Origin of the sequence: Aquisalimonas lutea (genome assembly GCF_030409225.1) — a bacterium.
In the GTDB taxonomy this organism is placed as follows: domain Bacteria; phylum Pseudomonadota; class Gammaproteobacteria; order Nitrococcales; family Aquisalimonadaceae; genus Aquisalimonas; species Aquisalimonas lutea.
In genome coordinates this window covers 881,977-992,008 of the sequence record NZ_JAUFPK010000001.1, presented here as the reverse complement: position 1 = coordinate 992,008, position 110,032 = coordinate 881,977, and the positions used below count along the sequence as shown (strand labels likewise).

Sequence of the window (110,032 nt, the reverse complement as noted above, 5' to 3'; positions counted from 1 at the left end):
GCCGGCGCTGCCCGACGAGGACACCGCCTGGGCCATGCAGCAGGCCTGCGATGAGCACCTCCGGGGCCAGGGGCTGCGCCGCTACGAGGTCTCCGCGTGGGCCCGGCCCGGACACGCCTGCCGGCACAACCTCAACTACTGGGCATTCGGCGACTACCTGGCCATCGGTGCCGGCGCCCACGGCAAGATCAGCGATGCCGCTACCGGCACGATCCGGCGCTACCGCAAGGTCAAGGTGCCGGCCCTGTACATGGACCGCGCCCGCAACGGCCGCGCCGAGGCCGAAGCCTGGCCGCTGCCCGTCGCCGAGCGCCCCCTGGAATTCCTGATGAACGCCCTGCGCCTGGAGCAGGGGTTCACGCCGGAGCTGTTCGCTGACCGCACCGGCATGGACTACACGGCGGTCGCCTCCGGGGTGGCGCAGGCCGTCGCCGACGGCCTGCTGGAAGACGCCGACGGCCGCATACGCACCACCACCACCGGGCACGCGCATCTCGACACGCTGCTGCAGCGATTCCTCCCGGAGACGTCATGATTCACGAGACCACCGTGGAATGCCCCTATTGCGGCGAGCCCTTCACCACCGCCGTGGACTGCTCCGCGGGCGACCAGCGGTACGTGGAGGACTGCCAGATCTGCTGCCGGCCCATCGAGTTCGTGGTGGCCACGGACACCGCCGGCGAGCTCCTGGATGTCACCGTCCTGCGGGACGACGACTGACTCCGGTCGCGGGCCCTCGCGGCCGCCGCGAAAAGTTTGCCCGCCCTGAGTAGACGCGGAGGCGATCCGCATTTATATAACAGGGCATGAGCGACTACCATCCCATCGCATGCGAGACCTATGCGGCCCTGGAGATCGCCATCGTCCAGGGCACGCGCCTGCGCATGGGCTGGCAGAGCCCGGACGGACACTGGCACCTGGAGGCCCTGCTGCCGGTGGATCTGCGCAGCCGCGACCACGCCGAGTTCCTGATCGCCCAGCGCAGCGTCGGTCGCCCGCTGGAGATCCGCCTGGACCGGATCCGGCGCTTCCGCCCGCTGTAGCGGCGCCGCCGGCGGCGAGGACATCGCCCCTACCAGAACGCCATCTGGTGCCCGGCCTCCGTCGTCTCCCGCGCTTCCAGCCCCGCGGCGATGACGCCGAGCAGACGCACGGCGCGCCGGCGCACGTCGGTCTCCTCCAGCAGGACGTCCAGTACCGGCATCATGTCCTCGGCCTCGCGGATCGCCATCCGGCTGGTCCGGCGCCGGGTAATGAGCTCGAAGTCGGCGTACTTGACCTTCAGGGTCAAGGTTCGTGCCTGTAGTTGCTTCGCCGCCAGGCCGGCCGCCACCTTCGCCGCCAGCGGCTCCAGGGCCGCACGCATGTCGGCCCGGGCGGCCAGGTCCCGCGGGAAGGTGTTCTCCGCGCCCACGGACTTGCGCTCGCGCACCGGCTGCACGGGCCGCTCGTCCACCCCGCGGGCGATGCCGTAGTAGAACGGCGCGCGCTTGCCGAAGGCCTGCTGGAGGTCCGCCAGATCCCACCGCCGCAGATCCGCGCCGGTATGAATGCCCAGCGCCTGCATGCGCGCCTCGGTGGCCCGGCCGACCCCGTGGAACCGGCCCACGGGCAGGGCGGCCACGAAGGCCTCACCCTGGTCCGGAGGAATCACGGCCAGCCCGTCCGGCTTTTCCAGGTCGGACGCCTGCTTGGCCAGGAACTTGTTGTAGGACACCCCGGCCGACGCCGTCAGGCCGGTGCGCTCCCGGATCGCCCGGCGCAGGGCCGCCGCGATGCGGGTCGCGGAGCCGTCGAAGCCCGGCGTTTCGGTGACATCCAGGTAGGCCTCGTCCAGGGACAGGGGCTCCACCAGGTCGGTGTACTCGGCGAGGATGGCACGGATCTCCCGGGAGACGGCGCGATAGACCTCGAAGCGCGGGCGCATGAACACGGCATCCGGGCACAGGCGCACCGCCCGGGCCGCGGGCATGGCGGAGTGGATGCCGAAACGGCGGGCCTCGTAGCTCGCCGCCGCCACGACGCCCCGCCCCTGGGGCGAGCCGCCCACCAGCACCGGCAGCCCGCGCAGCGCGGGGTCGTCCCGCTGCTCCACGGACGCGTAGAAGGCGTCCATGTCCACGTGGATGATCTTGCGCACCGTCGCCGTCATGGTGGTGATTCTACCGCGCCGCGGCATTGCACGGGGCCCGTCGAGTGCGGCAACCGTGGCAGAATGCGGGCATGGAATCACCACGAGCGCATGCCGATGCCCTCGCCCGGCTCCACGACGTGGTCGGCGACGGCGGCTGGATTGCCGGCGAGGCGCGATCGCCGTACCTGCGGGAGTGGCGCGGCCTGTACCGCGGCGAGGCCGCCGCCGTGCTGGCGCCGGCGTCCACCGACGAGGTCGCCCGGGTCATGGCCATCTGTCATGCAGCGGGGATCGGGGTCGTCCCGCAGAGCGGCAACACCGGCCTGTGCGGGGGTGCGGCGCCGGACGCCGCGGGCACGCAGGTCCTGCTCAGCATGCGCCGCATGCGGCGCATCCGGGCCGTGGACACCCGCGACGACACGCTCACCGCCGAGGCGGGCTGCATTCTCGCGGATGTCCAGCGGGCGGCAGCCGGCGTGGACCGGCTGTTCCCGCTCAGCCTGGCGGCCGAGGGCAGCTGCATGCTGGGCGGCAATCTGGCCACCAACGCCGGCGGCATCAACGTCCTGCGATACGGCAACGCCCGCGACCTCTGCCTGGGGCTGGAGGTGGTCCTGGCGGACGGCCGCGTATGGCACGGCCTCTCCGGGCTGCGCAAGGACAACAGCCGCTACGACCTGCGCGACCTGTTCATCGGCTCCGAGGGGACGCTGGGCATCATCACGGCCGCGGTCCTGCGCCTGTTCCCCCGGCCGCAGCAGGCCGTGACCGCGCTGCTGGCACTGGACGACCCCGAGGCCGCGACCCGCCTGCTACCGATCCTCCGGCAGGCCAGCGGCGACACCGTCACGGCCTGCGAGATCATGAGCCGCACCAGCCTGTCCATGGCCACGGACAATGTCCCCGGCTGCCGGGATCCGTTCGCCGAGGCCCACCCCTGGTACCTGCTGGTGGAGCTCACCACGCCGCGGGCCGGCGACGACCTGCGCACGGCCCTGGAGGCGATGCTGGCGACCGAGCTGGAGGCGGGGCGCCTCCGGGATGCGGTACTCGCCGAGTCGCTGGAACAGGCCCGCGCCCTGTGGCATCTGCGCGAGAGCATCCCCGAAGGCCAGACCCGGGACGGTGCCAGCATCAAGCACGACATCTCGGTAGCCGTCGCCCGGGTACCGGAATTCCTGCAGCAGGCGACCGCCCGGGTGGAAGCCCTGGTGCCCGGCGTGCGCGTGTGCCCGTTCGGCCACCTGGGCGACGGCAATATCCATTTCAACCTGTCCCAGCCCCCCGACATGCCGGCGGAGGCCTTCCGGGCCCGCTGGGATGAATGCAATCGCGTCGTGCACGACGTGGTCACCGCCATGAACGGCTCCATCGCCGCCGAGCACGGGGTCGGCCAGCTCAAGGTGGCGGAGCTGGAGCGGCTCAAGGACCCGGTGGAGCTGGAGCTCATGCGCGGCGTCAAGGGCGCGCTGGATCCCCGCGGCATCCTCAATCCGGGGAAGGTCCTGCGCTGACGCGGAGCCGCCCCGCCAAGGGCGCCGGCAGCGGGCAGACCCTGGCCGCCTGCACTATGCTTGGAAGAGTGGGGGACGGAGACGGGTCGCCATGACGCACAACCGCAATGCCGAGGTTTCCTTTGACGAATGGCGGGATCTCGCACGGACGGACCCGGAGGCCTTCGAGGCCCGTCGGCGGGCGGCCGTCGCCGAGGCCATCGCCCTGGCGCCGGCGGATCGCCGCCAGCGCCTGGAGCGCCTGCAGTGGCGCATCGACCGGGAACGGGAGCGCTACCGCGACCCGCTCGCCGCGTGTGCACGACTGTCGTGCATGATGTGGGAGAGCGTGCACGGGCCCGGCGGCCTGGTGGAGCACATCCGTCACCTGGATGCACGCTGGTCCGGACGCAGCACGCGGGACCTGCCCACCGCCCGGCTGCTGCCGTTCCCGGGGCGACAGCGCGCCGCGAGCCGCGACGGCAGTCGCCCGTAGGTTTCCCGGGACAAGCTTGTCATCCGCCGGGACGAACGGTATGATCCGCCACCTTACTGACACCCGCGCCGGCATCCCTCGGTCTCGGCGCCCATCAAGGCAGGTCATGCGGTCATGAAAAAGGACATCCATCCGAACTATCGGGAAGTCGTGTTCCAGGACATCGCCTCCGATTTCTCGTTCGTGACGCGGTCCACCGTGCGCACGGACGAGACCATCACCTGGGAGGACGGCAAGGAATATCCGCTGGTCAAGGTGGAAGTCTCCAGCAACAGCCACCCCTTCTACACCGGCAAGCAGCGCGTGCTCACCAGCGGCGGCCGCGTGGACCGGTTCAAGCAGAAGTACGGCCGGCTCGGCAAGACCCGGCAGTAACCGCCGGCAGCACCGGCGTCCGGAGCCCGTTTGCCCCGAAAGACCCGCGTCTGCGACGCGGGTCTTTTGCGTTGCAGCAACACAATCGCCTGCCGTGGATGTCGCGGAAACGGAGATGGCCTCATGATCGCTTCTAGTTTTTATATTTTCTCCGATTTTCCCTAACTTATCCCGTTTCTCCCCGCATTCTTCCCCGGCTCCTGCTTTGCTGTTACTATCGGCGCGATTCAGTCGCAGGACCCAGGTCTGTGCGCATGCGCGAACGGCGCATCAGCTGCCTGGTGACGGCAACGAAAACGCGGGACCCAGGTCTGCAGACGGCGGAAGCCCGTTCTCCGCCCGCTGGAGCCCTCGTCCCTTGACCCGGCAACCGATGCGACAGTGCGGCGTCCGCGCCGACGGCACGGGCAGCGCCACGGCCGCCCGTAGAGACGAGGAGTACATCGAATGTCGAAGCACACTGTGACGCTCACGGACAACGCCACCGGAAAGAGCCTGGAGCTTCCGGTCCGCGAGGGCACGCACGGCCCCACAGCAATAGACATCAAGTCTCTCTACGGGGAGCTCGGGCAGTTCACCTATGACGCCGGCTTCACTTCCACGGCCAGCTGCCGCAGCGACATCACCTTCATCGATGGCGACCAGGGCACGCTGCTCTACCGCGGCTACCCCATCGAGCAGCTCGCGGACAAGAGCAGCTTCCTGGAGGTGTCCTATCTGCTCCTGTACGGCGAGCTGCCGAACACCGGGGAGCTGGACACCTTCACCGATTCCATCACCCGGCACACCATGGTCAACGAGAGCCTGAAGAACTTCTTCAACGGCTTTCACTACAACGCCCACCCCATGGCCATGCTGACCGCGGTGGTCGGCTCGCTGTCCGCCTTCTACCACGACAGCATCGACATCAACGATCCCGCCAGCCGCGACCTGTGCGCGCAGCGGATCATCGCCAAGATGCCCACCATCGCCGGGGCGGCGTTCAAGCACTTTGTCGGCGAGCCGTTCGTGTACCCCAAGAACCACCTGAGCTACAGCGGCAACCTGCTGAACATGCTCTTCTCCCGCCCGTCGGAGGAGTACAAGGTCAATCCGGTGGCGGAGAAGGCGCTGGACCAGCTGCTGATCCTCCACGCCGACCACGAGCAGAACGCCAGCACGTCCACCGTGCGCCTCGCCGGCAGCACCGGGACCAACCCGTTCGCCGCCGTCTCCGCCGGCTGCGCAGCGCTCTGGGGGCCGGCGCACGGGGGCGCCAACGAGGCCGTGCTGCGCATGCTCGAGGAAATCGGCGACGTACGGAACGTGAACAAGTTCATCCAGAAGGCCAAGGACAAGGACGACCCCTTCCGCCTGATGGGCTTCGGCCACCGCGTCTACAAGAACTACGATCCCCGCGCCACCATCATCCGGGACACCTGTCACGAGGTGCTCCAGGAGATGGGCATGGCCAACGATCCGCAGCTGGAGCTGGCGGTCAAGCTGGAAGAGATCGCCCTGCAGGACGAGTACTTCGTCGAGCGCAAGCTGTACCCGAACGTGGACTTCTACTCCGGGCTGATCTACCGGGCCCTGGGCATTCCCATGTCGTTCTTCACCGTACTCTTCGCCCTGGGCCGCACCCCGGGCTGGGTGGCCCAGTGGATGGAGATGGTCTCGGACCCGGAACAGCGCATCGGCCGGCCGCGCCAGCTGTACACCGGCGCCGCCAAGCGGGACTACGTGCCGCTGGACCAGCGCTGAGGCGCAGCCGCGGAGGGGTCAGCCTCCGGCCACCGGAATCGCCAGATCGTCATCCACGTCGCCGACGAGCAGCGCCTCCACCGCCTGCACGTTGGCCCGCGCCATGGGCTGGCCGTCCACGTGGCTCAGTGGCGGCTGGCGCAGGCCGGCGACGGTGAACACGGTCATGTCCACGCGGTTGCCGCCGGCGAGGAAGCGGTACACCGGCAGCGTGACCCAGGCATCGCGCCGGAAGCGCAGGCGGCGTTCCGTCGGCTCGAAGGGAATGCCGTGGTCCATGAAGAAGACATCGAGCTCCTCGGGCGTGTCCGCGAACACGTGCAGGCTGACCTCCGACCACTCCCCGGCAGTGCCGTCGAGCACCGCCCCCACCAGGCGCGGCCGGAAACGCGCGAAGAAGTGCATGGCGTCCCGGGCGGTCTCCCGGAGCTCCCGCAGCCGCGCCACCTGGGCCTCGCCCTGGAACAGCCGTTGGTAGTCGGCGACCGCTTCCTGGATCTCACGATTGCGGGGCATGTTCTGGGTTGACGGCGCCCCCAGCCGATCCGCGGCCTTGCGCTTGGCCTGGAAGTAGTCGCGAACCCCCTCGTCGACCATGATGCGGGCCGCCTCCAGGGTGAGCCGCTGCCTCATGCGCTGATCCCGGGGTGTCCCCTGCTTGGCCATGACCGCCTCCTGCCGTAGCGTCGTGTTCAGAACAGGGGTGATCCGTCCGCGTCGCCGTCACCCCCGCCGCTGCCGGAGGCACCCGTCTCCTCCTCGGGCACCTCCCCGGAGCGGAATGTCTCGAAAATGGCATCCGGATTGCTGGCATCGGTCACCAGCCCGGACTCGGGGTCGATCCGCACGGTTACCAGCCCCGACGGCCGCGAGACACTCTCCTCGGGGAGGCCTTCCAGCGCCGGACCCATGTAATCCATCCATATGGGCAGCGCCGCGCGGGCGCCGGTTTCACCGGGGCCCATGCTGCGCGACTGATCGAAGCCGACCCAGGCCGTGGTCACCAGGTGCGCGTTGTAACCGGCGAACCAGGCATCCTGGAGCTCGTTGGTGCTCCCCGTCTTGCCCGCCAGATCGTCCCGGCCCAGGCGCCGGGCCGCACGCCCGGTGCCCTGGCGGATCACGTCCTGGAGCATGCTGGTGATCAAATAGGCGTTCTGCGGGGACATGACCCGCTCCGCCGGCCGGAAGGAAGGAACGAGCCGGGCTTTCTCCTCGGCGGCCTCCGTGATCACCGCCCGTTCCTCGTACTGCCCGCCGCTGCCGGGCTCCAGGGCGCCGCACCGCTCGCAGGCCAGGGTCGGCTCGGCGGCGTGGATCACCTCGCCGTTGCCGTCCTCGATGCGCTCGATGAAGTACGGTTCCACGCGGTAGCCGCCGTTGGCGAACACGGCATAGCCGGCGGTCAGCTCCCAGGGCGTCACGCCGGCACTGCCTAGCGCCAGGGAGAGATTGCTGGGCATGCGCTCGGCATCGAAGCCGACGCGCTCCAGGAAGTCCAGGGCGGTACCGGCACCGATGTCCCGGAGCACGCGGATGGAGACCAGATTCCGGGAATGGATCAACGCCTCCCGCAGGCGCGTCGGACCATAGAAGCGCCCCGAATAGTTCTCGGGACGCCACGTGCTCTCCAGGGCCGAGTCCTCGAACACCACCGGGGCATCGTTGACCACGGTCGCCGGCGTGTAGCCATTCTCCAGCGCCGCGGCGTAGATGAACGGCTTGAATGCGGAGCCGGGCTGGCGCACGGCCTGGACGGCGCGGTTGAACTTGCTGCGGTCGAAATCGAAGCCGCCGGCGAGGGCCTGAAGCGCCCCGCTGCGCGGCGCGATGCTGACCACCGCTCCTTCGACCTCCGGCACCTGGGCCAGCCTCGGGCCGCCCTCCGTCTCTTCCACGCGCACCACGTCACCGACGGAGACGACATCGGCGACCGTCTCGGGCGGATCGCCGATGCGGGATTGCGAGATCCACGGCCGCGCCCACTCCATGGCCTCGAGAGCCAGCTCCACGGACTCGCCGTCGCCGAGGTAGACTCGGGCGCTGTCGCCGACCTCGGTGACGATGCCGGCGCGCAGCCCGCCGAGCGTCTCGTAGTCGTCGAGCACCTCGTCGAGCGCGTCGCTGCCTTCGTGTGCCTCCAGGTCCACCTGCGCCTCGGGGCCGCGATAGCCGTGGCGCCGGGTGTAGGCGAGCAGGTTCTGTCGCAGCGCCTCATTGGCCAGCGGCTGGCGCTCGCTGTCGATGGTGGTGTAGACGTGATAACCGCCCGTATAGGCGCGCTCGCCGACCATGTCGACCATGTGCTTGCGGGCCATCTCGGCCACGAAGGGGGCCTCCACCGTCGGGCGCACCCGCCGCAGGTGGGCGGTGATCGGCTGCGTGCTCGCCTCGGCGAGCTGCTCCTCGGTGATGTAGCCCGACTCGTGCATGCGCCGCAGGACGTACGCCCGGCGCTCCAGCGCCCGCTCCGGGTCGGCGATGGGATTCCACGCCGACGGTGCCTTGGGCAACCCGGCGATCATGGCCGTCTGCGCCAGGGTGAGCTCGCCGGGGTCGGCGCCGTAGTAGATCTGCGCCGCCGCACCGACACCGTAGGCGCGCTGGCCCAGGTAGATCTTGTTGAGATAGAGCTCGAGGATCTGCTCCTTGCTCAGCTCCCCCTCGATCTTGAACGCAAGCAGGATTTCGTTCAGTTTACGCAGGTACGTCTGCTCGCGGGTGAGGAAGAAGTTCCGCGCCACCTGCATGGTGATGGTGCTGCCGCCGGGGCCGATCTCCTGGTGGCGGATCAGGTACAGCACGGCGCGAGCGATCCCCTGGTAATCGACCCCGGGGTGCTCATAGAATCGCTGGTCCTCGGCGGCGATGAAGGCATGACGCATGGCCTCGGGGATTTCATCGAAGCGAACCGGCTCTCGCCGGTTCTCGCCGAACTCGGCGATCAGCTGGCCGTCCGCCGCATGGACACGCAGCGGCTCCTGGTAGCGGACATCGCGCAGCGATTCGACGGACGGCAGCTGAGGGGACAGGTACAGATACACGCCGGCGGCTCCGACAGCTGCCACCAGGGCGAGGGAAAGCATGGTCGCCAGACCATACACAAGGAAGCGGGGGATTCGTCGCATGAGTTCCAATAGTGTCTACGTGATCTCGGTTTCGCAGAGTATAAAGCGTTATAACCATGGCGACGAGCATGGAAACGAAGGACATGGTTTTCGCTTTCCTGCCGCTTGATCTATAGTTAGCACTGATTCTGCATGTATCAGGGCACGTTTTCAGCATAAACCACATAACGACAAGGGATTTTTCGTGGGACTCTTTCGCAAGAAAAGCCCACCGCTGCTGGGCATCGACATCAGCTCCACGGCGGTGAAGCTGCTGGAGCTCAAGCACCAGGACGGTCGCTTCCGCGTCGAAAGCTATGCGGTCGAACCCCTGCCCCCGAACGCGGTGGTGGAGAAAAGCATCTCCGACATCGACGCCGTCTCCGAGGCTATCAAGGGGGCCGTCAAGCGCTCCCGCACGCGCCTGCGGTCCGCGGCGCTGGCGGTCCCCGGCTCGGCGGCCATCAGCAAGACCATCGCCATGCCGGCGAACCTGGGCGAGCAGGAGCTGCAGGCCCAGATCGAGCTGCAGGCGGATCAGTACGTCCCCTACCCGCTGGACGAGGTCAACCTGGATTTCCAGGTCATGGGGCCGTCCGAGGACGCCAGCAACGTGGACGTGCTGCTGGTGGCCTCGCGGTCCGACAACGTCGAGACACGGGTGGACGCCTGCGAGGCCGCCGGCCTGACACCCCGGATCATGGACGTCGAGAGCTACGCGACCGAAACCGCGTTCTCGCTGGTCGCCGACGACCTTGCCGGCGGCGGCCGGGAGCAGGCCGTGGCCGTGGTCGACGTGGGCGCCACCATGACCACCCTCACGGTTCTGAACGACCGCCGGATCATCTACACCCGTGAGCAGGTCTTCGGCGGCCGCCAGCTCACCGAGGAGATCCAGCGCCGGTACGGCCTGTCCTTCGAGGAGGCCGGGCGGGCGAAGCGCCAGGGCGGCCTTCCGGACAGCTACGAGGAAGAGGTCCTGGATCCGTTCCGGTATGCCATGGCCCAGCAGGTGGTCCGGTCGCTGCAGTTCTTCTACGGCGCCAGTCAGCACAACACCGTGGATGCCCTGGTTCTCGCGGGCGGCTGCGCCAGCATTCCCGGCGTCGAGCAACTGATTCAGGAAGAATCCGGCGTTGCGACGCGAGTCGCCAACCCGTTCGTGAACATGGCGGTCTCCTCGCGGATCAAGCCGGAGCGCCTGAGCGAAGACGCCCCGGCGCTGATGGTCGCCTGCGGCCTGGCCATGAGGAGTTTCGACGCATGACACGGATCAACCTGCTGCCGTGGCGCGAGGAGCTGAAAAAGCAGCGTACGGTCGAGTTCTACGTCATTCTCGTTATCGCCGTCGCCCTCGGGGCGGGCGTGTGGTACGCGGGCCGGTGGCACATCACGGGCCTGGTGGACTACCACGAGCACCGCAACAGCATACTGGAGGAAGAGATCTCCCGGCTGGAGCGGCAGATCGAGGAAATCGAGAAGCTCGAGACCGTCCGCGAGCAGCTGCTCGCGCGCATGAACATCATCGAGGAGCTGCAGGCGGGGCGGCCCCAGATCGTCCACTTGTTCGAGGAGATCGCCACGACCATCCCCGAGGGCGTGTACCTGGAGGAGCTCGAGCAGAACGGCGATTCGCTCAGCCTCGCGGGGGTCGCCGAGTCCAACGCACGCATCTCCAACTACATGGAACGCCTGGACGGGTCCGAGTGGCTTACCGACCCGGACCTGGAGGTCATCGAGGTCCAGGACCGGGAAAGCGGACGCCTGAGCGACTTCTCCCTGAGCGTCCAGCAGACCGATCCCAGCCAGGGTCCGGATGACGGGGAGGACACGGAATGAATCTCTCCGAGATCAATCTCAGCGAACTGGACATCAACGAAATCGGCGTCTGGCCGTGGCCGGCCAAGGCGGCGGTGATCATCGTCGTCTTCGCGCTGGTGGTCGCCGCCGGCTGGTACTTCGACTGGCAGAACCTCCAGGAGGAGCTCGAGGAAGTCCAGGCACAGGAGCAGCAGCTGCGCACGGAGTTCGAGACCAAGCAGCGGCGCGCCGCCGCCCTGGACGACTACAAGGAGCAGCTGGCGGAAATGGAGGAATCCTTCGGCGCCATGCTGCGTCAGCTGCCCAGCCGCGTGGAGGTCGCCGGCCTGCTCGTGGACATCTCGCAGACCGGGCTGTCGGCCGGGCTGGAGTTCGAGCTCTTCCGTCCGCAGCAGACCCAGGAGCAGGAGTTCTACGCCGAGATGCCCATCGACATCGAGGTACGCGGCGGCTATCACCAGTTCGGGCGCTTCGTCAGCGGCGTCGCCAATCTCCCGCGCATCGTCACCCTGCACGACGTAAGCATCAGCCGGACCGAGGACGGCGGCGGGCTGGCCATGCAGGCGACGGCGCGGACCTACTGGTACCTGGACGAGGGAGGTGAATAATGGCTCCACACACCTCCACTCGAGCCCCCGCCGTGATGGCCGTCACCCTGCTGGCTGCAGCGGGGCTTTTCCTCAGCGGCTGCTCCCGGGACACCGAGGACCTGCAAGCCTATATCGAGGAAGTCCACGCCCGGCCGGCACGGCAGCTGGAACCCGTACCGGAGCCCGAGCCGGCGCGCAGTCACCGCTATCCCGAGATGGATATCCGGGATCCGTTCGCCGAGCTCAGTTTCGCGGAGCCCGAACCCCAGCAGGCGGAAGCGTCCGGCGGTCCGTCACCGGACCCCGACCGGCCGCGCGAGCCCCTGGAAGAGTTCCCGCTGGATTCCCTGAAAATGGCGGGGATTCTTGAGCAGGACGGGCAGCGCTGGGCGCTGATCCGCGATCCGGACGGGACCATACACCGCGTCCAGGAAGGCAACTACCTGGGCCAGAACCACGGCGAAATCCTGGACATCACCGAGCAGCGGGTCGAGATCCTGGAACTGGTGCAGGGACAGGGCGGCAGATGGCGCGAACGGGAAGCGTCGCTGACGACACGAGAACAAGGCAGAGGGAGTCGAGCACCATGACGATGTTGGCAGAGGACACGGCACGCAGGGACACGGCCGTGGCGGGCAGGCAGCGCAGGGCGGTCCGACATGCCTGGGCGCTGCTGGCCATGGCCGCGGGTCTGCTGATGACCACCCAGGCGATCGCGCAGAATGCGCTGCGTGACATCAGCTACTCCACCCTGCCGGGCAACCGCGTTCAGATCTCCATGGAGCTGGAGGAAGCGCCCGAGGGCCCCAGCAGCTTCACCATCGACAACCCGGCCCGTATTACCTTCGATTTCGCGGGCACGCGCAATCGCCTGGCGGAGCGGAATGTCCATATCGGCGTCGGCGTGGTCGAGGGGGTCTCCATCGCCGAGGCCAGCGGCCGCACGCGGGTGGTGCTGAACCTCTCCGAGATGACGGACTACGAGACCGAGCTCGACGGCAGTACGTTCCACGTGTTCCTGGGCGGCCGGCCCGACCAGGCCGCCAGCACCGGCCGGACCGGGGGAAGCCCCACACGCGTCGGCGGCGATGGCGCCCCGGACCAGGCGCCGGACGGCAGTGCCCTGGAAGAGATCGACTTCCAGCGCGGCCCCGATGGCAGCGGGCGGGTCATCGTGCAGATGAACGATTCCGGCATCCCCGTGGACCTCCAGCGCAGCGGGCGCCGCATCGAAGCGATCTTCCGCGACACGGACGTGCCGGAGGAGCTGCAGCGGCGCCTGAACGTGGTGGACTTCGCCACGCCGGTGCACACCATCGAGACCCGCCAGGACGGCAACCATACGCGCATGCAGATCCAGCCCGTGGAGGACGCGGACTACGAGTACATGGGCTACCAGACCGGAAACCAGTTCACGGTGGAGTTCCGTCCGGTCACCGAGGAGGAGCGCGAGCGCGAGGAGCCGGAGTACACCGGCGAGCGCCTGTCGCTGAGCTTCCAGGACATCGAGGTCCGCTCCGTCCTGCAGCTGATTGCCGATTTCACCGGCATGAACATCGTGGTGAGCGACTCCGTCACCGGCAACATCACGCTGCGCCTGCAGAACGTGCCCTGGGATCAGGCCCTGGACATCATCCTGCGCACCAAGGGCCTGGACAAGCGGGTCAACGGCAACGTCATGCTGGTCGCCCCGGCGGAGCAGATCGCCCAGCGCGAGCAGCAGCAGCTCGAGGCGGAGCAGCAGCTGGAGCAGATGGCCCCCCTGCGCACCGAGTTCTTCGAGATCAACTATGCCACCGCGGGGGAGCTGGCAGGCCTGATCCGCTCGGAGGAGACCTCCATGCTGTCCGAGCGCGGCCAGGTGTCCATCGACGAGCGGACCAACACCCTGATCGTGCGTGACACCGACGAGAATCTCTCCAGCGTTCGCTCCCTGGTCAACCGCCTGGACGTGCCGGTACGCCAGGTGCTGATCGAGTCCCGCATCGTCATCGCCAACGACGACTTCAGCCGCGATCTGGGCGTGCGCTTCGGCGCCAGCGTCAACGGCGAGGTCGGCAGCGACGGCTATCTCATCGGCGGCACGCGGGACGGACGATTCCAGTACCAGAACCAGGCCGGCAACACCGGCACCACGGGATACGAGGTCCCCGAGGGCAGCGGCCGGGAGGGTCTGATGGTGGACCTGCCGGTCGAGGGCGCCGCCGGCTCGGTGGGGCTGGCCGTGGGCCGCATCGGCGACCGCCTGCTGCAGCTGGAGCTGTCGGCCATGGAGACCGAGGGCCGCGGCGAGATCGTCTCCAGCCCGCGGGTGATCACCTCCAACCAGAAGACGGCCAGCATCCGCCAGGGCGTGGAGATCCCGTACCAGGAGGCCACCTCCAGCGGGGCCACCAACGTCTCCTTCCAGGAGGCCCTGTTGGCCCTGGACGTGACGCCGCAGATCACCCCGGATGACCGCATCATCATGGACCTGGAGGTCAGCCAGGACACCGTCGGCGAGGTGTTCAACGGCGTCCCCAGCATCGACACCCAGTCGGTGACCACGCAGGTCCTGGTGGACAACGGCGAGACCGTAGTGCTCGGCGGCATCTACGAGCGCGAGCAGCGGGAGCAGGAGTCCCGCATTCCGTTCTTCGGCTCGCTGCCGGGCATCGGCTGGCTGTTCCGCAACCGCGAATCCGTGGACGAGAACAGCGAGCTGCTGATCTTCGTGACCCCGCGGATCCTGCAGGAAAGCCTGACCAGCGACTCCGCGCGCTGATCACCGCGATGATGCCCCGGCCCGCCGTGACGCGGGGTCGGGCGCATCCTGTGCAGACAGCCTTCATCCGGGCGCCCGCCGGCGTTATCCTTGCGCAACACTGGTTGCGGATCGATCACTCATGCACCTAGCCCGACACCTGGTCCTGATCGGCCCCATGGGGGCCGGCAAGTCCACCATCGGCCGCCGGCTGGCCAGGGCGCTGGAAGCGCCCTTCCGGGACAGCGATCAGGCGATCCGCGAGCGCACCGGGGTGGAGATCGCCCATATCTTCGATATCGAGGGTGAGACCGGTTTCCGGCGCCGGGAGAAGGCCATGCTCCGGGAGCTCCTGGATGAGCCGCCGGGCGTGCTCGCCACCGGCGGCGGCGCCGTCCTGGACGCGGACAATCGCCGCCTGCTCCGGGAGCACGGCACGGTGGTCTACCTGCGGACATCCGTGGATGAGCAGCTGCGCCGTACCGGCAAGGACAAGCGCCGGCCGCTGCTGCAGACCGACGATCCGCGCGCGCGCCTGGAGGCATTGATGGCCGAGCGCCACCCGCTCTATGAGGAAGCCGCGCACGTCACCGTGGACACCGATCGCGGTACCATCGGCCAGATGGTGCACCGGATCCTGGCCGCCCTGGATGAATCCGGCAATGACCGCCAGCATGCATGATGCCCACACGCCGCACCGGCTCGATGTGCAGCTCGGCTCCCGCAGCTACCCCATTGTCATCGGCCCCGGGCAATTGCGGCAGGGGGAGCTGCTGCGCAGCTGGCTGCCCGGCCGCCAGGCCCTTGTCGTCACCAACGAGACGGTCGCCCCGCTGTACCTGGAGCCGCTGCAGGCGGGCCTCGAGGGCATCGACGCCGACACGCTGGTGCTTCCCGACGGCGAGGCACACAAGACCGTCGCCAGCTGCGAGCGCGTATGGGACCGGCTGCTGGAGCGCCGCTTCGACCGCAGCTGCACCGTGATCGCCCTGGGCGGCGGCGTGGTCGGTGATCTCGCGGGTTTCGCGGCCGCCGCCTACCAGCGCGGTGTCGCCTTCGTCCAGGTACCGACCACGCTGCTGGCCCAGGTCGACTCCTCGGTGGGCGGCAAGACCGGCGTCAACCACCCGCTCGGCAAGAACATGATCGGCGCCTTCCACCAGCCCGTGGGCGTCGTCGCCGACACCCGGGTGCTCGACACGCTGCCGGCCCGGGAGATGGCGGCCGGGGTCGCCGAGGTCATCAAGTACGGCCTGATCCGCGACGCGGAGTTCTTCGCCTGGCTGGAAGACAACATGGACGCCCTGCTCCGCCGCGACAGCGCCGCCCTGGCGTTCGCCGTGGAGCGCTCCTGTGCCAACAAGGCCGACGTTGTGGCCGCCGACGAGCGCGAGCAGGGGGTTCGCGCCACCCTGAACCTGGGCCATACCTTCGGCCATGCCATCGAGACGGCCACGGGCTACAGCAGCTGGCTGCACGGCGAGGCCGTGGGCGCGGGCATCGCCATGGCCGCCCACGTGTCCGTGGCCATGGGCTGGCTGGCCGCGCACGAGCGCGACCGGGTCGTCCGCCTGCTGGAGCGTGCCGGGCTGCCGGTCATGCCACCGGCGTCCATGACGCCGGAACGCTTCCTGGAGCTCATGGCCGTGGACAAGAAGGCCCGGGACGGCCGCATCCGCCTGGTACTGCAGCAGGGCATCGGCTCTGCCGTGGTCACCGACGCCGTCCCGGCGGACACGCTGGGGGCGACGCTGCGTCACTTCACCGGGGAGGCCTAATGGCCATCGCCGACGCCCGCCCGCTGGCCCCCTACGCCGCCGACCCGGCCCGCAGCCGCGGCCGCCTGGTGCCGGAAGACGAAGCCGTCTACCGCAACGCCTTCCAGCGCGACCGGGACCGCATCATCCATGCCGCGGCGTTCCGGCGGCTGGAGTACAAGACCCAGGTGTTCGTCAATCACGAGGGGGACCTGTTCCGCACGCGCCTGACCCACACCCTGGAGGTCTGCCAGATCGCCCGCACCATCGCCCGCGCCCTGGACCTCAACGAGGATCTCACCGAGGCGGTCACCCTGGCGCACGATCTCGGGCATACCCCTTTCGGCCACGCCGGCCAGGATGCGCTGAACGCCTGCATGGCCGACTACGGCGGCTTCGAGCACAACCTGCAGTCACTACGCGTGGTGGACACGCTGGAACAGCGCTATGCAGCGTTCGACGGGCTCAACCTCAGCTTCGAGACCCGCGAGGGCATTCTCAAGCACTGCTCGGCGGCCCGGGCCCGGGAGCTCGGCGCCGTCGGCCGGCGCTTCCTGGATCGCACCCAGCCGGGCCTGGAAGCCCAGCTGGCCAATCTCGCCGACGAGGTCGCCTACAACAGCCACGACGTCGACGACGGCCTGCGGGCGGGCCTGCTGACCCTTGAGGAGCTGGAGGGGGTGGAGCTGCTGGGGCGGCTGTTCGCGGACGTCCGTGCCAGCCATCCGGGGATCTCCCGCCGCCGCCTCATCTACGAGACGGTGCGCCGCATGATCGCCGAGCAGGTCGGCGATATCATCGAGACGACCCGGACGGCGCTGGGCGAGACCGCACCGGCGGACATCGATGCCGTGCGCACGCACGGTGTGCCGCTGCTGCGCTTCAGCGATGCCATGCAGCGCCAGCACCGGGAGCTCAAGCAGTTCCTGTTCCGCGCCCTGTACCGGCACTACCGCGTCTACCGCATGGCCGAGAAGGCGAAGCGCACGGTCCGCCAGCTGTTCGAGACCTTCATGGACGACCCCGACCTGATGCCGCCCCAGCACAGCAGCCACACCCACCGTCTGGCGGCCGAGGCCGGCGATGCCGGGCGTGCCCGGGGGGTTGCCGACTACATCGCCGGCATGACGGACCGCTTCGCCATCGAAGAGCATGAACGGCTGTTCAACCCCAGGCATCTCACGTGATCCTCCACCGCAAGAGCCACCTTGACGGAGAACGACCATGCAGAAGGGACTTCCAGGCTCCACCGCAACCCTCCTGTTCCTCCTTGCCGCGGCGGGCCCGGCCCAGGCGGCGGACCGCTACGAGGGCATCCATGTCGGCGCCCAGGGCGGCTGGACAAGCATCGACGCGGACTACGAGGACAGCACCGGCACCGCCGACGGCCTCAGCCTCAGCGGCCCCTATGCGGGCGTCATCATCGGCACGGGCCTGGTGCGCGACAGGGTCTATTTCGGCCTCGAGCTCCAGGCCGGTTTCGGGGACGCCGAGCACCGGTCCACGTTCGCGGGCAATGACGTCCGCTTGTCCGCCGAAAGCAGCTGGGGCGCATCGGTACGACTCGGGCGCGTCATCGACGAGGGGACGCTGCTGTACGCCACGGCCGGCTACCAGGGCGCACGGTTCGATGACGAGGTCACCGTATCCGGAACAACGGTGGCAGAGGATGAAACCACCAGCGGTGTCCAGCTCGGCGGTGGCATCGAGCTGATGAACCGCAACCGCAACTTCGCCCGGTTCGAGTACAGCATCACCCGGTATGACGATATCGAGGGCAACGCCGGCTCGCATCATTACGAGCCCATCGCCCACCGGTTCACGGTCGCCGGCGGATACCGCTTCTAGTGTCCTGTCTCCGTCACCCCAGGAGCAGGCGCAGCGCCACCAGCACCAGGAGAGCGGCGAACAGCCGCTGCAGCACGCCCCCCGGAAGGCGGTGGGCCAGCCGTGCTCCGTACGGGGCGATGACGACGCTCGCCAGGGCCAGGCTGGCCACCGCCGGCCAGTGGACGTAGCCCGTGCTCATGGGCGGCACCGCCGGGTTGTCCCAGCCGGTCACCATGAACCCCGCGGCCCCGGCCACGGCGATGGGCAGTCCGCAGGCCGCGGACGTGCCCACGGCATGGCGCATGGACAGCCCCCGCCAGGACAGAAACGGCACGCTGAGCGTGCCGCCGCCGATCCCCACCAGGGCCGACAGGCTGCCGATAACGGCCCCTGCCAGCGACAGCAGGGGCAGGCCGGGCAGCCCCCGTGATGACGACGGGTTGCGCCCCAGCGCCATCTTCACCGCCACCACCATGATGAACGTGGCGAAGACATTCTGCAGCGCCGCGGAAGACAGGCTGTCGGCGATCCAGGAGCCGGCGAAGGCGCCGGCCGCGATGCCGCCGGCCATGCGCCCGAACACCGGCCAGCGAACCCCGCCCAGGCGGTGATGGGCCCGCACCGAGGACAAGGAGGTGACGATGATCACGGCCAGGGAGCTGCCCACGGCCATGTGCATCATCACCGTCTCCGGCAGGCCCTGGGCCGTGAACACGAACAGCAGGACCGGGACCATGATCACGCCCCCGCCCAGCCCGAACAGCCCGCCGATGAGCCCGGCGCCCGCCCCGGCCAGGAGGTAGATCAGCAGTGTGGTCATTGCACGCCCGCCGCCGCCAAGCAAAGCGCACAGGGTACTGTCTTCCGCCCCGCGTCGGCGAGCCGGAATTGATAGACTGACAGGGTCATTTCCACGTCCCGAACAAGGAGCCGCGATTCATGAGGCGCATGCAACGGGTCTGCATCCTGGGCGGCAGCGGATTCGTCGGCCGCCACCTGGTCAACCGCCTGCACGACGAAGGCATCCACTCGCGCGTTCCCACGCGCCACCGGGAACGGGCCAAGCAGATCCTGGTCGTGCCGGGGCTGGAGCTGATGCAGGCCGATATCCACGACCCGGAGACCCTGCAACGGCTGTTCCGGGAGTGCGATGCGGTGGTCAACCTGGTGGGCATCCTCAACGAGAAGGGCTTCGACGGCAGCGGCTTCCGCCGGGCCCACGTCGAGCTGACCGACAAGGTGCTGGAGGCGTGCCGCGCCACGGGCGTGCCGCGGCTTCTCCACATGAGCGCCCTGGGCGCGGACGCCGACAGCGGGCCGAGCCACTACCAGCGCACCAAGGGCGAGGCCGAGCAGCGGGTCATGGCCTACGCGGACACCCTGGACGTGACCATCTTCCGGCCGTCGGTCATCTTCGGCCCCGAGGACAGCTTCTTCAACCAGTTCGCCACCCTGCTCCGGCTGTCCCCGGGCGTCTTCCCCCTGCCCACGCCGCGGGCGCGCTTCAGCCCGGTGTTCGTGGGCGACGTGGCCGAGGCCTTCACCCGGGCGCTGCGGGATCGCGAGACCTTCGGCCAGCGCTACGACCTCTGCGGCCCGGAGACGTGCACCCTTGACGAGCTGGTCCGCTACACCGCCCGCCAGGCGGGGCTGAGGCGCTGCGTATGGCCGCTGGGCGACCGCTTCTCCCGCCTCCAGGCCCGGGTCCTGCAGCGGCTCCCCGGCAAGCCCTACTCCTGGGACAACTACCTGTCGGCGACGGTGGACAACGTCTGCGAGTGCAATCACCTGCCGCAGCTGGGCATCCACCCCACGGCCATCGACGCGGTGGTCCCGGGCTACCTCGCCAACAAGACCGAGCGCGCCCGATACAACCAGTTCCGGCAGGAAGCGCGGCGCTAGTGTCCTGCGACACCATGAACGAGGATCCGTACACCCACGGCCTGGAGGTCTACCTGGTGGGCGGCGCCGTCCGCGACGCACTGCTGGGCCGCCCGGTCACCGAGCGCGACTGGGTGGTGGTCGGCGCCACGCCCGACGACATGGAGCGCCGGGGCTTCCGTCCCGTCGGCCGGGACTTTCCCGTGTTCCTCCACCCGCAGACCCACGAGGAATACGCCCTGGCCCGCACCGAGCGCAAGACCGGGCGCGGCTATCACGGCTTCCGCTTCCACGCGGCGCCGGACGTGCCGCTGGAGCAGGATCTCGCGCGCCGCGATCTCACCGTCAACGCCATGGCCCAGCGACCCGACGGCACGCTGGTGGACCCCTTCGACGGGCGCTCGGACCTGGAAGCCCGGCGGCTGCGCCATGTCTCGGCGGCGTTCCAGGAAGACCCGGTCCGGATCCTCCGCCTGGCGCGCTTCACGGCCCGCTACGCCCCGCTGGGATTCACCCCGGCGGACGACACCATGGCGCTTTGCCGCAGCATGACGGCCGCGGGCGAGGTCGACCACCTGGTCCCCGAGCGGGTCTGGCAGGAGCTGGAGAAGGCGCTGGACGAGCCGCGGCCGTCGGCCTTCTTCCGGGTGCTCCGCGATTGCGGCGCCCTGGCGCGGCTCTTCCCGGAGCTGGACGGGCAGTTCGGATGCCGCCGGCACAACGCCGCCGGCGCGGAGGTCGACGCCGCCGAGCACGCGCTGGCGGCCCTGGACACGGCGGCCGACGCGGAGGCGGAGCGCGCCGTGCGCCTGGCGCTGGCCCTGCAGTTCACCCCGCAGGACGGCGACCGGCCGGAGGACGACGCCACGGTCCACGCCCTGGCGGAGCGCCTGCGGCTGCCCAACGAGTACCGGGGCCTGGTCCGCCTCACGGTCCGCGACCTGACCACCGTCCACGCCGCGGACCGGCTGGATGCCGCCGGCGTGCTCGCGCTGCTGGAGAGGGCGGACGGCTTCCGGCAGCCGGATCGCTTCCGCGCACTGCTGCAGGCGGCGGAGCTGGATGCCCGGGCCAGCGGCTGTACCGTTCCGGAAACCGGCTATGCGCCGGGGCGGTACCTGGATGCCTGCCTGCAGACCGCCGCCGCCATCACCGGCGGTGACTTCGCCCGCGAGGGACTGCGCGGCGCGGCCATCGGCGAGCGGGTGCACCGGGAGCGGCTGGAAGCGATCGCCGGCGTTGCCTACGATCCGGCGGAACGGCCCGTGGCCCGGGACGACTGAGCGGCCGGCGTCCTGCCGGGCACCTCGCCCTGGAGCCGGTACAGGGTGATGGCATCGCTGACGCCGCGGATCTGGGCGGTGCGCGGCTCCACGCAGGTCAGGCCGGGGCTGTCGGCGATGGCGCTGCGCACCGCTTCCGAGACCACGATATCGCCCGGGCTGGCCCAGCCGCACAGGCGGGCGGCCAGGTTCACGGTGTTGCCGATGACGGTGTAGTCCAGGTGCTCGCCGGACCCGATATTGCCGGCCACCACCGTGCCCTCGTGAATGCCGATGCCCAGCGGGATCTCCAGCGCATCCCCCTGCATGGCCTGATTGGCCTCGATCATCTCCAGGGCGCAGGCGCAGGCGTCCCGGGCCATGGCCTCACCGTCGAACACGGCCATGATGCCGTCGCCGCCGAACTTGTCCACATAGCCGCCATGGGCATAGACCGCCTCCACCTGACTGCCCAGGTGCCGGCTGACGGAGGCGAACAGGTGCCCCGGCGGAATGCTCTGCGCCAGCGCCGTGAAGCCGCGGATGTCGGAGAAGAGAATGCACACGTGCTGCTGTTCCGGCGGCGGGAAACCGTCACCGGGCGCCGCGTTCTGCACGATCTGGCGCAGCCGCGGGGAGACGTAGCGCGCCAGGTTGGCGCGCACGCGCTCGAGCTCCTGGGCGTAGTCGGCCTTCTCCAGCAGGTTCACCAGTCGGGCGCGCACCACCACCGGCTCCAGGGGAATGCGCAGCAGATCGTCACAGCCGGCGGCGAACGCCTTCTGCCACACGGCCCGGTCGTCCACCGCGGCGGTCAGCAGGATGGGGGAGAGATAGTACCCGGGCTCGTCACGCAGCTGCCGGCAAAGGCCCATGCCGGCGTCACCGTGGCTTTCGACATCCAGCAGGAAGGCGTCATAGGCTTCCCGCCGCGCCAGGTCCAGCGCAGCGTCGGGATCGGCTGCCTGGTCCACGAGAAAGCCGGACGGCTCCAGGATCTCCCGCGCGGTGGGTCCTTCCTCGCCGGCATCACCGCCCAGGACCAGTACTCGACGCTGCGGCGTCGCTGCCGTCATGCTATCTGCCCCTTCGCCTGCTTGCGCCCGCCGCCTGCCGCCTCACGGCGACAGTCTCTCACAGACTTGCCAGGTGATTATAAAGCGAAAACCCTGCCGGCGTGGGTATGCCCGCTGTCGCCGCCGCCAGCACCCGGAAGCGCTCGCCCATGCCGCCCGGAAGCAGCAGGGTCTTGGCCTGCTGCGCCAGGCGGGTGCTCTCGAGCGGGTCATCCCCCTGGCGCGCCTCCAGCAATCCGGTGATCCCGGCGCCCATGAGATAGTGGGCCTGGGTGGTGAATCCCAGCACGTCCAGCCCCGCATCCTGGGCCCCTGCGGCCGCCGCCGTGAAATCCACGAACGCGGTCACGTCCTGCAGGCCCGGGACCAGCAATGGATCCCAGTGTGCGCGATGACGATAGTGGCACACCAGCGTGCCTTCATCGCGATCGGCCCGGTAGTACTCCCGCCGCGGGTAGCCGTAGTCCACCAGCAACACCAGGCCCCGCTCCAGGCTGTCCGCCAGGGAGGCCATGAACGCGGGCAGCTGCAGGCAGACCTCGGAGACATATCCCGGCGGCAGGACCTGCCCCAGCTCGGCCTCGATGGCGGTCACCGCCTCGGCGACGGCCGGCCGCGCCGGCGCGCGCGTCCACGCGAAACCGTCGCCGGCGGCGGTGACCAGCAGCTCCTCGACGCGGTCGCTGTCGCGGCGGAACCGAGCCACGGGCAGGGCATCCAGCACCTCGTTGCCCAGGATGACACCGCGCATCGGGCTCGGCGGCAGCGTGTCGAGCCAGTGCACGCGGTCGAGCAGGTGGGGGACGCTGCGCTCCAGGCGCTCGTGCTGGCGCGCCCGCAGGCTGGCGCTGCGCTCCAGCAGGCAGTAGCGCGCCGGCAGGCGGCCCCGGCGTTCCAGCTCCGCAAGAAGCTCGGCAGCGAGCCCGCCGTCCCCGGGCCCGAGCTCCAGGATGGTGTCGCCGCCGCACGCCTGCAGCGCATCGGCGCACTCGCCGGCCAGCGTCCAGGCGAAAAGCGGCGAAATCCCGGGAGCCGTGACATAGTCCCCGGCCTCGCCGAACTTCTCCTGGCCGGCGCTGTAGTAGCCCAGACCCGGCTCGTAGAGAACGCTCTCCATCCAGGCATCGAACGGCAACGCCCCCTGCTCCGCGATGCGCTGGTGCAGCCGCTGCACCAGCTCCCGGCTCAGGGCCAGGGCATCGGGGTCCGGTGCGGGCCAGTCGGCGGGCAGGCCCGTCAATGGCCCGGTTGACGCCGCCTCGTAATCACCCATTACAGCTCCGGGTCGTCCAGGGACACAGCGTGCAGCGGCTGGTCGCTGGCGTCGAATTCCTGCCAGAGCCGGGCATACGTCGTGCCCAGCTCGGGGTGCAACTCCTCTCCCGCGATATCGGCAAGGGGGCGAAGAACAAAAGCGTAGCGCGTAATCTCCCGGCGCGGCAGGACCAGGCGCCCGGAGCGGATGCTTTCCGCCCCGTAGGTGAGGGCATCCAGGTCCAGGGTGCGCGCGGCGTACCGTTCCGGGCCGCGCACGCGGCCGTTGGCATCCTCGATGCGGTGCAGGCGCTCAGCCACGCCCTCGGGCGTATCCACGGTATCCATGCCCACCACGAGGTTGAGGAAATCGTCACCGTCAAACCCGACGGCGGCACTGGCGTAGACGGGGGAGACGATCAGCGGGCCGAACTCCCGGCGCAGATCCGCCAGGGCCTGGCGCACGTGCCGGGCCGGTTCGATGTTCGAGCCGATGCTGACGTAGACACGCACCATGACAACCTTCCTGCTGCTTGCCCCGTTCAAGCGCCGGGCGGACGGCCGCGCTCCAGCCGGACACCCACCGCCCGGGCGCCGGGCACGGCACCCGGCTTGGCGACCTGCAGGCGCAGCCAGGGGATCGCGAACTGCCGCTGGAGCTCCGCAGCCAGCCCCTCGGCCAGGGTCTCCACCAGGTGATAGTCGCTGTCGCGGACCCACGCCACCACGTGCCGGCTGACCGCATCGTAGTCGAGCGCATCCGCCACCGCGTCCGTGGCGGCTGCCGCGGGGATGTCCGCACCGAGCTCCAGATCCAGCACCAGGGTCTGGCGCACGCGGCGCTCCCAGGCGCGCACGCCGATGACGGCGTCCGCCTTGAGCTCCTGGATGTAGACCGTGTCCATTGCGCCGCTCCTGCTGGATCCATGCCGCCTCGACCCGTGCCGAACCGGGATGATAGCGCTCCCGCCGGCAATCCGGCCACCGGCGGCTTGACCCCGTTCCGGGAAAGCCATTCAATACGCGCCATGATCATCGATGTCGCCATCGTCCTGGGGGCCTACCTGTTCGGCTCCATCTCCACGGCCATCCTGGTGTGCCGGGTCATGGGCCTGCCGGACCCCCGCAGCGAGGGCTCCCGCAACCCGGGGGCGACCAACGTGCTGCGCGTGGGCAATCGCACGGCGGCGGGACTGACGCTCGCGGGTGACTTCCTCAAGGGGGCGCTGCCGGTGGCGGCGGCCCTGATCGCGGCCGTGGACCCGGTGACCCTGGCGCTCACCGGATTCGCCGCCTTCCTGGGACACCTGTACCCGGTGTTCTTCGGCTTCCACGGAGGCAAGGGCGTGGCCACGGGCCTGGGCGTGCTGCTGGGCTGGTCCTGGCCGGCGCTGCTGGTGACGGTGACGACCTGGGTGGTGATCGCGGCGCTGTTCCGCTACTCCTCCCTGGCGGCGCTGGTGTCGTTCCTGCTGGCACCGTACTACCTGGCCTATTTCGGCGAGCCCCGGGCGCTGCTGCTCGGCATGCTCGCGGTCACCGTGTGCACCTTCTGGCGGCACCGGGGCAATCTCCGCGGCCTGCTCAACGGCACCGAGAGCCGGATCGGCGAGCGCAGCTGAGGCTCACCCCGGCTCGCGCAGGGTCTCCAGCGGCCAGCGGGCGGTGACGTCGAACGCGATGTCCCCGCGCTCTCCCGCCGCCAGGCGGCGATAGCCGCAGTAGGCGATCATGGCGCCGTTGTCCGTGCACAGCGCCGGGCGCGGATAGTGCACGGTGGCCCCGAGCTCGGCGGCGACGGCGTCGATCCGCCGGCGCAGGGCGCGATTGGCGCTGACCCCGCCGGCGACCACCAGCCGCTGCGCCCCCGTATGCTGCAGGGCGCGGCGGCACTTGATGGCGAGCGTATCGGCGACGGCATCCTGGAAACCGCGCGCGATGTCGGCGCGGGCGCCCGGCTCGTCGCCGGCGTCGCGGACCAGGTTGCGCGTGAACGTCTTCAGGCCGCTGAAGCTGAAATCCAGCCCGGGCCGGTCCGTCATCGGGCGGGGGAAGCGATAGCGATCCGGCGCCCCCTCGGCGGCCAGCCGTTCCAGCTGCGGCCCGCCCGGGTACGGCAGATCCAGCAGCTTCGCCGTCTTGTCGAAGGCCTCGCCCACGGCGTCGTCCACGGATTCACCCAGGGCGCGGTAGCGGCCCACCCCGGCCACCTGCACCAGCAGCGTGTGGCCGCCGGAGATCAGCAGTGCGACGAACGGGAACGCCGGCGGGTCGTCCTCCAGCAGCGGTGCCAGCAGGTGCGCCTCCATGTGGTGCACCCCCAGGGCCGGCAGGCCGCGGGCCCAGGCCAGGCTGCGCGCCACCGACGCGCCCACCAGGAGCGCGCCCACCAGGCCGGGCCCGCGCGTGTAAGCGACCGCGTCCAGCGCCTCGCGCTCCAGGCCGGCCTCCGCCAGCACCTGCTCCGTCAGCGGCAGGACGCGACGCACGTGGTCCCGGGACGCCAGCTCCGGCACCACGCCGCCGTAGGTGGCGTGCAGGTCCACCTGGCTGTGCACGGCATGGGCCAGCAGCCCGGTGTCGCCGTCGTAGACGGCCACGCCGGTTTCATCGCAGGAGGTTTCGATTCCGAGCACGCGCATGAGCGGGTCGATCCGGATTGGGAGCCGTGGCGCAGTGTACTGCCTGCGGTATGGCGATCGCCATACACCACCGCCCCGACTTGTGTTCCGCCGAGGTGCTGGATAGAATACCGCGCCCGTTGTGGAATCATGCTCCACGACCGGATCATTCTTGCGTTGAAGGAAGGTGAGTCGCTGCATGCCGATCGTCAAGGTACGTGAAAACGAACATTTCGAGGTCGCCCTGCGCCGTTTCAAGCGCTCCTGCGAGAAGGCGGGCATCCTCTCCGAGGTGCGCCGTCGCGAGCATTACGAAAAGCCCACGCAGGTGCGCAAGCGCAAGCAGGCGGCCGCCATCAAGCGGCATGCCAAGAAGCTCCAGCGCGAGCAGCAGCGCCGCGAGCGCATGTACTGAGACCGGACTCCTGTCATGACAGAGACTGCCCTGAAGGACCGCCTTCTGACCGCGGTGAAAGAGGCAATGCGCGCGGGCGACCGCCGGCGCCTCGGCACGTTGCGCCTGGCGACGGCCGCCATCAAGCAGCACGAGGTGGATCAGCGCACCGAGGCGGGTGACGCCGAGGTCATCAGCCTGCTCGACAAGATGGTCAAGCAGCGCAACGAGTCCATCGAGCAGTACCGGGCCGCCGGGCGCGCCGAGCTCGCCGAGCAGGAGGAATACGAGCTCGCGGTCCTGCGCGAGTTCCTGCCCGAGCCCCTGAGCGATGACGAGGTGGATGCGCTGATCGACGAGGCCATCACCGCCACCGGCGCGACGTCCATTCGCGACATGGGCAAGGTCATGGGGCAGCTCAAGCCGCGCCTGCAGGGGCGCGCCGACATGAGCCAGGCCAGCGCCCGGCTGAAGGCGCGGCTGAACGGCTGACCCGGCTGTCGCCGGAGGGCGCGGCGGCCGCTCCCCGTTCGCCCCTGCTAGCCTTCCCAGGGTTGCTGCCCGGGAGTACCCCGCCATGGCCGGACGCATTCCGGATCAGTTCATCGACGAGCTCCTGGCTCGCGCAGACATCGTCGAGCTCATCGGCTCGCGTCTGGCGCTGAAGAAGGCCGGTGCGAACTACCAGGCCCTGTGCCCTTTCCACAACGAGAAGACCCCGTCGTTCACGGTCAGCCCGAGCAAGCAGTTCTATCACTGCTTCGGCTGCGGCGCCCACGGCACGGCCATCCGCTTTCTCATGGAATACGACCGGATGAGCTTTCCGGAGGCAGTGGAGACCCTGGCCCGCCAGGTGGGCATGGAAATCCCCCGGGAGGCCCAGCCGCGCAGCGATCCCGAAGCCGAGACGCTGTATCCGCTGCTGCAGCAGGCCGAGGCCGCCTATCGCAGCTGGCTGCGCCGCCACCCGGAGCGGGAACGCGCCATCGCCTACCTGCGCAAGCGCGGGCTCAGCGGCGATATCGCCGCGCGCTACGGCATCGGCTTCGCGCCGCCGGGCTGGGATCACCTGCTCCGCGAGCTGGGCCACGAGGACCAGCTGGTACGTGCCGGGCTCGCCATCCGCAAGGACTCGGGCAGTGTCTACGACCGCTTCCGTGACCGCATCATGTTCCCGATCCGGGACCGCCGGGGCCGCACGGTCGGCTTCGGCGGCCGGGTACTGGATACCGGCGAGCCGAAATACCTGAACTCGCCGGAGACGCCCGTGTTCCACAAGGGGCGCGAGCTGTACGGGCTCCACGAGTGCCTGCAGCAGGAGCGACACCCGGACCCCATTCTCGTGGTGGAAGGCTACATGGACGTGGTGGCGCTGGCCCAGCAGGGCCTCGGCAACGCCGTGGCCACCCTGGGTACCGCCACGACCACGGACCAGGTGGAGCGCCTGTTCCGGACCACGCGCAACGTGGTCTTCTGCTTCGACGGCGACGACGCCGGCCGGCAGGCCGCGTGGCGTGCCCTGGAGAACACGCTCCCGGCGCTGCGGGACGACCGCCAGGCCCGCTTCCTGTTCCTGCCCGAGGGGGAGGACCCGGACTCCCTCGTGCGCTCCCAGGGGGCGGATGCGTTCCGCAGTCACGTAGCCGCGGCCGAGCCGCTGTCCACCTTCATGTTCCGGGAGCTGGAGAACGACGCGGACCTGCACACGGTGGACGGTCGCGCACGCCTCGTGGAGCGTGCCGCCCCGGCCATCGGCCGGGTACCGCAGGGCGTCTTCCGGGACCTGCTGGTGGACGAGCTCGCGCGCCACGCCCGTGTTGAGCGCGCCCATGTCGAGCGCGCCATCGCCGGCGAGGCCCAGCCGGAGCCGGCCAAGCGCGACAGGCGCCGCTCCGGATCCCGGCCGCAACGGCGCACGGCGGTGCGCGTGGCCGTGGCGCTGCTGCTCCAGCACCCGGAGCTGGCCGCCCGCGGCGGTGAGCCGGAGCGATTCCGCGACCTGGAGCAGCCGGGCGCCGACTTGCTGGTGCGCCTCCTTGAACTCTTGCAGGAACAACCGCATCTAAGGACTGAGGCGATACTGGAACGCTTCCGCGACGACCCCCACGAGGCGGCGCTGTGGAAGCTCGTCGCCTGGGACCACCTGGTCCCTGAGGGCGGCGCGGAAGCCGAGTTCCTGGGTGCGATGGAGCGCCTGGACACGTTGCTCACGGAGCAACGGCTGCAATACTTGCATCAGCAGTGGCAGAGCGGCCGCATGACCGACGACGAGCAGGCGGAGTGGCTGGAGCTGCTGCAACGACGCAAGGGGTCGCCTCCCCGGTGAGGGATGGCAAATCATTCCTGAACCGCTATAATGTTCGGTTCATTTTGTGCAGGGCAGAACGCCAAGCATCCAGGTAGCGAGTGGTATGAGCCAGGATCAGCAGTCTCAGATCAAGCAACTGATCGCCAAGGGCAAGGACCAGGGTTTTCTGACCTATGCCGAAGTCAACGATCACCTGCCCGATGATATCGTCGATCCCGAGCAGATCGAAGACATCATCAGCATGATCAATGACATGGGCATTACCGTCCACGAGGTTGCCCCGGACTCCGATGAGCTGCTCCTGAACGACTCCGCGGTCACCAGCGACGACGAGGAGGCCGCCGAGGAAGCCGCGGCCGCCCTGGCCGCCGTCGATGCCGAATTCGGCCGCACCACCGACCCCGTGCGCATGTACATGCGCGAGATGGGCACCGTCGAGCTGCTCACCCGCGAGGGCGAGATCAAGCTCGCCAAGCGCATCGAGGAAGGGCTGGACCAGGTCGTGACGGCCCTTGCCGCCTACCCGGAATCGGCGCGCTTCCTGATCAAGGGCTTCGAGCGGGTCGAGCAGGAGGAGCAGCGCCTGGCCGACCTGGTGGCGAACTTCCGCGAGCCCGGCGAGCCCCAGGAGGAGTCCACCCGCGAGACCACGCTGGAGGACACCGCGGACGACGACGAGGACGACACCGCCGCTGCCGATACCGGCCCCGATCCGGAGCGGGCGCGGGAGATGTTCGCGCGCATCCAGGAGCTCTACGACGAGACCCAGCAGATCCTCGCCGAGGAGGGTGTCGAGAGCGCGCGCCTGCAGGAGAAGCGCGACGAGATGGCGGAGCTGTTCCTGCGCATCAAGTTCCCGCCGCGCATCCTGGAGGCCATGGTCGATCAGCTGCGCAAGGCCGTGGAGCGCATCCGCCGCCAGGAGCGGGTGGTCATGGAATCCTGCGTACGCCGGGCCGGCATGCCCCGCAAGGTCTTCCTCAAGTCCTTCCCCGGGCGCGAGGCCGACGAGGCCTGGCTCCAGGAGGTCAAGGAGCGCAGCGACGTCGACCAGGAAAAGCTCCAGGACGCCGAAGACCAGATCCGCTACGCCCAGGAGCAGCTGCGCGAGCTGCAGAATCTCTCGGGGCTGGACGTGGGCGAGATCAAGGAGATCAACCGGCGCATGTCCATCGGCGAGGCCAAGGCCCGCCGCGCCAAGAAGGAGATGGTCGAGGCCAACCTGCGGCTGGTGATCTCCATCGCCAAGAAGTACACCAACCGCGGCCTGCAGTTCCTGGACCTCATCCAGGAAGGCAACATCGGCCTGATGAAGGCCGTGGACAAGTTCGAGTACCGTCGCGGCTACAAGTTCTCCACCTACGCCACATGGTGGATCCGCCAGGCGATCACGCGCTCCATCGCGGACCAGGCGCGCACCATCCGCATCCCGGTGCACATGATCGAGACCATCAACAAGCTCAACCGCATCTCCCGGCAGATGCTCCAGGAGATGGGCCGCGAGGCCACCCCGGAAGAGCTTGCCGAGCGCATGGAGATGCCCGAGGACAAGGTCCGCAAGGTGCTCAAGATCGCCAAGGAGCCGATCTCCATGGAGACGCCCATCGGCGACGACGAGGACAGCCACCTGGGCGACTTCATCGAGGACGTGGGCGTCATGTCCCCGGTGGACTCGGCCACCCGCGAGGGGCTCAAGGAAGCCGTCCGCGGCGTGCTCGGCGGATTGACGCCGCGCGAGGCGAAAGTGCTGCGCATGCGCTTCGGCATCGACATGAACACCGACCACACCCTGGAAGAGGTGGGCAAGCAGTTCGACGTCACCCGCGAGCGCATCCGCCAGATCGAGGCCAAGGCCCTGCGCAAGCTGCGCCACCCGACGCGCTCCGAGTCGCTGCGCAGCTTCCTGGACGAACAGTAAGGCTGACGCCCTACCCCCTGCACGCTATACTCCCGCCCTGCGGCTGCGCCCGCAGGGCGGGCTGCGTCCGCGCCCTACGCACGCAGCCGCCCCGCGATCACCGCCCGACGGGCCTGTAGCTCAGTGGTTAGAGCAGGGAACTCATAATTCCTTGGTCGCTGGTTCGAATCCAGCCGGGCCCACTGTTTCCCGGAGCATCCCCCAGAGTAGGCCTTTCGGCTTCAGCGCCCGAGGAACACGGCAACGTCTCTCAGGGGCTCGATGTGCTCACAGACCAGCTTGACGGTTGCGAGCATCGGCACAGCGATCAGAACCCCGATCAGGCCCCAGATCCAGCCGAGTGTCGCAATCGCGAGAAACACGGCGACGGGACTCAGGTCAAGGGTTCGCCCTGCGAGGATGGGCGTCAGGAATTGCCCCTCGACCACGTTCACGGCGAGTATCACCAGCGCTGGAAGAAGCATCTGAAGCGGAGCGTCGAACGTCAGGACGCTGACGAAGGTAACCACGATCATGCTGATGACGACGCCCAGGTAGGGCACAAAGTTCAGAATCCCCACCATGGCACCCCAGAGAAAGGGGTTCGGCACTCCCAGAGCGTACATCGCCAGCGCGACGACCAGGCCGACGCCGATATTGATGATGGCAACCATGCCGAGGAAGCGCGCAACCTGTCGCTGGATCGTACGCGTGGTCTCGACCACCCGGCGCTTGTCCCCGAAGGCTGAGGTCACGTGCACGATCTTGTTAACGAAGGCGTCACCCGAGGCGAGGATAAAGTACAGCAGGATCAGCATGACCGCCGTCCCGTACACGAGGTTGGGCGTTCGACTGAGCACGTTATCGACCAGGCTGAACGAGACACCCTCCGAGCGTTCCTCCGAGTTCTCGTCTTCGCCCTCGTCCGACCCGGAATCCTCGCCCATGCTCGTCAAATCGTCGATTCGCTCCTTGGCCTCTCGTACCTTGTCGATCGGCTCCTGGACCCAGGCAAGCTTGTACTCGAGCAGACGCAGCTCATAAGGCGCGCGCTCCAGCCACTGGGAGGCAGGTGCTGCCAGCGCGTAGATGCCGGCGGTCATGGTGCCGGCAATCCCGAGCATCACGACCAGAGCGCTGAGCGTTTGCGGTAGCCCCGCACGCACCATGAGCCGGACAACCGGCGTGAGAACCAGGCTCAGCAGCAGCGCCAGCGCGATGGGCATGATCAGGCTGGCGGCAAAGTACATGGTGTACAGGACCATGAGGAACAGGATGCCGGGAAGGACCGCCGAGCGAATCCAAACTGCAGGAACGTCCCGCCAGCCCGAAGCGCCCTCCCCGTTCGAGTCCTCGGAAGTAGGATTCTGCGTGTCGTCGGAGTCCGGATCCATGAAGCTCTTCCTCATTCAGCCGTCGCGCGGCAACGGATGCCGCTTCGGCCCGGTGGCTGTGCGCTATGCAAGGGTCTGCTCACGGTTCACCCTACCCGCGAGCGGAGTGAGCGGGGACGGGCTCAGGGGCCGGCGATCAGTCGCAAGTACCTGTCCAGCTGCCGCCCTATGCTCGGCAACTGCAAGAGCAGTCGTCCTACGGCACGTTCCCATCGGGGCATTCGGCCGACGACCACGCCGGCGAAAAAGGCCGGAACAAGAGCAACCGGGGTACGTGCGTACGCGCGCAACCGCCCCACGCGGCGTCGAATGCCGGCCGCTCTTACGTCCAGGGCGCGTCGCCGCGCCCGAACGTCGCGAGCAAGATGACGATTGCCCATGGCTACGCCCGTGCCCTGGCGGCCGCGTTCCCGCATGCGGCTGCCCGCGCATGCCGTATGGCCCGCCCGGAGACCGTTGGCGGGCCCGGCCCCGCAGCGTCGGGCATTACGGCCTCTGTCACGGCGGCACTACCTGTGCCGCCGCAGCGATGAATACAGTGCGCCTACGGCGAACGCCAGGCCCATGGCGGTAAGTGGATTCTCGCGTATGTACGAGCCGAGAGCCGTCACCGTGTCACCGGCCCGCCTTTGACCATGCCGTGCCTTCTCCCGGACGCTTTCTTCAGCCTCCGAGTAGCGCTCCCGTACGCTCTCCTCGGCCCTGCCGGCCCGTTCTGCCGCCCGATCAATGGTCTCGTGCGCCTTGTCCGCTACCCGGTCCGTTACATTGTGCTCGCTGGGTTGCGTTGCCATATGCCGCCTCCGGCTGATCGCTCACGCCCTCGCTGGAATCACCCTTCCGGCAGGCAAGTCCACGCAAAGGCAAGGAACTGCTCTACAAGTACGCTTGCGCCTGGTTCCTGGTTCCATGCGCCTCACATACCAAAAGCCGTCACGGCGTAGCCGCGCTCGCGGTAGCGCGGCTGAATGCGGCCGTTACGGGGAACTACGAATGGCCTTGCCGGCAGAATCGCCGCATGCTGTGTTCCTGAATGCAGAATCATCGGCACTGACGGAGCACCAGCGATGCACACCGATGTGCTTGTCCGGCCAACGACCCTTCTGGTGATTGTTCTGTTGCTCGCGGCTACCGGCGTGATCGGGGTAGCCACCTCGGCGCTCATGGCGGAACCGAACGCACGCGGCCCGGTATTCACCGACGATGGCTACGCCATCCGCGGCTATGACCCGGTGGCCTACTTCACCGAGGGCCGCCCGGTGGAAGGGCGGGCCGAATTCGAAGCGCAGTGGAACGGCGCCACCTGGCGTTTTGCCTCCGCGGCGCACCGCGATCGCTTTCTCGCCGATCCCGGGTCGTACGCACCGGCCTACGGCGGATACTGCGCCTGGGCGGTGGCGGCCAAGGGCGAGCTCTACTCTGTGGACCCGCACGCCTGGAGAATCGTCGACGGCACGCTGTACCTGAACTACAGCGATACCATCCAGCAGCGCTGGGAAGAGGACATGCAGGGCTTCATCAGGCGCGGTGATCGCCGCTGGCAGGAGATTGCGCCCCAGTCCTAGTGCCCTGTAACCCAAGTTGGCTGGATTTCGCCTGACCTCCGGGAGCATCTGTGCGGCGCCACGCTTCCGCGGACGATTCGTTTGTGGTTGCATGCTGCGGGTACCCACGTCAGCGAGGCGGCAGCGCGCCATGACGAACCTACGCGCCCGTGTCTTCCCCCCGGAGAGCCGGACCTTCCCCGGTAAACGATGGCTGGAAACCGGCTTCCGTACGGCCCACCTGGTCGGGACAGCGGGCATCGGCGGCGGATTTCTCTGGGGAGCGGCTCCCCAGCACTGGCTTCCGTTCCTGTGGCTGACGGTGGTCACCGGCGCTGCCATGGCCGCACTGCAGATCTGGGGCAACGGCGTCTGGCTCATCCAGGTGCGCGGCCTGGCGGTCATCGCCAAGCTGGCGCTGCTCGGGGTCATGGTTGCGGGTGACGTGCGGGCCGACCTGTTCATCCTGGTTCTGGTGATCTCCGGGGTCGTCTCCCACGCGCCCGCCCGGTTGCGCTATTTCTCGCCCCTGTACATGCGGCGCATCGATCACCTTTGATCCGGCACCGCGGGGCCGGATCACCCAGCGCGCGCGAGCAGTGGACGAGCAGCGCCAGCCGTGATTCCCTGTTGGAGTACGATCAACAACACCAAGCAACCGTGCGCTTACCCGGGAGGGACCGTCATGACGCGTCTTACAACCTTTGCTGCCGCACTCGCTCTGACTTTCGGCGCCGGCGCCGCGGGCGCCCAGCAATCGTGGAACATGGCGACGCCCTACCCGGACGCCACCTTCCACACCCAGAACGTCCGGGAATTCGTCGAGGACATCAACGAGGCCACGGACGGTGCCATCGAGGTCCAGGTACACAGTGCCGGCTCGCTGGTGGAGCACCCGGAGATCAAGCGCGCCGTGCGCACGCAGCAGGTGCAGATGGGCGAGATCTTCATCTCCCTGCTGGGCAACGAGAATCCGGTCTTCGCCGTGGACTCGGTGCCGTTCCTGGCGACCAGCTACGACGAGGCGGAGCGGCTCTGGGAGGCATCCCGCCCGAAGATCGAGGAGCTCCTGGCGGAGGACGGCATCAAGCTGCTATACGCGGTGCCCTGGCCCGCCCAGGGCCTGTACACCAACCGCGAGGTGGACAGCGTGGACGATCTCGAGGGCCTGAGCTTCCGCGCCTATAACGCCACCACCTCGCGGCTGGCCGAGCTGCTGGACATGCAGGCCACCCAGGTCGAGGTCCCGGAGATCCCGCAGGCGTTCTCCACGGGCATCATCAACGCCATGGTGACCTCGCCGACCACCGGCGTGAACTCCCAGGCCTGGGATTTCGTGGACAACTTCTACGACATCCGCGCGTGGATCCCGAAGAACATGGTGGTAATCAACCAGCAGGTCTGGGACGGGCTCGACGAGGACACCCAAGACGCCATCCTGACGGCCGCGGAAGAGGCCGAGGAACGGGGCTGGGCCATGAGCCGCGAGGAGGCGGACAAGCAGAAGGCGGCGCTGGAAGACAACGGCATGAACGTGATCGAGCCCTCGGAGACCCTGGTCGAGGAGCTCAACGCCATCGGCGAGCGGATGACCGAGGAGTGGATCGAGGACGCCGGCGCCGACGGCCGGGCGATCATCGATGCCTACCGCGAATGAGCGCATCCGGTGGCAGGCAGCGTGCTGCCTGCCGCCGGCCGGCGGTCTCCAGGCATCAACCCGGTGCAAGCAAGGCGGCAGGCACCCCTGATGCGCATTCTGGATGGGCTGTACCGGCTCTGCAGCACCCTGGCCGCGCTGTGCCTGGTCTCCATTTGCGGCCTGATCCTGGCACAGATCGCCGGGCGTTTCCTGCCGTTCCGGGTTCTCTCCGCCAACGAGCTGTCCGGCTTCCTGGTACTGGCGTCGACGTTTCTGGCGCTGGGGCCGGCCCTGCGCTTCGGCACCCACATCCGGGTCACGCTGGTGGTGGAACGCTTCCCTGAACCGATCCGCCGACTGACCGAGGCCGCGGCGCTGCTCCTGGCCATCGCCCTGGCCGGCTACGCCACGTGGTGGTGCTTCGACCTGATGATGGACTCCATCAACTATGACGACATCTCCCCGGGCCGGCTGGCCATCCCCCTGGCCGTTCCCCAGGCCGGCATGGTTCTGGGGCTGGGCGTGTTCGTCCTGGCCCTGTGCCACTGCCTGGTGGAACTCGTCCGCGGCGACAAGCCGGCGTACGCGCAGGGCCGCGGCATGATGGAGGACTGACATGGGGACCGTGGCGACGGGGCTGGTCCTGCTCGCGGTGCTGCTGGGACTCCTGAGCCTGGGCCTGTGGGTGGCGCTGGCGCTGGTGGGCGTAGCGGTGCTCGGCATTGCCGTTTTCAGCGGCGCGCCCACCGGCCTGGTGCTGGCCAACAACCTCTACAGCTCGATTTCCTCCTGGTCGCTGGCCGCCCTGCCCATGTTCATCTGGATGGGCGAGATCCTGTTCCGCACCCGTCTGGCCGAGGACATGTACGCCGGCCTGGCCCCGTGGCTGCGCCGCATCCCGGGCCGGCTCCTGCACGTCAACGTGCTGGGCTGCAGCGTGTTCGCCGCCGTGTCCGGCTCCTCCGCGGCCACCGCCGCCACCATCGGGCGCATGTCCATTCCCGAGCTGCGCCGCCGCGGGTACGCCGACAACATGGTCATCGGCACGCTGGCAGGGTCCGCGACGCTGGGGCTGCTGATCCCGCCGTCCATCATCCTGATCGTCTACGGGGTCAGCGCGGAAGTCTCCATCGCCCGGCTGTTCATCGCCGGCATTCTCCCGGGCCTGATGCTGGTCGTGCTTCTCATGGGATACGTGGTCGCGTGGTCGTGGCTTTTCCCGCACCGCAATCCGCCGGCGGACCCACCCGTATCCCTGCGCCGCAAGATCCTCGGCTCCGGGCGGCTGATTCCGGTCATTGTGCTCATCGTGACGGTGATCGGCTCCATCTACGCCGGGGTGGCAACGCCCAACGAGGCGGCCGCGCTGGGCGTTCTGGGGGCGCTCGTTCTGGCGGCCTGCACCCGGACCCTCAACTGGCGGGTCTTTGTCGACGGGCTGACCGCCGCCACCCGCACCTCGTGCATGATCTGCTTCATCCTCGCGGGCGCCGCCGTGCTGACCACGGCCATGGGCTACACCGGCATCCCTCGCGAGCTGGCGGCGTGGATCGCGCAGATGGACCTTTCCGTGTATGCCCTGCTGGCGGCACTGGTCGTGTTCTTCGTGATCCTGGGGTGCTTTCTCGACGGCATCTCCGTGGTCGTCCTGACCACGTCGGTGGTGCTGCCCATGGTGCAGGCGGCGGGACTCGACCTGATCTGGTTCGGCATCTTCCTGGTGATCGTGGTGGAGATGTCGCAGATCACGCCGCCGGTGGGCTTCAACCTGTTCGTCATTCAGGGCCTGACCGGCAAGAACATCCTGCAGATCGCCTGGGCATCGTTCCCGTTCTTCCTGGTGCTGATGCTCGCCGTGGTGATACTGACGCTGTTCCCGGAGCTCGCCACCTGGCTGCCGGAACAGATGAGCCGGCGCGGTTGACGAGCCCGATGCTTCTGCAGAAAGGCCCGGACCATGCCTGACTGGCTGCCCGCTGATCCCGTCGTCTTCTGGTGGCTCGCCGCCTTCTCGGTGGTGATGCTTCTCGGCGGCGTCGTCATGGTCCCCTGGATCGTGGTCCGCATCCCCGCCGACTACTTTGCCCATCGGCGCCGCGAGGCGGTGGTCCTGACCCGACGCCACCCCGTGGTGCGGGCATTGCTTCTTGTGACCAAGAACCTGGTCGGCGCCGTGCTGATCGTCGCCGGCGTGCTCATGCTGGTGCTCCCCGGGCAGGGCGTGCTGACCATCCTGGTGGGACTGACGCTGGTCAACTTCCCCGGCAAGTTCCGGGTGGAGCGGTGGATCATCACGCGCCCCGCCGTGCTGCGGTCGGTCAACTGGCTGCGGCAGCGGGCGGGACGCCGGCCACTGGAGGTCTGACCCGGGAGAGGCCCGCGCGCGTCACCCCGCGCCGGTGTCCAGGGGCTTCAGCCGGCGCTCGATCTGCTCGCGTTGCGGCTCCAGGAAAGGGGGCAGCGCCAGCGTCTCCCCGAGCCGATCCGCCGGCTCGTCGGTGGCGAAGCCGGGGCCGTCCGTGGCCAGCTCCATGAGAATGCCGTTGGGCTCACGGAAGTACAGGCTGCGGAAATAGTAGCGATCCACCGGGCCGCTGAACGGCATGCGGGCACCCCGCAGGTGCTCCGTCCAGGCGTCATAGGCGGCGTCGGCGATCCGGAAGGCGACATGGTGCACGCCTCCGGCGCCGGGCTGCGCCTGGGGCACCCCCGGCTCCACGGCCACGTGCAGCTCGGCCCCGGCGCCGCCCTCGCCCATGGCGTAGACCCGGATCTGCACGTCGTCCTGGTCGTAGGAGCGCGCGTGCTGCATGCCCAGGATGCGGGTCAGCACCGCATCGGTGGGCTCGTGGGAGCGCACGCTGATGGTGATCGGGCCGAGGCCGCGGATCTGGTAGCCGGCCGGCACGGGACTGCCTTCCCAGGGGTGCGCCGTCCCTTCCCCGCCGTCGTCGACCAGGCGCAAGCGCTGGCCCTCGGGATCCTCGAAATCCAGGCTCAGCCGGCCGTCGCGCTCGTGGATGGCGCCGTGGTGCACGCCCTGGGCCGCGAACCGCTCGGCCCACCACTCCAGGGCCTCGCGGCCGGCCACGCGGAAGGCCGTGTTGCAGATGCTCTGGCTCCCGCGCTGCTCCGGGGGCGCGGGGAAGTCGAAGAACGTGATATCCGTCCCCGGCGAGCCCACGGCGTCGGCGTAGAACAGGTGGTAGGCCTCGGTCTGGTCCTGGTTCACGGTCTTCTTCACCAGCCGCAGGCCGAGGGTCCGGGTGTAGAACGCGTAGTTCGCCGGCGCGTCGGCGGTCACCGCCGTCAGGTGATGAATTCCCTCGATCTGCATGGGCGAGCTCCTCGTTCAGGCGGCATGCAACCGGCGGAGACGGTCGCACGCGGCGTCATTGTCCGGTCGTGAAGGTATCCGGGCCGGCCTCGGGATCCGTGAAGACCAGCTGGTGCGCGATGGCCGTGTGCTCTCGCTGGAGGGTCATGAGGATGCGCGCCTCCGGGGTCTCCCAGCCCGCGACCAGGACCAGTTTACCGCCGGCCAGGGCCATGCCGTCCATGCCCGGCTGCTCCCGCAGGGCGTCGCTGCGCCACTCGCGCAGGTCCAGGTCCGGCTCGCCGTAGGCATCGGTCAGGTGCCGGCGCAGCCGCTCGAAGTCCTCGATATAGCCCGCGGGACGGCGGTGCCCGGCGCGATTGAAGTACCGCACCTGGCGCAGGCCGCCGTCGTCGAAACGACGATTCACGGTAACGGGGATGCCGGCGTAGGTTCCGTGGTGGATCAGCCGCCGCGGGCCGTCGATGATGAGCTCGCCGCCGGCCGCCGCGCGCACGCTCGCCTGGTCGTCACCCCACTGATCCGTGGCCAGCGCCGCGGTGACACCGGGGAGAAACAGTACTGCGAGCGCGACATGGCACAAGAGTCCGATCCGCACGCCCGAGCCTCCTGCCGCCACGGGATATCGCTACCAGCGTACGCGCCCGTGCAGCGCGCGTCACGCGCGTCCGCGCATCGCCCGGCGCCGCGCGGACGCTCGGAATCCAGCGAACCTGGCTTAAGGACACTAGGAAGAGGCCGTGATGTGCTCCAGGGCGAGGTTGGCCTGGTCGGCAAAGTGCAGCACGCTGTCCACGGCCTCGGCATCCAGCAGCCTCTGGCTGGGAATCCTGTCCGTATAGATCAGCCCGATCTCGCGGCGCCGGATCACCAGCGGCACGAGCACCGCGTCCATGCCCCGGATGCGGTGCTGGAAGGCACCGACCTGCCAGCGCTCGTGGTCTTCCGGGGCGACGTCCATGAGCTGGACCAGCCGCTGCTGCTGGAGCGCCGTGCGCACAACGGCCATACGGCTGTCCGATAGCTCATCGGCGAGCGCCACGCCGAGGCTCCCGTCCACGTCGCCGACGGAGTACTTCACCCGCAGCGCGGTACGCTCCTGGTTGTAGATGGTGATCACGGTCCGGTCCATGCCCACCCCCCGGTGCAGGCCCTCGAGGATCATCTCCAGCACCGTGTGCGTGCTGGGCTGCTCGCGCATCACCACGGACAGCTCCCGGAGGATCTTGAGCTGCAGCACCGGGGCCGGCCGGTGGATCCGCGGCCCCTCGGCCTGGGTTTCGCTACCGGCGCGGGCCCGGCCGCCCTGATCCCATTCCGCCGGGATCCCGAAGGCTTCGGCGATGCGCTGGCTCTCGTCCCTGGCCTGGTTGAGCAGCGTCTTCGCCCGGGCCTGCGGGACGCCGGTACGGCGCACGATCTGCTGGAGCACCTCGTCGGTCTCCGCGCCGCGCCAGCCGTGCTCGCGGATCACCGCTTCGAGGCGGTGCCCCATGCGGATGCAGCCGATCTGCCCCTGGGTGGCATCCTGACGGGCCTGCAGAGCGCGCTCGACGAGATCCCCCAGGTGCCATGACCGCGCCAGGTAGCCCGTGAGCTCCCGCAGCCGGAACCCCAGGATTTCCCGCTCCAGCATGCCCTGGGAGCGGCTCTCGTTGGCCAGCCCGCGCTCCATGGCACGGGCCTCCGGCTCGTCGCTGAAGCACCAGAACGCCATTTCGCCGAGCCGCAGAAGCAGCGCGGCCACGAACACCTCTTCGCTGCCGCCGGCGCCCTGCTCGCGGGCCAGCAGCCGCGCCTGGGCGGCGGCGAACACCGACTCGCGCATGATGCGCACCAGGCGCTCCCGGGTCGCACCACGCAGCAGGGTATCCAGGACCGTCAGGGAGATGCCGATGGTGTGCACGGTATCGAAGCCGAGCAGCACCACGGCACGGCTGACCGTGCTGATCTCCTGTCCGGAGCGATTGAAATAGGCGCTGTTGGCCGCACGCAGCACCCCCGAGGTCAGCGACGGGTCCTGGAGCACGACGGTGGCCAGGTCCTGGGTCGAAGCCTCGGTGTCGGCCGTGGTCTGGCAAAGCCGCTGGACAGTGCGGTTGAGGATCGGCAGATCCCGGTCGTCCAGCCGCTCGAGCCAGCGCTCCAGCGCCTCGGTGGAGGTATCGGTCGCTCGGTTCATGGCCGGGATTGTACCGGCACTCGCCGGGGACCGACCGTACCTGAATCACAGCCCGGTACAGAAAGCCGTGACCGGATACCGCTGCCCATCAGGGGGCAACACGGGTACCATGAGCCCGTGCGTCCCGCTGAGCGTCCGCAAAGGTGAGATAATGACGGACACCGTGAAGTTCCTGCTCGACGAATCCCGTCTCCCGCGTCACTGGTACAACATCAACGCCGATCTGCCCGAGCCCATGGCGCCGGTACTCCACCCCGGCACCCATCGGCCGGTGACGCCCGACGATCTGGCCCCGCTGTTCCCCCACGGGGTGATCGAGCAGGAGATGTCCACGGAACGAGAGATCGACATCCCGGAGCCGGTCCGCACGGCCTACCGCCAGTGGCGGCCGTCCCCCCTGTACCGCGCCCGGCGGCTGGAGAACGCCCTCGGCACGCCGGCGCGCATCTACTACAAGTACGAGGGCGTCAGCCCGGCGGGCAGCCACAAGCCCAACACCGCCGTCGCCCAGGCCTTCTACAACCACCGCGAGGGCGTGCGGCGCATCACCACCGAGACCGGCGCCGGCCAGTGGGGCTCCTCCCTGGCGCTCGCCGGCGCCATGTTCGGCATCGACATCAGCGTCTACATGGTCAAGGTCAGCTTCTGGCAGAAGCCGTACCGGCGCGCCTTCATGGAGAGCTTCGGTGCCGAGTGCATCGCCAGCCCCAGCGACACCACCGCGGCCGGCCGCGCGGTGCTGGCGGAGCACCCGGACAGCACCGGCAGCCTGGGCATCGCCATCAGCGAGGCCGTGGAGATGGCCGCACAGCGGGAGGACACCCGCTACGCACTGGGCAGCGTGCTCAACCATGTGCTCCTGCACCAGACGGTCACCGGCCTGGAGGCGCGGGAGCAGATGGCCATGGCCGATGACGACCCGGACGTGATCATCGGCTGTACCGGCGGCGGCAGCAATTTCGCCGGCCTGGCGTTCCCGTACCTGGGCGAGCAGCTGCGCGGCGGGCGCCAGCGGCAGTTCATCGCCGTGGAGCCGGCGGCGTGCCCGACGCTGACCAAGGGACGGTTCGCCTACGATTTCGGCGACACCGGGCACCTGACACCGCTCACGCGCATGCACACCCTGGGCTCGTCCTTCGTGCCGCCGGGGTTCCACGCCGGCGGCCTCCGCTACCACGGCATGGCCCCGCAGATCAGCCACCTGACCCATCTCGGCTACATCCGCCCGCGCGCCTACAATCAGCTGGAATGCTTTGCGGCCGGCCTGGAGTTCGCCCGGGCGGAGGGCATCATCCCGGCCCCCGAGGCCAACCACGCCGTCAAGGCCGCCATGGACGAGGCCGTCCGCTGCCGCGAGAGCGGAGAGAGCCGCGTCATCCTGTTCAATCTGTGCGGACACGGCAATTTCGACATGCAGGCCTATACCGACTACCTCGCCGGCGAGCTCCGGGACCAGGCGTATGCCGAAGACGAAGCCAGCATGGCGCTTGCCGGCCTGCCGACGGTCGGACCACCCGCCGGGGAACAACCATGACCGAACTGCTACTGATTGCGGCCATCGGCGCCATCGCCGCGCTGGTGGTGTGGCTGCGCTACCGCGGCACCGGCATGGACGGCGCCGACGACGCCCTGACGCGTGCCTGCTCCGGGGACCGCGACCAGGCCCAGCGCCTGGAGGACCTGGAGCACCGCCAGGCGTCGCAGCCGCTGTCCCGCAAGGAGGCCCGCAAGCGCGCCCTGGAGAAGCTCATCGATGACCGCAGCCGGTAAGGCTCCCGTCCTCGACGGAATCGTCCCTGTCTTGTCTTCTCATAGATGAAATCCATCAGAATTGCCTGGAGCATCAACCGCGTTTAGTGTGTCGGCGACTGAACGGGGGTCCGTGCCGGCCCGGAATCGCACGCTCCCGTTGCAGAACCGCCAAGACGACGGAGACACCCATGCGCTACACCGCCAAAGAGGGGTTCCGGCACGACGACACGCCGCGGCTGGGCGTCCTGGTGGCCAACCTCGGCACCCCCGACGCGCCCACGACGCCGGCGCTGCGCAGGTACCTGGCCCAGTTCCTCGGCGACCCGCGGGTCATCGAGCTGCCGCGGCTCTACTGGCGCGCCATCCTCCACGGCATCGTCCTGCGCACCCGGCCGAAGAAGTCCGCCGCCGCCTACCGCGAGGTCTGGAGCGACGAAGGCTCGCCGTTGCTGGTCACCGGCCGGTCGCAGGTGCAGGGCATCGGCGAGCGACTGGCCGCGCAACTGGACGGCCCCGTGGCGGTGGAGCTGGCCATGCGTTACGGCAGCCCGTCCATGGGCGACGCCCTGCGGCGGCTCCGCGACCAGGGCGCCGAGCGCCTGGTGGTGCTGCCGCTGTACCCGCAGTACTCGGGCAGCACCACGGGCTCCACCTTCGACGCCCTGGCGGACGAGCTCAAGCAGTGGCGCTGGATACCGGAGCTGCGCTTCATCGGCCAATACCACGACGACGAACGCTACATCCGCTGCCTGGCGGACAGCATCCGCGAGCACTGGGCCGCCCGCGGCCGGGGCGAGAAGCTGCTGTTCTCGTTCCACGGCACGCCCAGGCGCTACCTGCTCGACGGCGACCCGTACCACTGCCAGTGCCACAAGACCGCGCGGCTGGTCGCCGAAGAGCTGGCGCTGCCCGACGAGCAGTGGATGGTCTCGTTCCAGTCCCGGTTCGGCAACGAGGAATGGCTCAAGCCCTACACCGACGAGACCGTCAAGGGGCTGGCAGCACGCGGCATGAAGACCCTGGACGTGATCTGCGCCGGGTTCTCCGCCGACTGCCTGGAGACCCTCGAGGAGATCGAGGGCGAGAACGCCGAGTACTTCGAGCGGGCAGGCGGCGACGAGCTGCGCTACATCCGCTGCCTGAACGACCGCGCCGATCACCTGGACATGCTCAGCGGGCTGATCATGGAGCACGCCCAGGGCTGGCCGGAAGCCGGCGGGCCCGCCCGCGGGCTCCGGGATCCCGAGGCAACGCAGCGGCGTGCCCGGACCCTCGGCGCAGAGGCCTGACCACCCAGGGCGGCAGGCGCACGGGCATTGCACAAGCACTCCCCGCACGTGCAATCTTGAAGGAAACGCACGGGTCTTCGGTCGAATAACGATGACGAACCTTCCATGAAGGACCCGGGTTCGCCGGCGTTCCACGCGGGGAGCGTCGGCGGACACCGAAGCCCCGGTCCGGCACGTTCTGGAGACAGGCAATCGACATGACTGGCGTGATCTGGCGATGCCTCGCCGGCGCGGTGCTTGCTGCGCTGGTCTGCCCGCTCGCGGCGCTGGAGCCCAGCTCCCTGGAACCCGCCACGAGCGACCGGCCGGTTCTTACGCTGGTCAACGGCGACGACACGCGCCGGCTCTCCCTGCGGGAGATCGAGTCCCTGGGCCTCTACGAAGCCGAATTCCGTCACTTCGAGGGCAAGGAAGGCACGTTCACGGGCGTGCGCCTGAAGGAGTTCCTCGCCGCGCACGGCATGGATGACGCGCGCCGGGTGCGCTTCATCGGCGCCGACGACTACACCGCCTTCCTGGACCAGGAAGAGCTCCGCGAGAAGGAGCGTCTCCTGGTGACACGCTTCGACGGCGAGCCGATCCCCATGAACGACCTGGGACCGCTCATGCTCGTGGTCCCCGAGGATGCCGAGGCGGTGCTCGCCGGTGAGCAATCCATGACCAAGTGGGTCTGGTCCATCGTCGAGATCCGCGCGCGATGAGGGGGCGCGGCCGGCTGACCGCCCTCCTGATCGGATCCTACCTGCTCATCATCGCGGCGGTCGCCGGTGCCGTCGCTGCCTTCGTCCAGAACGCGGGGCAGCATGTGGGCGCGGACTACACGGCCTATGCCAGCAACCTGGTGCGCGGCCAGCAGGAGACCGCGGAGCTGCGCCACGCCATCCGGGCCCTGGTGGATCACCCGACGGAGTTCCACCAGCAGCACATCCTGCGCACCCTGGCCACCATCGAGGGCCGCGAGTCCACCACCCGCAACGGGCTGCGACGCAGCCCGCTGGAACCGTCGGCGTACGCCGGGCTCCTGGAGGAGTTCGACGCCGTCATGGCGCACATTCCCCGCCTGCGGGAGCTGGCCAGGGACGCAGTGAATGATCCCGAGGCCCGGGCCGAGCTGCGCGACCTGGGCCTCCGGGTCGAGGACAGCCTCGCCTACGTCTACAGCGAGCTCCATCAGCTCAACCACCAGGGCTCGGCCGACCAGCAACGCCTGATGGACCGGCTCTCCACCATGGTCATCGTGCTCGCGGGGCTGCTGCTGGTATTCATCGGCGTCCTCCTGTGGGCGCTGCGCCACATCGCCGGCCAGAAGGCGCGCCTGGAGCGGCTGACGATCACCGACGCGCTCACGGGCCTGCCCAACCGGCGTGCGCTGCTGCAGTACGTGGAGCAGATGCTCCCCCACAGCGTCCGCGAGAACGAGCCCGTGAGTCTGGCACTTCTGGACATCGACTACTTCAAGGCCGTCAACGACGACTACGGCCACCCCGTGGGCGATGCCGTGCTGCGCCTGTTCGCCCAGCATCTCCAGGGCCTGGTGCGCGCCAGCGACTTCACGGCCCGTATCGGCGGCGAGGAGTTCGGGATCCTCATGCCGGCCACCGACGGCGACGGTGCCCGCGAGCTGTGCGAACGGCTGCGCACCAGCATCGAGACATTGCCACTGCCCGTGCCCGATCACGAGTGCCGGCTGACCGCGAGCTTCGGCGTGACCACCGCGGCGCCCGGGGAAGCGGTCAGTTTCAACACGCTCTACATCCTGGCGGACCGTGCGCTGTACGAGGCCAAGGGGCAGGGGCGCAACCGGGTGGTGGCAAAGTCCTGAAGCGCGCCGGCGGCGTGGCCCTACCGGCGCCGCTGCGCCAGCCGCAGGATTCCGGCGACGGCAATGAACATGCCCGCGAACAGTCCCGTGTAGGCGGCCAGGGAGAGGACAAGGCTCACCGCCAGGGCGCCGGAGACCATCGCCAGCAGCGCGGCCAGGGCGGCCAGCATGACCCCGGCACCGAGGCCGATGCGCAGTATCGCCGGCACCATGGAACCGCTCCTCCCGGTCAGCGCTCGTGGAGCCAGCACGCCGACAGGTGATCCCGGCGGGGCTCGAACATGCCGGGATCGCGGACATCGCAGGTCCCCGCCATGGCATGCGGGCAGCGCGGATGGAAACGGCAGCCCGGCGGCGGGTGCAGCAGGCTCGGCGGCTCCCCGGCGGGCACATCCCGCACGCGGCGGGCGTTGGCCGCGTCCACGTCGGCGATGGCCGCCAGCAGCGCCTGGGTGTAGGGATGCTGGGGGTGCTCCAGCAGCTCGTCCACCTGCGCCTGCTCGACAATGCGGCCGGCATACATGACGAAGATGCGATCGGCGTAGTGGCGGACCGTGGACAGGTCGTGGGTGATGAAGGCCAGCGTCAGGGAGCGCTCGGACTGGATCCGCCGCAGCAGGTTGAGGATTTCCACCCGCACCGAGGCATCCAGCATGGACACCGGCTCGTCGGCGATGATCATCGCCGGCTCCAGCACCAGGGCGCGGGCGATGACCACCCGCTGCTGCTGGCCGCCGCTGAGCATGTGCGGAAACTGGTCCAGGATGGCGTCCCCCGGCCCCAGGCGCACCTCCTCCAGGGCCCGGCGGATCCGCCGCTCGCGCTCGGCGCGGTCGGTCACGCCGTGAACCACCAGGGGCTCGGCAAGAATGCGCCGCACGTCCATGAACGGCGGCAGGGCGCCGTAGGGGTCCTGCTGCACGTAGCCGACGCTGGCGCGGTACCACTGGAGATCCCTGCCGGCGAGATCCTGGACACGGTAGCCGTCGAACGAGACCTCGCCGCCGGTGGGCCGGTGCAGCCCCAGGAGGGTGCGCGCCAGGGAGCTCTTGCCGCAGCCGGACTCGCCGACGAAGGCCACCGACTCGCCGCGTCCGAGATCGAAGCTCACCCCGTCCACCGCGCGCACGGAGCCGACGCGCAGGAACCCCCACTGGCGCAGCTCGAACCAGGTGCGCAGATCCCGCACGGAGACCAGGGGACTCGTGGATTCAGCACTCGCTGCCCGTTCGGTGCTCATGCCCGACCTCCTCCGCCGGCGCCGCCGCTGCCCGCATGCAGCCAGCAGCGCACGTGATGCCGCTCGCCGACCCGCAGCGGCTCCGGCTCCCGGGCACAGCGGTCGAAGCGTCGCGGGCAGCGGTCGGCAAAGCGGCACCCCGCCGGCGGCTCGATGAGCTCCGGCGGCTGCCCGGGGATGGGGGCCGGCTCCGTCTGCTGGCGCAGCCGCGGCACGCTGGCCATGAGCATCTGCGAGTACGGGTGCGCGGGCTCGTGGAAGAACGCGTCGGCATCCGCCACTTCCACCATCTGCCCGGCGTACATCAGCGCCACGCGGTCGGCGATCTCGCTGGAGGTGGCCACGTCGTGGGTAATGAGCATGAAGCTGGTGCCCTGCTCGCGCTTGATGCGCTTGAGCACGTTCATGATGCTGGCCTGGGTGAGCACATCCAGGGCGGAGGTGGGCTCGTCCAGGATCACCAGCTCCGGCTCGGTCACCAGGGCCATGGCCAGGACCACCCGCTGGCGCATGCCGCCGGAGAGCTCGAACGGGTAGCGCTGCAGGAAATCCGTGGCCACCCCCACCTGCTCGAAGGTGCGCACCACCCGTTCCCGCGCACGCTCGCGGGACCACCCCGCGTGCACCCGCAGGGGCTCGGCCACCTGCTCGCCGACCCGGACCACCGGGTTGAGCGCGTTCATCGCCGCCTGCATGACCATGGCGACCCGGGTCCACTGCACGTCCCGGCGGAAGGCCTCGTCGCCCAGGGCCATGACATCCGTATCGCCGAGCATGACCTGGCCGCGGAAGCTGTGGACGTTGCGCGGCAGGATCCGCAGCAGCGCCTTGGCCAGGGAGCTCTTGCCGCAGCCCGACTCGCCCAGCACCACCAGGGCCTCGTTGGCGCGGATATCGAAGCTCACGCCGTCCACGGCGCGCGCGATCCCGCGGCGGGTGCGGTAGTGGAGCTGGAGGTCCTCAACCCGGAGCAACGGTCTCGCCGCCATGGTTACTGTGTCCTCAGCCGCGGATTGAATACCCGGTCCAGGGCGAAGCCGAACATGGCGAAGCCGAGGCCCGTGAGCATGAGCAGCAGCGCCGGCGCGATCACCCAGTAGTAGAAGCCGTTGTACAGCGCGCTCTGCGTCTGGGCGTCGTTGAGCACCTTGCCCCAGGTGGGCAGCACCGGGTCGCCCAGCCCCAGCACCGCCAGCGACGCCTCCAGAAAGACGTAGGTGGGGATGAGCGTCACGAACGTCGGGATGAGCACCGGCAGGATCCGGGGGATCATGTAGCGCAGGATGATGCGCGCGTTGCCGGCGCCGTAGGCCCGGGCCGCCTCGATGTACGGTGCCTGCCGGATGGGCAGCAGCATGGCGCGGTACATCTTGATGCCGGCGCTGAAGATGCCCAGGGCAATCACCACCCCCAGCATCAGCCAGATGTTGGTGGAATACAGCGTGCCCACCATGACCAGCACGGGCAGCACCGGGAGGATGATATTGACCTCGGTGAGGCGCTGGATGGTCGCGTCCACCAGGCCGCCGAACCACACGCCGGTGGCGGCGATGACCAGGGTGGTCACCGTGGTGCCCACCGCCGCCAGCAGCCCGAAGGCGAGCGCCACCGGCGTGCCCCAGAGCAGCGCCACCATGAGATCGCGGCGCTGGTGGTCGGTGCCGGCAATGCCGTGGACCCGGCCGTAGACGACCAGGTCGGCCTCCAGGGAGGCGTCCTCGCCGAACAGGATGGCGTCGATGATGAGCCGGTAGCGGCCGTTGTCCGGAACGGGCTGCCCGGCGTCGGTGGAGCGGGCGAACAGTCCCACGTGGGGCGGCATACCAAGGCGCCCCTCCAGGGTCTGGTTCTGGGAGATGGAGATCCGGTCTTCCCGGGCGACGCGCCGGCCACCGAGGGGGATGATGTCACCGTCTGGGGTCTGCCAGCGCAGGCGTACGAAGGCCTCGCGCTCGGTATCGCGGGTCTCCAGGAACAGGTTGATCTCGCTGGGGAAGTCGTCATGGGGGTAGTCGAAGGACAGCGGGATGCGCACCTGGCGGCCGCCGTCGAAGGCGGCCGAGCGCGTCTCGGCGTCCTCGCTTCGGACCACCGTGGTATCGGGCTTGTCGCCGCCCAGCAGCCGATCCACCCACACCGGGCCGGCGTTCACGGGGTGCATGCGCCATGCCTCGCCGCCCCGCCACAGCTCCAGGGCCTGGGAGTACGGAATGGCGATCACCGTGTACACGGACACGGCGATCAGGAACACGATCAGCGCCAGCCCGCCGATGGCCGACGGATACCGGCGCAGCTCCCGCAACCCCTCCAGCCAGCGCCTCATTGGTTGTCCCCCTCGATGCCCACCCGCACCCGCGGATCGAGAATGGCGTAGAGGATATCCAGCAGGAACACCGTCAGCGCCAGGAGGTAGGCGAAGATCACCACCGAGCCGATGATCACCGGCGTATCCCGGTGACCGATGGCCTGGAACAGCAGCGTGCCCAGCCCCGGCCAGTTGAACACCTGCTCCAGGATGATCGCGCCGCTCCACAGGCCGATGAGCATCAGGGCGAAGCTGGTGATGATCGGCGACAGCGTCGGCCGCAGGATGTAGCGGCGCTCGATCATCCCGGCCGGCAGGCCCTTGGCCCGGGCCATCTCCACGTAGTCCTCGCTGGAATGGATGAGAAAGAACGTGCGCCAGGAATAGATGGAGATGAAGATGGACGAGATGAACATGGCCGCCACCGGCAGGACCATGTGCCGCAGCACGCTCACGGCGTAGGCCCAGGCGCCGTCCGGGGGCGGCACGTCGACCATGCCACCGGCGGGCAGCACCGGCACGATGAACGCGAAGATCAGGATCAGGAAGATGCCGTAGAACCAGCCCGGCGCGGCGGAGCTGGGCGCCAGGGCGATCACCGCCCGGTCGCTGATGCTGCCGTAGTGGCGCGACAGCCGCAGCGCCGCGAACACGGAGACGAAGAACACCAGCAGGTTGGCGGTGCCGAACAGCAGCAGCGTGGCCGGCAGCCGCTCGACGATGATCCGGTACACCTCCCGGGAGCCGCGGTCGCTGTGCATCTCCTCGGCACGCCCCAGATCCAGTACCGCCGCCTGCTGCAGGTAGTCGATGCTGCGCAGGATGAACGGCTCATCCAGGCGCCGCCGCTCGATCTGCTGCTGTACCCGGCGCTGGATGAGCTCGTTGCGCTCCTCGGCGGGCATGTCGGCGAACGCCGGGTCGGCGCGGACCTGCTCGGCGACGGTGGAGCGGATCTGGAGCTTGCGCAGCTCGTCCACCTCGCCGCCCATGTTGGCGATCACGATGGTCAGGTAGACCCCGACCATGACGGTGAGGAACAGCGCCACCAGGCGCCTGGCGGTGAACGCGGCGATCCGGCGCAGATCCCGGAGCGAGCCGGCCCGCGACGGCGAAGCGACGCCCGGGGCGGTGCTCACGGTGTCTCCTCCAGGGTCATGGTGCCCGGCGGCACGGTGGCGAAGGCGTGGGAGGCGAAGGTGGGCAGCGCCACGTCCGTGGATGTCACGGCCACCTCCAGGCTGTTGGCACCGGTACCCAGCGCATCGAGCTGCCCGGCGTCCAGGGCGATGCGCCAGCGTCCCCCCGATGCGGGGGCCGCCCGCCCCTGGTGGACCAGGTCCCCCTCACCGTCGAACAGCAGGTACTGGACCTCCTTGATGGCTTCCCGGCCGTAGGGCTCGCCCTGGAACGTGATCGTCAGGTCGAACCGGGCCCCGGAGCCCATCTGCACCATCATCGGCCCGTCCAGCCGCACCTCCGGGATGCGGGGCTGGGTGAACCGCAGCCACTTGTCGGCCGGATCCGGGAAGTCCTCGTAGCGCCGCAGGACCACGGTGCGCTCCACCGGATGGACCTCGTCCAGGTAGAACGGCCCGTCCCCCACCCAGAAGTGGCCCTGCCCGGCGTACCAGTCGGCCAGGGCCTGGTAGCGGTGGCTGATCTCGTCCGCACGCAGGTAGCGCTCGAGCACCCCGGCATAGGGGACGAACCCGTGCTCCCGGGCCCTGCCGAGCTTGCGCTCCAGCACGTCCAGGCTCGGACCGGAGATCATGCTCATCCAGGGGATTCTCTTGCGGTCCGCCTTGTCCGCGGAGAACGCCAGCTCGTCGCTGCGCTCGGCCATGATCCCCAGGGCCAGGGTATGCCACGGCTCCACCGACGGCGCCCGCTGGGCGACAATGGTCTCCGCATCCGGGTAGATCTGGTCGCTGTAGATCTCGACGACCAGCGGATCGGTGCCGACGATGCGCCAGCCCCGGAAATGGCGCTGGAAGACCTCGAACACCGGCAGATAGCTGCCGTCGAACAGGCTGCTGCTCTCGTCGGCCCGCGCGAACGTCAGGATCCAGGGCAGCACCAGGTCGGCCATGGATACCCGGCTGCCGTCGTGCCAGCGACGATCCAGGTAGCCGTTCTCATAGCGGACGCGGGTGCGCGTGCGCGCCGTCATGCCGTCGGGGTGCTTCTCGCCGACGGTGATGAACCGCCCGCGCTCGGTGTCCCAGTCGATCCAGGTATCCTCCGGCACCGTGATCTCCGGCACGCGCTCGACGCTCAGCCAGTCCAGGGTGCGCGTCACGGGGACGTCCTCCTGCACCGTGACCTCGGCGCTGTCGATGCGCTGGGGCCAGTACAGCCCGGTGAACGGGTCCGGCATAACCGGCGTGTCGCTCAGGGAGCGGGTGATCATGGTGTCGAACAGCCAGTTGCTGCCCGCCACGGGATTCCAGGGCTCGGTGAGCAGGCTGGGGGCGGCGAAGATGACCTGGCCCCCGAGCCGGTCACGGAAACGCAGGGTATACGGCCAGAGCCGGGAGCCGGCGATGCCGCCGGCGAGGTCCGCAGCCAGGGCGACGTCGTCGGAGCGGGGAATGACGTTGGTCTGGTCCACCAGCCAGACCCGGGCCGAGTCCTCCATGGCGAGCTCCATGCCCCGGGCCATGAGCTCCCGGCGCTCCTCGGTGGTGTCGTAGTCGCGGCGCTGCAGGCGCTCGGCGATCCGGTCCAGCTCGGGGACCGGATCGTATGCCTGCCACAAGGGGTCGGGGCGGCCCCGGGGCGTATAGTAGTAGCTGAGGTTGGAGGCGACGTCCCGGTTGACCACCGTGGACACCCAGCTGCCGGTATAGATGTGCCACTCGCCGGCGTTGGGATCGGTGCCGATCCAGATGCGCGAGGCCTCGCCGGCCGTCCGATACTGGCGCCGCACCCGGAACCCCTGATCCTCCAGCAGATTGGCGACGTAGTCGCCGACCCGCTTGCGGGCGTCCTCGGTACGGATGAGGATGGTCAGCTCCACCGGCCGGCCGTCGTAGTGCCACGTGCCGTTGTCGCGGCTGGCCCCCAGCGCCTGCATTTTCTCGCGAATGACCCGGCTCGCCCGCTCCGGGTTGTGGCCGTACTCGATCTCCAGCGCCCGGGCGGTATCGGCCAGGCGGGCGTAGTCCGGGAAGGCGGTGTTGATGGGCAGGAAGCGGGGCACCGCCAGGCCGCCGTAGATCTCCTCGGCGACGTAGCGGCGGTTGACGAGCCAGTTCATCGCCTCGCGGATGTCGCGCACGGCGAACGGGTTCAGCCGGCCGTTGGCGAACTCCGGCCCGGCCGGGTTCAGCGTGAGCTCGGTGGAGGTCCCGTAGGCCTGCTCGTAGCCGACCTCGTCCGAGTCACGCAGCCGATGATAGACGGTGGTATTGGTGACCCCCTGGGCGAACACATGGTACGAGCCGCGCTCGATCAGCCCGGCCACCTTGCCCACGTCCGATTCCTGCGTGAACACCACCTCGTCGACCAGGGCCCCGCGACGGTCGCCCACATCCGGGGGATTGTCGTCGGCGGCCAGGGCGGCCCCGCCCGGGCCACCGAGCGAGCCGGCCAGTGCCATCCCGGGGAAGGCGAGTACCAGGGCACGGGCGAGACGATGCCGCAATGTTCGCATCGGGTTGCATGATCCTCGGATTCGGGCTGTTACGACCGGGGGCATGCGGCGCCACCGATGGCTGCCACAGTAGCGGCTATGCGGGACGGAGAAAAGCACCGTCGGCAGGGCAGCGCCCAACGCCCGGCGGCTTCCGGGCCCGGCGGTGTGCACGCATACCCGGCGACGATTGCGCCACCGGCGTACGACAATGGTATGCTCCCGGTATGAACGAACGTGCCGACAGATTCCCCGTGGAACGCAGCGAAGTGCGGGCAATGCTGACGCGTTTCGGCATCCAGCCGACGCAGCAGCGCATCGACATCGCCCATCTCCTGTTCCAGCGCCCGCAGCACGTCTCCGCCGAGCAGGTGCTCGAGGGCGTGAACGCCGCGTACGGTCATGTGTCCAAGGCGACGGTGTACAACACGCTCAACCTGTTCGTGCGCTACGGGCTGATCAACGAAGTGCTGATCGAGCCGGATCGAACACTGTACGACTCGAACACCTCGGACCATCACCATGTCTACAACATGGATACCGGGGAACTGTCGGACATCCCCGCCGGCCGCCTGGCCATCCAGGGCGATCTGGGGCTGCCCGAGGGTACCGAGATCGAGGGCATGGAAGTGCTGGTCCGGGTGCGCAGTGGGCACGACCCGGCAGCCAATCGCTGACCATTGCATGGCACCCCTCGTCAGGGCGATGAAAATGGTCTAGACTGAGTCTAAGTTGCATCCCGGCGAGGCGGAGGCGGATTATGGAATATCCTCAGTTGAAGAAAGCGGGTCTGAAGACGACGCTGCCGCGTGTCCGCGTCCTGGAGCTGTTGCAGTCGCTGCAGCAGGAAGACGGGCCCCACCACCTGACCGCGGAAGAGCTCTACCGGCGCCTGTCCGACGCCGGCTCCGACTTCAGCCTGGCGACGGTGTACCGGGTGCTGTCGCACTTCGAATCCGCCGGCCTGGTGAAGCGCCACCACTTCGAGGGCGGGCAGGCACGCTTCGAGCTGGCCGACGGCGGCCACCACGACCACATCGTGTGCGTCCAGTGCGGCAAGGTCGAGGAATTCGTCGACGACGTCATCGAGGACCGCCAGAAGCGCATCGCCCAGCAACGGGAGTTCGACCTGCGCGAGTACAGCCTGGTCCTGTACGCCAACTGTCTGCGGCGCTGCGACCAGGAAGAGGCCGAGTCCGGGGCGAGTCAGTAACCCCGCCCCATGTCGTAGAACTCGGCGTTGGGCTTCATGTCGCCCATGTTCGCCAGCCGGTTGCTCATGGCGAAGAATGCCGCTACGGCGCCGATATCCCAGATGTCCGCTTCAGTGAACCCGTGCGCCTTGAGGGTCTCGCGGTCGCTCTCGTCGATCTCGCTGGAGCGCAGTGACACCTTCAGGGCGTAGTCCAGCATCGCCCGCTGACGCTCCGTGATATTGGCCTTGCGGTGGTTGATGGCCACCTGGTCGGCCACCTGCGGATCCTTGGCCCGGATCCGCAGGATGGCGCCGTGGGCGATGACGCAGTAGTGGCAGTGGTTCGCGCCAGAGGTCGCCACCACGATCATCTCCCGCTCGGCCTTGGTCAGCCCGCTGTCGGACTCCATGAGCGCATCATGGTAGGCGAAGAACGCCCGGAACTCGTCCGGGCGGTGGGCCAGGGCCAGGAACACGTTGGGCACGAAGCCCGATTTCTCCTGAACCGCCAGAATGCGCTCGCGCACGTCCCCGGGAACGGTGTTCAGATCCGGAACCGGGAACCGGCTGATGGTCTCGCCGCTCATGCCTTCTTCTCCTCGTCGTCGGGCTTCGCCGACCCCTGGTGGGCCAGCGTCCCCGCGCGGTCCAGCCGCGGGTGGTTGTCCAGGAACTCCCGGTGGGGATCGGGCAGCGCATCCAGGGCCTGCACGGCATAGGTCAGGGCATGCACGGCCGCCAGCAGATCGGAGGTGTTCCCCGTCTCCGAGATGGTGTGCATGTTGCGGATGGGGAAGCCGATGGACGTGGCGGCGCAGTCGACGCTGGCCAGCACCCCGGCCATGCCGTCGGTGCCCGTGTCCGGCCCGACCACGTCGCGCTGCAGGGGAATGTCGTGCTCCCGGGCCGTGCTCTCGATGACGCGGTTGAGCTGCTCGCTGGCGATCGCCCCCACGGACATGGTGAAGCCCTTGCCCATCTCCAGCGGCGGCAGCCGCCGGTCGCCCACCCCGGGCGCGGCCACGTAGTCGTGGTTGACGTCCACGCCGATGAGCGCATCCGGCTTGAGCTCGCCGGCGAGCACGCGGCTGCCCAGACGGCCGATCTCTTCATAGGTGGCCATGGCGAAGAGCACGCGCACCTGCTTCGTGCCACCCGCCTCGGCGATGAGCCGCGCCACCTCCGCCGTGGCGAAGCAGCCCAGGCCGTTGTCCAGGTAGGCGCCGTAGAACGTGTCCGGGCTGAAGCCGCGGCGGATGGGCCGATCGAGGATGATGGCGTCGCCCGGGCGCACGCCCAGGTTCTCCACCTGCTGCTTCTTGTTCTCGCCGTGGATCTGCAGCTCCAGGTAGAGCTGCTCCTTCTTCACGCCCTTCTCCCCGGTGCGCACCGCGTTGTCGGCGAAGTGGATCGCGCCCAGGGCCTCGACGGTGCCGCCCTCGATGACGCGATAGCTGCCCGGATGGTCCGGGTCCTCGCTGAAGAGCTTCACCTCGTGGCCGATGAGCGTGGTGGGCAGGAAGGAGTCGCTGTTGATCCAGATCTTGCCGTCGTCGCCGATGCTGCGCACCTGCAGGCGGATCTTGTCGGCGTGGCCGATGATCATCACCTTGAACAGGTCGTCCCGCCCCGGGTGGGTATCCAGGACAATCCCCGCGTGGCCCTTGAACTGGTGCACGTGCCAGTCCTCGGGCGCAAAGGTGTCGAAGTAGGGCTTCAGCACCCCGTAGGTCATGGCGCCCTCGAGCCCGATGGGGCTCGGCGCCGCCAGGATCTCGCGCATGAGATTGAACTGCTTCTCCGGCATGGGCCGGGTCCAGGGCTGGTTCGATTCGCTCATAGTGCTCTTGGTTTCCGTTGCCTTCGTCGTGGACCGCGTGTCAAATCCCGCCCTAGTCTGACAGATTCCTCGAGCGCTGTGAGGCACGGGTCCCACCCGCGACGCGCGTGACGACCCACCGCGGTACCCTGTAGGCTCGCCGGTTCCACCCGCAACCCAACGGCAGAGTCGACAGCACAGTGACCCGCAATCAGCGTCGCGAACTCCTCGCCTGTGGCGCACTCACCGCCGCCGTGCTCTTCTGGGCCGGCAATGCCGTACTGGGCCGCGGGGTGGTCGGCGAGATCCCGCCGGTGGCCCTGTCGTTCTGGCGCTGGGTCGCGGCCCTGGCACTGCTCCTGCCCCTGTCCTGGCGCCATCTGCGGCCATCGCTACCCGCCATCCGCCAGCACCTGGGCCTGCTCACAGCACTCGGGGTGCTCAGCGCCGGGTTGTTCAACACGCTGCTCTACGGCGCCGCGGTGACCACCTCGGCCATCAACATCACGCTGATCAACGCGAGCATGCCCATCGTCATCGCCCTCACGGCGTGGCTCACCGCCACCGAGACCCTGTCCCGTCGCCAGGCGCTGGGACTCGGCATCGCGCTGCCCGGCGTCATCGTCGTGGTGGCCCAGGGCTCCCTGGAGCGCCTGGCGGCGCTGAGCCTGGCGCCCGGCGATCTGCTCATGCTCCTGGCCATCACCTCCTGGGCGATCTATTCCGTGCTGCTGCGCCGTCACCCGCTGGGGCTGCATCCGCTGGTGCTGCTGACGGCGCTGGTTACCCTGGCGCTGCCGTTCATTCTTGCCTGCTACCTGGTGGAGCTCGCCCTGGGCATCACCTATACGCCGCGGGCCGGGCACATCCCGGCGCTGGTGTACGTGGCCGTGTTTCCCTCGATCCTGTCCTATCTCGGCTGGAACTACGGCGTGCAGGTCATCGGGCCCGGCCGCGCGGGCATGTTCATGTACCTCATGCCGCTGTTCGCGGCAGCGCTCGCCCTGCCGCTGCTGGGGGAACGCCTGCACGGCTATCACGGTGTCGGCGCGGTGCTGATCCTGCTGGGGCTGTACCTGGCCACCCTGGGCGCCCGCGGCCGCCGGCCGAAAGGAGCTACCGACGAGCCGGAAGGCGGGCCGGCGCAGCGATGACCGTGCCGACGTTGGCGGCCTGGCCTCGCGGACGGCCCGGAACCGGGGTCACGGCAGGAACTGCTCCTTGACGATGCGCTCCTCCAGGTTGTGCTCCGGATCGAACCACAGGGTCAGTGCCCGGTCGGGATCCTCGCGGATGCTCACGTAGCGCACGTCGCGCACCTCGGTGAAGTCCGCCACGGCGCTCACGGGTCGCTTGGGCGAGTCCAGGATCTCGAACTCCACGTGGGCGGTATTGAGCAGGACCGCGCCGCGCCACCGGCGCGGGCGGAAGGCGACGATGGACGTCAGCGCGAGCACGCCGCCGCGCAGCGGCAGGATGGGGCCATCGGCGGAAAGGTTATAGGCGGTGCTGCCCGCCGGGGTCGCCACCAGCACGCCGTCGCAGGTGAGCTCTTCCAGGCGCACGACGTCGTCGACCTTGATGCGGATCTTGGCCGTCTGCCGGGTCTCGCGCAGCAGGGAGACTTCGTTGATGGCACTGGCCTCGCGCCACTCGCCGCTGGCGGTGCGGGCGCTCATGCGCAGCGGCTTGATGGTCACCGGCTGGGCCTGCTCCAGGCGCTCGTACAGGCCGTCCGTGTCCAGCCGGTTCATGAGAAAGCCGACACTGCCGCAGTTGAGACCGAACACCGGCTTGCCCAGGTTCATGTAGCGATGCAGCGTCCGGAGCATGAGCCCGTCTCCGCCCAAGGCGATGAGCACGTCCGCCTGCTCCGGGGCGACGGTATCGTAGCGGGCCAGCAGCTCCTTCTCGGCCTCCGCGGCATTCTCCGAGGTGCTGGTGATAACGGCGATGCGTGGCTTGCTCATCGGGCTCCCCTGGAACACGGCGCTGGCGCGTTCACTGTAACCGATCCGCGGGGCGGCTGGCTCCTGCGCTGCGGGCATCCCAGGCATCCGCCGCGGACTGGCCGCGCGCCTGGCTGACCGGCAGGCACAGCACGATGGCGGCGGCAAACAGCGCCGCGCAGAACAGGATCGAGCCGCGCAGGCCCACCCAGGTCTGCAGCAGCCCCAGGGCCACGATGCCGAACATGCCGGCCAGCTTGTTGGCCAGCCCCCAGAAGCCGAAGAACTCCGCGGCCTTGGATTCCGGCGCGAACAACCCTACCAGCGTGCGGCTGGCGGATTGGCTGGAGCCCAGGCTGAGCCCCGCGAGACACCCCACGGCGAGAAACAGGTGCTGGGCCTCCCAGGCGAGCCCGAAGGCAGCGTTCAGCGCCCGTGTCACCTCCGGTGTCGCCCAGATGGCGATAATGGCGACCACCCACAGCGCCAGGGTGCCGATGTACGTCGGCTTGGCGCCGAGGCGGTCCTGCAGCACACCGAACCCCAGGGCGCCGGCGGCGGCGGTGATCTGGACGATGATGAACATGATGTTGCGCACGTCCTGGTCCCACCCGATCACCTGGGCGCCATAGATGAAGGCGAAGGTGATGATGATGTAGATGCCGCCCATGGAGAACAGGACCGAGACGAGGAACAGCGCCAGGTCCCGGAACATGGCGATGCTCCGCAGCGTATCCGTGATCCGGCGGAAGCCCAGGGTGACATACCCGTACCCCGCGGGCCGGGGCTGCGCCGCGCCCCGCTCGCGCACCCAGGCGAACGTCGGCAGGGCGGCGAGGAGGAAGAACCCGGCCGCGAACGGCCCCACCCAGCGGATGCGGTCGTAGTTCTCGGCGGTGGCCTCGCCCAGGAAGGCGAGCGTGAACGCGGCGGCGAACAGCCCGCCGACGTAGCCCAGGGCCCAGCCCAGGCCCGAGATGCGGCCCAGCGACCGCGGCGGGCCCAGCTCGGGAAGAAACGCGGCGATGAAGTTCTCGCCGATGGCGTAGGCGAAGTTCGAGGCAATGATGAGGACCATGGCGAGGAGGATGTCGCCGGGCTCGACGAACACCAGCAGGGCCGTGGCGACCACCGTCATCACGTAGCTGGCGAACAGGAAGCGCTTCTTTGTCGCCGTGTAGTCCATGACCGCCCCGCACACGGGGCCGGCGAGCACCACCAGGAGATAGCTGGCCGCCAGGGCCAGGCTCCAGAGCAGGTTGCCGAGGCGATAGTCGTCACCGCGGTCGCCGACGATGACGGTGGTGAACAGGTCGCCGAAGATCACGGTGATGATCAGCAGCGTGTAGGCCTGGTTCGCAAAATCGAACATGGCCCAGCCGAAGATCTCCCGCCGGGGTGCGAGCGCCGTCGGTCTCGCTGTGGTCGCGGTCTGCTCCGCCGTCATGCGGCCTCCCGGCCCTGGCCCCTGGATGCAGGCCCATGGCCCGCGCCATATCGAGCTCCCCTTGCCGGCCGAAACCGTGGCCAGCAGGATGACGTACCCTATCATCGTCCGCATCCTGCGTCCGCCGGACGCTCGCGGCATCAGGCAACCACGGGAGGCACTCATGCAGGCGACGGTGTGCTTTGCACACGGCAAGGAGAGCGGCCCCTGGGGCCGCAAGATCACGGCCATGGCCGAGGTGGCCCGGGCGCGCGGCCTCGGGGTCGTCAGCCCGGACTACCGGTTCACCAGGGACCCCGATGCGCGGGTCGAGCACCTGCTGGCCCGCGATCTGCCCGAAGGCTCCGGGCTGGTGCTGGTGGGCTCCAGCATGGGCGGCTACGTGTCCGCCGTCGCCAGCGGGCGGCTCCGCCCCCGGGGGCTGTTCCTGCTGGCGCCGGCGGTGGACATTCCGGGCTACCCGGGCGACACCACGCCGCGTGCCGACGTGGTGGACGCGGTCCACGGCTGGCACGACGAGCTCATCCCGCCGGAGGTGGTCGTCGGCTGGGCGCGCCGCCACGGCACGCGCCTGCACCTGGTGGACAGCGACCACGCCCTGGCCAGTGCGCTTCCCTGGATCTGCCGGGCATTCGACGCCTTCCTGGAGGAGTGTTTCGGATAGTGGCGGCTCGCCGCCCCGACCCGTGGGCGCGTGGGGATTCGGTCGGGGCTCCGAGCTCCGACCGAAGAGCCACGCTCCCACGATTCGGCCCCGGCAATGACGATCGCCACGACGCCGTATCAGGTTCCGACGAGCGCGCCGGGCGTCACCTCTGCGTCAGGCGCAGCTCGATGCGGCGGTTGCGGCGCAGGGCCTCCGGGCTGTTGCCCTCGGCCACCGGGTGGTACTGGCCGAAGCCGGCTGCGGCGAGCCGGTCGGGCGGCACGCCCTGCTCGATGAGGTAGTCGACAATGGCCTGGGCGCGGGCCGTGGACAGCTCCCAGTTGGACGGAAACTCCTCGGTGTTGATGGGGCGCTGATCGGTGTGCCCTTCCACCTGCAGCACCCAGGGAATGCCTTCGGGGATATTGTCCCGCAGCTCGAGAATGGTCTCGGCGACATTGTCCAGCTGCTCGCGCCCCTGCTCGCCGATCTCCGCGGAGGCCGTGTCGAAGAACAGCTCCGACTGGAACAGGAAGCGGTCCCCCTCGATGCGGATGTCCTCGCGGTCGCCGAGCACTTCCCGGAGCCGCCCGAAGAAGTCCGAGCGATAGCGGCTGAGCTCCTGGACACGCTCGATCAGGGCCAGGTTCAGGCGCCGCCCCAGGTCCTCGATCTGCGCCTCCTGCTGGGCGACGGTCTCCTCGGACAGCTCCAGCGCCGCCGAGACCCGCTCGAGCTGCTCGCGCAGGGCCTGGACCTGCCGGTTGAGCCGGTCGATGCGGGACTGCTGGCTCTCGGTGAGCTGCTCCTCCTGGGCCAGGGCGCGCTGCTGCTCCTCGACCAGGCGCTGGAGGTCCTGCACCCGGATCTCGCGCTCCTGCAGCTCCCGCTGCACCAGCCGCGTGCGCTCCTCGGCCTCGGCGAGCTCGGCCTCCAGGGCCTTGCTGCGGTCCCGGGCAGCACCGACTTCCTCTTCCGCCTCCTCGCGCGCGGCGGCCAGCTCGCCGACCTCGGCCTCGAGCTCGTCGCGGAGCTCGCGCAAAGCGGCGACATCCTGCTGCAGGCTGGCGATGGTGGCCGTCTGCTGCTCGATGAGCTCCTCGTCCTCTTGCGTCTGGGCCTCGGCCTCCTGCAGCTGCTGCTCCAGGGAGCTGGCGCGGGACTGCACGGAGCTGAGCTCCTCCCGCAGGGCCTCGCGCTCGGCGATGGAGACCTCCAGGTCGGCCTCCACTTCCTCCCGGGCGCGCCGCTCCATGGCGAGCTCTTCGCCCAGCTCGGCGATGCGGTCCTCAAGCCGTGCCAGGGCCGCCTCGCGCCCCGCCAGGGTATCGGTGAGGTAGTACTGGGCTACCATGAAGAGGCTGAGCACGAACACGAACAGCAGCAGCAACGTGGCCAGGACATCCACGTAGCCCGGCCAGACATTGATGCTGCTGCGATTGCGCCGCTCCTGGAACACGTCGTCGCCTACCGTTCGCCGGGATCGGTGCCGGTGGCGCGGGCCACCGTCCGCGTCAGCAGGCGGATCTCGTCACGCAGCTCGGAGGCGAGCTCCGTTCGCTCGGTCTGCATCTCCTCGACCAGCCGGTGCAGGGTCTGGTCCAGGGAGCGCAGCCGCTCGTCCAGTCCGTCCGCGTCCTCGCCGCGTTCGCCCAGGGAATCGGCCAGGCGCTGGAGTACGGGCTGGAGCTCCATCTGGCCGCGGGCCTGGTTGAGCATGCGCCGATGCTCGCTGCGGATCTGCTCGGCCAGCTCCCCGACCTGCTCGGTGACCGTCGCCACGTTCTCCTCAGCGCTGCGACGTTCCTCCTCGCGGCGGGCCACCAGCCGCTGCAGCCGGTCGAGGCTCTCGGCGGTCTGCTCCAGCAGGGCCTGGATATAGGACGGGACACTGTGCTCGGTATCCACGTTCGACAGGGCGCCGGAGCCGAAGCGCGTCAGCCCGGAGAGCTGTTCCTCGATATCGTTGTAGAAGCGGTTCTGGGCATGCCCCGTCTGCAGGTCGACGAACCCCAGGATCAGGGAGCCCGCCAGGCCGAAGAGCGACGAGCTGAAGGCCGTGCCCATGCCGTCCAGCGGTTCCTCCAGGCCGGTACGCAGCTGCTCGAACAGCGCGGTAGCGTCGCCGCCACCGACGCTCAGCCCGCTGATGACGCGGCCGATGCCGCTGAGCGTATCCAGCAGGCCCCAGAAGGTGCCCAGCAGCCCGAGGAAGATGAGCAGCCCGATGAAGTACCGCGACAGGTCCCGCGACTCGTCCAGGCGCGAGCGGATACCGTCCAGCAGCGCGCGCATGCTGAGCGTGGACAGCTGCAGGTTGTCGCCGCGCTCCTGGAGCGTGCGGCCGAGGGAGCCGAGCATGCCCCGGGCCGGCGGCGGGGGAAGTGATTCGGCACCCCGCTGCCAGGCCCGCAGCCAGCTGGCGTCGGGTCCCAGCACCACCACCTGGCGCACGTTGATGACGATGCCCAGCAGCAGCACGCCCACGATCAGGCCGTTGAAGACCGGATTGGCGAGAAAGGCGTCCATGAGCTGCTGGTGCAGGACTCCCCCGACTCCCGCGACCGCCAGCAGGAACAAGGCGATCCAGAACAATACCCGACGTGGTTGCTTCACACCCGCCTCCCGATTCTTCTTGCTGCGCGGCTCCGCCCCCGGCGAAGGCTGCGCCCGTGTAGACATACCATACAACGGCCACGGGCAGCAGTTGCGTTACCCCGTGCACACTTTCCCGGAAAGAGCGTTGATGAACAAGGGACAACCGCAGCGGCGAGGTTCGCAGCACCCGGCATGTGCGCCTGCGAGTGACTCGCATTTGCGTCGGCGTCGCCACGGGAATATGGTCGGGTTTGAATATCCGGACCAGGGCGGCGGAACATGGCGGCAAACATGCAGGACAGCCAGTATCCCCGGCCGGCCGGCGGCCCGGCCGCGCTGGCGGATGTCTACACGGGGCCCCTGCAGCAGCTGTCGCCGCCGCTGCACGAGCACGAGGCACCGGCGGCAACCGTTGACGTGCGGCGCACGCAGGATCGGGACTGGCTCGCCCCGGTGATCGAGCGGTTCGCTGCCGCCAGCGGCTACGACGACCGACGGGCCGCCGCATCGCAGTGGTCCAAGTGGTACTTCAACACCCTCATCGTACCCGCTGTCGCCGCCAATCTGCTGTTGCACCGCGACCTGCCACCGGATCCCGGTGACGTGGGGGTGGTCATCGGGAACGGGGCGCACGCCGAGCAACTGGTCCTTCCGGCGGCCGTGTACGCGCTACCGGCCTCCCCGCCGGACACCCGCTTCTCGACCCTGGTGGACCGCTACCTGCGGCCGATGTCCGAGGCGCTTTCGACGTTGACGGGCATCTCTCCGCGGGTGTTCGCCAGCAATGCCGGGAATACCCTCGAGTACTGCGTCGCCGTCCTCGCCGATCACCCGGCCGCCCGCGAGGGCGACCTGGAGCAGGTGCGGGAGCTGCTGACATGGCGGCGCCTGCCGGACGGGCGGTCGAACTTCCTGTATCAGCCGGTGCGTTACCTGACGGGCCCGGACGGGAGCTCCGCGCGGGTGCGGCGCGTGTGTTGCGTGCGGTATCTGGCCTCCGGCCTGGGATACTGCAGCAACTGCCCCTTGGCGGTGGGCGAGGCGCCGTCCCGGGATGGTACATGTGGTTGATAATGATTCTTGTTCACCCTAGTATGCTCTTCTGGTAGAAATTTTCGATACGCCGCGTGCGCGTGCGTACTTCAGCTGGACGGTACCGGGGAGTCGGAAATGTTCGAGGTCCGTGGGGTCAGCCTTGAGATCAACGGCGCGCAGCTGCTGCAGCCGATGGATCTTGCCTTCGACGAGGGCCGCATCCACGGGCTCATCGGCCACAACGGCTCCGGCAAGACGACGCTGCTGAACCTCCTCGCCCAGCAGCAGGTGCCGAGCACCGGCGAGATCCTCCTCGACGGCAAACCGCTGCATGCCTGGAACCGGCGCGCCTTCGCCCGCCAGGTCGCCTATCTTCCCCAGCGCCTGCCGGCCGCGGAGAATCTCACCGGCCGGGAGCTGGTGGCCTTCGGCCGCTACCCGTGGCACGGCATGCTGGGCCGCGCCTCGGCCGAGGACCGGGCGCAGATCGACCGCGCCATCGAGCTCACGGATACCGGCGCATTCGCCGACCGCCTCGTGGACACCCTCTCCGGCGGCGAGCGCCAGCGCGTCTGGCTGGCCATGCTCCTGGCCCAGGGCAGCCGCTACCTCCTGCTCGACGAGCCGCTCGCCGCCCTGGACATCGCCCACCAGGTGGAGGTCCTGGCCCTGATCCGGCGGCTGTGCCGGGAGCTCGGGCTCGGCGTGGTCATTGTCCTGCACGACATCAACATGGCGTCGCGCTACTGCGATCAGCTGGTCGCCCTGCACGGCGGCCGCGTGCTCGCCGAGGGAACGCCGGCGGAGTTGATGCAGGACGCCACCCTGGAGGAGATCTACGGCATCCCCATGCAGGTGATGCCGCACCCCTGCGGCGCTCATCGGGTGGCAGTGGTTCATTAGCATGGCGCCGTGCCGGCTAGCGGACACGGGCCTGCGGGCCGCTCGCGTTCTCGCCTTCCTGTGGCTGATCGTGCCGGCCGCCGCGCCGGCCTCGTCGCCGCGGATCGCGACACTGGACTGGACCCTGGCGGAGACGCTGCTGGCGCTGGGCGTCACGCCCGCGGCCGTGGCCCAGGTGGACGCCTACGATGCCTGGGTCCGCGAGCCGGAGCTGCCGGCGGACGTCGTGGACCTGGGGCTGCGAACGCAGCCCAACCTGGAGCTTCTCGCCGACCTGGAGCCGGACCGGATCCTGATCTCGCCCATGTTTGCCAACCTCGAGCCGCGGCTCCGGCGGATCGCACCCGTCGACATCCTCAGCCTGTACACGCCCGAGACCGATACCTGGGCCGAGATGCTGTCCCTGACGCGGGAACTGGGACGCCTGGCGGGGCGCGAGGCCGCCGCCGAGCAGCTGATCGCGGACACGCAGGCACGCATCGAGGCGCTCGGCGACCGCGTCGACGACATCTCGACCCCGCTGCTGCTGGTCCAGTTCATGGATGCCCGGCACGTGCGGGTATTCGGTGACAACGGCCTGTACCAGGCCGTGCTCGACCAGCTGGGGCTGGACAACGGCTGGCCCGGCACCACCAACTACTGGGGCTTCGCCACGGCGGGGCTGGAGGAGCTGGCCGGTATCGATGCCCGCCTGGTGGTGGTCCGCCCCTATCCTGCCGGTGTCGAGGAGCGCCTGGAGTCCAGCGGCCTGTGGCAGGCGCTGCCCAGCGTACGCCGGGGCACGACCATCACCCTGCCGCCCGTGTGGAGTTTCGGTGCCCTTCCTTCCGCGCGGCGGTTCGCGGAGGCACTGGTGACTGCCCTCGAGGAAGCCGATGCCTGAGCACCGGGTCCGTCTGCCTGGCCTGACGCCGGAACGGATCTGCCTGCTGCTGGCCGGCGGTTTCCTCGGCCTGGTCATTACCTCCCTGCATGGGGAGGCCGGGCTGATCGAGGGGCTGGCGGCGCTGGTTGCGCCGCCGGATGACCCGACCCTGCGCGCCGCCCTGCATTTCAGCTGGTGGCCCCGGCTTGCGGTGGCGCTGCTGGGCGGGGCCGGGCTCGCCCTGGCCGGCGTCCTGTTCCAGCAGGTGCTGCGCAACCCCCTGGCCGCGCCCACTACCCTGGGGGTGGCCAGCGGCGCCAACCTGGCGCTCATGGCCGCAACGCTCATGGCTCCGGGTCTGCTGGCCGTCGGCCGGGAGTGGGTCGCCCTGGCCGGCGGCGGCCTGTCCATGGGGCTGGTCTTCCTGCTCGCCTGGCGGCGCGGCCTCGCACCCGTCGTGGTGGTTCTCGGCGGCCTGGTCGTCAATCTCTACTTCGGCGCCCTGGGCATGGTGCTGCTGCTGTTCCACCAGGAGGAGCTCAAGGGCCTGCTGATCTGGGGCGCCGGCTCCCTGGCCCAGAACGGCTGGGGCGATGCCGCTTTCCTGGTCCCGCGGCTGGCCATCGGCGCCGGGCTGGCGTGGCTCCTGCTGCGACCGCTGGCGGTGCTGGAGCTCAACGATGCCAGCGCCCGCAGCCTCGGGGTCTCGCTCAAGCAGCTACGGCTCCTCGGGCTGGGGCTCGCCGTGTTCCTGACCGGATGTGTCGTCAGCGTGGCGGGGCTCATCGGCTTCATCGGCCTGGCCGCGCCCAATATCGTCCGTCTCGCCGGGGCGCGCCGCCTCGGCCCGCGCCTGCTGTGGTCCACGGTGCTCGGGGCGCTGCTGCTGGCGACAACCGACCTCCTGCTGCAGGGCTTCACGGGGGTTCTGCCCACCGCTATTCCCACCGGTGCCACCACGGCCCTGCTGGGGGCACCGCTGCTCCTGTGGCTGGTTCCGCGCCTGCGGCTGCACCAGGGCGACCGGCCGCCGGAGGGCGGCACCAGTATCGGCCAGCGAATGGCGCGACCCGGTCGGCTGGGCGCGTTCCTCGGTGTCGGCGTGCTCCTGGCGGCCCTGGTCGCGGCCGCCGTCGGGCAGGGGGCTGACGGCTGGCATGCACTGCCGCCGGACTGGGACGTCCTGCAGTGGCGCGTACCGCGGATCGCCGCCAGCGCCGCCAGCGGCGTCATGCTCGCCGTGGCCGGCGCCATCATCCAGCGCCTCAGTGCCAATCCCATCGCCAGCCCCGAGGTGCTGGGCATCAGCGGCGGCAGCGCCATCGCCGTGATCGGCGGGATCTTCCTGCTGTCGTCACCGGACAACCTGACCCTGGTCGCCGTGGGCACCGCCGGCGCCCTGGTCACTCTGGCGGTGCTGGTGGCGCTCAACCGCAGCAACGGCTTCCTGCCGGAACGGCTCCTGCTGACCGGGGTGGCCATCACCGCGGTCTTCGATGCCGTGCGCAGCATCGTGCTCGCCGGCGGCGACCCGCGCGGCCAGCAGGTGCTCGCCTGGCTCTCGGGCTCCACCTACTACGTGGACCTGCCGGGAGCGCTGGTGGTCGCCCTGCTGGCCGCCGTTCTGGGTCTCGCGGCCACGCCCTTCGTGCGCTGGCTGGATATCCTGCCCCTGGGCGCACACACCGCCCGGGCGCTGGGCATCCACGTGGACCGTTCGCGCCTGGTGCTGCTGGTACTGGTGGCGCTGCTCACCGCCAGCGCCACCCTGGTCGTGGGCCCGCTGTCCTTCGTCGGCCTGCTCGCCCCTCACATGGCCCGCATGCTGGGCTTCGCCCGGGCCGGCAGCCACCTGGCCGGCGCTGCCGTCCTGGGGGCGCTGCTCATGGTGCTGGCCGACTGGACCGGTCGCCAGCTGCTGTTCCCCCAGGAGATCCCGGCGGGCCTGGTCGCCTCGCTCCTGGGCGGCGCCTACTTCATGTGGGGATTGCGGCGGGTGTAGAACCGATACGCCGCCCCCGCGCGCCCGTCGATGGCGCGTCAACAACGGAAATCAGAATCGTTCCTATTGCGATTTTTGTTTGTCCTGCTATCCTCGCCCCCTCGTCATGACCGCACCAGATACCGCCCGGAGAGGCGGCGGGCGGCGATCGATCACGTCTGGAACAGGGGGCACGAGAATATGAGAAAGCCGGTTGCCATCGGGCTCGCGGTTGTCGCAGGTACCGTCTCCGCGGAGACCACCACGCTGGACCCGGTGGTCGTCGTGGGATCCAGAACACCCACGCAGATCAGCCAGATCCCGAGCGCCGTCCAGGTCATCGAGAAATACGAGCTGCGCCAGCAGCTGAACACCGGCGCGGACCTGAAGACCGCGCTGGGGCGGCTCGTGCCCGGCCTGGACATGGCACCGCAGGGCCGCACCAACTACGGCCAGAACATGCGCGGGCGTAGCGCCCAGGTGCTGATCGACGGCGTATCGCTGAACAGCTCCCGCGGGATCTCCCGCCAGTTCGACTCCATCGACCCGTTCAACATCGCACGCATCGAGGTGCTCTCCGGCGCCAGCAGCCTCTACGGCGGCGGCGCCACCGGCGGCATCATCAACATCATCACGGAAAAGGGCGAGGCCGGGGCGCCGAGCTTCCGCACCGAAGCGGGTGTCACGACCGGCTTCAACCGCAGCGACGACCGCGACTGGCGCGTGTCCCAGTCGGTGCGCGGCGGCACCGACCGGGTGCAGGCCTACCTCGGGGCCTCCTACCAGGACAACGGCCGCCAGTTCGACGCCAGCGGCGACGAGATCTTCCCAGACATCGCCCAGAGCGACCTGCAGAGCAACGAGCGCATCGACGTGCTCGGCAACCTGGCTTTCCAGCTCACCGAGTACCAGTCGCTGCAGATGAGCGCCCAGGTCTATCGCTCGGGGTACGACGGCGACCGCGGTGTCTACTTCCCCAACCTGCAGGACAGTCCGCCGAACCTGAACGACGCCGAGATCCGGGGCGGCTTCGAGTCGGACCGGGACCCGGCGACGGACCGCAACATGGTCAACCTCCAGTACCGGCACACAGATCTGCTGGCCCAGGATTTCCACCTCCAGGTGTTTCACCGCGAAGAGGAAGCCAGCTTTCACGCCTTCCCCTATCCAGTCAGCACCGGGTACCAGTTCGCGGCGTCCAAGCAGAACACGGACCTGAGCGGGATCAAGGCGCTGTTCGACGCGGAGCTGCGGGACGACCTCGGCCTGACCTACGGCCTGGATCTCCAGCGGGAGCAGTTCGATGCCAGCCAGATGTACTTCGACAAGGCGACCAGCGACGCCACCGGGGGCCTGGACCAGAACCGCGCCCGGGTGGAGCCGCGCTACCCCGGCTACGAAATCGACGGCATCTCGGCCTTTGCCCAGAGCGACTGGCAGATCACCCGCGGGCTGCAGCTGTCGGGCGGTGTCCGCCGGCAGCACATGGACGTGGAAGTGGACGACTTCCAGGGCATCCCCGGCGGCGAGAACGACTACGACGCAACCCTGGTCAACGCCAGTGTCCTGTACGACTTCCGTAACGGCCACCAGAACTGGCTGCAGTACAGCCAGGGCTTCGAGCTCCCGGACCCGGCCAAGTACTACGGCAAGAGCGCCAGCGTCAGCGTCTCCGAGAACCCGCTGTCCGCCATCAAGACCGACCAGGTCGAGGCAGGCTGGCGCTACCGGGGCAACGACTGGGTTACCCAGGCCGCCCTCTACTACGCCTGGTCCGACAAGGCGGTGGAGAACGCCCAGGACCTGAGCGTCACCGTGGTCGACGAGGAGAAGCGCGACTTCGGCTTCGAGGGTGCGCTGACCCGCTACTTCGACACCGGCTTTCAGCTCGGCGGCACGCTGCACCTGGTCCGCTCCGAGCAGAAGAACAGCGACGGCGACTGGGAAAAGCGCGACGCCCGGTATGCCTCGCTGTCCTCGGCCACCGCGTTCGTCGGCTGGACCGGGAACAGCCGCTCCGCCCGGCTGCAGGCCAACCATACGTTCGATCTTGAAGATGCCGAGGGCCGGGAGATCAACGGCTATACGACGCTGGACCTGAGCCTGACCCAGGACAGCGACTACGGCACCTTCAGCGTCGGCGTGCAGAACCTCCTGGACGAACAGTATTCCACGGTCTGGGGCCAGCGCGCCGCCGACTTCTACTCGCCCTACTACGGCCCGGAATACCTCTACGACTACCAGGGTCGGGGCCGTACCTACAGCTTGACCTGGTCGGTGGACTACTAAGGAGGGATCAATCATGAATTCTGGACATCGAATCGCAGGGACCGCGCTGCTTCTGGCAGGCATGGCACCGATCGCGGTAGCGGCACAATCCGGCGACACCCCGGAGTCGGTGCAGCTCGCCCCGCTGAATGTCATCGGGCAGGCTGCCACCAAGGCCGAGACACCCTTCCTGGAAACACCCCAGTCCGTCTCGGAGATCACCCGGGAGGAGATGGAAGAACAGGGCGCGCGCACCGTCCAGGAAGCCGCACGCTACACCCCGGGCGTGTTCGCCGGCCAGATCGGGGCCTCCAAGCGCTATGACTACATGGTGCTGCGCGGCTTCTCCGATGGCAGCATCGACAACGTCTACCTGGACGGCCTCAAGATGCTCGGGGATCCCGGCACTTTCAGCACGCTGCAGATCGACCCCTACTTCCTGGAGAGCGCAGAGGTGGTCAAGGGGCCGGCCTCGGTACTGTACGGCCGCGCGTCCCCCGGCGGCATCGTCGCTCTGACCAGCAAGCAGCCCCGGTTCTCCAGCCACCGTGAAATCCAGCTCGGCGTCGGCACGCAGGCGCAGCGCCAGGCGGCCTTCGATTTCACGGACCGTATCGGCGACAGCGGCCGGGCGGCATACCGCCTCACCGGCCTGGCCAGCCGTTCCGACACCCAGTTCGACAAGCTGGAGCAGGAACGCTACGCGCTGGCGCCTTCGCTCACCCTGAACCTGAGCGAGGCGACATCCCTGACGCTCCAGGCCTATCTCCAGGACGATCCCGAGGGCGGCTCCCACAGCGGCCTGCCGGCGGAAGGGACGCTGTACCCGCGCAACGGACGCACCATCTCCAACAACTTCTTCGAAGGCGAGCCCGACTACGAGCTCTTCGAGCGCACCCAGCGCATGCTGGGCTATCAGCTGGAGCACGCGTTCAACGATTCCTGGTCGGTACGCCAGAACTTCCGCTATCTCAACTCGGACGTGCGGCTGCAGCAGGTCTATGCGTTCGGCTGGGCGTCGCCCACGGAGCTCAACCGGTACTACTCGGGAGCCGACGAGTCGCTGGAGGCGTACGCCGTCGACAACCAGCTCCAGGGCGAGTTCGCCACGGGGGCGCTTCGTCACACGCTGCTCATGGGCGTCGACTACCAGCGGCGGCGCGCCGACGTGGCCTGGCCCTCGGGATCGTTCCCGCCCATCGACGCATTCGATCCCGAATACGGCGCGGACCCCATCGCGATCGGGCCGGCACAGCGCCAGGACCGCGAGCTGGATCAGCTCGGGGTGTACCTGCAGGACCAGATCGCGCTGGGCAACTGGCGCTTCACCCTGGGCGGCCGCCAGGACCGGGTCGACATCGCCAACAGGAATCCGGACACGGGCACGGAGGACGCCGGCGACTGGCGCCAGTTCAGCGGCCGCGCCGGCGCTCTTTACCTGTTCGACAACGGCCTGGCCCCCTACGCCAGCTACTCGGAGTCGTTCAACCCGAACAGCTATGCCGACGCCGACGGCGATCTGCTCGAACCCACGGAGGGCCGCCAGTACGAGCTGGGCATGAAGTTCCAGCCGCCGGGCAGCGCCAGCCAGGTCACGGCCTCGCTGTTCCATATCGAGCAGGAGAACGTTGCCACGAGAGAACCCCAGGAGTCCTTCTATCGGCCGGTGGGCGAGATCCGTTCCCGCGGCTTCGAGCTGGAAAGCCAGCTACACGTGACGGGCGGCCTGTTTCTCCGCGGCGGCTACAGCTACACGGAAGCGAAGATCCACGAAGCCGCCGACGGCACCGAAGGCAATTACAGCAACATGGCGCCGCGGCACCAGGCATCCCTGTGGGGCACGTACTTCTTCGACCAGGGCGCGCTGGACGGCCTGGAGGCCGGGCTGGGGGTACGCCATATCGCCGACCTCTGGGCCGACGACGAGAATACGCGCAAGGTCCCCGACTATACCCTGGTGGACGCGAGCATGCGCTATGACCTGGAAAGCATCGGCATCCAGGGGCTGTCGGCACGGCTCAACGTCCACAACCTCTTCGACAAGGAGTACGTGGCCTCCTGCTACAGCCTGAACTACTGCTACTACGGCGACGAGCGCAGCGTCACGGCCACGGTGAGCTACGACTTCTAGAATCATCGGAAACCCATGAAAAACGGGCGCCCGAGGGCGCCCGTTTGCGTTTCCGCGGTACTCGACCGCATTACTGCTTGCCGTTGAACTCCGGGTAGGCCTCCATGCCGCACTCGACGATGTCGAGGCCCTGCTCCTCCTCGTCCTCGGTGACGCGAATGCCCATGACCGCCTTGAGGATGAGCCACACGATCAGGCTGGCGACGAACACCCAGACGAAGATCCCGAGCAGGCCGGCGAGCTGGCCGCCGATGGTGGCACCGTCAGACCACAGCAGCACCGCGAGAACTCCCCAGATGCCGCAGGTGCCGTGCACTGAGATGGCGCCCACCGGATCGTCGATCTTGAGCTTGTCCAGGAACACGATGGAGAAGACCACGATCACGCCGCCGATGGCGCCGATGAGTACGGCGAGCGCGGGCGAGGGCACGTTGGGCCCGGCGGTGATGGCCACCAGACCGGCCAGGGCACCGTTGAGGATCATGGTCAGGTCCGTCTTGCCGAACATGGCACGGCTGAGAATCATCGAGGCCACCAGGCCGGCCGCAGCGGCCATGTTGGTGTTGGTGAACACCAGGGCGACGGCGTTGGCGGACTCCACGTCGGAGACCTTCAGCTCGGAGCCACCGTTGAAGCCGAACCAGCCCAGCCAGAGGACGAACGTGCCCAGCGTGGCCAGCGGCAGGTTGGCACCGGGGATGGCCCGCACCTTGCCGTCCTCGGTGTACTTGCCCTTGCGGGGGCCGAGCACCAGCACGCCGGCCAGCGCGGCGGCCGCCCCGGCCATGTGCACGATGCCGGAGCCGGCGTAGTCGGAATAGCCCAGATCGGCCAGCCAGCCGCCGCCCCAGCTCCAGTAGCCCTGCACGGGGTAGATGATGCCGGTCATGATCACGGCGAAGGCCAGGAAGCTCCACAGCTTCATGCGCTCGGCCACGGCGCCGGAGATGATGGACATGGCAGTGGCCACGAACACCACCTGGAAAAAGAAGTCCGAGGTGTTGGAGTAGTAGACGTCACCGCCGCTGTTGACCACGTCCGCAACCGAGTTCTCGACGCTCAGGCCGAAACCCAGCCCGGGGATGATGCTGCTGGCGGAGCCGCCGTACATGATCTGGTAACCGAAGAACAGATACATGATGCAGGCGATGGAATACAGCGCCACGTTCTTGGTCAGGATCTCGGTGGTGTTGCGCGCGCGCACCAGGCCGGACTCCAGCATGGTGAAGCCGGCGGCCATCCACATCACCAGCGCACCGGAGATCAGGAAGTAGAAGGTATCCAGCGCGTACGCGATCTCGATTACTTGGTCCATCGTTGTTGTCCTCTCTCAATGGGTGCCCGGTTGCTTCAGAGCGCGTCCTTGTCGGTCTCGCCGGTCCGGATCCGGATTGCCTGCTCCAGCTCGAAGACGAAGATCTTGCCGTCGCCGATCTTGCCGGTGTTGGCGGCCTTGCTGATGGCCTCGATGGTGCGGTCGAGCAGGTCCTGCTGGACCGCCACCTCGATCTTGACCTTGGGCAGGAAATCGACGACGTACTCCGCGCCGCGGTAGAGTTCCGTATGACCTTTCTGACGTCCGAAGCCCTTGACCTCCGTGACCGTGATGCCCTGCACGCCGATCTCGGAGAGGGCCTCGCGCACATCGTCCAGCTTGAACGGCTTGATGATTGCGGTTACGAGTTTCATTCCCGGATACTCCCTGCTGACAGGCCCCTCGGGCCCTGGACTTGAACGGGTTCCCGCTCAGCGGGTCGGTTACCGGTGCCGGGGCAGATCGAAGGCCCGGGCACCAGCTTCGATCATTGGCCAGCATTTCCTGTGCCATTTGTTGTTTTTCGTGTTAATTCATGTTCTTATTTCATCAGGGAGGGAGACTTCCAGGAGCACGCGAAACACGTCTGCACCGTTTCCGCGCAGAACGCACCAATCAGGTGCAGTCACGCCCCCGACACCATCAGGAGTGCACAATGCTGGATCCGAAATCGCTCGATGACATGGCGCGCAAGTTCGCATCCAACCTCCCGCCCGGCCTGCGGGAGTTCCAGCAGGAGATGGAGCGCAACTTCCGCACGACGATGCAGAGCACGTTCAATCGCCTGGATCTGGTCACCCGCGAGGAGTTCGACGCCCAGGCCAAGGTCCTGGCACGCACGCGGGCACAACTCGAGGCCCTGGAGGAGCGGGTTGCGGCCCTGGAAGGCAAGGGCCCGGAGACCGCGGCCGGCACGGATCCATCCACCGACGAAGGCTGACCGCGCCGCACGGATGGCGCGCCCAGGGACGGGCTCATGACACTTGCAGTGGTTTACGGCCGCGCGGGCCTCGGCGTCGAGGCCCCGCTGGTCAACATCGAGGTGCACCTCGCCAACGGGCTGCCCTCCGTGTCCATCGTCGGCCTGCCGGAGACCGCGGTGAAGGAAAGCCGCGACCGTGTCCGCAGCGCCATCATCAACAGCGGCTTCGAGTTCCCCACTCGCCGGATCACCATCAACCTCGCCCCCGCCGATCTACCCAAGGACGGCGGCCGCTTCGACCTGCCCATCGCCGTGGGTATCCTGGCCGCCTCGGGCCAGCTGCCGCGGGCGGCGCTGCCGGGCTGGGAGTTTGCCGGGGAGCTGGCGCTGAGCGGCGAGCTGCGCCCCGTCCACGGCTGCCTGCCGGTCGCCGTCCAGGCACGCCGCGCCGACCGGGATCTCGCCGTACCCGCGGCGAACGGCCCGGAGGCGGCGCTGGTGCATCCCGACCGGAGCTTCGGTATCGGCCACCTGCTGGACATCAGCGGGCACCTGAACGGTACCACGACCCTCGAGCCGGCGCGGGCGGAGTCACCGGCCGCATCGCCGGCCATCCCGGATCTGGCGGATGTGCGGGGGCAGGCCGGGGCACGCAGGGCGCTGGAGATCGCCGCCGCCGGCGGGCACTCCGTGCTGCTGAGCGGTCCACCGGGCACCGGCAAGAGCATGCTCGCGGAACGGCTGCCGGGCATACTGCCTGCCATGACCGAGGAAGAGAGCCTGGAGACGGCGGCCGTCGCCTCCCTCACCCGGCCGGGCTTCGACGCCGCCGACTGGGGACGGCGCCCGTTCCGGGCACCCCATCACTCCGCCTCCCATGTCGCCCTGACCGGCGGCGGCAGCCGGCCGCGCCCGGGCGAGATCTCCCTGGCCCACAACGGCGTGCTGTTCCTGGACGAGCTACCGGAGTTCGGGCGCCAGGCGCTGGAGGTCCTGCGCGAGCCGCTGGAGACGGGTCGGGTGAGCATCTCCCGGGCCTCCGCCCAGGTGGAGTTCCCGGCCCGCTTCCAGCTCGTGGCGGCGATGAACCCCTGCCCCTGCGGCTACCTGGGCGACCCGGTGCATGCCTGCCAGTGCACTCCGGACCAGATCGCGCGCTACCACGGGCGCATTTCCGGGCCACTGCTGGACCGCCTCGACCTGCTGGTGGAAGTCCCCCGCCTGCGTCCCGAGGAGCTTCAGGAGCACACCGGCGGTGAGGCCTCGGGGGAGGTGCGGCGACGGGTCGCCCGCGCGCGCGAGGCCCGCATGAACGACAGCGGCGCGCCCGCCGCCTCGCTGTCCCCGGACGCCCTGGAGGCCTGCTGCGGCCTGGGTGGTGCCGAGCGGCGGTTTCTCACGGATGCCCTGGAGCGCCTGGGAATGTCCGCCCGGGCCTATCACCGCCTGCTGCGCGTGGCGCGCACCATCGCGGATCTGGCGGGCAAGCCACGGGTCGACGTCCAGCACCTGGGCGAGGCGCTGACCTACCGGCGTCTGTTACGCCGCTAAGGAGACGCTGATCCATTCCCACAGCGGGTGGGAGGGAACCGGTCGTGGTGTCGTGCTGCCGGGAGCCGGCAGCACGACATCGGCCTTACTGCTCGCGATAGGAATCGCCGGCCGCCCGCTCGCCCGACCCCTGGGCGGTCTGGTCGAACCCGCTCCCGGCCGCCTGGTTCGCGGCGTCGCTGCTGAAGCCGGCCCCGGTGGTGGTCTGGGCTTCCGGCTGGGCGTCCTGGCTCTGGAACGTGCCCCAGGCCACGTAGCCGCGGGCGTTGGCGGTCACCGGGTCGTTGACCACGATGCTCTGCGGCACCTGCGGCCGCAGGTAGCGCTCCAGCACGTGGGCGCCGCCGCCGGTGAGCAGCACGGCGTCGTAGTCCGCCAGCTGCCACAGGGACTGCAGCTCGACCATGAGCTTGGTGGCCACCTCGCCCAGGATCTGGTCCCGCAGGTCCGTGATATCCACCCGCCGGCCGGAGACGTTGATCTCGCCCTCGATCACCGCCTGGTCCAGGGTGTAGGTCTCGCGCTCGAGGCCGTACTGCGTGGCCAGGGCCGACGCCAGCGCGTCGTAGCCGGTGGAGATGCCCAGGGGCACGGTACGGCTCCAGGCCGGCGCATACTCGCCCTCGACGATGGTGGCGAAGTCCGTGGTACGGAACCCGACGTCGATGATGCCGACCCGCCCGTGCAGCAGGCGGGAGTCGCCGCGCAGCTGTCCGCGGCTGTCCAGGACCTCGGCCCAGAACGTCCCCAAGGGCTGGGGCACGACCTCGATCTGCTCCAGACGGATGCTGAGGTCCTGGCGGTTGCGGCCCACGTGCCGGGTGACCGTGTGATCGCCGCGCAGCCGCGAGACGAGATCGTCGGCGAGATGCATGCGCCCGGGCGGCAGCCCGGTGACCACCTGGAAGTCGTTCATGGACTCCCGGGAGAACATGCTCAGGGCCCCGAGAAAGAGGATCCGGAGATCGTCGCCCTCGGCGCGGGTCGCCGACAGGCCCCGGTGGGCGATGCGGGAATGCCGGATGGCGAGATCCCCCAGGAAGTACGTCTTGCCACCCACGGTGATGCGAATGTCGCTGGTCGGCTCCGGTTTCTGGAAACCGAGCGACATGGGGCCTCCGCCGCTCCCATCGCCGACCACACTGGGGAAACGGACGCCGTCGCGGCCATCGTTGGCCTTGACGAAACCGTATCCCATATCGAGTCCGATTATGCGTTCCACAGCGCTACCCCCTGACTTCTCTGCTTCCGTTTGACGCGCCCTCGATCCCGACCGCAGGCTGCCAGCCCCGCGCGACCGATCGGTCGTGCCCCTGATCGTAACCGTCTCAGACCCTTATCGCCACCTTCGGTCGTTCTGCGCGGCCCAGCCCCGCCCGGTATCGGGCTCGTCGCGCTCCACCGGGATCGTGGGCTCGTGATCGTCCTGATGCGGCTCCACCGCCGCATCATCCCCGGCCGCGTCATCCAGGGAAGCGAACAGCGGCTCCTCGTCGCCGTCCAGATCCGGCTCGACGTCCGGCACCGGATCCGGCTCGGGCACCGTGTCGACGGCCGCCGCCGGCTCCGCCGCTGCGGGCTCGGCACCGCCGCGCGCCGCGGGCCTGCTGCCGGCGGCGCCCTCGCGCCAGTGGCTCAGCTGGGCCACCGACTCCTCGTCGGTGGAACGGCTCTCGCCCACGAACTGCCCGCCCGGCTCGATGACGAAGCGCCGGCTGGCGACCTCACCGAGGACGCGGCCGTTGTCCACGATCTCCAGGCTGTCGCACTCGACGCGGCCGCGGACGAACCCGCTCACCACCATCCGGTGCGCACGGATTTCGCCCTCGAAGCTGCCGTCCGCGCCCACGGAGACATCGCTCGAGGAGTCGATCTGCCCCTCGAGGCGGCCATCGATGTGCAGATTCCCTTCCGGATAGAGCTCGCCCGTGAACGTCGTTCCCGCGGCGATGATGGTGGTTCCGCCGGCACGCCGCTTCTTCTGCTTGCCGCCACTGCCGAATAGTGCCATGACACCCCGACTCCTCGACCATGATCCTGTCGTCCCGGGCGCAGGGCGCTGCCGCGGGACCCGTCCGATCCCCCAGGCTACGCCGGTTGCGCGCACGGGTACTGTGGCATGGATCACAGGGCCCTTCGAAATCCTGGAATGATCCGGCCCGCAGCACCCCGTGGGCCTGCCGCAAGCGCGCCGGGCGCCGGCTACCGCTGGCAGCGGCTGCAGTAGCAGGTGCTCCGCTGGCCTACCCGGATCAGCCGCAAAGGGCGTCCGCAGGCCGGGCAGGGCGCTCCGGCACGGCCATAGACGTACAGGGACTGCCGGAAGTACCCCGGGCGTCCGTCGCCGTCGACAAAATCCCGCAAGGTCGTGCCACCGGCGGTGATGGCGTCGCTGAGCACCTGCCGGACGGCCTCGGCCAGCCGCCGGTAGCGTGCAGAACCGATGCGCCCGGCGGCGCGGGCCGGGTGGATCCCGGCGCGGAACAGGGCCTCCGCGGCATAGATGTTGCCGACGCCCACCACCGTCGCCGCGTCCATGATGAACGCCTTGACGGCCTGCCTGCGCCCGCGCGACCGGCGGTGGAGCCAGTCGCCCGTGAACGCCGGCTCCAGGGGTTCCGGGCCGAGCCGGGCGAGAAGGGGATGATCGGCGGCGTCACCCGCGGTCACGTGGAAGCTGCCGAAGCGCCGCGGATCGGTGTAGCGCAGCACCCGCCCGCCGGAGAACACGACATCGACGTGATCGTGGCGCCCGCTTTCGCGGCCGGCGGGCACCAGCTGCAGGCTGCCGGACATGCCCAGGTGGATGATCAGGGTGCGGTCATCCAGCCGCACGAGCAGGTACTTGGCCCGACGGTCGACGCCGCGCACGCTGCGTCCCCGGACCTGTGCCGCGAGATCGCCGGGAACGGGCCAGCGCAGCCGATGGTCGCGGACGACGGCGTCGACCACCTCGGCCCCGGCGATCAGCGGGGCGATCCCGCGGCGGGTGGTCTCGACTTCCGGAAGCTCCGGCATGCGTGTCCTGTCCCCCAGGTTCGTTGCGTTTCGAGCGCCCGTGCGGCGCCAGGGCGCGACTCCTAGTCCGTCTCCCTTCCGGTCAGCAGGTAGCGCCGGACGTCCTCGTTGAGCACATAGGCGCGCTGCGCTTCGACGTCGACGAGTCGCACCTCGCCGTCCGCCTGCCCGGCGATGAAACGCCTCTCGCCGCCGTCGGCGAAGATCACGCGCGCGCCCTGGCCGCCATCGGGGGCCGTCTCGAGGGGGCGGACCACCAGGGCTTCCAGCTCCTGCCAGGCCGCCATCAGCGCCCCGGCCGCGGCGGGATCAAGATCGCCGCGCACTACCCGCCACCCTGCCTCCTCGCGGCGCACTTCCAGCGCCTCCGTGACCAGGGCGGCGGCCTCGCGGCCTTCACCCAGCACGTGGCGATCGAGAAAGTTCCACCACGGGCCGCTGACCAGCGGCATGACGCGGTTGCGGACGAGGTGCACCCGCTCACCCACCATCGCATACCGCAGGCCGTCGTCCACCGGATCCTGCGCGCCCAGGCGGATGCCGGTACCGTCCAGGGTGACGTGCGCCCGCGGCGGGGTCAGCCCCGCCTCGTCCGGGTCCACCTCGCGGGTCGTATACTGCGCGCGGCTGCGGAGATCCGCCAGGGCGAGCACCTGCCGGACGTGGAAATCGCTGGCCCGGGCTTCCACGGGCTCTGTGAGCCACCAGCCCTGGGGGCGGCGTTCCATGCGCACGTCGTCGCGGTCGTGCCGCTGCAGGCGGATCACGTCCACGGCGTCGGCGTCGAGCGCGGTCAGGCGGGACGGGCCGCCGTCGCGACGCGCATCCAGCCAGGCGAATGCAGCCAGCGCCGCGGCAATCAGGACCATGACCAGATTGATCAGCAACCGCCGCCGCATCGGCTCAGCCCCGCAGCCGCCGCCACCAGGCCCAGCAGGCCCCGGCCAGCCAGATTCCCGGCAGCAGCACCAGCCAGATCGCCCCCAGGGCGATCATCTGCCCGCGCCCCAGGGCCAGGGTCTGATCCGGCACCGCCGGCCCCGGCACCTCGGCGATCTCGCCTCCGGACGTAAGCCAGTCGACCAGCGCCCGGCCGAGCTTGTCGTTGGCGCCGTTGCCGAGATAGGCGTTGGCGAGGAAGTCCGCGTCGCCGAGCACCACGACGCGCTGCTCGCCGCCGTCCGCGCGGGGGCGGCTCAGGCTCAGGCCCAGGTCCAGGGGCCCGCGCCGCTCGCCGGCATCGGCATCGAACACCGGGTCATCGGGGTTCTGGCGCTCCTGCCAGTGGCGCTCGTCGCTGCGCAGCAGCACCCGGGACTCCCAGTCAACTCCGGAACCCGTGGTCTCCAGTGCCCGCACACCCGGAAACAGGGAGACGCCCTGTACACCCTGCAGCGCCGGATGGGCCGGGTAGTCCCCCAGCGCCAGGAGACGGGGGTTGTCCACGCCCAGCAGCTCCTCCGCCCGGGGTTCCACGACGCGCCCCGGGAGAATGCGCACGCCCAGGGTCTGGGCCAGGAAATCCAGCCGCTGCCGGTCCTCGTCATCGACCAGCCACAGCAGATCGCCGCCGCGCTCCAGCCAGTCCCTGACCGAGGTGCGCGCGGCCTCCGACCAGTTCGCCCGAGGCCCGGCGACAACCAGCAGCGACGCGCTCCCGGGAACGCCGCTCGCCAGCGCGTCCACGGCGCGCAGGCTATAGCCCTGCTCCTCGAGCGAGTCGCCGAAACGTCCGAGATCCCGGTTGGCCTCCCCGGCGAGATCCCGCTCACCGTGCGCCACGGGATAGACCACGGTGCGCTCGCCGCCCGCCAGGAGACGGCCCAGGGCCGCCGTCAGCCGGGGCTCCGTGGGCACCCGGGCCTGCTCGTGGCGGCCCTGGTACGAAACCACCAGGGCCCCTTCGCTCTGGACGCCGAACTCCCGCGCCAGCTCCGGCCGCACCCCCGGATCCACCAGGCGCAGCCGCATCTGCGGGTGGTGCCGCTGGTAGCGCGCCACCAGACGCCGGGCGTGGCGTGCCAGGACATCATCCGGACGCACGAAGGCGACCACCTCGACGCCGCCCTGGAGGCGATTCACTGCCGTAATGCTGGCCTCGGCAAGCTCGCCCCGCCCGGTGGTGGACCATTCGGCGGCGACGGGATACCGGGCGCTCAGCCACGCCAGCAGGGCCAGGACCACCAGCAGGGCGACGCCGGCCATGATGCTGTTGAGATGCAGTCCCAATCGCGTGCGCCGGTTCATGTCACCATGCCCTCAGACCCCGGTCCCGTGCCAGCGCAGGCCGTCCAGGCGCCGGATGGTGAAGCCGAGAAAGCCCGCGGTCAGCAGCAGGAAGTACAGTGCGTCGGTGGACACCACCCGGCCCTGGACCAGGCCCTCGTAGTGCGGCAGCACCGCCAGGTAGGCGATCACCGGGTCGCCGCTACCGAGGGCAGTGTCCAGGCCGAGCAGGGCGAGCAGGACGCCGGCGGTGAGCACCACGGCGACGGCGGGCTGTGCGACCAGGCTGGAGGCGAACAGGGCCACGCTGGCCATGGCGGCCGCCACCAGCCCCAGCGCCAGCGCCGCCGCGGCCAGGCGCCCCAGGTCCAGCTCCGTGCCGGCAAGCAGGCCCAGCGGCATGAACAGCCAGCCCGCCAGGAACACGAGCAGGTAGGCCAGCGCCGCCAGGTACTTGCCCAGGACGATCTCGGTGACCGCCAGCGGCGCCGCGAACAGCAGCCGCAGGCTGCCGCTGCGGCGCTCCTCGGCCAGCAGCCGCATGGCCAGCAATGCCGCCGCCAGCAGCAGCACGCCCAGGAGCACGTAGCTGCCGAAGAACGGCGCCACCACCAGGTCGGTAACCCCGAGGGGGCTGTTGGTCTGCTGCAGCACCGCCTGGTACTGGCCGCGGAAACGCTCCACCAGCGTCAGGAACCACCAGGCGCCGACGACCTGGCCGAGGGCCAGCAGCAGCCAGGGCAGCGGGGCGGCGAACAGCGTGCGCAGCTCGCGGCCGGCCAGGCGCAGCGCGATCATGCGGCCTCCTCCGGCCGCGGCGCGGTGCAGGCCAGGAACACCTGCTCCAGCGTGCGCACCTCGCGCGCGAGCTCCCGCAGTCGCCAGCCGCCGTGGGCCGCCTGCGCGACAATGCCGTCCAGTGCGGCCTCGTCCCGGACCACGACGCGCAGGGATTGCTCGCCTTCCGCCTCGGCGGCCAGCACCCCGTCGAGCGCCTGCACCGCGTCCGGACGCGGCGGCCGGTCAAAGCGCAGGCGGTAGCGACGATCGCCGTCCGCGGCTGGTGCCACCGCCTGCTCATGGATGATCCGGCCGTCATGGAGGATGGCCACGCGGTCGCAGGCCGCCTCCACGTCCGCCAGCACGTGGGTGGACAGGATGACCCCGTGGTCACGGCGCAGATCCCCGATCAGGGCACGAACGCCCTGCACCTGGCGGGGATCGAGCCCGACCGTGGGCTCATCGAGGACGACCAGGGGCGGCTGGTGCACGATCGCCTGGGCGATGCCCAGGCGTTGCTGGTAGCCGCGGGAGAGATTGCGTATCACGCGCCGGCGCACGCCGCCCAGGCAGCAGCGCTCCAGGGTCCGCTCGACCAGGTGGCGGCGCCGCGACCGCGGGATCCGCCGCACCACGGCGGCCCAGTGCAGATAGTCGATCACCCGGGCATCCGGCTGCAGCGGCGGGGTCTCCGGCAGGTACCCGAGGCACTGCCGGGCGGCCCGCGGTTCCGCCAGCAGATCGTGGCCGGCCACGCGGATCGTGCCGGCCCCGGGTGCCAGCACGCCGCAGAGCATCTCCAGCGTCGTGGTCTTGCCGGCCCCGTTCAGGCCCAGCAGGGCAAGGCACTCACCGCGGCCGACGCGCAGATCGATGCCGCGTACCGCTGCATGTGGGCCGAACGCACGCGCCAGGCCCGTCGTTTCCAGTAGCACTTCCGCTGTCATGCGCATTCCGCTGAACCATCCGCTCGGTTCATGGCTGGGGATACTGTTCCAGTACCGTGCGCGACCATTCAATGGCGTCCAGGTAACACTGAATCAGCGTGGCGCCGGGAATGTCCTCCCGCAGCTCCAGCCATTCCCAGTCGCCGGCCTCGTAATGCAGGACGCAGTCGAGCACCTCTCCGGCCGCGCCGGTACGCTCCAGCAACGCACGGTGGACCTCGCGGCTCAGCGGCAGTTCCGCGACCACCTCCCGCAGGGGCATGTCGAGAACCGCATCCAGGCCGGAGAACAACCCCACGGTAAAGTACGTATCGCCATTGCCGCCATGGATCTCGCGCCCCACAAGCTCGCACATGCGCGCCCGCACGGTGAGCACCCCGATGAGCTCCGCCGGCTTGTCATCCACCGCCGCAATGGCCATGAGCGACGCCCAGCGGCGGAGCTCGTTGAGCCCCAGGTAGAGAATGGCCTGCCGGATGGAATCCAGCGGCTTCTGGAGCTGGTAGTAGGCGGAGTTCATGTACCGGAGCAGACGGTAGCTGAGGCCGACGTCGGTGCCGATGATCCGCTCCAGCTCGGCCACTTCCAGCTCAGGCTGCTGAATGGCAGCCAGCAGGCGGACCGTGGGCAGCCGGCTCGCCGGCACCGCGGCGCCGCGAACGGTCCGGGGCCGGCTGAGGAAATACCCCTGGAAATAATGGAAACCCAGATCCAGGCAATCGCGGAACTGGTCCTGGCTCGCGATCTTCTCCGCGAGAAAGCGGATGCCCGGGCGCTTGATCTGCTCCAGGGTACGGGCGAGGGAGCGGGCACTGCGCCCCTCCACCTCCAGTTTCACGATGTCGGCATACTCCAGCAGGGGGAGTGCCTCCGGCTCCGGCTCGAAGTCGTCCAGGCAGATCCGGAAGCCGGCCCGGCGCAGATCCCGGAGCGCCCGCATCACATCCTGCGACGCCGGCACGGTCTCCAGCACCTCGAGGACGATTCTGGCGGCGGGCAGCGTGCGCTGCTGCGCCTCGCGCACTAGCGACTCCGCCCCCATGTTAACCATTGCCGGGTACCGCCCGACCAGGCGCTCCAGCCCGATGACGGTGAGCGCGTTGCTCAGCACGTCGCGGGTGGCGGCTTCGTCATCGCTGACGTCGGCGGATTCGGCTTCCGCCGTCGCGCGGAACAGCAGCTCATAGCCGAACAGGCGGAGGTCCCGGTTGAACACGGGCTGGCGGGCGACGAACACCTCGCTCATGGATGCCGCCCCATGAGCGCGCGGCCGGCCGCTTCACCGGCCGCCGAGCGCCGCCGGCAGCAGGGCTGGCACTGCATTCCGGCCGCCATGCGCGCCGGCCGCGCTGATGCTATCGCCATGGCGTCCCCGCGTCCCTTCCGCCAGACCAATGTGCGCCCGGAGCCGGCAGGGCGACAACAGGGCGCCGCCCGCGTCACCCGCCCACGGAATGCAACGGTACCATCAGTTCCCGCTCGACCGGTATCGTTCGCTGGCGCGTCGGTGGCCCGCGGCGGCGGGCCGGAGGGAAGGGCACTACGAAAACGGGCCCGCGCATTCGGCGCAGGCCCGCGGCAGGAGGCGCCGGGCGCCGGATTTACTTGATCTTGGCTTCGCGGTAGGTCACGTGCTTGCGCACCACTGGATCAAACTTCTTCATCTCGAGCTTGCCGGGGGTGTTGCGCTTGTTCTTGTCGGTCGTATAGAAGTGACCGGTTCCCGCTGTGGATACCATCCGGATCTTGTCGCGCATACCGTCCTCCTCAGACCTTCTCGCCGCGGGAGCGCAGCTCGGCGAGCACCGTGTCGATGCCCTTCTTGTCGATGGTCCGCAGGCCCTGGCTGGACACCCGCAGCCGGACCCAGCGCTGCTCGCTCTCCACCCAGAAACGGTGGTAGTGGAGATTCGGCATGAACCGCCGACGCGTCGTATTGTTCGCGTGGGATACGTTGTTCCCGGTAGCCGGGCGCTTGCCCGTTACCTGACATACTTTGGACATGGAAATCGCCTCCTGCAATCCGGCGTCGCACCCCGGCGGGCGCAGAGTCGCGTTTTATACCAGCAACGCGGCTAGCGTTCAACCGCGATCCGGCTCCCGAGCCGGCGTCCGCCGGCTTCACCGTTTTTCAGGCCCCCACTTGAAAGCCCCGCGCCCGCCCTCATCTCTTGTCCCAGACAGACCGTTTTCAGCAGCCAAAACAGGAGGTTGTCATGAACAACATGCGGCGTTACGAGCCTTGGAGCGTGTTGAGCCAGCTCAGCAACGAGATGAACTCGCTGTTCGGCACGCCCGCAGGCCAGGCGGCGGCCGACCCGAGCAACATGGCCACCAGCGACTGGGCGCCGGCGGTGGATATCCAGGAGGAGAAGGACCGCTACGTGATCCAGGCGGACGTGCCCGGCGTCAAGCCGGACGACATCGAGGTGCAGATGGAGAACGGCATTCTCACCATCAAGGGTGAGCGCAGTGCCGAGGACGTGCAGGAGGGCAACGGCTACAAGCGCGTCGAGCGCGTGCGCGGATCGTTCCATCGCCGCTTCACCCTGCCCGAGACGGCGGATGCGGAGAACATCACCGCGACCAGCCGCAACGGCGTGCTGGAAGTCGTCATCCCGAAGCAGGAGAAGGTTCAGCCGCGCCGCATCACGGTGCAGGGCTGAGCACGCCGGCCGCCACCGGCGGTGGCGGCCGCGGAGGCTCCGTCGGCGCAAGACAACGCAGCTCAGGGGTGATACCACCGTATGGAGTACAAGGACTACTACAAGACGCTGGGCGTGGACCGCAACGCCAGCCAGGATGAGATCAAGAAGGCGTACCGGCGTCTTGCGCGCAAGTATCACCCGGACGTGAGCGAGGAGAAGGACGCGGAGGCCCGCTTCAAGGAGATCAGCGAGGCCTACGAGGTCCTCGGCGACCCCGAGAAGCGCGCGACGTACGACCAGCTGGGCAGCCGCTGGCAGCAGGGCGAGGATTTCCGGCCGCCGCCCGGCTGGGAGTTCCACGGCGGACGCCGCGGCGCCCGCGGGGGTGCCGACGCCGACTCGGTGTTCAGCGACTTCTTCGAGTCGATCTTCGGCGGCGGCGATCCCTTCGGGCGCGGCGAGCCGTTCGGCGGCGGCGATCCCTTCGCAGGTGGACGCGCCCAAGGGTTCCGTGCGCGCGGGTCGGGCTTCCGCGCCCGCGGCGAGGACCAGCATGCGCGCATCACGATTACGCTGGAAGACGCCTACCACGGCGCGACGCGCAACCTGAACCTGCAGACCCAGCGCGAGGACGGGCAGGTCGAGCCGCGCCAGGTGCGGGTCAAGATCCCGCCGGGCGTCACCCAGGGCAAGCAGATCCGGCTGGCGGGCCAGGGTCCGCCGGGCATGGGGGGCGGTTCCCGCGGCGATCTGTACCTGGAGGTGAACATCGCGCCCCACCGGCAGTACCGCCTGCAGGGCAAGGACGTGTACCTGGACCTGCCGGTCACCCCCTGGGAGGCCGCGCTGGGGGCGACCGTGAAAGTGCCGACCCTGGGCGGGTGGATCGACATGAAGATCCCGCCCGGCGCCCAGAACGGCCAGCGTTTCCGGCTCAAGGGACGCGGGCTCCCGGGCAAGCCGCCGGGCGACCAGTACGCGGAGCTCAGCATCGTGACCCCCAGGGCGGATACCGACTCCGCGCGCGAGCTCTATGAACGGATGAGTCGCGAGATGCCCATGAATCCACGGGAAAACCTGACGGTGTCGTGAGCCATGAAAACGTTCGATGAACTGCGACAGGGACTGGAGCACGCCTGGGACCAGGCGGTCGAGGGCTGGCGGCATCTGCGCGATCGCGCCGGCGCCGCTTTGACGCGGTTCTACCCGTTGCGGCCGCGCGGCCAGACCCCGACACGCGAGGAGGCCCATGCCCGGCGCGGTGCTTCCTGGGGGCTGCTCGCCGCAGAGGTCCTGGAAGACGATGACGCCGTGGAGGTACGGCTCGAGGCCCCGGGGATGCAGGCCGGGGATTTCGATCTGTCGGTTCGCGACCAGACCCTGATCATCCAGGGCGAGAAGCGTGTCAACCGGCAGATCGACGACGGCCGCTACCATGTCATGGAGCGGGCGTACGGCGCTTTCCAGCGCAATGTGCCGCTGCCGTCACCGGTGGACGACAGCGGGGCGGAGGCAAGCTACCAGGAGGGTGTCCTGGTGGTACGACTGCCGCGCACACGGAGCGCCCGGACCCGACGCATTACCGTCCAGCACCGGTAGCCGCCGCACCGCGACCGATCAGTGCCGGAAGCGCACCGGCCGCAACTCGCAGGGTGCGCCCTGTCGCGCCGGGCTGCACCAGATCGTCCCGGTCCCGCTCGCTCGCGCCACTGCGCGCCGGCGGTGGATCCACGCGACATCGCGCGTCATTCGGGAGAGGGTGCGGCACGCCGCGCCGGCTACGTGGACGACCGTCCCGGAGGTCTTGTCACGTTTTAGCGTCAAGGTCAGTAAGGGGCGGGGACGCTTGCCGCGGTGCCGGAATCTGCTTAGGATTGCCTTGCCCGCGGACCGATGCACTCCGTACGTCACAGGGAGAACGGCATGAGCGAGATGAACGTGGAGCAGGCGCGTTTCAACATGGTGGAACAGCAGATCCGCCCGTGGGAGGTCCTGGACCCACGGGTGCTGGAGGTGCTGCAGCACACCCCCCGGGAGCGGTTCGTCCCCGATCACCTGCGCAATCTCGCGTTCTCCGACATGAACCTGCCCCTCGGCCACGGCGAAGTCATGCTGTCGCCGAAACAGGAAGGCCGTATCGCCCAGGCGGCGGAGCTGGATCCGTCCGAGCAGGTCCTCGAGATCGGCACCGGCAGCGGCTACCTCACCGCCTGCCTGGCGCGCCTGGGCGGCCATGTCACCAGCGTGGACATCCACGAGGACTTCCTGGAGCACGCCGGTGACCGCCTGGAGCGCGAAGCCATCCGCAACGTCACCCTCAAGGCGGGTGATGCCGCCGCCGGCTGGGACGACGGCAAGCGCTACGATGCCATCGTCGTCACCGGCGGCCTGCCGGAGCTGCACACCGGCTTCCACCATTCCCTGACGGTGGGCGGTCGGCTGTTGCTGATCGTGGGGGAGGTCCCGATCATGGAGGGGCTTCTCATCACGCGCGTGGGTGATGACCAGTGGTCCACCGAGAGCCTGTTCGATACCTGGCTGCCGCCGCTGGTGAACGCCCCGCGCACGCGCCGCTTCGATTTCTGATCGCCCGAGCACGGCAGAGGGCCCCATGAGCATGGATCCGCCCGCCCCCGGCGCCCGTACAGCCGCGACCCAGGCGGCGGACGTGGTCGTCGTCGGCGGCGGCATGGTGGGCGCGAGCCTGGCGGCGCTCCTCGGCCGGCGCGGGCTGGACGTGGTCCTCGTCGAGGAGCAGCCGGCGACGTCCGCGGACACGCCTGCCGCCGCACCGCCCGACCTGCGCGTATCCTCCGTCAACCTGGCCTCGGTGGAGCTGTTCCGCGCCGTCGGTGCCTGGGAGCCCATGACCCAGCACCGGGTCTGCCCGTTCCGCCGCGTCCACGCCATGGACGAGCACGGCGGCGTGCTGCGGTTCGACGCCCGCGAGACGGGACACGACTGGTTCGGCTGGTTCGTGGAGAACCGCGTCATTCTCTCCGGGCTGCGCGAGGCGCTGGCCGGCGTCGACACCGTCCGGTGGATCACGGCGGCACCGGTGACCCTGGAGACCGACGCCGACCGGGCGCGGCTCGGCCTGGACAACGGCCTGCGCCTGCACGCCCCCCTGGTGGTGGGCGCCGACGGCGCGGGCTCGAGCATCCGCGGCCTGGCGGGCATCGATGTCACGGCCCGGGACTACCAAACCCGGGCGCTGGTCACCAACGTCGAGACCGAGCTGCCCCAGCAGGACATCACCTGGCAGCGCTTCACCCCGGAGGGCCCGCAGGCCTTTCTGCCGCTGTGCGGCCACCGGGCCTCGCTGGTGTGGTACGCACGCCCAGAGACGGTGCAGCTGCTGGAGTCGCTGGACGACGAGACGCTGATCGCCGAGATCACGGATGCCTTCCCCGCCGAGCTCGGCGGTCTCCGGGCGGTAACCGGGCGCGCCAGCTTTGCCATCCGCAGCCAGCACGCCACCCGGTATACCGGCAGCCGCATCGCCCTGGTCGGCGACGCCGCCCATACCATCCACCCCCTCGCCGGGCAGGGCCTGAACCTCGGCCTGGAGGGCGTCAACCGGCTGGCAGCGGCCATTCTCGATGCTCGGAAACACCGTCGTGACCCCGGCACGGCGGTGGCGCTGGCCGATTACGAGCGCCGGCACCGGCCGCGGGCGCTGACCATGATTGCCGCCACCGATACGCTGCACCGGCTGTTCACCGCGGAAGCCGGCGTTCTGCCGCGGCTGGGCAACGGTGTCCTGCGCCTGGCCGACCGGCTGCCGCCGGGCCGCCGGGCGGTCATGCGGCACGCCATGGGCCTGACGCCGGCAGGTAGCCACCGACCAGTTCCATGACCCGCCGCGTGGCCCCGCGGTTGGCCTCGATCAGGGCCCGCGCCCGCCGCCCCATGTCCGCCCGCTGCTCGGGCCGCTCCAGGAGTTCGATGACGGCATCGGCCAGGAGGTGGTGATCCGCCACCCGGCAGGCGCCCCCCTGGGCCACCAGCTGCTCGACGATCTGCTCGAAATTGAAGGTGTGCGGCCCCACGACGATGGGCAGCCCCAGGGCGGCGGGCTCCAGGACGTTCTGTCCCCCCAGGGGCACCAGGCTGCCCCCCACGAAGGCCACGTCGGCGGCCGCATAGTAGACCGGCATCTCGCCCATGGTGTCCCCCAGGAGGACGGTGGTCTCCGGCGTGGCGGGAACGCCGCTGCTGCGCGTCACCACCGTCTCGCCGCGCTCCCGGCACAGGGCCTCGATCCGCTGGAAACGGTCGGGGTGGCGGGGAACGAGGATCAGCAGCGCCGCGGGCACGTGGCCCCGCACCTGGTCGAACGCCGCCAGCACGCCCTCTTCCTCGCCCTCGCGGGTGCTGGCAGCCACCCACACGGGCCGCTCGCCGCCGAGCATGCCGCGCAGGGCCTCCCCCTGCTCGGTGGCGCTGGCCGGCACGCTGACATCGAACTTGAGGCTGCCGGTCACGGTCACCCGCTCCGCCGGCGCCCCCAGGTGAATCAGGCGCCGGGCGTGCTCCCGGCTCTGGGCCGCGATGGCGTCCGGGCAGGCCAGCACCCCCGCCATGAGGCGGCGGAAGCGACGGTAGCCGCGGGCACTGGCCGCGGACAGGCGGGCGTTGATCAGCAGCAGCGGGATCCCCCGGCGGTGGATGCCGGCGAACAGGTTCGGCCACAGCTCCATTTCCACGATGACCGCCAGCCGCGGGCGGAGGGCGCGCAGGAACACGGCCACCGCGTGCGGGTAGTCAAAGGGCAGGTAGGCGTGATGCACGCCCTCGCCGAAGAGGCGCTCCACGTGCGCGGCCCCGGTGGGCGTCATGGTGGTCACGACCAGGGGCACGCCCGGATAGGCCTGGCGCAGCTCGCGGATGAACGTGGCGGAGGCCTGCACCTCGCCCATGGACGCGGCGTGCAGCCAGATCGCCCCCGCCGGCACCACCGGCGCCTGCACGCCGAAACGGCGCGGCCACTGCTCGCGGTACGCCGGCTCCCGCCGCGCCCGCCAGCCCAGGTACACCAGCAGGCCCGGGGTGAGAAGGTACAGCAGCAGGCTGTAGAGCACCCTCATTCGACCTCCGGCACCGCCGTTCCGCAGGGTTCCAGGCGCTCCGCCGGAGGCGTGCGCAGCAGCGCATCCAGCCGCTCCAGCACGTCGTCCACCCGGATCAGCTCCATGGCGTCCGCCTTGCGCACGCGCTGCCCCCAGGGCACCTGGTCGACCTCGCGGCCCAGCTCCACCCGCAGCGCGTCGGGATAGCGATTCACCACCCACTGCCGCCCCAGGTAGGGGCCGGTGCGGTCCGGGTTGGACGTGGCGTACAGGCCGATCACCGGCGTCCCCGCGGCAATGGCCATGTGCGCGGGACCGGAATCCGGCGAGACCACGACCGTGGCGCGCTGCAGCAGGGCCAGCAGCTCCTTGAGCCCGGTGCGACCGATGCAGTCGATCACCGGGACACCGGCCCGGGCGCGAATGCCCTCGGCGTAGCGGCGTTCCTCGTCGCTGGGGCCGCCGGTGAGAACCACCTGCATGCCGTGCCGGGTGACGGCCTCGTGGGCGAGCGCGGCATAACGCTCCACCGGCCAGTTGCGGAAGTTGTTGAAGCGCTGGCTGCTGCACGGGCTGATCACCAGCGTCGGCAGGTGGTCGGGGATGATCGGCTCCGCCCGGTCGCGCGCTTCCTCGGGCAGGGGGATGTCCCAGCGCAGGTGCTGCCGGGTAATGCCCAGGGCACGCAGGAAATCGAAGAAGCCGTCCATGACGTGGGCGCGCGGATGGGGCGCCACCCGCCGGTTCACGAACAGCCCGTGGCCGTCGCGGCTGCGTGCGCGGTCGAAGCCCACGCGTACGGGCGCGCGCACGGCGGTGGCGGCGACGCCGGCGCGCAACGCCACCTGCATCAGCAGCAAGGCGTCGAAACGGCGGCCGGCGAGCCGGCGGCGCAGCTCCAGGTACCCCTTCAGCCCGGCGCGCTTGTCGAAGGTGATACACTCCACGCCGTCGAGGTCGCCGAGCAGGGCCGCCTCCGTCCGCCCGATGATCCAGGTCAGGCGGGTGCGCGGCCAGACGGACTGCAGGGTACGGACCACCGGGACCATGTGGCAGCAGTCACCGATGGCGGACAGCCGGAACAGGCACAGCTGCTCCGGGGGTTCCGCGAAGGACGCCGACGGGTTATGGACCATCAGGTTGTGCAGCAACATGGCTCGGTGCATTCCATTCACGATCCGCGCTACGTGGACCCCCTGCCGGAGTGGCTGTTCGATCCGGAGGCACTGGCCCGGCGCGGCCTGATCGACGGCACCAGCGTCGGCCGCAACCAGGCCTGGTTCTTCCGTCTCGCGGACGAGCCGCTGGTCCTGCGTCACTACTGGCGGGGCGGCATCGTCGCGCGTTTGTCACCGGATGTCTATGTCTGGACGGGGCGGGAGCGCACGCGCGCCTTCCGCGAGTGGCGCCTGCTGGCCCACCTGCGCAGCCGGGATCTGCCGGTCCCGGCCCCGGTGGCCGCACGGGTCCGCCGCCGGGGCACCGGCTACCGGGCCGATCTGGTCACCGCGACCATCCCCGAAGCGCGCCCCTTCGACGAGTGCCTGCGCACCGGCCGCGCCGACGGCGAGGCATGGTACCGTGTGGGCACGGTGATCGCGGCGTGCCACAGCGCCGGCGCGTGGCACGCGGATCTCAACGTGCGCAACATCCTCCTGGACGCCGCCGGCACGCCCTGGATCATCGACTGGGATCGCGGCCGCCTGCGCCGCAGCAGCCCGCGCTGGCAGACCGCCAACCTCGAGCGCCTGCGCCGCTCCCTGGCCAAGGACCCGACCCTGGACGCCCTGGCGCAGACCCACTGGCAGCAGCTGCTGGCCGGCTATCAGGCCGGATCGACACCGTCCCGGATACGCTGAACGAGGCCGGTGGTGGAGACACCGTCGACGAAATCCAGCACCACCACCTCGCCGCCGCGGGCGCGGACATGATCGGCGCCCACGATGGTCTCGGGCCGGTAGTCGCCGCCCTTGACCAGCACGTCCGGCTCCAGGGCGCGAATCAGCCGCTCCGGGGTATCCTCGCCGAAGGCAACCACGTAGTCCACCGCCGCCAGGGCCGCCAGCACCTCCATGCGCTGGGTCAGCGGCGTCAGGGGACGCCCGGCGCCCTTGAGGCGGGCCACCGAGGCATCGTCGTTGACCGCCACGATGAGCCGGTCGCCCAGCTCCCGGGCCTGCTGCAGGTAGGCCACGTGCCCCGCGTGCAGCAGGTCGAAGCAGCCGTTGGTGAATACCAGGCGCTCGCCCCGGGCGCGGGCGTCCGCCAGCAACGCCTGCAGCTGCTCCTCGTCCACCGGGCCCTGGTCCTGCTCGCGCAGGCCGTGCAGGGCGTGCCGCAGCTCCGCCGGGGTGACGGTGGCCGTGCCCACCTTGCCCACCACGAGCCCGGCGGCCACGTTAGCCAGCGCCGTGGCCACCGGCAGCTCGGCACCGGCGGCCACGGCGGCGGCCAGCACCGAGATCACGGTATCGCCGGCACCCGTGACGTCGAAGACCTCGCGGGCATGGGCCGGCAGGTGCAGGACGTCGCCGCCGCGGGGGATCAGCGTCATGCCCCGCTCGCCGCGGGTGATGAGCAGCGCGCCCAGGTCCAGGCTCGCCAGCATGGCGCGCCCGCGCTCCTCCAAGGCGGCGTCGTCGGGACACGGCCCGGCCACGGCCTCGAACTCCCCCAGGTTCGGGGTCACCAGGTCCGCCCCGCGGTAGCGGCTGAAATCCTGCCCCTTGGGGTCCACCAGCACCGGCCGGCCCGACCGCCGGGCCGCGTCCAGAAGGGAAGGAACGTCGCGCAGGGTGCCCTTGGCGTAGTCGGACAGCACCACCACGCCGACGTCGCCGAGCGCCGCCTCGAAGGCGGCCTGGAAGGCCGCATCGTCCACGGCGCCGAAGGGCTGCTCGAAGTCCAGCCGGATGAGCTGCTGGCGCCGGCTCAGCACCCGGAGCTTGCAGATGGTCGGGTGGCCCGCCACCGCCTGGAAGCGGCAGTCCACGCCCACTTCGCCCAGGCGCCGCTGGAGGTCGCCGGCGGCGGCGTCGTCACCGGTCAGCCCCTGCAGGACCACCTGCCCCTGGAGCGCCGCCACGTTCAGGGCGACGTTGGCCGCGCCGCCGGGGCGGTCCTCGGTGGCGCCCACGCGCACCACGGGCACGGGCGCCTCCGGCGACACGCGGCTGGTATCACCCGTCCAGTAGCGGTCCAGCATGAGGTCGCCGACCACGAGGACGCGCGCGCGGGAGAAATCCGGTAGGGCAAGTTGCATGGTCCGGCCTGCCTGTCTGGCGAACGATCCGGGAATTCTACAGAATCCCGCGCCCGCGAGTCTGTCGCCGGCGTCGCGGTCGCGGCGCCAGGGAAACGCTCAACACTGCGCGCGAGCTGGTACCATCCGCTCCACGCAACCGGCACCGGAGCAGCCGATGGGGAAACGCGGGCGCAAACGCAGGAGCTTCCCGGCGCATCCTGCCCACCCGTACAACTGGGGCCAGGTGCTCATGCTGGCCAGCCTGTGGCTGCTGGCGCGCCTGCCGTGGCGGATCGGCGTGCGCCTGGGCGGGGCCCTCGGCGGGGCGGCCTACCATGTCGCCCGTGAGCGCCGCCGAATCGCACGCAGGAACCTGGAGCTGTGCTTTCCGGAGAAGGACGCCGCCGCCCGGGAGGCCCTGGTGCGGGAAAACTTCCGCGCCACCGGCCGCGCCCTGGCGGAGACCGCACTGGCATGGTACGGCGGCCCGCAGGTGGAGCGCATTCCGGTCACCGTCGCGGGCCGGGAGCACGTCCACGCGGCCATGGCGGCCGGCCACCCGGTCATCGCCATGTCCGGGCATTTCCTGCCGGTGGAGCTGTGCGCCCGCCTGCTGCCCGACGCCATCCCCACAGTGGCCATCTACAAGCCCATGACCAAGCGCCCGGTCCTGGACCGCGCCATGTACCGGGCGCGGCGGCGCAACGTGGTCGACGCGCTGGCCCGGGACGACATCCGCGGCATGAAGCGCGCCATGAAGGATGGCCGCATGCTCTGGTACGCCGGCGACCAGGACTACGGCCGGCGCCACAGCGTCTTCGCGCCGTTCTTCGGCGTCCCCGCCGCCACGGTGACGGCGCTGAGCCGGCTCAGCCGCATGGGCCGGGCGACGGTGATCCCGCTGTTCTTCTTCCGCGAGGGCGACGGCAGCTACCGCATCGAGTTCCAGCCACCCCTGGACGGCTTTCCCTCCGGCGACGACCTGGCGGACGCCACGCGCATGAACCGGACGCTGGAAGAGGCCGTGCGGCGCTACCCCGGGCAGTACCTGTGGATGCACCAGCGCTTCAAGCGCCGGGAACGCAAGGGGGACGACCTCTATGGCCGGCGCCGACGCTGAGGCCGGGACCGCGCGCCAGCAGCGGCTGGCAGTGCTCATCGCCTTCACCGGCGACGGCGGCGTGGAGAACATGGTGACCAACCTGCTGCACGGGTTCGTCGCCGAGGGCGTAGCGGTGGACCTGCTGCTGCTCAAGGGCCGCGGCGGCCACCTGGACCGGATCCCCGCGGCCGTGCGCATCCACCACCTGAACGCGCGCACCTCGCTCCAGGCCCTGCCGGCGGTGATGCGCTACCTGCGCCGCGAGCGCCCGAAGGCCCTGCTGGTGGCCAAGGACCGGGCCAGCCGGGTCGCCCTGCTCGCCCGGCGCCTGACCGGCGTGGACACGCGGGTGGTGCTGCGCATGGGCATGCACCTGAGCGGCTCCCTGGCGGGCAAGAGCGCCCTGCGGCGGTGGTCCCGGTACCTCCCCGTGCGCTGGCTCTACCCCTGGGCGGACGCCATCGTCACGGTGGCGGATGCGGTGGCGGACGATCTCGCCCGCATCGGCAACATCCCGCGGGAGCGGTTCACCGTGATCCGGAACCCGACCATCCCGCCGGACCTGGAGGCGCGCACGCAGGCCCCGGCCGCTCACCCGTGGCTGCCGGCCAGCGTCGACGCCCCGGTGTTCCTCGGCGTGGGGCGGTTCACCGCCCAGAAGGACTTCGCCACGCTGCTCCGCGCCTTCGCCGCACTGCGGCGCAGCCGGCCCGGGCGGCTGATCCTGCTGGGCGACGGCCCGGAGAGAGACCGGCTGGAGACCCTCGCACGGGAGCTGGGCATCGGCGCGGATGTCGCCATGCCCGGCTTCCGCGACAATCCCTGGGCCTGGATGGCGCGCAGCAGCGTCTTCGTGCTGTCGTCCCGCTGGGAAGGGGCGCCGAACGTGCTGGTCGAAGCCATGGCCGCAGGGACGCCGGTGGTGGCCACCGACTGCCCCAGCGGCCCGGCGGAGATCCTGGATCACGGCCGCATCGCGCCGCTGGTCCCGGTGGGCGACGCCCACGCCCTGGCCGCAGCCATGGGCGATGCGCTGGATCGTCCGCCGGACCCCGCCCGCCTGCGGGCCGCGGTGGCGGACTACCGGCTCCCGGCCAGCACCCGCCGGTATCTCGAGGTGCTCGGGTACTGAGCCCCCGCGGACGATGACGTATAATCGCCACCCACCGGGCCCGGAGGCATCATGCTGATCTCCTACAGCAGGAACTTCCTGTTCGTCCACATCGCCAAGACCGGCGGCACCAGCGTGCGCGCGGCCCTGCGCAAGTACCGCTGGGGCGGGTGGTACTCCGTGCCCCTGGGCCTGGCCAGCGTGGCCAGCCAGATGACCCGGCCGCGCCACAAGCTGGGGCTGAAGTTCCCGCGGCACGCCAAGGCCATCGCGGCGCTGGAAATGCTGCCCACGGAGGTCTTCGAGGGCTTTTTCAAGTTCACCGTGGTGCGCAACCCGTGGGACCTGCAGGTGAGCTCTTACCATCACATCCAGCGGGAGAAGCCCGAGGTGCTGGCCGGCATCCTCACCTTCGAGGACTTCCTGCGGCGCAAGTTCGACCCGGAGCGCCCCTACGACTTCATGCTGGACATCTCCGCCGAGCGCCAGCACGAGTACCTGGTGAACCTGCGCGGGGAGCTGATCGTGGACTTCATCGGCCGCTACGAGCGGCTGCAGGCGGATTTCAACCGCATCTGCGAGCACATCGGCGTTACCGCCCCGGCCCTGCCCCACCTGCGCCGGGCGGACGACCGGGAGGACTACCGCCGCTACTACACCGATGAGCTGGCGGAGCTGGTCGCGCGCCACTACCAGCGGGACCTGGACCTGCTGGGCTACCGCTTCGACCCGCCGGAGACAGCCTCCGCCGGGGCCTGAATCCGCGCTGCCCGCCGCCGGCCCGGCTGCCGCCTCAGTCGCGCCGGCTCAGGCGCACGAGCTCCTCGTCCGCCGGGTCGAAATCCCGGATATAGAACTCGGCGCCGCAGTAGGGGCACTTGGCCTCGCCCGTCTTGTGGATGGGCAGGTAGACCTTGGGGTGCGAGTTCCACAGGTACATGCCCGGCATGGGGCAGGACAGCGGCAGGTCCGCCTTGGTGATCTCGTAGCGGTTCTCGGCGTTGGGCTGGATGAGATCCGTGCGATCGTGGGTCTGTGGATCAGCCACTGCGATTCCTCCCGGTCGGGTCAGACGAAGGTCAGCCACTCGTCGTAGGCGCTGCGGCGCCCTTCCACCTGATCGAAATACATGGACTGCAGGCGCTCCGTGATCGGGCCGCGCTTGCCCGCGCCGATCTGCCGGCCGTCGAGCTCGCGAATGGGGGTCACCTCGGCGGCCGTACCGGTGAAGAAGGCCTCGTCCGCGGTGTAGACCTCGTCGCGGGTAATGCGCTTCTCCTGCACCGGCAGCTCGATGTCCCGCGCCAGCTGCAGCACCGTATCCCGGGTGATGCCGCCCAGCGCGCCGGCCAGTTCCGGGGTGATCAGCACGCCGTCGCGGATCATGAAGAAGTTCTCGCCGGAGCCCTCGCAGACGAAGCCGTCGGTGTCCAGCAGCAGCGCCTCGTCGTAGCCGGCGTCGGTGGCCTCCTTGAGCGCCAGCATGGAGTTGATGTAGTTGCCGTTGGCCTTGGCCCGGCACATGGTGGAGTTGACGTAGTGCCGGCTGAACGATGACGTCTTGATGCGGATGCCGCGCTCGATGTTCTCGGCACCCAGGTACGCACCCCATTCCCAGGCGGCGATGATGGTGTGGACCTGGAGGCCGTCGGCGTGCAGGCCCATGCCCTCGGAGCCGAGGAAGCTCATGGGCCGGACGTAGGCGCTGGCGAGGTTGTTCTCGCGGATGCAGCGCAGGATGGCGTCGTTGATCTCGTCCGGCGTGTGCGGAATGGTCATGCCCAGGATCTTGGCGGAATCGAACAGCCGGCGGGTATGCTCCCGCAACCGGAACACCGCCGTGCCGCGGTCGGTATGGTAAGCGCGGATGCCCTCGAAGACGCCCATGCCGTAGTGCAGGGTATGGGTCAGTACGTGCACGCGCGCATCACGCCACGGCCGCAGCTCACCGTCCATCCAGATGATGCCGTCGCGATCCTCCATCCCCATGGCAGGCTCTCCTCACGCTCTTGCCCGCACGCCGCGGGTGTCTGATTGTACGATCCGGCGCCCGCACCGGTCCCGTCAGTCGTCGTCCATCAGCCGCTGCCAGATCTCCGCTACCTGGCCGCTGAGCTCGCCGAACACCTCTGCCGGAACCACGGCCGGCTCCTCCTGCAGGGTCAGGTAGTGCACACGCGCCCGGTAGGCCCGGTAGGCGTCCACCAGCAACCCGGCCTCGTCCCGGCTGATCCAGCCCGCTTCGCTCAGCTCGCCCAGAAGGCGGATGTTATCGGTATAGCGAAGGAGCCGGGGCGCGCGTGCAGCCCCCGACAGGACGCCATATTGCACCATAAATTCGATATCCGCGATACCGCCCCGGTCCTGCTTGATGCTGAACTGGCCGGCTTCCCGGGAGCCCTTCTCCGAGCGCATGCGCTCGCGCATGTCCCGGACTTCCCGCCGCAGGGTGTCGGCATCCCGCTCCTGCGCCAGGACCTCCCGCCGGACGCCTTCGAAGGCTTCGCCCAGGGCCTCGGGGCCGGCCACGTAGCGGGCCCGTACCAGCGCCTGGTGCTCCCAGGTCCAGGCCTTTTCCTGCTGGTAGTCGCGGAATCCCTCCAGCGTCGTCGCCAGCAGCCCGGCACGGCCGCTGGGGCGCAGGCGCGTGTCCGTCTCGTAGAGCACGCCGCCGGCCATGGTGGCGCCCAGGATGTGGATGATGCGCTGGGCCAGGCGCATGAAGAACACGTTGTTGTCCACCGGCCGGTCGCCGTCGGTCACCTGGTCCTCGCCGCGGCTGTCATGGAGGAACACCAGGTCCAGATCGGAGCCGTAGCCCAGCTCCAGGCCGCCCAGCTTGCCGTAGGCGACGATGCCGAAGCCGGGGTACGCTGCCTCGCCGTCGACCCGGCACGTGGGCCGGCCGTGACGGGCCTCCAGATGACTCCAGGCAAGGTCCAGCACCTCGGCGAGAACCACCTCGGCGATATCCACCAGGTGATCGCTCACCACCATGAGCGGCATCACCCCGGCCACGTCCGAGGCGGCCACGCGCAGGGTGTTCGCCTGCTTGAACTGCCGCAGCACCTCCATGCGCTGCTCCAGGTCGTCGCCGGGCGCGGCGTCCAGGCGCTCGCGCAGCTCCCGGGCCAGGGCCTGGCGGCGCAGGGGCGCGTACAGCGTGCGCGGGTCCAGAAGCTCGTCCAGGAGCATGGGGTAGAGCGCCAGATGGCGCGCGATCCAGGGACTGGCGGAGCACAGCTTCACCAGCTGCGACAGGGCCATGGGGTGCTCCACCAGCAGCGCCAGGTAGGCCGTGCGCCGGACGATGGCCTCGAGCAGGTCCAGCACGCGCGCCAGGGTGGCGTCGGGACGCTCGGCGGCGGCGATGGCGCCGAGGAGCAGCGGCATCAGGCGGTCGAGGCGGCCGCGCCCGGTCTCCGTCAGCGAGCGGCAATGGGAGCCGTCGCGGAACGCGTTGATCCGCTCGAGGCATTCCGACGGCGCCTCGAAGCCGTTGGCGCCCAGCACCGCCTCCGCGGCCTCGCCGGTGACCGTCCCGCTCCAGACATCGCCGAGCTCGGGCTGCTCGTGCTCCTGGCGCCCATGCTCCGCCTGGGGCGCCGCGAACACCTGGTCGAAATGGTCGTGGACATGCCGCCGCACCTCCGCCAGACGCTCCTGGAACCGGTCCCAGTGGTCGAAGCCCATGCTGTAGGCCAGGCGCTGCTGATCGAACGGGTCCTCGGGGAGTACGTGGGTCTGCTTGTCCTTCATGGCCTGCAGCCGGTTCTCGGTGCGACGGAGGAACTCGTAGCCCTCCAGGAGCTGGCGCACGGCGAAGCCGGGCAGGGCGTTGTGCTGCCCGAGGTACTCCAGCACGCGGATGATGCTGCGCTCCTGCAGGCCCCGCTCGCGCCCGCCGCGGATGAGCTGGAATGCCTGCCCGATGAACTCCACCTCGCGGATGCCGCCGGCGCCCAGCTTGATATTGTGCTCCAGACGCCGGCGCGCAACCTCCGCGGCGATCATGCCCTTCATCTCGCGCAACGACTCCAGGGCGCCGTAATCCAGGTAACGCCGGTAGACGAACGGCCGCAGCGCCTGGAGCATGGCGTCGCCCGCCTCGCGGTCGCCGGCGACCACGCGTGCCTTGATCATGGCGTAGCGTTCCCACTCGCGCCCCTGGGACTCGTAGTACGTCTCCAGCTGATCGCTGTGCATCACCAGCGGCCCGGACTCGCCGTAGGGGCGCAGGCGCATGTCCACGCGGAAGACGAACCCGTCGATGAGCTGTGCGTTGAGGCTGTTGATGACCTTCTGGCCGAGACGGGTGAAGAACTCCTGGTTGGCCAGGGACCGGCGCTCGCCGTCGGTCTCGCCGGGGGCGGCGAAGCCGAAGATGAGGTCGATGTCCGAGGAGTAGTTGAGCTCCCTCCCCCCCAGCTTGCCCAGGCCGAGCACGTAGAAGCCCACGGCGCGGCCCGCGTCATCCCGCGGCGTGCCGAAGCGCTCGCGCAGCCGGGTCTCGTGCCACGAGACCACGGCACCAAGGCAGGCGTCGGCGTGATCCGAGAGCTCCCGGAGCGTCTCCTCCAGGCCGGCCCAGCCGGCGAGATCCCGCCAGGCGATACGCACCAGCGCGCGACGGCGGAAACGGCGGAGCTCGCCGTTGAGCGTGTCCTCGTCGGTGACCCCGGCGAGCGCCCGCTGGATCCGGGCGGCGTACTCGCCGTCGTCGTAGGGCCGCTCCAGGTCGCCGCTGGTCACCAGATCGTGGAGCAGCTCCGGCTCGCGGATGCACGACCGGGCCACGTAGGAGCTGGAGGCCCAGACCATGGGCAGGGACTGCAGCGGCAGGTCGGCGGCGGGCAGCTCGCCCACGTCCTGGTAGTCCGCCAGCCACTCGGCGACCTGGTCCCGGAGCATCCTGGGCAGGCGGGACATGGCACGGTCGATGAGTTCGCTGGCGTTGCTCACGGGGCCTCCTGTATCCGTGCCGGTTCCGGCATCGTACTGAGCCCCGGCCCGGTAAATCCAGCGTTCGTGCACGCCGCCGGGACAAAAAAAGACCCCGCCGAAGCGGGGTCTCGTGGATCGGGCGTCGGGACGCCGGACGGCTTACATCATGCCGCCCATGCCTCCCATGCCGCCCATGCCACCCATGCCGCCCATGTCGTCGCCGCCACCGGACTTGTCCTCCTCCGGATGCTCGGCGATCATCACCTCGGTGGTGATCATGAGCGAGGACACGGACGCCGCGTTCTGCAGCGCCGTACGGGTCACCTTGGTGGGATCCAGGATGCCGTACTCGATCATGTCGCCGTACTCGTCGGTCTGGGCGTTGTAGCCGAAGTTGCCCGAGCCCTCGAGGATCTTGTTGAGCACCACGGCGCCGTCGATGCCGGCGTTGCCGACGATCTGGCGCAGCGGCTCCTCGATGGCGCGGCGGACGATGCCGATGCCGGTGTCCTGGTCGTTGTTGTCGCCCTTGAGGCCTTCCAGGGCCTTGAGGGTACGCACCAGGGCCACGCCGCCGCCGGGAACGATGCCTTCCTCGACCGCCGCGCGGGTGGCGTGCAGGGCATCCTCGACGCGGGCCTTCTTCTCCTTCATCTCCGTCTCGGAGGCTGCGCCCACCTTGATGACGGCCACGCCGCCGGCCAGCTTGGCGACGCGCTCCTGGAGCTTCTCGCGGTCGTAGTCGGAGGAGGCATCCTCGATCTGCGTGCGGATCTGCTCCACGCGACCCTTGATGTCCTCGTTGCGGCCGGCGCCGTCGACGATGGTGGTGTCTTCCTTGGTGACGTTGACCCGCTTGGCGGAGCCCAGGTCATCCAGGGTGGCCTTCTCGAGGGTCAGGCCGACTTCCTCGGAGATCACCGTACCGCCGGTGAGCACCGCGATGTCCTGCAGCATGGCCTTGCGGCGGTCGCCGAAGCCGGGCGCCTTGACCGCGGCCACCTTGACGATGCCGCGCAGGCTGTTGACCACCAGGGTGGCCAGGGCCTCGCCCTCGATGTCCTCGGCCACGATCAGCAGCGGCCGGCTGGCCTTGGCCACGTTCTCGAGGACCGGCAGCAGCTCGCGGATGTTGGAGATCTTCTTGTCGCAGAGCAGGATGTAGGGGTCATCCAGCTCGGCGGTCATGCTCTGCTGGTTGTTGATGAAGTACGGGGAGAGATAGCCCCGGTCGAACTCCATGCCCTCGACGACATCGAGCTCGTTCTCCAGGCCGGAGCCCTCTTCCACGGTGATGACACCTTCCTTGCCGACCTTCTCCATGGCCTCGGCGATGATCTCGCCGACGGAGCTGTCGGAGTTGGCGGAGATGGTGCCCACCTGGGCGATGGCCTTGCGGTCCTCGCAGGGCTTGGAGAGGTTGCGCAGCTCCCCGGTGGCCGCCGTGACGGCCTTGTCGATGCCGCGCTTGAGGTCCATGGGGTTCATGCCCGCGGCGACGGCCTTCATGCCCTCGCGCAGGATGGCGTGGGCCAGGACCGTGGCGGTGGTGGTGCCGTCACCGGCCACGTCGGAAGTCTGGGAGGCGACCTCCTTGACCATCTGGGCGCCCATGTTCTCGAACTTGTCCTTGAGCTCGATCTCCTTGGCCACGGAGACGCCGTCCTTCGTCACCGTGGGGGAGCCGAAGCTCTTCTCCAGCACGGCGTTGCGGCCGCGGGGACCCAGGGTGACCTTGACGGCATTGGCGAGCGTGGTCACGCCCGACATCATGCGCTGGCGCGCGTCATCACCGAAACGTACGTCTTTTGCTGCCATGTTGACTATCCTCTTGCGATTCGTTGTCCGGTAGAGCGGGTGGCGTCAGGCCTCAGCCCTCGATCACGGCCATGACGTCTTCTTCGCGCATGACCAGCAGGTCCTCGCCCTCGACCTTGACCTCGGTGCCGGCGTACTTGCCGAAGAGCACCTTGTCGCCGACCTTGACGTCCAGCGGGCGGACTTCGCCGTTTTCCTGGGGCTTGCCCTTGCCGATGGCGACCACTTCGCCCTTGATGGGCTTCTCCGCGGCGCTGTCGGGGATGACGATGCCACCCGGCGTGGTGCGCTCTTCTTCCATACGCTTGATGATCACGCGATCATGCAAAGGACGAATGTTCATCGGACCTCTCTCCTAATGCGTTGGCGGGCGTGCGCCCGATTGGTACCAAGTGTTGTTAGCACTCCCTCTTTGTGAGTGCTAATGATAATTGCGGCGGACAATGAGTCAAGAGTGCCTCCACCGCCCGCACGTGCCCTGACGCGACGGGTCCGATGTCGGGGCGGCGCTGGTACAATTCAAGGCCGGCAGGCATCCACCGCCGGTGCCGGGCCCCAGCGCCCCCGGAACAAGGCGCGGCAACGGCCGATACCTCCGGACCGGCACAGCGACTGAACCAACACCGCAACGGAGAGGTCACCATGGACAGCGAGCACCTGATGGCTTTCTGCACCTGCCCCGACACCACGGTCGCCGGCGAGATCGCCGAGACCCTGATCGCCGACGGGCACGCGGCCTGCGCCAACATCGTGCCGGGCCTGACGTCCGTCTACGCCTGGAAGGGGGAGGTGCACCGGGATGCGGAGACGCTGCTCATCATGAAGACCACGCGCGCGGCCTGGCGGCGTCTGGAGGAGACCATCCTGCGTCTGCACCCGGACGAGGTGCCGGAGATCATCGCGGTACCGGTGACCCACGGGCTGAACGACTACCTGGCCTGGGTCACCTACCAGACCGACGGCGGGAACCGGAGTTGATACGACAGCTTGCCCTTTGCGCCCTCGCGCTGCTTCTCGCCTCCGCCCCCGTGGCCGCCCAGCAGGGCGGCGGCCTGTCCGGCCTGTTCGGCGACGACGACGAGCTGCTGCCGCCGGAGGAGGCGTTCCCGTTCTCGGCGGAGCTGGTGGCCGAGGACGTCATCGTCGCCCGCTGGGACACGGCGACGGGCTACTACCTCTACCGCGACCGCTTCGATTTCGCCGTCGCCGGCGACGACAACGCCATCAAGGGATTCGAGCTGCCCGAGGGCAGGGTCATCGACGACCCGAACTTCGGCCGCATGGAGATCTACGAGGATCCCGTCGAGATCTACCTCCGGCTGGAGCGCCCGGCCGGCGAGTCCCTGACGCTGCAGGCCGACTACCAGGGCTGCAACAAGCCCACCGGGGTCTGCTATCCGCCCCTGAGCAGCGAGTTCTCCCTGGCCGGCGGCGTCAGCGAGGCCGGCCTGGGCGGCGGCTCCGGCGGCGCGCCACCCGGCTCCGGCACCCTGGGCGCGCTGCTGGCCGGCGGCAATGTCTGGCTGATCCTCGGCGGATTCTTCGCCGCCGGGCTGCTGCTGGCGTTCACCGCCTGCATGTATCCGCTGATCCCGATTCTCTCCGGCCTGATCGCCGGCGAGGGCGCCCGGCGCAGCGGCTGGCGGGGGTTCTGGCTGTCGCTGGTGTTCATCGAGGCGACGGCGGTGACCTACGCCGTCGCCGGCGCACTGGCCGGCGTGAGCGGCGCCGCCATCCAGGCGGACCTCCAGAGCCCGTGGGTCCTGGGGGCGTTCGCGGCCCTGTTCGTCGCCCTCGCCCTGGCCATGTTCGGGCTCTACGACATCCGCGTACCGACGGCGCTGCAGACGCGCCTCGACGCGGCCTCCCGCCGGCAGCGGGGCGGCAGCCTGGCCGGCGCCGCGGTCATGGGCGTGCTCTCGGCACTGATCATCGGTGCCTGCTCCGGCCCGGCGCTGATCGCCGCCCTGGCCTTCATCAGCAACACCGGCGACGCCGCCCTCGGCGGGCTGGCACTGTTCGCCATGGGCAACGGCATGGGCCTGCCGCTGCTGGTGGTCGGCACCGCCCTGGGCCGCTGGCTGCCCCGGTCCGGGCCCTGGATGGTACGCATCAAGCAGCTCTTCGGCGTGCTGTTCCTGGCCGTGGCCCTGTGGCTGGTGGAACGCTTCCTGCCCGGCCCGGTCACGCTGGCGCTCTGGGCCGTGCTTCTCACCGGGGTTGCCGTCTGGCTGGGCGCCCTCGACCGCACCCGGCGTCAGGCAGGGCTGCTGGTGCGGGGACGCCAGGTCGCGGGACTGCTGCTGGTGGGCTGGAGTCTCGCGCTGCTGCTGGGCGCGGCCGCGGGCGGCTCGCGCTTCTGGCAGCCCCTGCACCCGCTCACCCGGGCGGCAGTGCCGGAGGAGCAGCAGACCGCCGCGGCGTTCCGCGACGTGGACAGCCTGGCGGAGCTGCGCGCGGCCATCGACCAGGCGGCCGCCCGGGGCCAACCCACGGTGGTGGATTTCTACGCCGACTGGTGCGTGTACTGCGTCCAGCTGGAGGAGCAGACGTTCCCGGACCCGGCGGTGGCGGAAGTGCTGGCCGGCAAGCAGCTCCTGCGGGTGGACGTCACCGACATGACCGACCGCCACCGCGAGCTGTTGCAGGAGCTCGACGTCTTCCTGCCGCCGGCGGTCCTGTTCTTCGGGCCCGATGGCCGCGAGCGCCGCGAGCAGCGCGTGGTCGGCTTCCTGCCGCCGCGGGCGTTCATCGAGCGCACCCGCGCGGCCCTCGGACGGGGCGAGGCCTGACCATGGCGGCACGACCCCGCCGCCGGTACCGGCTTGCCGTCATCCTGCTGCTTGCCGCCGTCGCCGGCGGCATGGGCGCCTGGCAGCTGTGGCCCCGGGCGGAGCCGCGCCCGGCATTCACCCTGCCGGACCTGGACAACGAGCAGCGCGCCATCGCGGAATGGGACGGCCGGGTCATCGTGCTCAACTTCTGGGCCAGCTGGTGCCCGCCCTGCGTCAACGAGATCCCGGTGTTCACGGACCTGCAGGACGACTACGGCAACCGGGGCCTGCAGGTCCTCGGTGTCGCCGTGGACCGGCGCGATCGCGCGCGGGCGTTCCACGGCCGGCTGGACATGAACTACCCGAGCCTCTACGGCGTGGCCGGGGGCATGGCCGTCGCCGAGCGCTACGGCAACGAGCGCGGAACACTCCCTTACACCGTCGTCATCGACCGCACCGGCGCCATCGTGCATCGATTCCGCCGGGAGATCACCCGCGAGGACATCGAGCCGCTCATCCGCAAGCATCTGTGACTGGGCCTTCCCGGGCGAAACGTGCGGGAAATGCGCCGAACTTCGCAAAATGAACGAGATCGCGTGGACAGGCGGCGGTCCTTCGTTCACAATTCCGCGCAACGCTTCCCGGGCGGCATCACGGCCGCCGCCGTATACCGGCCCGGAAGGCACAGGCGTCATCTGCCCGGGGGAGAAACATGGCGACCATCCTGGTGCTCAACGGGCCCAATCTGAACCTGCTGGGCCGCCGCGAGCCCGGCCTGTACGGCACCGACACCCTGGAGGCGATCCATCAGAGGCTGTCCGGGCAGGCAGCAGCCGCCGGATTCGATCTCGAAGGCTTCCAGAGCAACCACGAAGGCACGCTGCTGGACCGCATCCATCAGGCCGCCGATGACGCCACCGATTTCATCATCATCAATCCGGCGGCGCTGACGCACACGAGCATTGCCCTGCGCGATGCCCTGCTTGGCGTCGCCATCCCTTTCATCGAAGTCCACCTGTCGAACGTCCACGCCCGCGAGCCCTTCCGGCAGCACTCGTACCTGTCGGACGTGGCCGTGGGCGTGATCTGCGGCCTCGGCGCCCAGGGCTACGAGCTCGCGCTCCAGGCCGCCGTTCGGCACCTAACCGACAATGCAGGATAAGTTCATGGACATCCGGAAGATCAAGCGCCTCATCGAACTGCTGGAAGAATCCGGGATCAACGAGATCGAGATCCGCGAAGGGGAGGAGTCCGTGCGCATCAGCCGCGGCGACCCCAACGCCGGCATGCACATGGTGCCGGCCCAGCCGCAGCCCCAGGCCGCGGCCGCCCCGCCGCCGGCCGGCGCCCAGCCCGCGGAGCCGGAGGCCCCCGCCGAGCCCGAGGGCGAAGCCGTCCCGGAGGGCCATACCGTGCGCTCGCCCATGGTGGGCACGTTCTATCGTGCGCCGGCGCCTGGGGCCAAGCCGTTCGTGGAGGAGGGCCAGCAGGTCAAGGTCGGCGACACCCTGTGCATCGTCGAGGCGATGAAGATGCTCAACCAGATCGAGGCAGACAAGGCGGGCACCGTGGCCGCCATCCTGCTGGAGGAAGGACAGCCGGTGGAATACGACCAGCCGCTGTTCGTCATCCAGTAACGATTACCCAGGGGTTTCTTGCTCATGCTGGAAAAAGTCCTCATCGCCAACCGCGGTGAAATCGCCCTCCGCATCCTGCGCGCCTGCCGGGAGCTCGGCATCCGCACGGTTGCCGCGCACTCCAGTGCCGACCGCGATCTCAAGCACGTGCGCCTGGCCGACGAGACCGTGTGCATCGGCCCGCCCTCGTCCACCGAGAGCTACCTGAACATCCCGGCCCTGGTCAGCGCGGCGGAAGTCACCGCCTCGGACGCCATCCACCCCGGCTACGGCTTTCTCTCGGAGAACGCTGACTTCGCCGAGCGGGTCGAGCACTCCGGCTTCACCTTCATCGGCCCCCGGGCGGAGACCATCCGCGTCATGGGTGACAAGGTCGCCGCCATCACCGCCATGAAGGCCGCCGGCATCCCGTGCGTGCCCGGGTCCGACGGCCCTCTGGACGACGACGAGGAGCGCAATCTGCAGCTGGCCCGCGACATCGGCTACCCGGTGATCATCAAGGCCGCCGGCGGCGGGGGCGGGCGCGGCATGCGCGTGGTGCACAAGGAGGCGGACCTGCTGGGCGCCATCTCCGTGACCCGCAACGAGGCCCGCTCGTCGTTCGGCAACGCCACGGTGTACATGGAGAAGTACCTGCAGAACCCGCGGCACATCGAGATCCAGGTCATGGCGGACCACCACGGCAACGCCATTCACCTGGGCGAGCGCGACTGCTCCATGCAGCGCCGCCACCAGAAGGTCATCGAGGAAAGCCCGGCCCCCGGGCTCACCGAGGAGCAGCGGCGCGAGATCGGGGAGCGCTGCGCGCTCGCCTGTCGCGAGATCGGCTACCGGGGCGCAGGTACGTTCGAGTTCCTCTACGAGGACGGCAATTTCTACTTCATCGAGATGAACACCCGCATCCAGGTGGAACACCCGGTCACCGAGATGGTCACCGGCGTGGACCTGGTCCGCGAGCAGCTGCGGGTCGCCGCCGGCGACCCGCTGTCGTACCGCCAGGAGGACATCGTCGTGCGCGGGCATGCCATCGAATGCCGCCTCAACGCCGAGGACCCGCGCACCTTCGTGCCGTCCCCGGGCAAGATCAGCCAGTATCACGCCCCCGGCGGCCCCGGGGTGCGCGTCGACTCCCACGTCTACACCGGCTACACGGTGCCGCCGTACTACGACTCCATGATCGGCAAGCTCATCACGCACAGCGACACCCGGGGCTCCGCCCTGGCGCGCATGCGCACGGCCCTCGCCGAGATCGTCATCGGCGGCATCAAGAGCAACGTCGGCCTCCACCAGGAGCTGCTGCTGGACCCGAACTTCCAGGCCGGCGGCACCAACATCCACTACCTGGAGAAGCGGCTCGGCGAGGACTGACGCACGGCGCCGACACTTGTGCGCGCGTGGCGCCGTGCGTGTAATGGAACCAGCAACACCGGAAACGGAACCAACGAGGGAAAGTCCATGCTTCGACGCGCTCTCATCGCCGCCGTGCTCGCCGGCGCCACCGCAACCGCCCAGGCACAGGAAGTGGATCTCGTCCTCAGCGACGAAATGGCGGAGGCGGTCCTCGCGGACCGCACGTCCCAGGGCAGCAACCAGAGCAGCCGCTACGGCGGCGGCGTGCTCTACAACCAGGACGACGACCTGCTCGGCTCGCTGTTCCTCATGGTGAACAACGAGATCGAGGGACGCTGGCAGCCGGTGACCTTCGGCCTGGGCGGCAAGCTCTACGGGGCCAGCCTGGAGCGATCCGACGAGACCGTCGGTGCCCTCGCCGTCGGCGGCAACGTCGGCATCGGCATCCCCGCGGGCATCCCCATGGCCATCGCCGTGCAGGGGTTCATCTCGCCCAACATCACCACCGGCGGCGACGCGGACCGGGTCACGGAGGCGCAGATCCGGCTCGAGGCCGAGGTCCTCCGGGGCGCCCAGGCGTTCCTCGGCTATCGCCAGATCAAGTTCCACATGGACGGCCACCGCGACGAGCGCGTCGACGACGGCCTGCACGCCGGCCTGCGCCTGCGGTTCTGACCGCGGGCCGGATCCGCCCTGCCCCGGCACCCCCGCCGCCGGGGCCTCATTTGTGGCGCCCGCCACGAGACGCTATACTGGTCGGCCCTTTGCCCCACGGACGGGGGCTGGTTGCGTGTCCGGTCACCCGGTGCGCGGCCGCTGCCCCGCTTCGACCGGCGCCGGCAGAGCCCCTACCCGGACGACATTAACCATCACGCAGAGGCATTCCCCGTGAGATACGAGAACGCTGACAGGCCGACGCTGTATCGGCCGAGCTTCGAGAAGGACAACTGCGGGTTCGGATTGATCGCCCACATGGACGGCGAGCCCAGCCACTGGGTGCTGTCCACGGCCATCAGCTCGCTGGCGCGGCTGACGCACCGCGGTGCCGTCGCCGCCGACGGCAAGACCGGCGATGGCTGCGGACTGCTCATCAAGAAGCCCGACGGCTTCCTGTGCGCCGTTGCCGCCGAGCACGGCTGGCAGCTGGCCGAGCAGTACGCCGTCGGCACCGTTTTCCTCAGCACCGACGAGGCCCGGGCGCAGCGGGCACGCGAGACCCTGGACCAGGCACTGCGGGACGAGGGCCTGGAGGTCGTGGGCTGGCGCGACGTGCCCACGGATCCCTCGGCCTGCGGCGAGGAGGCGCTGAAGACCCTGCCCCGGATCGAGCAGGTGTTCGTCAATTGCCCCGCGGACATGGACGAGGCCCATTTCGGCCGTCACCTCTACACCGCGCGGCGGGTGACCGAGAAGGTCATCGAGCCGGAGGACGGCGATTTCTACATCCCCAGCCTGTCCTGCCAGGTGCTGTCCTACAAGGGGCTGGTCATGCCGGCCTATCTGCCGGTGTTCTACCCGGACCTCAACGACGAGCGCATGGAGACGGCCATCTGCGTCTTCCACCAGCGCTTCTCCACCAACACCTGGCCCCAGTGGCGCCTGGCGCAGCCGTTCCGCTTCCTGGCGCACAACGGCGAGATCAACACCGTCCAGGGCAACCGCAACTGGGCCAACGCCCGGGCGGCCAAGTTCGAGACGCCGCTGATCCCGGACATGGACAAGGTGGCCCCGCTGGTGAGCAACGAGGGCTCCGACTCCAACAGCCTGGACAACATGCTCGACGCCATGCTCGCCGGCGGCATGGACATCTTCC

The 110,032-nt window shown here is 69.4% G+C and carries 109 protein-coding genes and 1 tRNA gene (2 of these 110 running past the window's edge); 64 read left to right on the top strand and 46 right to left on the bottom strand.

The features are described 5' to 3' along the window. From hemW to QWY84_RS04705, 3 genes are all read left to right on the top strand, one after another. Positions 1-535, top strand: partial view of a radical SAM family heme chaperone HemW gene (gene hemW, locus QWY84_RS04715; RefSeq protein WP_290201295.1) — the 3' portion only. The gene continues 623 nt to the left of window position 1, outside the view; the window shows 535 of its 1,158 coding nt (coding positions 624-1,158); the start codon falls outside the window, past its left edge; its stop codon occupies positions 533-535. Further along, the gene (locus tag QWY84_RS04710; RefSeq protein WP_290201294.1) at positions 532-720 is read left to right on the top strand and encodes a CPXCG motif-containing cysteine-rich protein; all 189 of its coding nucleotides are present in this window, start codon (positions 532-534) and stop codon (positions 718-720) included. The genes hemW and QWY84_RS04710 overlap by 4 nt, the downstream gene beginning before the upstream one ends. 86 nt (positions 721-806) lie before the next feature. Next, positions 807-1,043 (top strand): transcriptional antiterminator, Rof, encoded by a 237-nt coding sequence (locus QWY84_RS04705; protein WP_290201293.1) that lies wholly within the window; start codon positions 807-809, stop codon positions 1,041-1,043. A 29-nt stretch (positions 1,044-1,072) separates the two neighbouring features. On the opposite strand, the gene dinB is transcribed toward QWY84_RS04705, so the two are convergent. After that, positions 1,073-2,152, bottom strand: coding sequence for a DNA polymerase IV (dinB, locus tag QWY84_RS04700; protein ID WP_290201292.1), 1,080 nt, complete (start codon positions 2,150-2,152; stop codon positions 1,073-1,075). A 71-nt stretch (positions 2,153-2,223) separates the two neighbouring features. Between dinB and QWY84_RS04695 the strand changes: the two genes are divergently transcribed. The 4 genes from QWY84_RS04695 (at position 2,224) to QWY84_RS04680 (ending at position 6,241) form a co-directional block, all read left to right on the top strand. Then, entirely contained in the window at positions 2,224-3,648 is a 1,425-nt protein-coding gene (locus tag QWY84_RS04695; protein ID WP_290201291.1) for an FAD-binding oxidoreductase, read from the top strand. A gap of 91 nt (positions 3,649-3,739) precedes the next feature. Next, positions 3,740-4,123 carry a DUF3135 domain-containing protein gene (locus QWY84_RS04690; protein WP_290201290.1) on the top strand — a complete coding sequence of 128 codons (384 nt, stop codon included), beginning with the start codon at positions 3,740-3,742 and terminating at the stop codon, positions 4,121-4,123. 114 nt (positions 4,124-4,237) lie between these two features. After that, positions 4,238-4,498, top strand: a complete 261-nt coding sequence (locus QWY84_RS04685; RefSeq protein WP_290201289.1) for a type B 50S ribosomal protein L31 — start codon at positions 4,238-4,240, stop codon at positions 4,496-4,498. Between the two features lie 447 nt (positions 4,499-4,945). Further along, entirely contained in the window at positions 4,946-6,241 is a 1,296-nt protein-coding gene (locus QWY84_RS04680; protein WP_290201288.1) for a citrate synthase, read from the top strand. An 18-nt stretch (positions 6,242-6,259) separates the two neighbouring features. On the opposite strand, the gene QWY84_RS04675 is transcribed toward QWY84_RS04680, so the two are convergent. Together QWY84_RS04675 and QWY84_RS04670 are read right to left on the bottom strand one after the other, a co-directional pair. Beyond that, positions 6,260-6,907 (bottom strand): hypothetical protein, encoded by a 648-nt coding sequence (locus QWY84_RS04675; RefSeq protein WP_290201287.1) that lies wholly within the window; start codon positions 6,905-6,907, stop codon positions 6,260-6,262. A 26-nt stretch (positions 6,908-6,933) separates the two neighbouring features. Further along, a complete protein-coding gene (locus QWY84_RS04670; RefSeq protein ID WP_290201286.1) occupies positions 6,934-9,369 on the bottom strand; it encodes a penicillin-binding protein 1A in 2,436 nt (811 codons plus the stop codon). A 184-nt stretch (positions 9,370-9,553) separates the two neighbouring features. On the opposite strand from QWY84_RS04670, the gene QWY84_RS04665 reads away from it, so the two are divergent. From QWY84_RS04665 to QWY84_RS04625, 9 genes are all read left to right on the top strand, one after another. Next, positions 9,554-10,615, top strand: coding sequence for a pilus assembly protein PilM (locus QWY84_RS04665; protein WP_290201285.1), 1,062 nt, complete (start codon positions 9,554-9,556; stop codon positions 10,613-10,615). Next, positions 10,612-11,187 carry a PilN domain-containing protein gene (locus QWY84_RS04660; RefSeq protein WP_290201284.1) on the top strand — a complete coding sequence of 192 codons (576 nt, stop codon included), beginning with the start codon at positions 10,612-10,614 and terminating at the stop codon, positions 11,185-11,187. The genes QWY84_RS04665 and QWY84_RS04660 overlap by 4 nt, the downstream gene beginning before the upstream one ends. Further along, positions 11,184-11,777 (top strand): type IV pilus inner membrane component PilO, encoded by a 594-nt coding sequence (locus tag QWY84_RS04655; protein ID WP_290201283.1) that lies wholly within the window; start codon positions 11,184-11,186, stop codon positions 11,775-11,777. The genes QWY84_RS04660 and QWY84_RS04655 overlap by 4 nt, the downstream gene beginning before the upstream one ends. Then, the gene (locus QWY84_RS04650) at positions 11,777-12,349 is read left to right on the top strand and encodes a pilus assembly protein PilP (RefSeq protein ID WP_290201282.1); all 573 of its coding nucleotides are present in this window, start codon (positions 11,777-11,779) and stop codon (positions 12,347-12,349) included. Before QWY84_RS04655 ends, QWY84_RS04650 begins: the two co-directional genes overlap by 1 nt. Then, positions 12,346-14,523: a type IV pilus secretin PilQ gene (locus QWY84_RS04645; RefSeq protein ID WP_290201281.1), complete on the top strand. Its 2,178-nt coding sequence runs from the start codon at positions 12,346-12,348 to the stop codon at positions 14,521-14,523. The genes QWY84_RS04650 and QWY84_RS04645 overlap by 4 nt, the downstream gene beginning before the upstream one ends. Before the next feature lie 121 nt (positions 14,524-14,644). Beyond that, a complete protein-coding gene (gene aroK / locus QWY84_RS04640; RefSeq protein ID WP_290201280.1) occupies positions 14,645-15,184 on the top strand; it encodes a shikimate kinase AroK in 540 nt (179 codons plus the stop codon). After that, a complete protein-coding gene (aroB, locus tag QWY84_RS04635; protein WP_290201279.1) occupies positions 15,165-16,280 on the top strand; it encodes a 3-dehydroquinate synthase in 1,116 nt (371 codons plus the stop codon). The genes aroK and aroB overlap by 20 nt, the downstream gene beginning before the upstream one ends. After that, a complete protein-coding gene (locus QWY84_RS04630; RefSeq protein WP_290201278.1) occupies positions 16,280-17,446 on the top strand; it encodes a deoxyguanosinetriphosphate triphosphohydrolase in 1,167 nt (388 codons plus the stop codon). The genes aroB and QWY84_RS04630 overlap by 1 nt, the downstream gene beginning before the upstream one ends. A gap of 37 nt (positions 17,447-17,483) precedes the next feature. After that, entirely contained in the window at positions 17,484-18,107 is a 624-nt protein-coding gene (locus QWY84_RS04625) for an outer membrane protein (RefSeq protein ID WP_290201277.1), read from the top strand. A gap of 13 nt (positions 18,108-18,120) precedes the next feature. Here QWY84_RS04625 and QWY84_RS04620 read toward each other — a convergent pair whose 3' ends face one another. Further along, positions 18,121-18,909, bottom strand: coding sequence for a sulfite exporter TauE/SafE family protein (locus QWY84_RS04620; RefSeq protein WP_290201276.1), 789 nt, complete (start codon positions 18,907-18,909; stop codon positions 18,121-18,123). A 119-nt stretch (positions 18,910-19,028) separates the two neighbouring features. Between QWY84_RS04620 and QWY84_RS04615 the strand changes: the two genes are divergently transcribed. Both QWY84_RS04615 and QWY84_RS04610 read left to right on the top strand, forming a co-directional pair. Continuing rightward, the gene (locus tag QWY84_RS04615) at positions 19,029-19,991 is read left to right on the top strand and encodes a complex I NDUFA9 subunit family protein (protein WP_290201275.1); all 963 of its coding nucleotides are present in this window, start codon (positions 19,029-19,031) and stop codon (positions 19,989-19,991) included. A 41-nt stretch (positions 19,992-20,032) separates the two neighbouring features. Then, a complete protein-coding gene (locus QWY84_RS04610) occupies positions 20,033-21,253 on the top strand; it encodes a multifunctional CCA addition/repair protein (protein WP_290202678.1) in 1,221 nt (406 codons plus the stop codon). Here QWY84_RS04610 and QWY84_RS04605 read toward each other — a convergent pair. From QWY84_RS04605 to folB, 4 genes are read right to left on the bottom strand one after another with little or no spacing between them, the layout of a single operon-like run. Beyond that, the gene (locus QWY84_RS04605; protein WP_290201274.1) at positions 21,214-22,308 is read right to left on the bottom strand and encodes an adenylate/guanylate cyclase domain-containing protein; all 1,095 of its coding nucleotides are present in this window, start codon (positions 22,306-22,308) and stop codon (positions 21,214-21,216) included. The two genes, QWY84_RS04610 and QWY84_RS04605, sit on opposite strands and share 40 nt — an antisense overlap. Positions 22,309-22,366: 58 nt before the next feature. Then, positions 22,367-23,581, bottom strand: coding sequence for a class I SAM-dependent methyltransferase (locus QWY84_RS04600; protein ID WP_290201273.1), 1,215 nt, complete (start codon positions 23,579-23,581; stop codon positions 22,367-22,369). Next, positions 23,581-24,078, bottom strand: coding sequence for a 2-amino-4-hydroxy-6-hydroxymethyldihydropteridine diphosphokinase (folK, locus tag QWY84_RS04595; RefSeq protein ID WP_290201272.1), 498 nt, complete (start codon positions 24,076-24,078; stop codon positions 23,581-23,583). Before folK ends, QWY84_RS04600 begins: the two co-directional genes overlap by 1 nt. Before the next feature lie 26 nt (positions 24,079-24,104). Then, the gene (gene folB, locus QWY84_RS04590) at positions 24,105-24,467 is read right to left on the bottom strand and encodes a dihydroneopterin aldolase (RefSeq protein ID WP_290201271.1); all 363 of its coding nucleotides are present in this window, start codon (positions 24,465-24,467) and stop codon (positions 24,105-24,107) included. Positions 24,468-24,488: 21 nt separating this feature from the next. Here folB and plsY point away from each other — a divergent pair, with 21 nt between their 5' ends. Continuing rightward, the gene (plsY, locus tag QWY84_RS04585; protein WP_353959867.1) at positions 24,489-25,184 is read left to right on the top strand and encodes a glycerol-3-phosphate 1-O-acyltransferase PlsY; all 696 of its coding nucleotides are present in this window, start codon (positions 24,489-24,491) and stop codon (positions 25,182-25,184) included. A gap of 3 nt (positions 25,185-25,187) precedes the next feature. On the opposite strand, the gene tsaD is transcribed toward plsY, so the two are convergent. Continuing rightward, positions 25,188-26,204 carry a tRNA (adenosine(37)-N6)-threonylcarbamoyltransferase complex transferase subunit TsaD gene (gene tsaD, locus QWY84_RS04580; RefSeq protein WP_290201270.1) on the bottom strand — a complete coding sequence of 339 codons (1,017 nt, stop codon included), beginning with the start codon at positions 26,202-26,204 and terminating at the stop codon, positions 25,188-25,190. Positions 26,205-26,382: 178 nt separating this feature from the next. Between tsaD and rpsU the strand changes: the two genes are divergently transcribed. The 5 genes from rpsU to QWY84_RS04555 all read left to right on the top strand — a co-directional run bounded on the left by rpsU (position 26,383) and on the right by QWY84_RS04555 (position 30,985). Continuing rightward, positions 26,383-26,598 (top strand): 30S ribosomal protein S21, encoded by a 216-nt coding sequence (gene rpsU, locus QWY84_RS04575; RefSeq protein WP_290201269.1) that lies wholly within the window; start codon positions 26,383-26,385, stop codon positions 26,596-26,598. 15 nt (positions 26,599-26,613) lie between these two features. After that, positions 26,614-27,069, top strand: coding sequence for a GatB/YqeY domain-containing protein (locus tag QWY84_RS04570; protein WP_290201268.1), 456 nt, complete (start codon positions 26,614-26,616; stop codon positions 27,067-27,069). Between the two features lie 85 nt (positions 27,070-27,154). Beyond that, positions 27,155-28,903: a DNA primase gene (dnaG, locus tag QWY84_RS04565; RefSeq protein ID WP_290201267.1), complete on the top strand. Its 1,749-nt coding sequence runs from the start codon at positions 27,155-27,157 to the stop codon at positions 28,901-28,903. 85 nt (positions 28,904-28,988) lie between these two features. Next, on the top strand, positions 28,989-30,803 hold the full coding sequence (gene rpoD / locus QWY84_RS04560) for an RNA polymerase sigma factor RpoD (protein ID WP_290201266.1): 1,815 nt from the start codon (positions 28,989-28,991) through the stop codon (positions 30,801-30,803). 109 nt (positions 30,804-30,912) lie between these two features. Continuing rightward, a tRNA-Ile gene (locus tag QWY84_RS04555) sits at positions 30,913-30,985 on the top strand. Positions 30,986-31,024: 39 nt separating this feature from the next. Here the strand turns inward: QWY84_RS04555 and QWY84_RS04550 are convergent. Together QWY84_RS04550 and QWY84_RS04545 are read right to left on the bottom strand one after the other, a co-directional pair. After that, entirely contained in the window at positions 31,025-32,176 is a 1,152-nt protein-coding gene (locus QWY84_RS04550; protein WP_290201265.1) for an AI-2E family transporter, read from the bottom strand. 509 nt (positions 32,177-32,685) lie between these two features. Beyond that, on the bottom strand, positions 32,686-32,970 hold the full coding sequence (locus QWY84_RS04545; RefSeq protein ID WP_290201264.1) for an ElaB/YgaM/YqjD family protein: 285 nt from the start codon (positions 32,968-32,970) through the stop codon (positions 32,686-32,688). Positions 32,971-33,243: 273 nt separating this feature from the next. Between QWY84_RS04545 and QWY84_RS04540 the strand changes: the two genes are divergently transcribed. The 6 genes from QWY84_RS04540 (at position 33,244) to QWY84_RS04515 (ending at position 37,724) form a co-directional block, all read left to right on the top strand. Then, entirely contained in the window at positions 33,244-33,741 is a 498-nt protein-coding gene (locus tag QWY84_RS04540) for a YHS domain-containing (seleno)protein (RefSeq protein WP_290201263.1), read from the top strand. Positions 33,742-33,871: 130 nt separating this feature from the next. Continuing rightward, positions 33,872-34,279: a hypothetical protein gene (locus QWY84_RS04535; protein ID WP_290201262.1), complete on the top strand. Its 408-nt coding sequence runs from the start codon at positions 33,872-33,874 to the stop codon at positions 34,277-34,279. Between the two features lie 126 nt (positions 34,280-34,405). Next, positions 34,406-35,377: a TRAP transporter substrate-binding protein gene (locus QWY84_RS04530; RefSeq protein ID WP_290201261.1), complete on the top strand. Its 972-nt coding sequence runs from the start codon at positions 34,406-34,408 to the stop codon at positions 35,375-35,377. A 90-nt stretch (positions 35,378-35,467) separates the two neighbouring features. Next, a complete protein-coding gene (locus tag QWY84_RS04525; RefSeq protein ID WP_290201260.1) occupies positions 35,468-35,974 on the top strand; it encodes a TRAP transporter small permease in 507 nt (168 codons plus the stop codon). 1 nt (position 35,975) lies between these two features. Next, positions 35,976-37,283 carry a TRAP transporter large permease gene (locus QWY84_RS04520; RefSeq protein ID WP_290201259.1) on the top strand — a complete coding sequence of 436 codons (1,308 nt, stop codon included), beginning with the start codon at positions 35,976-35,978 and terminating at the stop codon, positions 37,281-37,283. Positions 37,284-37,316: 33 nt separating this feature from the next. Next, positions 37,317-37,724 carry a PGPGW domain-containing protein gene (locus QWY84_RS04515; protein ID WP_290201258.1) on the top strand — a complete coding sequence of 136 codons (408 nt, stop codon included), beginning with the start codon at positions 37,317-37,319 and terminating at the stop codon, positions 37,722-37,724. A 21-nt stretch (positions 37,725-37,745) separates the two neighbouring features. On the opposite strand, the gene QWY84_RS04510 is transcribed toward QWY84_RS04515, so the two are convergent. From QWY84_RS04510 to QWY84_RS04500, 3 genes are all read right to left on the bottom strand, one after another. After that, positions 37,746-38,696: a ring-cleaving dioxygenase gene (locus QWY84_RS04510; RefSeq protein WP_290201257.1), complete on the bottom strand. Its 951-nt coding sequence runs from the start codon at positions 38,694-38,696 to the stop codon at positions 37,746-37,748. 55 nt (positions 38,697-38,751) lie between these two features. Beyond that, positions 38,752-39,294 (bottom strand): hypothetical protein, encoded by a 543-nt coding sequence (locus QWY84_RS04505; protein WP_290201256.1) that lies wholly within the window; start codon positions 39,292-39,294, stop codon positions 38,752-38,754. Between the two features lie 129 nt (positions 39,295-39,423). Beyond that, on the bottom strand, positions 39,424-40,878 hold the full coding sequence (locus QWY84_RS04500; protein WP_290201255.1) for an HDOD domain-containing protein: 1,455 nt from the start codon (positions 40,876-40,878) through the stop codon (positions 39,424-39,426). A 151-nt stretch (positions 40,879-41,029) separates the two neighbouring features. Between QWY84_RS04500 and QWY84_RS04495 the strand changes: the two genes are divergently transcribed. From QWY84_RS04495 to QWY84_RS04475, 5 genes are all read left to right on the top strand, one after another. Further along, the gene (locus tag QWY84_RS04495) at positions 41,030-42,412 is read left to right on the top strand and encodes a TrpB-like pyridoxal phosphate-dependent enzyme (RefSeq protein WP_290201254.1); all 1,383 of its coding nucleotides are present in this window, start codon (positions 41,030-41,032) and stop codon (positions 42,410-42,412) included. Further along, on the top strand, positions 42,409-42,648 hold the full coding sequence (locus QWY84_RS04490) for a hypothetical protein (RefSeq protein ID WP_290201253.1): 240 nt from the start codon (positions 42,409-42,411) through the stop codon (positions 42,646-42,648). The genes QWY84_RS04495 and QWY84_RS04490 overlap by 4 nt, the downstream gene beginning before the upstream one ends. Positions 42,649-42,818: 170 nt before the next feature. Further along, positions 42,819-43,919 carry a ferrochelatase gene (gene hemH, locus QWY84_RS04485; RefSeq protein WP_290201252.1) on the top strand — a complete coding sequence of 367 codons (1,101 nt, stop codon included), beginning with the start codon at positions 42,819-42,821 and terminating at the stop codon, positions 43,917-43,919. 197 nt (positions 43,920-44,116) lie between these two features. Further along, positions 44,117-44,620, top strand: a complete 504-nt coding sequence (locus tag QWY84_RS04480; protein WP_290201251.1) for a molybdopterin-dependent oxidoreductase — start codon at positions 44,117-44,119, stop codon at positions 44,618-44,620. Next, complete coding sequence (locus QWY84_RS04475) at positions 44,617-45,741, top strand: GGDEF domain-containing protein (protein ID WP_290201250.1); 1,125 nt, start codon at positions 44,617-44,619, stop codon at positions 45,739-45,741. Before QWY84_RS04480 ends, QWY84_RS04475 begins: the two co-directional genes overlap by 4 nt. Positions 45,742-45,761: 20 nt before the next feature. On the opposite strand, the gene QWY84_RS04470 is transcribed toward QWY84_RS04475, so the two are convergent. The 6 genes from QWY84_RS04470 to QWY84_RS04445 are packed head-to-tail and all read right to left on the bottom strand — an operon-like array spanning position 45,762 to position 52,944. Next, positions 45,762-45,953 (bottom strand): hypothetical protein, encoded by a 192-nt coding sequence (locus QWY84_RS04470; RefSeq protein ID WP_290201249.1) that lies wholly within the window; start codon positions 45,951-45,953, stop codon positions 45,762-45,764. A 17-nt stretch (positions 45,954-45,970) separates the two neighbouring features. Next, positions 45,971-46,981 (bottom strand): ABC transporter ATP-binding protein, encoded by a 1,011-nt coding sequence (locus tag QWY84_RS04465; protein WP_290201248.1) that lies wholly within the window; start codon positions 46,979-46,981, stop codon positions 45,971-45,973. Next, positions 46,978-47,970, bottom strand: coding sequence for an ABC transporter ATP-binding protein (locus tag QWY84_RS04460; RefSeq protein WP_290201247.1), 993 nt, complete (start codon positions 47,968-47,970; stop codon positions 46,978-46,980). The genes QWY84_RS04465 and QWY84_RS04460 overlap by 4 nt, the downstream gene beginning before the upstream one ends. A gap of 2 nt (positions 47,971-47,972) precedes the next feature. Beyond that, entirely contained in the window at positions 47,973-49,304 is a 1,332-nt protein-coding gene (locus QWY84_RS04455; protein ID WP_290201246.1) for an ABC transporter permease, read from the bottom strand. Beyond that, the gene (locus tag QWY84_RS04450) at positions 49,301-50,425 is read right to left on the bottom strand and encodes an ABC transporter permease (protein WP_290201245.1); all 1,125 of its coding nucleotides are present in this window, start codon (positions 50,423-50,425) and stop codon (positions 49,301-49,303) included. Before QWY84_RS04450 ends, QWY84_RS04455 begins: the two co-directional genes overlap by 4 nt. After that, positions 50,422-52,944 (bottom strand): ABC transporter substrate-binding protein, encoded by a 2,523-nt coding sequence (locus QWY84_RS04445; protein ID WP_290201244.1) that lies wholly within the window; start codon positions 52,942-52,944, stop codon positions 50,422-50,424. Before QWY84_RS04445 ends, QWY84_RS04450 begins: the two co-directional genes overlap by 4 nt. A gap of 206 nt (positions 52,945-53,150) precedes the next feature. Between QWY84_RS04445 and QWY84_RS04440 the strand changes: the two genes are divergently transcribed. Both QWY84_RS04440 and fur read left to right on the top strand, forming a co-directional pair. Continuing rightward, positions 53,151-53,600 (top strand): Fur family transcriptional regulator, encoded by a 450-nt coding sequence (locus QWY84_RS04440; RefSeq protein WP_435372971.1) that lies wholly within the window; start codon positions 53,151-53,153, stop codon positions 53,598-53,600. Positions 53,601-53,683: 83 nt separating this feature from the next. Then, the gene (gene fur / locus QWY84_RS04435) at positions 53,684-54,136 is read left to right on the top strand and encodes a ferric iron uptake transcriptional regulator (protein WP_290201242.1); all 453 of its coding nucleotides are present in this window, start codon (positions 53,684-53,686) and stop codon (positions 54,134-54,136) included. On the opposite strand, the gene QWY84_RS04430 is transcribed toward fur, so the two are convergent. Both QWY84_RS04430 and QWY84_RS04425 read right to left on the bottom strand, forming a co-directional pair. Continuing rightward, the gene (locus QWY84_RS04430) at positions 54,130-54,705 is read right to left on the bottom strand and encodes a peroxidase-related enzyme (RefSeq protein WP_290201241.1); all 576 of its coding nucleotides are present in this window, start codon (positions 54,703-54,705) and stop codon (positions 54,130-54,132) included. The genes fur and QWY84_RS04430 overlap by 7 nt on opposite strands. Then, complete coding sequence (locus QWY84_RS04425) at positions 54,702-55,958, bottom strand: M20/M25/M40 family metallo-hydrolase (RefSeq protein ID WP_290201240.1); 1,257 nt, start codon at positions 55,956-55,958, stop codon at positions 54,702-54,704. The genes QWY84_RS04430 and QWY84_RS04425 overlap by 4 nt, the downstream gene beginning before the upstream one ends. 179 nt (positions 55,959-56,137) lie before the next feature. Here QWY84_RS04425 and QWY84_RS04420 point away from each other — a divergent pair, with 179 nt between their 5' ends. Continuing rightward, positions 56,138-57,091: a DMT family transporter gene (locus QWY84_RS04420; protein ID WP_290201239.1), complete on the top strand. Its 954-nt coding sequence runs from the start codon at positions 56,138-56,140 to the stop codon at positions 57,089-57,091. Between the two features lie 48 nt (positions 57,092-57,139). On the opposite strand, the gene QWY84_RS04415 is transcribed toward QWY84_RS04420, so the two are convergent. Both QWY84_RS04415 and QWY84_RS04410 read right to left on the bottom strand, forming a co-directional pair. Next, positions 57,140-57,907: an NAD kinase gene (locus QWY84_RS04415; protein ID WP_290201238.1), complete on the bottom strand. Its 768-nt coding sequence runs from the start codon at positions 57,905-57,907 to the stop codon at positions 57,140-57,142. Positions 57,908-57,938: 31 nt separating this feature from the next. Then, the gene (locus tag QWY84_RS04410) at positions 57,939-59,333 is read right to left on the bottom strand and encodes an MFS transporter (RefSeq protein WP_290201237.1); all 1,395 of its coding nucleotides are present in this window, start codon (positions 59,331-59,333) and stop codon (positions 57,939-57,941) included. A 163-nt stretch (positions 59,334-59,496) separates the two neighbouring features. Between QWY84_RS04410 and QWY84_RS04405 the strand changes: the two genes are divergently transcribed. After that, positions 59,497-59,997, top strand: coding sequence for an alpha/beta hydrolase (locus QWY84_RS04405; protein ID WP_290201236.1), 501 nt, complete (start codon positions 59,497-59,499; stop codon positions 59,995-59,997). Positions 59,998-60,142: 145 nt separating this feature from the next. Here QWY84_RS04405 and QWY84_RS04400 read toward each other — a convergent pair whose 3' ends face one another. Both QWY84_RS04400 and QWY84_RS04395 read right to left on the bottom strand, forming a co-directional pair. Continuing rightward, positions 60,143-61,438 (bottom strand): peptidoglycan -binding protein, encoded by a 1,296-nt coding sequence (locus QWY84_RS04400; protein WP_290201235.1) that lies wholly within the window; start codon positions 61,436-61,438, stop codon positions 60,143-60,145. An 8-nt stretch (positions 61,439-61,446) separates the two neighbouring features. After that, a complete protein-coding gene (locus tag QWY84_RS04395; RefSeq protein WP_290201234.1) occupies positions 61,447-62,595 on the bottom strand; it encodes a flagellar motor protein MotA in 1,149 nt (382 codons plus the stop codon). 261 nt (positions 62,596-62,856) lie between these two features. On the opposite strand from QWY84_RS04395, the gene fhuF reads away from it, so the two are divergent. From fhuF to QWY84_RS04365, 6 genes are all read left to right on the top strand, one after another. Continuing rightward, on the top strand, positions 62,857-63,648 hold the full coding sequence (gene fhuF / locus QWY84_RS04390) for a siderophore-iron reductase FhuF (RefSeq protein ID WP_290201233.1): 792 nt from the start codon (positions 62,857-62,859) through the stop codon (positions 63,646-63,648). Between the two features lie 99 nt (positions 63,649-63,747). Further along, the gene (locus QWY84_RS04385; RefSeq protein WP_290201232.1) at positions 63,748-64,515 is read left to right on the top strand and encodes an ATP-binding cassette domain-containing protein; all 768 of its coding nucleotides are present in this window, start codon (positions 63,748-63,750) and stop codon (positions 64,513-64,515) included. Between the two features lies 1 nt (position 64,516). Beyond that, the gene (locus QWY84_RS04380) at positions 64,517-65,398 is read left to right on the top strand and encodes an ABC transporter substrate-binding protein (protein WP_290201231.1); all 882 of its coding nucleotides are present in this window, start codon (positions 64,517-64,519) and stop codon (positions 65,396-65,398) included. Beyond that, positions 65,391-67,382 (top strand): Fe(3+)-hydroxamate ABC transporter permease FhuB, encoded by a 1,992-nt coding sequence (gene fhuB / locus QWY84_RS04375; RefSeq protein ID WP_290201230.1) that lies wholly within the window; start codon positions 65,391-65,393, stop codon positions 67,380-67,382. Before QWY84_RS04380 ends, fhuB begins: the two co-directional genes overlap by 8 nt. Before the next feature lie 180 nt (positions 67,383-67,562). Continuing rightward, complete coding sequence (locus QWY84_RS04370; protein ID WP_290201229.1) at positions 67,563-69,650, top strand: TonB-dependent receptor; 2,088 nt, start codon at positions 67,563-67,565, stop codon at positions 69,648-69,650. Between the two features lie 13 nt (positions 69,651-69,663). Next, positions 69,664-71,760: a TonB-dependent siderophore receptor gene (locus tag QWY84_RS04365; RefSeq protein ID WP_290201228.1), complete on the top strand. Its 2,097-nt coding sequence runs from the start codon at positions 69,664-69,666 to the stop codon at positions 71,758-71,760. A gap of 70 nt (positions 71,761-71,830) precedes the next feature. Here QWY84_RS04365 and QWY84_RS04360 read toward each other — a convergent pair whose 3' ends face one another. After that, positions 71,831-73,075, bottom strand: a complete 1,245-nt coding sequence (locus tag QWY84_RS04360) for an ammonium transporter (protein WP_290201227.1) — start codon at positions 73,073-73,075, stop codon at positions 71,831-71,833. A 35-nt stretch (positions 73,076-73,110) separates the two neighbouring features. Continuing rightward, complete coding sequence (glnK, locus tag QWY84_RS04355) at positions 73,111-73,449, bottom strand: P-II family nitrogen regulator (protein WP_290201226.1); 339 nt, start codon at positions 73,447-73,449, stop codon at positions 73,111-73,113. 281 nt (positions 73,450-73,730) lie between these two features. Here glnK and ubiK point away from each other — a divergent pair, with 281 nt between their 5' ends. Next, the gene (gene ubiK, locus QWY84_RS04350; protein WP_290201225.1) at positions 73,731-74,015 is read left to right on the top strand and encodes a ubiquinone biosynthesis accessory factor UbiK; all 285 of its coding nucleotides are present in this window, start codon (positions 73,731-73,733) and stop codon (positions 74,013-74,015) included. Positions 74,016-74,051: 36 nt separating this feature from the next. After that, positions 74,052-75,548, top strand: a complete 1,497-nt coding sequence (locus tag QWY84_RS04345) for a YifB family Mg chelatase-like AAA ATPase (RefSeq protein WP_290201224.1) — start codon at positions 74,052-74,054, stop codon at positions 75,546-75,548. Positions 75,549-75,633: 85 nt separating this feature from the next. Here QWY84_RS04345 and QWY84_RS04340 read toward each other — a convergent pair whose 3' ends face one another. The 10 genes from QWY84_RS04340 to rpmB form a co-directional block, all read right to left on the bottom strand. Next, complete coding sequence (locus QWY84_RS04340; protein ID WP_290202676.1) at positions 75,634-76,746, bottom strand: ParM/StbA family protein; 1,113 nt, start codon at positions 76,744-76,746, stop codon at positions 75,634-75,636. 138 nt (positions 76,747-76,884) lie between these two features. Further along, positions 76,885-77,559 carry a bactofilin family protein gene (locus QWY84_RS04335; protein WP_290201223.1) on the bottom strand — a complete coding sequence of 225 codons (675 nt, stop codon included), beginning with the start codon at positions 77,557-77,559 and terminating at the stop codon, positions 76,885-76,887. A gap of 191 nt (positions 77,560-77,750) precedes the next feature. Beyond that, positions 77,751-78,566, bottom strand: a complete 816-nt coding sequence (gene mutM, locus QWY84_RS04330; RefSeq protein ID WP_290201222.1) for a bifunctional DNA-formamidopyrimidine glycosylase/DNA-(apurinic or apyrimidinic site) lyase — start codon at positions 78,564-78,566, stop codon at positions 77,751-77,753. Positions 78,567-78,628: 62 nt separating this feature from the next. Beyond that, complete coding sequence (locus QWY84_RS04325; protein ID WP_290201221.1) at positions 78,629-79,465, bottom strand: DUF4340 domain-containing protein; 837 nt, start codon at positions 79,463-79,465, stop codon at positions 78,629-78,631. A gap of 4 nt (positions 79,466-79,469) precedes the next feature. Next, on the bottom strand, positions 79,470-80,813 hold the full coding sequence (locus QWY84_RS04320) for a GldG family protein (protein ID WP_290201220.1): 1,344 nt from the start codon (positions 80,811-80,813) through the stop codon (positions 79,470-79,472). A 12-nt stretch (positions 80,814-80,825) separates the two neighbouring features. Next, positions 80,826-81,590, bottom strand: coding sequence for an ABC transporter permease (locus tag QWY84_RS04315; protein ID WP_290201219.1), 765 nt, complete (start codon positions 81,588-81,590; stop codon positions 80,826-80,828). Beyond that, entirely contained in the window at positions 81,587-82,519 is a 933-nt protein-coding gene (locus QWY84_RS04310) for an ABC transporter ATP-binding protein (RefSeq protein ID WP_290201218.1), read from the bottom strand. The genes QWY84_RS04315 and QWY84_RS04310 overlap by 4 nt, the downstream gene beginning before the upstream one ends. A gap of 28 nt (positions 82,520-82,547) precedes the next feature. Then, entirely contained in the window at positions 82,548-83,765 is a 1,218-nt protein-coding gene (locus QWY84_RS04305; protein ID WP_290201217.1) for an EAL and HDOD domain-containing protein, read from the bottom strand. A 355-nt stretch (positions 83,766-84,120) separates the two neighbouring features. Then, on the bottom strand, positions 84,121-84,276 hold the full coding sequence (rpmG, locus tag QWY84_RS04300) for a 50S ribosomal protein L33 (protein ID WP_290201216.1): 156 nt from the start codon (positions 84,274-84,276) through the stop codon (positions 84,121-84,123). A 10-nt stretch (positions 84,277-84,286) separates the two neighbouring features. Then, entirely contained in the window at positions 84,287-84,523 is a 237-nt protein-coding gene (gene rpmB, locus QWY84_RS04295) for a 50S ribosomal protein L28 (protein ID WP_290201215.1), read from the bottom strand. Between the two features lie 221 nt (positions 84,524-84,744). Between rpmB and QWY84_RS04290 the strand changes: the two genes are divergently transcribed. The 5 genes from QWY84_RS04290 to QWY84_RS04270 all read left to right on the top strand — a co-directional run bounded on the left by QWY84_RS04290 (position 84,745) and on the right by QWY84_RS04270 (position 89,026). Next, positions 84,745-85,185, top strand: a complete 441-nt coding sequence (locus QWY84_RS04290; RefSeq protein ID WP_290202675.1) for an Hsp20/alpha crystallin family protein — start codon at positions 84,745-84,747, stop codon at positions 85,183-85,185. Positions 85,186-85,266: 81 nt separating this feature from the next. After that, positions 85,267-86,259, top strand: coding sequence for a DnaJ C-terminal domain-containing protein (locus QWY84_RS04285; RefSeq protein ID WP_290201214.1), 993 nt, complete (start codon positions 85,267-85,269; stop codon positions 86,257-86,259). Between the two features lie 3 nt (positions 86,260-86,262). Next, the gene (locus tag QWY84_RS04280) at positions 86,263-86,766 is read left to right on the top strand and encodes an Hsp20/alpha crystallin family protein (protein ID WP_290201213.1); all 504 of its coding nucleotides are present in this window, start codon (positions 86,263-86,265) and stop codon (positions 86,764-86,766) included. A gap of 324 nt (positions 86,767-87,090) precedes the next feature. Then, a complete protein-coding gene (locus QWY84_RS04275; protein ID WP_290201212.1) occupies positions 87,091-87,753 on the top strand; it encodes a protein-L-isoaspartate O-methyltransferase family protein in 663 nt (220 codons plus the stop codon). 25 nt (positions 87,754-87,778) lie between these two features. Beyond that, entirely contained in the window at positions 87,779-89,026 is a 1,248-nt protein-coding gene (locus tag QWY84_RS04270; protein ID WP_290201211.1) for an FAD-dependent monooxygenase, read from the top strand. Here the strand turns inward: QWY84_RS04270 and waaA are convergent. Together waaA and QWY84_RS04260 are read right to left on the bottom strand one after the other, a co-directional pair. Then, positions 88,971-90,257, bottom strand: coding sequence for a lipid IV(A) 3-deoxy-D-manno-octulosonic acid transferase (waaA, locus tag QWY84_RS04265; RefSeq protein WP_290201210.1), 1,287 nt, complete (start codon positions 90,255-90,257; stop codon positions 88,971-88,973). The genes QWY84_RS04270 and waaA overlap by 56 nt on opposite strands. After that, positions 90,254-91,393, bottom strand: coding sequence for a glycosyltransferase family 9 protein (locus tag QWY84_RS04260; RefSeq protein WP_290201209.1), 1,140 nt, complete (start codon positions 91,391-91,393; stop codon positions 90,254-90,256). The genes waaA and QWY84_RS04260 overlap by 4 nt, the downstream gene beginning before the upstream one ends. On the opposite strand from QWY84_RS04260, the gene QWY84_RS04255 reads away from it, so the two are divergent. Beyond that, on the top strand, positions 91,367-92,098 hold the full coding sequence (locus QWY84_RS04255; RefSeq protein WP_290201208.1) for a 3-deoxy-D-manno-octulosonic acid kinase: 732 nt from the start codon (positions 91,367-91,369) through the stop codon (positions 92,096-92,098). The genes QWY84_RS04260 and QWY84_RS04255 overlap by 27 nt on opposite strands. Here the strand turns inward: QWY84_RS04255 and hldE are convergent. Beyond that, positions 92,065-93,501 (bottom strand): bifunctional D-glycero-beta-D-manno-heptose-7-phosphate kinase/D-glycero-beta-D-manno-heptose 1-phosphate adenylyltransferase HldE, encoded by a 1,437-nt coding sequence (gene hldE / locus QWY84_RS04250; protein ID WP_290201207.1) that lies wholly within the window; start codon positions 93,499-93,501, stop codon positions 92,065-92,067. The two genes, QWY84_RS04255 and hldE, sit on opposite strands and share 34 nt — an antisense overlap. 157 nt (positions 93,502-93,658) lie before the next feature. Between hldE and QWY84_RS04245 the strand changes: the two genes are divergently transcribed. The 3 genes from QWY84_RS04245 to QWY84_RS04235 are packed head-to-tail and all read left to right on the top strand — an operon-like array spanning position 93,659 to position 96,455. Continuing rightward, positions 93,659-94,603 (top strand): LpxL/LpxP family acyltransferase, encoded by a 945-nt coding sequence (locus QWY84_RS04245; protein WP_290201206.1) that lies wholly within the window; start codon positions 93,659-93,661, stop codon positions 94,601-94,603. Continuing rightward, on the top strand, positions 94,584-95,717 hold the full coding sequence (locus QWY84_RS04240) for a glycosyltransferase (RefSeq protein ID WP_290201205.1): 1,134 nt from the start codon (positions 94,584-94,586) through the stop codon (positions 95,715-95,717). Before QWY84_RS04245 ends, QWY84_RS04240 begins: the two co-directional genes overlap by 20 nt. A 51-nt stretch (positions 95,718-95,768) precedes the next feature. Continuing rightward, positions 95,769-96,455, top strand: coding sequence for a sulfotransferase family 2 domain-containing protein (locus QWY84_RS04235; protein ID WP_290201204.1), 687 nt, complete (start codon positions 95,769-95,771; stop codon positions 96,453-96,455). A 34-nt stretch (positions 96,456-96,489) separates the two neighbouring features. Here QWY84_RS04235 and QWY84_RS04230 read toward each other — a convergent pair whose 3' ends face one another. From QWY84_RS04230 to groES, 5 genes are all read right to left on the bottom strand, one after another. Next, on the bottom strand, positions 96,490-96,744 hold the full coding sequence (locus QWY84_RS04230) for a zinc-finger domain-containing protein (protein WP_290201203.1): 255 nt from the start codon (positions 96,742-96,744) through the stop codon (positions 96,490-96,492). 20 nt (positions 96,745-96,764) lie between these two features. After that, positions 96,765-97,685, bottom strand: a complete 921-nt coding sequence (locus QWY84_RS04225; RefSeq protein ID WP_290201202.1) for a branched-chain amino acid transaminase — start codon at positions 97,683-97,685, stop codon at positions 96,765-96,767. A 75-nt stretch (positions 97,686-97,760) separates the two neighbouring features. Beyond that, positions 97,761-100,625, bottom strand: a complete 2,865-nt coding sequence (gene glnE / locus QWY84_RS04220) for a bifunctional [glutamate--ammonia ligase]-adenylyl-L-tyrosine phosphorylase/[glutamate--ammonia-ligase] adenylyltransferase (RefSeq protein WP_435372981.1) — start codon at positions 100,623-100,625, stop codon at positions 97,761-97,763. 174 nt (positions 100,626-100,799) lie between these two features. After that, positions 100,800-102,458, bottom strand: coding sequence for a chaperonin GroEL (groL, locus tag QWY84_RS04215; protein ID WP_290201200.1), 1,659 nt, complete (start codon positions 102,456-102,458; stop codon positions 100,800-100,802). 52 nt (positions 102,459-102,510) lie between these two features. Further along, entirely contained in the window at positions 102,511-102,801 is a 291-nt protein-coding gene (groES, locus tag QWY84_RS04210) for a co-chaperone GroES (protein WP_290201199.1), read from the bottom strand. Between the two features lie 299 nt (positions 102,802-103,100). On the opposite strand from groES, the gene cutA reads away from it, so the two are divergent. From cutA to gltB, 8 genes are all read left to right on the top strand, one after another. Further along, positions 103,101-103,436, top strand: coding sequence for a divalent-cation tolerance protein CutA (gene cutA, locus QWY84_RS04205; protein WP_290201198.1), 336 nt, complete (start codon positions 103,101-103,103; stop codon positions 103,434-103,436). Continuing rightward, entirely contained in the window at positions 103,433-105,250 is a 1,818-nt protein-coding gene (gene dsbD / locus QWY84_RS04200; RefSeq protein ID WP_290201197.1) for a protein-disulfide reductase DsbD, read from the top strand. The genes cutA and dsbD overlap by 4 nt, the downstream gene beginning before the upstream one ends. A gap of 2 nt (positions 105,251-105,252) precedes the next feature. Then, positions 105,253-105,765 (top strand): TlpA family protein disulfide reductase, encoded by a 513-nt coding sequence (locus QWY84_RS04195; protein ID WP_290201196.1) that lies wholly within the window; start codon positions 105,253-105,255, stop codon positions 105,763-105,765. Positions 105,766-105,944: 179 nt separating this feature from the next. After that, positions 105,945-106,394 carry a type II 3-dehydroquinate dehydratase gene (aroQ, locus tag QWY84_RS04190; protein WP_290201195.1) on the top strand — a complete coding sequence of 150 codons (450 nt, stop codon included), beginning with the start codon at positions 105,945-105,947 and terminating at the stop codon, positions 106,392-106,394. A 4-nt stretch (positions 106,395-106,398) separates the two neighbouring features. Further along, entirely contained in the window at positions 106,399-106,869 is a 471-nt protein-coding gene (accB, locus tag QWY84_RS04185) for an acetyl-CoA carboxylase biotin carboxyl carrier protein (protein ID WP_290201194.1), read from the top strand. Positions 106,870-106,893: 24 nt separating this feature from the next. Next, on the top strand, positions 106,894-108,237 hold the full coding sequence (accC, locus tag QWY84_RS04180) for an acetyl-CoA carboxylase biotin carboxylase subunit (RefSeq protein ID WP_290201193.1): 1,344 nt from the start codon (positions 106,894-106,896) through the stop codon (positions 108,235-108,237). A gap of 87 nt (positions 108,238-108,324) precedes the next feature. Further along, positions 108,325-108,894: a YfaZ family outer membrane protein gene (locus QWY84_RS04175; RefSeq protein WP_290201192.1), complete on the top strand. Its 570-nt coding sequence runs from the start codon at positions 108,325-108,327 to the stop codon at positions 108,892-108,894. Positions 108,895-109,107: 213 nt separating this feature from the next. After that, positions 109,108-110,032, top strand: the 5' end (the start) of a protein-coding gene (gene gltB / locus QWY84_RS04170) for a glutamate synthase large subunit (protein ID WP_290201191.1). 3,551 nt of this gene lie beyond the right edge of the window; 925 of the gene's 4,476 nt are visible here — the first part of the coding sequence; its start codon is at positions 109,108-109,110; its stop codon lies beyond the right edge, outside the window.

What these genes read in the sequence shown, in the direction of transcription:
- QWY84_RS04710 (WP_290201294.1), top strand. Translation starts at nt 532, where the DNA reads ATGATTCACGAGACCACCGTGGAATGCCCCTATTGCGGCGAGCCCTTC.
- QWY84_RS04705 (WP_290201293.1), top strand. Translation starts at nt 807, where the DNA reads ATGAGCGACTACCATCCCATCGCATGCGAGACCTATGCGGCCCTGGAG.
- dinB (WP_290201292.1), bottom strand. Translation starts at nt 2,152, where the DNA reads ATGACGGCGACGGTGCGCAAGATCATCCACGTGGACATGGACGCCTTC.
- QWY84_RS04695 (WP_290201291.1), top strand. Translation starts at nt 2,224, where the DNA reads ATGGAATCACCACGAGCGCATGCCGATGCCCTCGCCCGGCTCCACGAC.
- QWY84_RS04690 (WP_290201290.1), top strand. Translation starts at nt 3,740, where the DNA reads ATGACGCACAACCGCAATGCCGAGGTTTCCTTTGACGAATGGCGGGAT.
- QWY84_RS04685 (WP_290201289.1), top strand. Translation starts at nt 4,238, where the DNA reads ATGAAAAAGGACATCCATCCGAACTATCGGGAAGTCGTGTTCCAGGAC.
- QWY84_RS04680 (WP_290201288.1), top strand. Translation starts at nt 4,946, where the DNA reads ATGTCGAAGCACACTGTGACGCTCACGGACAACGCCACCGGAAAGAGC.
- QWY84_RS04675 (WP_290201287.1), bottom strand. Translation starts at nt 6,907, where the DNA reads ATGGCCAAGCAGGGGACACCCCGGGATCAGCGCATGAGGCAGCGGCTC.
- QWY84_RS04670 (WP_290201286.1), bottom strand. Translation starts at nt 9,369, where the DNA reads ATGCGACGAATCCCCCGCTTCCTTGTGTATGGTCTGGCGACCATGCTT.
- QWY84_RS04660 (WP_290201284.1), top strand. Translation starts at nt 10,612, where the DNA reads ATGACACGGATCAACCTGCTGCCGTGGCGCGAGGAGCTGAAAAAGCAG.
- QWY84_RS04655 (WP_290201283.1), top strand. Translation starts at nt 11,184, where the DNA reads ATGAATCTCTCCGAGATCAATCTCAGCGAACTGGACATCAACGAAATC.
- QWY84_RS04650 (WP_290201282.1), top strand. Translation starts at nt 11,777, where the DNA reads ATGGCTCCACACACCTCCACTCGAGCCCCCGCCGTGATGGCCGTCACC.
- QWY84_RS04645 (WP_290201281.1), top strand. Translation starts at nt 12,346, where the DNA reads ATGACGATGTTGGCAGAGGACACGGCACGCAGGGACACGGCCGTGGCG.
- aroK (WP_290201280.1), top strand. Translation starts at nt 14,645, where the DNA reads ATGCACCTAGCCCGACACCTGGTCCTGATCGGCCCCATGGGGGCCGGC.
- aroB (WP_290201279.1), top strand. Translation starts at nt 15,165, where the DNA reads ATGACCGCCAGCATGCATGATGCCCACACGCCGCACCGGCTCGATGTG.
- QWY84_RS04630 (WP_290201278.1), top strand. Translation starts at nt 16,280, where the DNA reads ATGGCCATCGCCGACGCCCGCCCGCTGGCCCCCTACGCCGCCGACCCG.
- QWY84_RS04625 (WP_290201277.1), top strand. Translation starts at nt 17,484, where the DNA reads ATGCAGAAGGGACTTCCAGGCTCCACCGCAACCCTCCTGTTCCTCCTT.
- QWY84_RS04620 (WP_290201276.1), bottom strand. Translation starts at nt 18,909, where the DNA reads ATGACCACACTGCTGATCTACCTCCTGGCCGGGGCGGGCGCCGGGCTC.
- QWY84_RS04615 (WP_290201275.1), top strand. Translation starts at nt 19,029, where the DNA reads ATGAGGCGCATGCAACGGGTCTGCATCCTGGGCGGCAGCGGATTCGTC.
- QWY84_RS04605 (WP_290201274.1), bottom strand. Translation starts at nt 22,308, where the DNA reads ATGACGGCAGCGACGCCGCAGCGTCGAGTACTGGTCCTGGGCGGTGAT.
- QWY84_RS04600 (WP_290201273.1), bottom strand. Translation starts at nt 23,581, where the DNA reads ATGGGTGATTACGAGGCGGCGTCAACCGGGCCATTGACGGGCCTGCCC.
- folK (WP_290201272.1), bottom strand. Translation starts at nt 24,078, where the DNA reads ATGGTGCGTGTCTACGTCAGCATCGGCTCGAACATCGAACCGGCCCGG.
- folB (WP_290201271.1), bottom strand. Translation starts at nt 24,467, where the DNA reads ATGGACACGGTCTACATCCAGGAGCTCAAGGCGGACGCCGTCATCGGC.
- plsY (WP_353959867.1), top strand. Translation starts at nt 24,489, where the DNA reads ATGCCGCCTCGACCCGTGCCGAACCGGGATGATAGCGCTCCCGCCGGC.
- tsaD (WP_290201270.1), bottom strand. Translation starts at nt 26,204, where the DNA reads ATGCGCGTGCTCGGAATCGAAACCTCCTGCGATGAAACCGGCGTGGCC.
- rpsU (WP_290201269.1), top strand. Translation starts at nt 26,383, where the DNA reads ATGCCGATCGTCAAGGTACGTGAAAACGAACATTTCGAGGTCGCCCTG.
- QWY84_RS04570 (WP_290201268.1), top strand. Translation starts at nt 26,614, where the DNA reads ATGACAGAGACTGCCCTGAAGGACCGCCTTCTGACCGCGGTGAAAGAG.
- dnaG (WP_290201267.1), top strand. Translation starts at nt 27,155, where the DNA reads ATGGCCGGACGCATTCCGGATCAGTTCATCGACGAGCTCCTGGCTCGC.
- rpoD (WP_290201266.1), top strand. Translation starts at nt 28,989, where the DNA reads ATGAGCCAGGATCAGCAGTCTCAGATCAAGCAACTGATCGCCAAGGGC.
- QWY84_RS04550 (WP_290201265.1), bottom strand. Translation starts at nt 32,176, where the DNA reads ATGGATCCGGACTCCGACGACACGCAGAATCCTACTTCCGAGGACTCG.
- QWY84_RS04545 (WP_290201264.1), bottom strand. Translation starts at nt 32,970, where the DNA reads ATGGCAACGCAACCCAGCGAGCACAATGTAACGGACCGGGTAGCGGAC.
- QWY84_RS04540 (WP_290201263.1), top strand. Translation starts at nt 33,244, where the DNA reads ATGCACACCGATGTGCTTGTCCGGCCAACGACCCTTCTGGTGATTGTT.
- QWY84_RS04535 (WP_290201262.1), top strand. Translation starts at nt 33,872, where the DNA reads ATGACGAACCTACGCGCCCGTGTCTTCCCCCCGGAGAGCCGGACCTTC.
- QWY84_RS04530 (WP_290201261.1), top strand. Translation starts at nt 34,406, where the DNA reads ATGACGCGTCTTACAACCTTTGCTGCCGCACTCGCTCTGACTTTCGGC.
- QWY84_RS04525 (WP_290201260.1), top strand. Translation starts at nt 35,468, where the DNA reads ATGCGCATTCTGGATGGGCTGTACCGGCTCTGCAGCACCCTGGCCGCG.
- QWY84_RS04520 (WP_290201259.1), top strand. Translation starts at nt 35,976, where the DNA reads ATGGGGACCGTGGCGACGGGGCTGGTCCTGCTCGCGGTGCTGCTGGGA.
- QWY84_RS04515 (WP_290201258.1), top strand. Translation starts at nt 37,317, where the DNA reads ATGCCTGACTGGCTGCCCGCTGATCCCGTCGTCTTCTGGTGGCTCGCC.
- QWY84_RS04510 (WP_290201257.1), bottom strand. Translation starts at nt 38,696, where the DNA reads ATGCAGATCGAGGGAATTCATCACCTGACGGCGGTGACCGCCGACGCG.
- QWY84_RS04500 (WP_290201255.1), bottom strand. Translation starts at nt 40,878, where the DNA reads ATGAACCGAGCGACCGATACCTCCACCGAGGCGCTGGAGCGCTGGCTC.
- QWY84_RS04495 (WP_290201254.1), top strand. Translation starts at nt 41,030, where the DNA reads ATGACGGACACCGTGAAGTTCCTGCTCGACGAATCCCGTCTCCCGCGT.
- QWY84_RS04490 (WP_290201253.1), top strand. Translation starts at nt 42,409, where the DNA reads ATGACCGAACTGCTACTGATTGCGGCCATCGGCGCCATCGCCGCGCTG.
- hemH (WP_290201252.1), top strand. Translation starts at nt 42,819, where the DNA reads ATGCGCTACACCGCCAAAGAGGGGTTCCGGCACGACGACACGCCGCGG.
- QWY84_RS04480 (WP_290201251.1), top strand. Translation starts at nt 44,117, where the DNA reads ATGACTGGCGTGATCTGGCGATGCCTCGCCGGCGCGGTGCTTGCTGCG.
- QWY84_RS04475 (WP_290201250.1), top strand. Translation starts at nt 44,617, where the DNA reads ATGAGGGGGCGCGGCCGGCTGACCGCCCTCCTGATCGGATCCTACCTG.
- QWY84_RS04470 (WP_290201249.1), bottom strand. Translation starts at nt 45,953, where the DNA reads ATGGTGCCGGCGATACTGCGCATCGGCCTCGGTGCCGGGGTCATGCTG.
- QWY84_RS04465 (WP_290201248.1), bottom strand. Translation starts at nt 46,981, where the DNA reads ATGAGCACCGAACGGGCAGCGAGTGCTGAATCCACGAGTCCCCTGGTC.
- QWY84_RS04460 (WP_290201247.1), bottom strand. Translation starts at nt 47,970, where the DNA reads ATGGCGGCGAGACCGTTGCTCCGGGTTGAGGACCTCCAGCTCCACTAC.
- QWY84_RS04455 (WP_290201246.1), bottom strand. Translation starts at nt 49,304, where the DNA reads ATGAGGCGCTGGCTGGAGGGGTTGCGGGAGCTGCGCCGGTATCCGTCG.
- QWY84_RS04445 (WP_290201244.1), bottom strand. Translation starts at nt 52,944, where the DNA reads ATGCGAACATTGCGGCATCGTCTCGCCCGTGCCCTGGTACTCGCCTTC.
- QWY84_RS04440 (WP_435372971.1), top strand. Translation starts at nt 53,151, where the DNA reads ATGAACGAACGTGCCGACAGATTCCCCGTGGAACGCAGCGAAGTGCGG.
- fur (WP_290201242.1), top strand. Translation starts at nt 53,684, where the DNA reads ATGGAATATCCTCAGTTGAAGAAAGCGGGTCTGAAGACGACGCTGCCG.
- QWY84_RS04430 (WP_290201241.1), bottom strand. Translation starts at nt 54,705, where the DNA reads ATGAGCGGCGAGACCATCAGCCGGTTCCCGGTTCCGGATCTGAACACC.
- QWY84_RS04425 (WP_290201240.1), bottom strand. Translation starts at nt 55,958, where the DNA reads ATGAGCGAATCGAACCAGCCCTGGACCCGGCCCATGCCGGAGAAGCAG.
- QWY84_RS04415 (WP_290201238.1), bottom strand. Translation starts at nt 57,907, where the DNA reads ATGAGCAAGCCACGCATCGCCGTTATCACCAGCACCTCGGAGAATGCC.
- QWY84_RS04410 (WP_290201237.1), bottom strand. Translation starts at nt 59,333, where the DNA reads ATGACGGCGGAGCAGACCGCGACCACAGCGAGACCGACGGCGCTCGCA.
- QWY84_RS04405 (WP_290201236.1), top strand. Translation starts at nt 59,497, where the DNA reads ATGCAGGCGACGGTGTGCTTTGCACACGGCAAGGAGAGCGGCCCCTGG.
- fhuF (WP_290201233.1), top strand. Translation starts at nt 62,857, where the DNA reads ATGGCGGCAAACATGCAGGACAGCCAGTATCCCCGGCCGGCCGGCGGC.
- QWY84_RS04385 (WP_290201232.1), top strand. Translation starts at nt 63,748, where the DNA reads ATGTTCGAGGTCCGTGGGGTCAGCCTTGAGATCAACGGCGCGCAGCTG.
- QWY84_RS04380 (WP_290201231.1), top strand. Translation starts at nt 64,517, where the DNA reads ATGGCGCCGTGCCGGCTAGCGGACACGGGCCTGCGGGCCGCTCGCGTT.
- fhuB (WP_290201230.1), top strand. Translation starts at nt 65,391, where the DNA reads ATGCCTGAGCACCGGGTCCGTCTGCCTGGCCTGACGCCGGAACGGATC.
- QWY84_RS04370 (WP_290201229.1), top strand. Translation starts at nt 67,563, where the DNA reads ATGAGAAAGCCGGTTGCCATCGGGCTCGCGGTTGTCGCAGGTACCGTC.
- QWY84_RS04365 (WP_290201228.1), top strand. Translation starts at nt 69,664, where the DNA reads ATGAATTCTGGACATCGAATCGCAGGGACCGCGCTGCTTCTGGCAGGC.
- QWY84_RS04360 (WP_290201227.1), bottom strand. Translation starts at nt 73,075, where the DNA reads ATGGACCAAGTAATCGAGATCGCGTACGCGCTGGATACCTTCTACTTC.
- glnK (WP_290201226.1), bottom strand. Translation starts at nt 73,449, where the DNA reads ATGAAACTCGTAACCGCAATCATCAAGCCGTTCAAGCTGGACGATGTG.
- ubiK (WP_290201225.1), top strand. Translation starts at nt 73,731, where the DNA reads ATGCTGGATCCGAAATCGCTCGATGACATGGCGCGCAAGTTCGCATCC.
- QWY84_RS04345 (WP_290201224.1), top strand. Translation starts at nt 74,052, where the DNA reads ATGACACTTGCAGTGGTTTACGGCCGCGCGGGCCTCGGCGTCGAGGCC.
- QWY84_RS04340 (WP_290202676.1), bottom strand. Translation starts at nt 76,746, where the DNA reads ATGGGATACGGTTTCGTCAAGGCCAACGATGGCCGCGACGGCGTCCGT.
- QWY84_RS04335 (WP_290201223.1), bottom strand. Translation starts at nt 77,559, where the DNA reads ATGGCACTATTCGGCAGTGGCGGCAAGCAGAAGAAGCGGCGTGCCGGC.
- mutM (WP_290201222.1), bottom strand. Translation starts at nt 78,566, where the DNA reads ATGCCGGAGCTTCCGGAAGTCGAGACCACCCGCCGCGGGATCGCCCCG.
- QWY84_RS04325 (WP_290201221.1), bottom strand. Translation starts at nt 79,465, where the DNA reads ATGCGGCGGCGGTTGCTGATCAATCTGGTCATGGTCCTGATTGCCGCG.
- QWY84_RS04320 (WP_290201220.1), bottom strand. Translation starts at nt 80,813, where the DNA reads ATGAACCGGCGCACGCGATTGGGACTGCATCTCAACAGCATCATGGCC.
- QWY84_RS04315 (WP_290201219.1), bottom strand. Translation starts at nt 81,590, where the DNA reads ATGATCGCGCTGCGCCTGGCCGGCCGCGAGCTGCGCACGCTGTTCGCC.
- QWY84_RS04310 (WP_290201218.1), bottom strand. Translation starts at nt 82,519, where the DNA reads ATGACAGCGGAAGTGCTACTGGAAACGACGGGCCTGGCGCGTGCGTTC.
- QWY84_RS04305 (WP_290201217.1), bottom strand. Translation starts at nt 83,765, where the DNA reads ATGAGCGAGGTGTTCGTCGCCCGCCAGCCCGTGTTCAACCGGGACCTC.
- rpmG (WP_290201216.1), bottom strand. Translation starts at nt 84,276, where the DNA reads ATGCGCGACAAGATCCGGATGGTATCCACAGCGGGAACCGGTCACTTC.
- rpmB (WP_290201215.1), bottom strand. Translation starts at nt 84,523, where the DNA reads ATGTCCAAAGTATGTCAGGTAACGGGCAAGCGCCCGGCTACCGGGAAC.
- QWY84_RS04290 (WP_290202675.1), top strand. Translation starts at nt 84,745, where the DNA reads ATGCGGCGTTACGAGCCTTGGAGCGTGTTGAGCCAGCTCAGCAACGAG.
- QWY84_RS04285 (WP_290201214.1), top strand. Translation starts at nt 85,267, where the DNA reads ATGGAGTACAAGGACTACTACAAGACGCTGGGCGTGGACCGCAACGCC.
- QWY84_RS04280 (WP_290201213.1), top strand. Translation starts at nt 86,263, where the DNA reads ATGAAAACGTTCGATGAACTGCGACAGGGACTGGAGCACGCCTGGGAC.
- QWY84_RS04275 (WP_290201212.1), top strand. Translation starts at nt 87,091, where the DNA reads ATGAGCGAGATGAACGTGGAGCAGGCGCGTTTCAACATGGTGGAACAG.
- QWY84_RS04270 (WP_290201211.1), top strand. Translation starts at nt 87,779, where the DNA reads ATGAGCATGGATCCGCCCGCCCCCGGCGCCCGTACAGCCGCGACCCAG.
- waaA (WP_290201210.1), bottom strand. Translation starts at nt 90,257, where the DNA reads ATGAGGGTGCTCTACAGCCTGCTGCTGTACCTTCTCACCCCGGGCCTG.
- QWY84_RS04255 (WP_290201208.1), top strand. Translation starts at nt 91,367, where the DNA reads ATGGACCATCAGGTTGTGCAGCAACATGGCTCGGTGCATTCCATTCAC.
- QWY84_RS04260 (WP_290201209.1), bottom strand. Translation starts at nt 91,393, where the DNA reads ATGTTGCTGCACAACCTGATGGTCCATAACCCGTCGGCGTCCTTCGCG.
- hldE (WP_290201207.1), bottom strand. Translation starts at nt 93,501, where the DNA reads ATGCAACTTGCCCTACCGGATTTCTCCCGCGCGCGCGTCCTCGTGGTC.
- QWY84_RS04245 (WP_290201206.1), top strand. Translation starts at nt 93,659, where the DNA reads ATGGGGAAACGCGGGCGCAAACGCAGGAGCTTCCCGGCGCATCCTGCC.
- QWY84_RS04240 (WP_290201205.1), top strand. Translation starts at nt 94,584, where the DNA reads ATGGCCGGCGCCGACGCTGAGGCCGGGACCGCGCGCCAGCAGCGGCTG.
- QWY84_RS04235 (WP_290201204.1), top strand. Translation starts at nt 95,769, where the DNA reads ATGCTGATCTCCTACAGCAGGAACTTCCTGTTCGTCCACATCGCCAAG.
- QWY84_RS04225 (WP_290201202.1), bottom strand. Translation starts at nt 97,685, where the DNA reads ATGGGGATGGAGGATCGCGACGGCATCATCTGGATGGACGGTGAGCTG.
- glnE (WP_435372981.1), bottom strand. Translation starts at nt 100,625, where the DNA reads ATGTCCCGCCTGCCCAGGATGCTCCGGGACCAGGTCGCCGAGTGGCTG.
- groL (WP_290201200.1), bottom strand. Translation starts at nt 102,458, where the DNA reads ATGGCAGCAAAAGACGTACGTTTCGGTGATGACGCGCGCCAGCGCATG.
- groES (WP_290201199.1), bottom strand. Translation starts at nt 102,801, where the DNA reads ATGAACATTCGTCCTTTGCATGATCGCGTGATCATCAAGCGTATGGAA.
- cutA (WP_290201198.1), top strand. Translation starts at nt 103,101, where the DNA reads ATGGACAGCGAGCACCTGATGGCTTTCTGCACCTGCCCCGACACCACG.
- QWY84_RS04195 (WP_290201196.1), top strand. Translation starts at nt 105,253, where the DNA reads ATGGCGGCACGACCCCGCCGCCGGTACCGGCTTGCCGTCATCCTGCTG.
- aroQ (WP_290201195.1), top strand. Translation starts at nt 105,945, where the DNA reads ATGGCGACCATCCTGGTGCTCAACGGGCCCAATCTGAACCTGCTGGGC.
- accB (WP_290201194.1), top strand. Translation starts at nt 106,399, where the DNA reads ATGGACATCCGGAAGATCAAGCGCCTCATCGAACTGCTGGAAGAATCC.
- accC (WP_290201193.1), top strand. Translation starts at nt 106,894, where the DNA reads ATGCTGGAAAAAGTCCTCATCGCCAACCGCGGTGAAATCGCCCTCCGC.
- QWY84_RS04175 (WP_290201192.1), top strand. Translation starts at nt 108,325, where the DNA reads ATGCTTCGACGCGCTCTCATCGCCGCCGTGCTCGCCGGCGCCACCGCA.